This window comes from Kitasatospora fiedleri, from assembly GCF_948472415.1.
Taxonomy (GTDB): domain Bacteria; phylum Actinomycetota; class Actinomycetes; order Streptomycetales; family Streptomycetaceae; genus Kitasatospora; species Kitasatospora fiedleri.
On sequence record NZ_OX419519.1, the window covers coordinates 5,117,965 to 5,233,307 of the forward strand.

The 115,343-nt window shown below is 73.4% G+C and carries 97 protein-coding genes, 5 tRNA genes and 5 pseudogenes (2 of these 107 only partly in view); 82 read left to right on the forward strand and 25 right to left on the reverse strand.

Translation table 11 applies throughout. The annotated features are described in order from the left end of the window. The 13 genes from QMQ26_RS23560 to cimA form a co-directional block, all read left to right on the forward strand. On the forward strand, positions 1-1,998 hold the 3' portion of the coding sequence (locus QMQ26_RS23560) for a helix-turn-helix transcriptional regulator (RefSeq protein WP_282202604.1). 1,032 nt of this gene lie to the left of the window's left edge; the window shows 1,998 of its 3,030 coding nt (coding positions 1,033-3,030); its start codon lies off the left edge, out of view; it ends in the stop codon at positions 1,996-1,998. A gap of 277 nt (positions 1,999-2,275) precedes the next feature. After that, complete coding sequence (locus QMQ26_RS23565; RefSeq protein ID WP_282202605.1) at positions 2,276-5,305, forward strand: putative bifunctional diguanylate cyclase/phosphodiesterase; 3,030 nt, start codon at positions 2,276-2,278, stop codon at positions 5,303-5,305. A 272-nt stretch (positions 5,306-5,577) separates the two neighbouring features. Next, positions 5,578-7,428, forward strand: coding sequence for an acetolactate synthase large subunit (locus QMQ26_RS23570; protein ID WP_282202606.1), 1,851 nt, complete (start codon positions 5,578-5,580; stop codon positions 7,426-7,428). 23 nt (positions 7,429-7,451) lie between these two features. Further along, the gene (gene ilvN, locus QMQ26_RS23575) at positions 7,452-7,976 is read left to right on the forward strand and encodes an acetolactate synthase small subunit (protein WP_100838483.1); all 525 of its coding nucleotides are present in this window, start codon (positions 7,452-7,454) and stop codon (positions 7,974-7,976) included. A gap of 108 nt (positions 7,977-8,084) precedes the next feature. Further along, positions 8,085-9,083, forward strand: coding sequence for a ketol-acid reductoisomerase (ilvC, locus tag QMQ26_RS23580; protein WP_033214860.1), 999 nt, complete (start codon positions 8,085-8,087; stop codon positions 9,081-9,083). Positions 9,084-9,297: 214 nt separating this feature from the next. Beyond that, the gene (gene serA / locus QMQ26_RS23585; RefSeq protein ID WP_100836254.1) at positions 9,298-10,878 is read left to right on the forward strand and encodes a phosphoglycerate dehydrogenase; all 1,581 of its coding nucleotides are present in this window, start codon (positions 9,298-9,300) and stop codon (positions 10,876-10,878) included. Between the two features lie 279 nt (positions 10,879-11,157). Beyond that, positions 11,158-11,328: a hypothetical protein gene (locus QMQ26_RS23590; protein ID WP_159073072.1), complete on the forward strand. Its 171-nt coding sequence runs from the start codon at positions 11,158-11,160 to the stop codon at positions 11,326-11,328. Between the two features lie 95 nt (positions 11,329-11,423). Then, complete coding sequence (locus QMQ26_RS23595) at positions 11,424-14,531, forward strand: S8 family serine peptidase (RefSeq protein ID WP_282202607.1); 3,108 nt, start codon at positions 11,424-11,426, stop codon at positions 14,529-14,531. Positions 14,532-14,535: 4 nt separating this feature from the next. After that, the gene (locus tag QMQ26_RS23600; RefSeq protein WP_282202608.1) at positions 14,536-15,108 is read left to right on the forward strand and encodes a Uma2 family endonuclease; all 573 of its coding nucleotides are present in this window, start codon (positions 14,536-14,538) and stop codon (positions 15,106-15,108) included. A 63-nt stretch (positions 15,109-15,171) separates the two neighbouring features. After that, positions 15,172-16,209 (forward strand): 3-isopropylmalate dehydrogenase, encoded by a 1,038-nt coding sequence (locus QMQ26_RS23605; RefSeq protein ID WP_282202609.1) that lies wholly within the window; start codon positions 15,172-15,174, stop codon positions 16,207-16,209. 174 nt (positions 16,210-16,383) lie between these two features. Then, positions 16,384-17,496: a branched-chain amino acid aminotransferase gene (locus QMQ26_RS23610; RefSeq protein ID WP_282202610.1), complete on the forward strand. Its 1,113-nt coding sequence runs from the start codon at positions 16,384-16,386 to the stop codon at positions 17,494-17,496. Between the two features lie 99 nt (positions 17,497-17,595). Beyond that, positions 17,596-18,162 carry a Uma2 family endonuclease gene (locus QMQ26_RS23615; RefSeq protein ID WP_282202611.1) on the forward strand — a complete coding sequence of 189 codons (567 nt, stop codon included), beginning with the start codon at positions 17,596-17,598 and terminating at the stop codon, positions 18,160-18,162. A gap of 329 nt (positions 18,163-18,491) precedes the next feature. Then, positions 18,492-20,096, forward strand: coding sequence for a citramalate synthase (gene cimA / locus QMQ26_RS23620; RefSeq protein ID WP_282202612.1), 1,605 nt, complete (start codon positions 18,492-18,494; stop codon positions 20,094-20,096). 90 nt (positions 20,097-20,186) lie between these two features. Here the strand turns inward: cimA and QMQ26_RS23625 are convergent, their stop codons facing one another. The 8 genes from QMQ26_RS23625 to QMQ26_RS23660 all read right to left on the reverse strand — a co-directional run bounded on the left by QMQ26_RS23625 (position 20,187) and on the right by QMQ26_RS23660 (position 31,345). Further along, entirely contained in the window at positions 20,187-20,774 is a 588-nt protein-coding gene (locus QMQ26_RS23625) for a GTP-binding protein (RefSeq protein WP_100836245.1), read from the reverse strand. After that, complete coding sequence (locus QMQ26_RS23630; RefSeq protein ID WP_100836247.1) at positions 20,755-21,390, reverse strand: DUF742 domain-containing protein; 636 nt, start codon at positions 21,388-21,390, stop codon at positions 20,755-20,757. The genes QMQ26_RS23625 and QMQ26_RS23630 overlap by 20 nt, the downstream gene beginning before the upstream one ends. 166 nt (positions 21,391-21,556) lie before the next feature. Further along, positions 21,557-21,970 carry a roadblock/LC7 domain-containing protein gene (locus QMQ26_RS23635; protein WP_014138208.1) on the reverse strand — a complete coding sequence of 138 codons (414 nt, stop codon included), beginning with the start codon at positions 21,968-21,970 and terminating at the stop codon, positions 21,557-21,559. 10 nt (positions 21,971-21,980) lie between these two features. Next, on the reverse strand, positions 21,981-25,493 hold the full coding sequence (locus QMQ26_RS23640; RefSeq protein ID WP_282202613.1) for a nitrate- and nitrite sensing domain-containing protein: 3,513 nt from the start codon (positions 25,491-25,493) through the stop codon (positions 21,981-21,983). A 320-nt stretch (positions 25,494-25,813) separates the two neighbouring features. Further along, positions 25,814-26,401 carry a GTP-binding protein gene (locus QMQ26_RS23645; RefSeq protein WP_100836245.1) on the reverse strand — a complete coding sequence of 196 codons (588 nt, stop codon included), beginning with the start codon at positions 26,399-26,401 and terminating at the stop codon, positions 25,814-25,816. Beyond that, positions 26,382-26,828 carry a DUF742 domain-containing protein gene (locus QMQ26_RS23650; protein WP_100836244.1) on the reverse strand — a complete coding sequence of 149 codons (447 nt, stop codon included), beginning with the start codon at positions 26,826-26,828 and terminating at the stop codon, positions 26,382-26,384. Before QMQ26_RS23650 ends, QMQ26_RS23645 begins: the two co-directional genes overlap by 20 nt. Before the next feature lie 175 nt (positions 26,829-27,003). Next, a complete protein-coding gene (locus tag QMQ26_RS23655; RefSeq protein ID WP_100838482.1) occupies positions 27,004-27,417 on the reverse strand; it encodes a roadblock/LC7 domain-containing protein in 414 nt (137 codons plus the stop codon). A gap of 10 nt (positions 27,418-27,427) precedes the next feature. After that, positions 27,428-31,345: a sensor histidine kinase gene (locus QMQ26_RS23660; RefSeq protein WP_282202614.1), complete on the reverse strand. Its 3,918-nt coding sequence runs from the start codon at positions 31,343-31,345 to the stop codon at positions 27,428-27,430. A 533-nt stretch (positions 31,346-31,878) separates the two neighbouring features. Here QMQ26_RS23660 and QMQ26_RS23665 point away from each other — a divergent pair. The 8 genes from QMQ26_RS23665 to QMQ26_RS23700 all read left to right on the forward strand — a co-directional run bounded on the left by QMQ26_RS23665 (position 31,879) and on the right by QMQ26_RS23700 (position 35,206). After that, the gene (locus QMQ26_RS23665) at positions 31,879-32,070 is read left to right on the forward strand and encodes a hypothetical protein (protein ID WP_100836242.1); all 192 of its coding nucleotides are present in this window, start codon (positions 31,879-31,881) and stop codon (positions 32,068-32,070) included. 139 nt (positions 32,071-32,209) lie between these two features. Then, a complete protein-coding gene (locus tag QMQ26_RS23670; RefSeq protein WP_100836241.1) occupies positions 32,210-33,007 on the forward strand; it encodes a fumarylacetoacetate hydrolase family protein in 798 nt (265 codons plus the stop codon). After that, on the forward strand, positions 33,004-34,548 hold the full coding sequence (gene gltX / locus QMQ26_RS23675) for a glutamate--tRNA ligase (protein WP_404813943.1): 1,545 nt from the start codon (positions 33,004-33,006) through the stop codon (positions 34,546-34,548). Before QMQ26_RS23670 ends, gltX begins: the two co-directional genes overlap by 4 nt. A 222-nt stretch (positions 34,549-34,770) precedes the next feature. Next, positions 34,771-34,842: transfer RNA gene (locus QMQ26_RS23680), tRNA-Gln, on the forward strand. Positions 34,843-34,862: 20 nt separating this feature from the next. Continuing rightward, a tRNA-Glu gene (locus QMQ26_RS23685) sits at positions 34,863-34,935 on the forward strand. A gap of 34 nt (positions 34,936-34,969) precedes the next feature. Next, positions 34,970-35,042, forward strand: a tRNA-Glu gene (locus tag QMQ26_RS23690). A gap of 12 nt (positions 35,043-35,054) precedes the next feature. Further along, positions 35,055-35,129: transfer RNA gene (locus QMQ26_RS23695), tRNA-Glu, on the forward strand. A gap of 2 nt (positions 35,130-35,131) precedes the next feature. Then, positions 35,132-35,206 (forward strand) — tRNA-Gln (locus QMQ26_RS23700). Between the two features lie 212 nt (positions 35,207-35,418). On the opposite strand, the gene QMQ26_RS23705 is transcribed toward QMQ26_RS23700, so the two are convergent. Beyond that, positions 35,419-36,132: an IclR family transcriptional regulator gene (locus QMQ26_RS23705; RefSeq protein ID WP_100836239.1), complete on the reverse strand. Its 714-nt coding sequence runs from the start codon at positions 36,130-36,132 to the stop codon at positions 35,419-35,421. A gap of 233 nt (positions 36,133-36,365) precedes the next feature. On the opposite strand from QMQ26_RS23705, the gene leuC reads away from it, so the two are divergent. The 4 genes from leuC to QMQ26_RS23725 all read left to right on the forward strand — a co-directional run bounded on the left by leuC (position 36,366) and on the right by QMQ26_RS23725 (position 39,626). Next, positions 36,366-37,787 (forward strand): 3-isopropylmalate dehydratase large subunit, encoded by a 1,422-nt coding sequence (gene leuC, locus QMQ26_RS23710; RefSeq protein ID WP_100836238.1) that lies wholly within the window; start codon positions 36,366-36,368, stop codon positions 37,785-37,787. A 3-nt stretch (positions 37,788-37,790) separates the two neighbouring features. Further along, positions 37,791-38,387, forward strand: coding sequence for a 3-isopropylmalate dehydratase small subunit (leuD, locus tag QMQ26_RS23715; protein WP_100836237.1), 597 nt, complete (start codon positions 37,791-37,793; stop codon positions 38,385-38,387). Between the two features lie 134 nt (positions 38,388-38,521). Next, positions 38,522-38,812: an SCO5555 family protein gene (locus QMQ26_RS23720; protein WP_400692688.1), complete on the forward strand. Its 291-nt coding sequence runs from the start codon at positions 38,522-38,524 to the stop codon at positions 38,810-38,812. 133 nt (positions 38,813-38,945) lie between these two features. Continuing rightward, positions 38,946-39,626, forward strand: coding sequence for an HU family DNA-binding protein (locus QMQ26_RS23725; protein WP_100836236.1), 681 nt, complete (start codon positions 38,946-38,948; stop codon positions 39,624-39,626). A gap of 231 nt (positions 39,627-39,857) precedes the next feature. Here the strand turns inward: QMQ26_RS23725 and QMQ26_RS23730 are convergent, their stop codons facing one another. Then, a complete protein-coding gene (locus tag QMQ26_RS23730; RefSeq protein WP_282202616.1) occupies positions 39,858-40,640 on the reverse strand; it encodes a GntR family transcriptional regulator in 783 nt (260 codons plus the stop codon). A 140-nt stretch (positions 40,641-40,780) separates the two neighbouring features. On the opposite strand from QMQ26_RS23730, the gene QMQ26_RS23735 reads away from it, so the two are divergent. Beyond that, positions 40,781-41,038 carry a hypothetical protein gene (locus QMQ26_RS23735; protein WP_282202617.1) on the forward strand — a complete coding sequence of 86 codons (258 nt, stop codon included), beginning with the start codon at positions 40,781-40,783 and terminating at the stop codon, positions 41,036-41,038. After that, positions 41,035-41,427: a hypothetical protein gene (locus QMQ26_RS23740; protein ID WP_100836233.1), complete on the forward strand. Its 393-nt coding sequence runs from the start codon at positions 41,035-41,037 to the stop codon at positions 41,425-41,427. Before QMQ26_RS23735 ends, QMQ26_RS23740 begins: the two co-directional genes overlap by 4 nt. 258 nt (positions 41,428-41,685) lie before the next feature. Here the strand turns inward: QMQ26_RS23740 and cofC are convergent. Further along, positions 41,686-42,390 (reverse strand): annotated as a pseudogene (gene cofC / locus QMQ26_RS23745) (2-phospho-L-lactate guanylyltransferase); the annotation flags it as partial. A 218-nt stretch (positions 42,391-42,608) separates the two neighbouring features. Here cofC and QMQ26_RS23750 point away from each other — a divergent pair. The 3 genes from QMQ26_RS23750 to QMQ26_RS23760 are packed head-to-tail and all read left to right on the forward strand — an operon-like array spanning position 42,609 to position 45,580. Next, entirely contained in the window at positions 42,609-43,409 is an 801-nt protein-coding gene (locus tag QMQ26_RS23750) for a lysophospholipid acyltransferase family protein (RefSeq protein ID WP_100836231.1), read from the forward strand. Between the two features lie 14 nt (positions 43,410-43,423). Next, positions 43,424-44,407: an NAD(P)H-dependent glycerol-3-phosphate dehydrogenase gene (locus QMQ26_RS23755; RefSeq protein WP_282206598.1), complete on the forward strand. Its 984-nt coding sequence runs from the start codon at positions 43,424-43,426 to the stop codon at positions 44,405-44,407. 30 nt (positions 44,408-44,437) lie between these two features. Continuing rightward, positions 44,438-45,580 carry a D-alanine--D-alanine ligase family protein gene (locus QMQ26_RS23760; RefSeq protein ID WP_100836229.1) on the forward strand — a complete coding sequence of 381 codons (1,143 nt, stop codon included), beginning with the start codon at positions 44,438-44,440 and terminating at the stop codon, positions 45,578-45,580. A 13-nt stretch (positions 45,581-45,593) separates the two neighbouring features. Here the strand turns inward: QMQ26_RS23760 and QMQ26_RS23765 are convergent, their stop codons facing one another. Beyond that, entirely contained in the window at positions 45,594-46,133 is a 540-nt protein-coding gene (locus tag QMQ26_RS23765) for a DUF3515 domain-containing protein (RefSeq protein WP_100836228.1), read from the reverse strand. Between the two features lie 19 nt (positions 46,134-46,152). After that, positions 46,153-46,386, reverse strand: coding sequence for an Lrp/AsnC ligand binding domain-containing protein (locus QMQ26_RS23770; protein ID WP_100836227.1), 234 nt, complete (start codon positions 46,384-46,386; stop codon positions 46,153-46,155). Positions 46,387-46,608: 222 nt separating this feature from the next. Between QMQ26_RS23770 and QMQ26_RS23775 the strand changes: the two genes are divergently transcribed. From QMQ26_RS23775 to thiD, 3 genes are all read left to right on the forward strand, one after another. Further along, complete coding sequence (locus tag QMQ26_RS23775; protein ID WP_282202618.1) at positions 46,609-47,577, forward strand: thiamine-phosphate kinase; 969 nt, start codon at positions 46,609-46,611, stop codon at positions 47,575-47,577. A gap of 199 nt (positions 47,578-47,776) precedes the next feature. Further along, a complete protein-coding gene (locus QMQ26_RS23780) occupies positions 47,777-48,802 on the forward strand; it encodes a 6-phosphofructokinase (protein WP_100836225.1) in 1,026 nt (341 codons plus the stop codon). Positions 48,803-48,833: 31 nt separating this feature from the next. Then, positions 48,834-49,640: a bifunctional hydroxymethylpyrimidine kinase/phosphomethylpyrimidine kinase gene (gene thiD, locus QMQ26_RS23785; RefSeq protein ID WP_100836224.1), complete on the forward strand. Its 807-nt coding sequence runs from the start codon at positions 48,834-48,836 to the stop codon at positions 49,638-49,640. Positions 49,641-49,766: 126 nt separating this feature from the next. On the opposite strand, the gene rpmB is transcribed toward thiD, so the two are convergent. Then, a complete protein-coding gene (rpmB, locus tag QMQ26_RS23790; protein WP_014138233.1) occupies positions 49,767-49,952 on the reverse strand; it encodes a 50S ribosomal protein L28 in 186 nt (61 codons plus the stop codon). 242 nt (positions 49,953-50,194) lie between these two features. Here rpmB and QMQ26_RS23795 point away from each other — a divergent pair, with 242 nt between their 5' ends. The 10 genes and pseudogenes from QMQ26_RS23795 (at position 50,195) to mutM (ending at position 59,839) form a co-directional block, all read left to right on the forward strand. After that, entirely contained in the window at positions 50,195-51,823 is a 1,629-nt protein-coding gene (locus tag QMQ26_RS23795) for a DAK2 domain-containing protein (RefSeq protein ID WP_282202619.1), read from the forward strand. Positions 51,824-51,851: 28 nt separating this feature from the next. Then, a pseudogene (gene recG / locus QMQ26_RS23800) lies at positions 51,852-54,076 on the forward strand (ATP-dependent DNA helicase RecG). A 127-nt stretch (positions 54,077-54,203) separates the two neighbouring features. Next, complete coding sequence (locus QMQ26_RS23805; protein WP_282202620.1) at positions 54,204-54,713, forward strand: hypothetical protein; 510 nt, start codon at positions 54,204-54,206, stop codon at positions 54,711-54,713. 99 nt (positions 54,714-54,812) lie between these two features. Continuing rightward, a pseudogene (gene rsmD / locus QMQ26_RS23810) lies at positions 54,813-55,396 on the forward strand (16S rRNA (guanine(966)-N(2))-methyltransferase RsmD). A 32-nt stretch (positions 55,397-55,428) separates the two neighbouring features. Continuing rightward, positions 55,429-55,914: a pantetheine-phosphate adenylyltransferase gene (coaD, locus tag QMQ26_RS23815; protein WP_100836220.1), complete on the forward strand. Its 486-nt coding sequence runs from the start codon at positions 55,429-55,431 to the stop codon at positions 55,912-55,914. A gap of 131 nt (positions 55,915-56,045) precedes the next feature. Further along, positions 56,046-57,179, forward strand: a complete 1,134-nt coding sequence (locus tag QMQ26_RS23820; protein ID WP_282202621.1) for an ATP synthase F0 subunit B — start codon at positions 56,046-56,048, stop codon at positions 57,177-57,179. Between the two features lie 157 nt (positions 57,180-57,336). Continuing rightward, complete coding sequence (locus QMQ26_RS23825; protein ID WP_100590044.1) at positions 57,337-57,930, forward strand: YceD family protein; 594 nt, start codon at positions 57,337-57,339, stop codon at positions 57,928-57,930. Between the two features lie 49 nt (positions 57,931-57,979). Further along, a complete protein-coding gene (gene rpmF, locus QMQ26_RS23830) occupies positions 57,980-58,153 on the forward strand; it encodes a 50S ribosomal protein L32 (protein WP_035866499.1) in 174 nt (57 codons plus the stop codon). A 20-nt stretch (positions 58,154-58,173) separates the two neighbouring features. Further along, the gene (gene rnc, locus QMQ26_RS23835) at positions 58,174-58,968 is read left to right on the forward strand and encodes a ribonuclease III (protein ID WP_100836218.1); all 795 of its coding nucleotides are present in this window, start codon (positions 58,174-58,176) and stop codon (positions 58,966-58,968) included. A 13-nt stretch (positions 58,969-58,981) separates the two neighbouring features. After that, the gene (gene mutM / locus QMQ26_RS23840) at positions 58,982-59,839 is read left to right on the forward strand and encodes a bifunctional DNA-formamidopyrimidine glycosylase/DNA-(apurinic or apyrimidinic site) lyase (protein ID WP_282202622.1); all 858 of its coding nucleotides are present in this window, start codon (positions 58,982-58,984) and stop codon (positions 59,837-59,839) included. A 17-nt stretch (positions 59,840-59,856) separates the two neighbouring features. Here mutM and QMQ26_RS23845 read toward each other — a convergent pair whose 3' ends face one another. After that, entirely contained in the window at positions 59,857-60,774 is a 918-nt protein-coding gene (locus QMQ26_RS23845; RefSeq protein WP_100836216.1) for a DMT family protein, read from the reverse strand. A gap of 206 nt (positions 60,775-60,980) precedes the next feature. On the opposite strand from QMQ26_RS23845, the gene QMQ26_RS23850 reads away from it, so the two are divergent. From QMQ26_RS23850 to ftsY, 5 genes and pseudogenes are all read left to right on the forward strand, one after another. Then, on the forward strand, positions 60,981-62,381 hold the full coding sequence (locus tag QMQ26_RS23850) for a hypothetical protein (RefSeq protein WP_282202623.1): 1,401 nt from the start codon (positions 60,981-60,983) through the stop codon (positions 62,379-62,381). Positions 62,382-62,576: 195 nt separating this feature from the next. Next, positions 62,577-62,870, forward strand: coding sequence for an acylphosphatase (locus QMQ26_RS23855; RefSeq protein WP_282202624.1), 294 nt, complete (start codon positions 62,577-62,579; stop codon positions 62,868-62,870). Between the two features lie 381 nt (positions 62,871-63,251). Next, positions 63,252-63,455: a hypothetical protein gene (locus tag QMQ26_RS23860; RefSeq protein WP_030458828.1), complete on the forward strand. Its 204-nt coding sequence runs from the start codon at positions 63,252-63,254 to the stop codon at positions 63,453-63,455. A gap of 246 nt (positions 63,456-63,701) precedes the next feature. After that, positions 63,702-67,306, forward strand: a pseudogene (gene smc / locus QMQ26_RS23865) (chromosome segregation protein SMC); the annotation flags it as partial. Positions 67,307-67,459: 153 nt separating this feature from the next. Next, entirely contained in the window at positions 67,460-68,731 is a 1,272-nt protein-coding gene (gene ftsY / locus QMQ26_RS23870; RefSeq protein ID WP_282202625.1) for a signal recognition particle-docking protein FtsY, read from the forward strand. Between the two features lie 105 nt (positions 68,732-68,836). On the opposite strand, the gene QMQ26_RS23875 is transcribed toward ftsY, so the two are convergent. Continuing rightward, on the reverse strand, positions 68,837-69,511 hold the full coding sequence (locus tag QMQ26_RS23875) for a bifunctional DNA primase/polymerase (protein WP_282202626.1): 675 nt from the start codon (positions 69,509-69,511) through the stop codon (positions 68,837-68,839). A gap of 440 nt (positions 69,512-69,951) precedes the next feature. On the opposite strand from QMQ26_RS23875, the gene nsdA reads away from it, so the two are divergent. From nsdA to ftsH, 7 genes are all read left to right on the forward strand, one after another. After that, positions 69,952-71,409 (forward strand): transcriptional repressor NsdA, encoded by a 1,458-nt coding sequence (gene nsdA, locus QMQ26_RS23880; protein WP_282202627.1) that lies wholly within the window; start codon positions 69,952-69,954, stop codon positions 71,407-71,409. A gap of 261 nt (positions 71,410-71,670) precedes the next feature. Beyond that, entirely contained in the window at positions 71,671-72,996 is a 1,326-nt protein-coding gene (locus QMQ26_RS23885; RefSeq protein ID WP_100836210.1) for an ammonium transporter, read from the forward strand. After that, positions 72,993-73,331, forward strand: a complete 339-nt coding sequence (locus QMQ26_RS23890; RefSeq protein ID WP_282202628.1) for a P-II family nitrogen regulator — start codon at positions 72,993-72,995, stop codon at positions 73,329-73,331. The genes QMQ26_RS23885 and QMQ26_RS23890 overlap by 4 nt, the downstream gene beginning before the upstream one ends. A gap of 119 nt (positions 73,332-73,450) precedes the next feature. After that, a complete protein-coding gene (locus QMQ26_RS23895) occupies positions 73,451-75,883 on the forward strand; it encodes a [protein-PII] uridylyltransferase (RefSeq protein ID WP_282202629.1) in 2,433 nt (810 codons plus the stop codon). 102 nt (positions 75,884-75,985) lie between these two features. Then, positions 75,986-77,545: a signal recognition particle protein gene (ffh, locus tag QMQ26_RS23900; RefSeq protein ID WP_282202630.1), complete on the forward strand. Its 1,560-nt coding sequence runs from the start codon at positions 75,986-75,988 to the stop codon at positions 77,543-77,545. A gap of 108 nt (positions 77,546-77,653) precedes the next feature. Next, positions 77,654-78,178 (forward strand): GNAT family N-acetyltransferase, encoded by a 525-nt coding sequence (locus tag QMQ26_RS23905; protein ID WP_282202631.1) that lies wholly within the window; start codon positions 77,654-77,656, stop codon positions 78,176-78,178. An 86-nt stretch (positions 78,179-78,264) separates the two neighbouring features. Then, the gene (gene ftsH, locus QMQ26_RS23910; protein WP_282202632.1) at positions 78,265-80,169 is read left to right on the forward strand and encodes an ATP-dependent zinc metalloprotease FtsH; all 1,905 of its coding nucleotides are present in this window, start codon (positions 78,265-78,267) and stop codon (positions 80,167-80,169) included. A 27-nt stretch (positions 80,170-80,196) separates the two neighbouring features. Here ftsH and QMQ26_RS23915 read toward each other — a convergent pair whose 3' ends face one another. Next, positions 80,197-81,012: a class I SAM-dependent methyltransferase gene (locus QMQ26_RS23915; protein WP_100836205.1), complete on the reverse strand. Its 816-nt coding sequence runs from the start codon at positions 81,010-81,012 to the stop codon at positions 80,197-80,199. A gap of 269 nt (positions 81,013-81,281) precedes the next feature. On the opposite strand from QMQ26_RS23915, the gene proS reads away from it, so the two are divergent. The 18 genes and pseudogenes from proS to QMQ26_RS24005 all read left to right on the forward strand — a co-directional run. Continuing rightward, positions 81,282-82,694, forward strand: a complete 1,413-nt coding sequence (proS, locus tag QMQ26_RS23920; RefSeq protein ID WP_100836204.1) for a proline--tRNA ligase — start codon at positions 81,282-81,284, stop codon at positions 82,692-82,694. A gap of 421 nt (positions 82,695-83,115) precedes the next feature. Beyond that, positions 83,116-83,694 (forward strand): hypothetical protein, encoded by a 579-nt coding sequence (locus QMQ26_RS23925; protein WP_030458815.1) that lies wholly within the window; start codon positions 83,116-83,118, stop codon positions 83,692-83,694. 376 nt (positions 83,695-84,070) lie between these two features. Beyond that, positions 84,071-84,499, forward strand: a complete 429-nt coding sequence (gene rpsP / locus QMQ26_RS23930; protein ID WP_014138264.1) for a 30S ribosomal protein S16 — start codon at positions 84,071-84,073, stop codon at positions 84,497-84,499. A gap of 2 nt (positions 84,500-84,501) precedes the next feature. Then, positions 84,502-84,741 carry an RNA-binding protein gene (locus QMQ26_RS23935; RefSeq protein ID WP_014138265.1) on the forward strand — a complete coding sequence of 80 codons (240 nt, stop codon included), beginning with the start codon at positions 84,502-84,504 and terminating at the stop codon, positions 84,739-84,741. A 183-nt stretch (positions 84,742-84,924) separates the two neighbouring features. Then, positions 84,925-85,584 carry a ribosome maturation factor RimM gene (gene rimM / locus QMQ26_RS23940; protein WP_282202633.1) on the forward strand — a complete coding sequence of 220 codons (660 nt, stop codon included), beginning with the start codon at positions 84,925-84,927 and terminating at the stop codon, positions 85,582-85,584. Between the two features lie 5 nt (positions 85,585-85,589). Then, entirely contained in the window at positions 85,590-86,408 is an 819-nt protein-coding gene (trmD, locus tag QMQ26_RS23945) for a tRNA (guanosine(37)-N1)-methyltransferase TrmD (protein ID WP_282206599.1), read from the forward strand. 156 nt (positions 86,409-86,564) lie between these two features. Continuing rightward, positions 86,565-86,915 carry a 50S ribosomal protein L19 gene (gene rplS, locus QMQ26_RS23950; RefSeq protein ID WP_099902885.1) on the forward strand — a complete coding sequence of 117 codons (351 nt, stop codon included), beginning with the start codon at positions 86,565-86,567 and terminating at the stop codon, positions 86,913-86,915. 65 nt (positions 86,916-86,980) lie between these two features. After that, positions 86,981-87,871: a signal peptidase I gene (gene lepB, locus QMQ26_RS23955; protein ID WP_282202634.1), complete on the forward strand. Its 891-nt coding sequence runs from the start codon at positions 86,981-86,983 to the stop codon at positions 87,869-87,871. Positions 87,872-87,953: 82 nt separating this feature from the next. Next, positions 87,954-88,949 carry a signal peptidase I gene (gene lepB / locus QMQ26_RS23960; protein WP_282202635.1) on the forward strand — a complete coding sequence of 332 codons (996 nt, stop codon included), beginning with the start codon at positions 87,954-87,956 and terminating at the stop codon, positions 88,947-88,949. A 260-nt stretch (positions 88,950-89,209) separates the two neighbouring features. Next, complete coding sequence (gene lepB / locus QMQ26_RS23965) at positions 89,210-90,070, forward strand: signal peptidase I (protein WP_449768961.1); 861 nt, start codon at positions 89,210-89,212, stop codon at positions 90,068-90,070. A gap of 182 nt (positions 90,071-90,252) precedes the next feature. Continuing rightward, positions 90,253-90,999 carry a signal peptidase I gene (gene lepB / locus QMQ26_RS23970; RefSeq protein ID WP_282202636.1) on the forward strand — a complete coding sequence of 249 codons (747 nt, stop codon included), beginning with the start codon at positions 90,253-90,255 and terminating at the stop codon, positions 90,997-90,999. Positions 91,000-91,081: 82 nt separating this feature from the next. Then, a complete protein-coding gene (locus QMQ26_RS23975; protein WP_282202637.1) occupies positions 91,082-91,555 on the forward strand; it encodes an NUDIX hydrolase in 474 nt (157 codons plus the stop codon). Between the two features lie 56 nt (positions 91,556-91,611). Further along, entirely contained in the window at positions 91,612-91,938 is a 327-nt protein-coding gene (locus tag QMQ26_RS23980; RefSeq protein ID WP_030458804.1) for a DUF2469 domain-containing protein, read from the forward strand. Between the two features lie 276 nt (positions 91,939-92,214). Continuing rightward, on the forward strand, positions 92,215-92,685 hold the full coding sequence (locus QMQ26_RS23985) for a YraN family protein (protein WP_404813944.1): 471 nt from the start codon (positions 92,215-92,217) through the stop codon (positions 92,683-92,685). Continuing rightward, on the forward strand, positions 92,686-94,353 hold the full coding sequence (locus QMQ26_RS23990; RefSeq protein ID WP_282202638.1) for a YifB family Mg chelatase-like AAA ATPase: 1,668 nt from the start codon (positions 92,686-92,688) through the stop codon (positions 94,351-94,353). 490 nt (positions 94,354-94,843) lie between these two features. After that, positions 94,844-96,139: a DNA-processing protein DprA gene (dprA, locus tag QMQ26_RS23995; protein WP_404813945.1), complete on the forward strand. Its 1,296-nt coding sequence runs from the start codon at positions 94,844-94,846 to the stop codon at positions 96,137-96,139. Between the two features lie 1,397 nt (positions 96,140-97,536). Beyond that, positions 97,537-98,406 (forward strand): RNA polymerase sigma factor WhiG, encoded by an 870-nt coding sequence (gene whiG, locus QMQ26_RS24000; RefSeq protein ID WP_404813946.1) that lies wholly within the window; start codon positions 97,537-97,539, stop codon positions 98,404-98,406. Positions 98,407-98,579: 173 nt separating this feature from the next. Then, positions 98,580-99,155 (forward strand): annotated as a pseudogene (locus QMQ26_RS24005) (TetR/AcrR family transcriptional regulator); the annotation flags it as partial. A 187-nt stretch (positions 99,156-99,342) separates the two neighbouring features. Here QMQ26_RS24005 and QMQ26_RS24010 read toward each other — a convergent pair. After that, on the reverse strand, positions 99,343-99,927 hold the full coding sequence (locus QMQ26_RS24010; protein ID WP_282202640.1) for a murein hydrolase activator EnvC family protein: 585 nt from the start codon (positions 99,925-99,927) through the stop codon (positions 99,343-99,345). A gap of 616 nt (positions 99,928-100,543) precedes the next feature. On the opposite strand from QMQ26_RS24010, the gene rpsB reads away from it, so the two are divergent. The 6 genes from rpsB (at position 100,544) to QMQ26_RS24040 (ending at position 105,504) form a co-directional block, all read left to right on the forward strand. Then, on the forward strand, positions 100,544-101,461 hold the full coding sequence (gene rpsB / locus QMQ26_RS24015; RefSeq protein WP_282202641.1) for a 30S ribosomal protein S2: 918 nt from the start codon (positions 100,544-100,546) through the stop codon (positions 101,459-101,461). Positions 101,462-101,593: 132 nt separating this feature from the next. Continuing rightward, positions 101,594-102,433, forward strand: coding sequence for a translation elongation factor Ts (gene tsf, locus QMQ26_RS24020; protein WP_282202642.1), 840 nt, complete (start codon positions 101,594-101,596; stop codon positions 102,431-102,433). Between the two features lie 291 nt (positions 102,434-102,724). Continuing rightward, the gene (gene pyrH / locus QMQ26_RS24025) at positions 102,725-103,480 is read left to right on the forward strand and encodes a UMP kinase (RefSeq protein ID WP_100836193.1); all 756 of its coding nucleotides are present in this window, start codon (positions 102,725-102,727) and stop codon (positions 103,478-103,480) included. Between the two features lie 80 nt (positions 103,481-103,560). After that, positions 103,561-104,118 carry a ribosome recycling factor gene (frr, locus tag QMQ26_RS24030; RefSeq protein ID WP_033215169.1) on the forward strand — a complete coding sequence of 186 codons (558 nt, stop codon included), beginning with the start codon at positions 103,561-103,563 and terminating at the stop codon, positions 104,116-104,118. Positions 104,119-104,303: 185 nt separating this feature from the next. Further along, positions 104,304-105,170 carry a phosphatidate cytidylyltransferase gene (locus tag QMQ26_RS24035; RefSeq protein WP_100836192.1) on the forward strand — a complete coding sequence of 289 codons (867 nt, stop codon included), beginning with the start codon at positions 104,304-104,306 and terminating at the stop codon, positions 105,168-105,170. Positions 105,171-105,315: 145 nt separating this feature from the next. Continuing rightward, complete coding sequence (locus tag QMQ26_RS24040) at positions 105,316-105,504, forward strand: hypothetical protein (protein WP_100836191.1); 189 nt, start codon at positions 105,316-105,318, stop codon at positions 105,502-105,504. Positions 105,505-105,685: 181 nt separating this feature from the next. Here QMQ26_RS24040 and QMQ26_RS24045 read toward each other — a convergent pair whose 3' ends face one another. Genes QMQ26_RS24045 through QMQ26_RS24065 form a run of 5 tightly spaced genes read right to left on the reverse strand, consistent with a single transcriptional unit; the run spans position 105,686 to position 109,044 of the window. Continuing rightward, the gene (locus QMQ26_RS24045; RefSeq protein ID WP_282202643.1) at positions 105,686-106,927 is read right to left on the reverse strand and encodes a tyrosine-type recombinase/integrase; all 1,242 of its coding nucleotides are present in this window, start codon (positions 106,925-106,927) and stop codon (positions 105,686-105,688) included. Beyond that, positions 106,927-107,130, reverse strand: a complete 204-nt coding sequence (locus QMQ26_RS24050; protein ID WP_282202644.1) for a helix-turn-helix transcriptional regulator — start codon at positions 107,128-107,130, stop codon at positions 106,927-106,929. Before QMQ26_RS24050 ends, QMQ26_RS24045 begins: the two co-directional genes overlap by 1 nt. Continuing rightward, positions 107,121-108,536 (reverse strand): replication initiator protein RepSA, encoded by a 1,416-nt coding sequence (gene repSA / locus QMQ26_RS24055; protein WP_282202645.1) that lies wholly within the window; start codon positions 108,534-108,536, stop codon positions 107,121-107,123. The genes QMQ26_RS24050 and repSA overlap by 10 nt, the downstream gene beginning before the upstream one ends. Next, positions 108,533-108,745 (reverse strand): hypothetical protein, encoded by a 213-nt coding sequence (locus QMQ26_RS24060; RefSeq protein WP_282202646.1) that lies wholly within the window; start codon positions 108,743-108,745, stop codon positions 108,533-108,535. The genes repSA and QMQ26_RS24060 overlap by 4 nt, the downstream gene beginning before the upstream one ends. After that, positions 108,742-109,044, reverse strand: a complete 303-nt coding sequence (locus QMQ26_RS24065) for a hypothetical protein (RefSeq protein WP_282202647.1) — start codon at positions 109,042-109,044, stop codon at positions 108,742-108,744. The genes QMQ26_RS24060 and QMQ26_RS24065 overlap by 4 nt, the downstream gene beginning before the upstream one ends. Before the next feature lie 178 nt (positions 109,045-109,222). Here QMQ26_RS24065 and QMQ26_RS24070 point away from each other — a divergent pair, with 178 nt between their 5' ends. The 3 genes from QMQ26_RS24070 to rlmN all read left to right on the forward strand — a co-directional run bounded on the left by QMQ26_RS24070 (position 109,223) and on the right by rlmN (position 113,484). Further along, positions 109,223-109,597 (forward strand): winged helix-turn-helix domain-containing protein, encoded by a 375-nt coding sequence (locus tag QMQ26_RS24070; RefSeq protein WP_282202648.1) that lies wholly within the window; start codon positions 109,223-109,225, stop codon positions 109,595-109,597. 229 nt (positions 109,598-109,826) lie between these two features. Next, entirely contained in the window at positions 109,827-111,347 is a 1,521-nt protein-coding gene (locus tag QMQ26_RS24075; protein WP_282202649.1) for a peptide deformylase, read from the forward strand. A 1,036-nt stretch (positions 111,348-112,383) separates the two neighbouring features. Then, the gene (rlmN, locus tag QMQ26_RS24080; protein ID WP_100836190.1) at positions 112,384-113,484 is read left to right on the forward strand and encodes a 23S rRNA (adenine(2503)-C(2))-methyltransferase RlmN; all 1,101 of its coding nucleotides are present in this window, start codon (positions 112,384-112,386) and stop codon (positions 113,482-113,484) included. 64 nt (positions 113,485-113,548) lie between these two features. Here the strand turns inward: rlmN and QMQ26_RS24085 are convergent, their stop codons facing one another. Together QMQ26_RS24085 and QMQ26_RS24090 are read right to left on the reverse strand one after the other, a co-directional pair. Continuing rightward, positions 113,549-114,688, reverse strand: coding sequence for a hypothetical protein (locus tag QMQ26_RS24085; RefSeq protein ID WP_282202650.1), 1,140 nt, complete (start codon positions 114,686-114,688; stop codon positions 113,549-113,551). 10 nt (positions 114,689-114,698) lie between these two features. Beyond that, positions 114,699-115,343, reverse strand: partial view of an ABC transporter ATP-binding protein gene (locus QMQ26_RS24090; RefSeq protein WP_100836188.1) — the 3' portion only. 72 nt of this gene lie beyond the right edge of the window; only the last 645 of its 717 coding nucleotides appear in the window; the start codon falls outside the window, past its right edge; the stop codon is at positions 114,699-114,701.

The following is a 115,343-nucleotide window of genomic DNA, read 5'->3' on the forward strand; positions in this document are numbered from 1 at the left end:
TACCGGTTCCGGCACGCGCTGGTCCGCGAGGCGGTCTCCGACGACCTGCTGCCCGGCGAGCGGCAGGCCGTCAACCGGCGGTTCGCCACCGTCCTGGAGGCCGACCCGGAACTCGTCCGGGCCGAACAGCGCACCGCCCGGCTCGCCGACTACTGGTACCACGCCCACCAGCCCGCCCGGGCGCTGCCCGCCGCCCTCGACGCCGCCCGGGCCGCCCGCCGCCGCAACGCCTTCGCCGAACAGCTCACCATGCTCGAACGGGCCGTCGAACTCTGGGACACCGTCTCCGAACAGACCCTCGCCACCACCCTGCGCCCCTACGACTGGGCCGAGACCTACCCGCCCTGCGCCTGCGACGACGGCGAGCACGAGGACTGCGAGCGGCTGCAACTCGTCGACGTCCTGGCCGAAGCGGTGGTCGCCGCCCGCCGGGCCGGCGACCGCGACCGCGGCCAGGGCCTGGCCCGCCGCGCCCTCGCCCTGGTCGACGAGGCCGGCAACCCGCTGCGCGCCGCCTGGTTCCGGCTCCAGCGCGCCAAGATGCTCGACCAGCTCAAGCGCAGCGGCGGCCTGGAGGAGATCCAGTACGCCCAGCGGCTGGTCCAGGACCTCGGCCCGTCCGCCGTGCAGGCCGAGGCGCTCGCCCTGGAGGCCGCCCACGCCCTGCTCCGCAACCCCGGCCCCGCCGCCGTCGCCACCGCCGAACGGGCCGTGGACGTCGCCCGCCAGGCCGACGCGCCCTCCGTCGAGGTGCACGCCCGGGTCACCCTGGCCGGACTGCTCGGCGACTCCGCGGACGCCGAACGGGCCGTCGCGCTGCTCGCCGCCGCCGTCGAACAGGCCCGCCCGCTCGGCAACGCCGACGTGCACACCCGCGGCCTGAACAACCTGGCCAGCCTGCTGCTCTCGGTCGGCCGCGCCGAGGAGGCCGCCACCGCCGCCCGGCAGGGCCTGGAGGCCGCCCGCCGCAGCGGGCTGATGCTCAACACCGGCCCGATCCTCACCGGCAACCTCGCCGAGGCGCTGCTCGCCGCCGGCCGCACCGAGGAGGCCGCCGCCGTCCTCGCCGACTGGGACGACAAGCCGGAGGCCGACACCCACGGCGAGTTCATGGACCGGCTGCGCGGCGAACTCGCCCTGCTCCGCGGCGACCTGGCCGAGGCCGAGACCCACTGGGCCGCCGCCCACGCCAGCGGCGGCGGCGGCGCCCAGCCCCAGCACGTCCTGCCCACCGCCACCCTCGGCGTCCGGCTGGCCGTCCGGCTCGGCCGCCCCGAACAGGCCCGCGACCGGCTCGCCGAGGCGCTCGACGGCACCGTGCTGACCCGGCAGGGCGGCCACCTGTTCCCGCTGCTCACCCACGCCGCCGAGGCCGAGGCCGACCAGCACCCGCGCACCCCCGAGGGCGAGGCCGCGTTGGCCCGGATCGCCGCCGAGGCCGCCCGGCTCACCCCGCGCTGCGCCCTCGACCGCGGCTGGGCGGCCCTGCTGGCCGGCGAACTCGCCCGCGCCGCCGGCCGCCCCACCGCCGACCACCGGCAGCGGGCCGTCACCGAACTGCGCGCCGCCGCCCTGCCCGGCCCGCTCGCGCTGGCCCTGCTGCGCGCCGCCGAGGACGCCGCCGCGAACGGCGACCGGGAGGCCGCCGCCGACCTGCTGCACGAGGCCGCCGAACTCGCCCGCCGCCGCGGCGACCTGACCACCCGCCGGGACGCCGAACTGCTGGCCGGCCGGCTCGGCCTGGCCCGCCGGGCCGCCGCCGGCACCGACCCGGGCCTCGGTCTCACCCCGCGCGAGCGGGACGTGCTGCGCCAGCTCACCCTGGGCCGGAGCAACCGGCAGATCGCCGAAGAGCTGTTCATCTCGCCGAAGACCGCCAGCGTGCACGTCTCCAACATCCTGGCCAAGCTCGCCGTCGGCGGCCGCGGCGAGGCCGCCGCGCTGGCCCACCGGCTGCGGCTGTTCCCGGACGAGGAGCCCGCCACCAGCGGCTCCTGAACCCCCGTCACGAACCGTCCCGGCCCCGCCCCGGCCCCGCCCCGGCCCCGCCCCGGGCCTGCCGCGTGCCCGCCGTGCACCGCTCCGGACGCCGCCCCCGGCACCGCCGCCGCCCCGGTCCGCCTGAGCCGAACGGGCGATCCCGCCGCCAACCGGCTCCGCGCCACCTGCGGTTCATTACTCTAAGTTGAGCGGACGTGCCAGTGCGTGACCGCAGTGGTGTAGGGTCCGAAGCGGGAACACCGGTACGGCCGCGGGCCGGAGGGGGAGATGTCGATTGAACTCCACCGAGTCGGCGCCGCCTGCCCGTCCCCCGCTCCGCCGCCTGACGGCCGGGCTGCTCGCGGTGCTCTGCGCCGGGTACGCCGCCGGCGCCGCCGTCGGCTGGGGGTCGAGTGAACTCGCGCTGGTGATGGGGGACTTCGGTCTCGCCGGGGCGGCCCTCGTGGCCGCCCTGTCCTGTCTGGCGCACGGCGTCGCGGTGGGTGGCCACACCCGGCCGGCCTGGCTGCTGTTCGGGCTCTCCTCGGCGATGGTCGCGCTCGGCAACGGCGCCTGGGGCTGGTACGAGGTCGTGCTCCGCCGGCCGCTGCCGCCGGACTCGCTGGCCGACTACACCTTCCTGCTGTTCGCCCCGCTGGCCATCATCGGCCTGCTGGTGCTGGCCCAGCGCCCGCGCACCCCGGCCGGCTGGCTCTGCCTGCTGCTGGACGGCTGGCTGGTGGCCGGCTCGCTGTTCACGCTCAGCTGGAGCCTGGCGCTGGGCCGGGTCGCGGCCGGCGACGGCGACGACCCGCTGAAGCTGGCCCTCGGCCTGGGCTACCCGGTGCTGGACATCCTGCTGGTCAGCCTGGTGGTCGGGCTGCGCTTCCGGGGCCGGGACGGCAACCGGACGGCGGTGCACACCGCGATGCTCGGCCTGGCGCTGACCGTGGTCTGCGACGCGCTGTTCACCACCCCGCAGTTCCACAGCGACTACCACTCCGGCGAACTGCTGGACGCGGGCTGGTTCGCCGGATCGCTGCTGCTGGCCTGGGCCCCCTGGCAGCACCGCCGCCGCCCGTCCCGCGAGCACCCGTCCGCCCAGGGCCTGCCGCGCCGCCGGGTGTCCTCCACCTTCAGCGCGCTCACCCCGTACGCGGCGGCGGCGGTGTGCACCGCCGGCATCCTCTACAACGCGCTCGGCGGCCGCCCGCTGGACCGGGTGATGCTGGCCGCCGCCAGCACCGTCGGCCTGGCGCTGATCGTCCGGCAGGGCGTGATGCTGCTGGACAACCTCTCGCTGGCGCAGGAACTCGCCACCAAGGAGGCGCACTTCCGCTCCCTGGTGCAGGGCTCCAGCGACGTCATCATGATCGCCGGGCCGTCCGGGGCGCTGTCCTACGTCAGCCCCGCCGCGCTGCGGGTCTACAACCGGGACCCGGAGGACCTGGTCGGCGGCAACCTGCTCAACCTGGTCCACCCCGAGGACGTCGACCGGGTGCTGGCCGAGGTCCGCCGCATCCTGGCCCGCACCAGGGGGGCCCGGTTCAGCAACGGCGAGCCCTCCGCCCGGGTCGAGTGCCGGATCCGCTCCGGCGAGGGGGAGTGGCTGCACGTGGAGTCCACCGTCAACCCGTACCGGGACGGCCTGATCCTGAACAGCCGCGACATCACCGAGCGGGTCCGGCTGCAGGCCCAGCTCCAGCACAACGCCTTCCACGACCCGCTCACCGACCTGCCCAACCGGGCCCTGTTCGCCCAGCGGGTCCGGGCCGCGCTCTCCGCGCAGGGCCCGGTCGGCACCACCGTCGCGGTGCTCTTCCTCGACCTGGACGGCTTCAAGGCGGTCAACGACAGCGCCGGGCACCAGGTCGGCGACGAACTGCTGGTGCAGGCCGCCCGCCGGCTGCAGTCCGCCGTCCGCGGCGAGGACACCGTGGCCCGGTTCGGCGGCGACGAGTTCGCGGTGCTGGTGCGCGGCCGGCTCGGCCACCCGCAGGTCCGCGACCTGGCCGAGCGGATTCGCGGCGCGCTCTCCGAGCCGTACTGGATCGCCGGGGCCGAACTCGGCGTCGCCGCCTCGATCGGCATCGCCTTCGGCCCCGACGCCCCGCTGCCGGTGCCCGAACCCGCGCCCACCCCGGCCCGCCCGGACGCGGGGAGCAAGGCCGCGGGCAGCGAGGACGCCGGTGGCCGCAGCGCCGTCCGCCGCGGCCGGGACGGCGCCGAGGGGCCCGCCGCGGCCGCCGCCGACGAGCTGCTGCGCAACGCCGATCTGGCGATGTACCAGGCCAAGTCCCGCGGCAAGGGCCGGGTGGTGCTCTACACCCCCGCGATGCGCGCCGAGCTCGACCGCCGCGGCGAGCTGGAGGAGCGGCTGCGGGCCGCCGTCCGGGAGGGCTCCTTCACCCTGCTCCACCAGCCGGTGGTCGAACTCGCGGGCGGCCGGCTCACCGGCGTCGAGGCGCAGGCCCGCTGGCGCTCGGCCGGCGGGCTGCTGCTCACCCCCGCCGAGTTCCTGCGCACCGCCGAATCCGGCGACGCCGCCACCCGGTTCACCCGCTGGCTGCTCACCGAGGCGGTCGCCGCCGCCGCCCGCCGCCGCGCCGACGGCCCGGCCGCCCCGCCCGTCCCGGTCACCGTCCGGCTCGCCGCCGAGCGGATCTGCGCCCCCGGCCTGTACGAGACGCTGGCCGCCGCGCTGCGCGACACCGGGCTGCCGCCCGAGCTGCTGGTGCTGGAGGTGGCCCGGACCGGGCCGGACGCGACGGCCGACGAACTCGGCCGCCGGCTGGCCGCGCTGCGCCGCCTCGGGGTGTCCACCGCGCTGGCCGGGTTCGGCGCCGGCGGCGGCTCGCTGGGCGCGCTGGCCCGGCTCCCGTTCGACGCGCTCAAGCTCGACCGCAGCCTGGTGCAGGACATCGCCGAGTCCACCCTGACCCGCGCGCTGGCCGGCCACGCGCTGCGGCTGGCCCGCGACCTCGGCCTGGCCACCGGCGCCGACGGGGTGGACCACCCCCGGCAGGTGGCCGTCCTGCAGGAGCTGGGCTGCCGCCGCGGCCAGGGTCTGGCCTTCGACCGGCCGCTGGACGAACTGCGGCTGCGCCGCGCCCTGCTGCGCCGCGGCTACCCGGTGCCGCGGCAGCCCCAGGGCGGGGCGGGCCGCCGTCCGCTGCTCACCCCCGACCCGCGGACGGGTGGTCTGGCCGAGGCCGCCACCGCCCGCCCGGGCCCCCCGCACACCGGCCTCGACCTGCCACAACGGCACCCGGTGGGCGGTCCGAGCGGCGGCCCGCATGGTGAGACGGCGGTCCCACCAGCTTGACACCCGCCACTGCGTGGGAGGAAGGTCGGTGCCATGACCACCCGAATTCTCGTACTTGGCGGGCGCGTCGGCTGAACCAGCCTGACGCGCCTCCCCCTCGCATGCCCTGGGCACGAGGGGTTTTTTGTTGCACGAATGCTGGTTGGCCACCGCCCCGCACCTGGCCTCAACCACCTGAAATCCGGACGATTGAGGCAGCGCCGGAGACCGGCCGGGACCGTTCGCCGCCCGGACCGTCGCCCCCCGAGCAGAACCCGAGAAGAGACAGGCAGATGACTGAGCACGCCGCAACCCCCCGCCGCGGGGACCACCCGGCCGCCCACGCTCCGGGTCCCCAGACCACCGAGACCATGACCGGCGCGCAGTCGCTCATCCGCTCGCTCGAAGCCGTGGGCGCCGACACCGTGTTCGGCATCCCGGGTGGGGCGATCCTCCCCGCGTACGACCCGCTGATGGACTCCACCAAGGTCCGCCACATCCTGGTCCGCCACGAGCAGGGCGCCGGCCACGCCGCGACCGGCTACGCGCAGGCCACCGGCCGGGTCGGCGTCTGCATGGCCACCTCCGGCCCCGGCGCGACCAACCTGGTCACCCCGATCGCCGACGCGTACATGGACTCGGTGCCGATCGTCGCGATCACCGGCCAGGTCGCCTCCAAGGCGATCGGCACGGACGCCTTCCAGGAGGCGGACATCTGCGGCATCACGATGCCGATCACCAAGCACAACTACCTGGTGACCGACCCGGCCGAGATCCCCCGGGTCATCGCCGAGGCGTTCCACATCGCCGCCACCGGCCGCCCGGGCCCGGTCCTGGTCGACATCGCCAAGGACGCCCTCCAGTCGCAGACCGTCTTCCGCTGGCCGGTCGAGACCGCGCTGCCCGGCTACCGCCCCGTCACCAAGCCGCACGCCAAGCAGATCCGCGAGGCCGCCAAGCTGCTGGTCAACGCCAAGCGGCCGGTGCTGTACGTCGGCGGCGGCGTGCTCAAGGCCAACGCGGGCGCCGAGCTGCGCATCCTGGCCGAGCTGACCGGCGCGCCGGTGATCACCACCCTGATGGCGATCGGCGTCTTCCCGGACAGCCACCCGCAGCACCTGGGCATGCCCGGCATGCACGGCTCGGTCCCCGCCGTCACCGCGCTGCAGAAGAGCGACCTGCTGTTCGCTCTGGGCGCCCGCTTCGACGACCGGGTCACCGGCAAGCTCGACTCCTTCGCCCCGCACGCCAAGGTCGTGCACGCGGACATCGACCCCGCCGAGATCGGCAAGAACCGCGCGGCGGACGTCCCGATCGTCGGCGACGCCCGCGAGGTGCTGGCCGACCTGATCGTCGCCGTCCAGGCCGAGTTCGACGCCGGCCGCCGGGGCGACTACACCGAGTGGTGGGTCCGGCTGAACGAGTGGAAGAAGACCTACCCGCTGGGCTACGAGCCGGCCCCCGAGGGCGAGCTCTCCCCGCAGCAGGTGATCGAGCGGATCGGCCAGCTGGTCGGCCCGGACGCGATCTACGCCGCGGGCGTCGGCCAGCACCAGATGTGGGCCAGCCAGTTCATCCGGTTCGAGAAGCCCGCCACCTGGCTGAACTCCGGCGGCGCCGGGACGATGGGCTACGCCGTCCCGGCCGCGATGGGCGCCAAGGCCGGCCGGCCCGACGTCCCGGTCTGGGCGATCGACGGCGACGGCTGCTTCCAGATGACCAACCAGGAACTGACCACCTGCACCCTGAACAACCTCCCGATCAAGGTCGCGGTGATCAACAACGGCTCGCTGGGCATGGTCCGCCAGTGGCAGACGCTGTTCTACAACCAGCGCTACTCCAACACCGTGCTGCACTCGGGCCCGGACCACGACGGCATCGAGCCGCCCGCCCAGGGCACCCGCGTCCCGGACTTCGTGCTGCTCTCCGAGGCGATGGGCGCGGTCGGCCTGCGCTGCGAGCGCCCCGAGGACCTGGACGCCGTGATCAAGCAGGCGATGGAGATCAACGACCGCCCGGTGGTCATCGACTTCATCGTCCACCAGGACGCGATGGTCTGGCCGATGGTCGCGGCCGGCACCAGCAACGACGAGATCCAGTTCGCCCGGGGCGTGCGCCCCGACTTCGGCGACGACCTGGACTGACGGACTAGAAAGCGATGACCACCATGTCCAAGCACACCCTGTCCGTCCTGGTCGAGAACAAGCCCGGCGTGCTCGCCCGGATCGCCGCGCTGTTCTCCCGCCGCGGGTTCAACATCGACTCGCTCGCGGTCGGCCCGACCGAGCACCCCGACATCTCCCGGATGACCATCGTGGTCAACGTGGAGGAACTGCCGCTGGAGCAGGTCACCAAGCAGCTCAACAAGCTGGTCAACGTGATCAAGATCGTCGAGCTGGACCAGTCCCAGGCGGTCCAGCGCGAGCTGGTCCTGGTCAAGGTCCGGGCCGACGCGGAGACCCGCTCCCAGGTCACCGAGATCGTCCAGCTGTTCCGCGCCAAGACCGTCGACGTGTCGCCCGACGCGGTGACCATCGAGGCCACCGGCTCCTCGGACAAGCTGGAGGCCATGCTGCGGATGCTGGAGCCGTACGGCGTCAAGGAGTTGGTGCAGTCCGGCCTGGTCGCGATCGGCCGGGGCGCCCGCTCCATCACCGACCGCTCGCTGCGGGCCCTCGACCGCTCCGCCTGACCTGCCCGCCACCACCGTCTTACCAACTGAGCACTGCCATCGAAGTCCGCCGAGTGGGCCTACGGTAGGAACCCCCGGCACCACCACCACGCAAGGAGATGTGCCCCCGTGGCCGAGCTGTTCTACGAAGACGACGCCGACCTGTCCATCATCCAGGGCCGCAAGGTCGCGGTCATCGGCTACGGCAGCCAGGGCCACGCCCACGCGCTGTCGCTGCGCGACTCGGGCGTGGACGTCCGGGTGGGTCTGCTGGAGGGCTCCAAGTCCCGCGCCGCCGCCCAGGAGGCGGGCCTGCGCGTGGTGACCCCGTCCGAGGCCGCGGCCGAGGCCGACGTCATCATGATCCTGGTGCCGGACCCGATCCAGGCCGACGTCTACAAGGACGCGATCGAGCCGAACCTGAAGGCGGGCGACGCCCTGTTCTTCGGCCACGGCCTGAACATCCGCTTCGGCTTCATCCAGCCGCCGGCCGACGTCGACGTCTGCATGGTCGCCCCGAAGGGCCCGGGCCACCTGGTCCGCCGCCAGTACCAGGAGGGCCGCGGCGTCCCCTGCATCGTGGCCGTCGAGCAGGACGCCACCGGCAAGGCCTTCGACCTGGCGCTGTCCTACGCCAAGGGCATCGGCGGCACCAAGGCCGGCGTCATCAAGACCACCTTCACCGAGGAGACCGAGACCGACCTGTTCGGTGAGCAGGCCGTCCTCTGCGGCGGCACCGCCGCCCTGGTCAAGGCCGGTTTCGAGACCCTGGTCGAGGCGGGCTACCAGCCCGAGATCGCCTACTTCGAGTGCCTGCACGAGCTGAAGCTCATCGTCGACCTGATGTACGAGGGCGGCCTGGAGAAGATGCGCTGGTCGGTCTCCGAGACCGCCGAGTGGGGCGACTACGTGACCGGCCCCCGCATCATCACCGCCGACACCAAGGCCGAGATGAAGAAGGTCCTCGCCGAGATCCAGGACGGCACCTTCGCCAACACCTGGATCGCCGAGTACAAGGCGGGCCTGCCGAAGTACAACGAGTACAAGAACGCGGACAGCGAGCACCTGCTGGAGACCACCGGCAAGAAGCTCCGCAAGCTGATGAGCTGGGTGGACCAGGAGGCCTGAGCCCGCCTCCTCCCGGTTGTACAACAAGGCTGTTCCCGTCCGGGTGATTTCGCCGGACGGGAGCAGTCCCCGTACCACCCCGCCGATAGACTCCGAACCACGCGTCAGGCCCACAGCGTCGTGCGTCTAGCTACGCGACATGCCACCTTCCCCCCGCCCTGTGCGCGCCACCTCCGTGCGGCGGGGTGAACCGGACAGTTAAGGACACACTGTCGTGAGCAAATCTGTCGTACTGATCGCCGAAGAGCTGTCGCCCGCCACCGTCGACGCGCTGGGCCCCGACTTCGAGATCCGGCACTGCAACGGCGCCGACCGCACCGAGCTGCTGACCGCGATCGCCGACGTCGACGCCATCCTGATCCGCTCCGCCACCAAGGTGGACGCCGAGGCGCTGGCCGCCGCCAAGAAGCTGAAGGTCGTCGCCCGGGCCGGCGTCGGCCTGGACAACGTGGACGTGGCCGCCTCCACCAAGGCCGGCGTGATGGTCGTCAACGCGCCGACCTCGAACATCGTCACCGCCGCCGAGCTGGCCTGCGGCCTGCTGATCTCGGTCGCCCGCAACATCGCGCCCGCCAACGCCGCGCTCAAGGGCGGCGAGTGGAAGCGCAACAAGTACACCGGCGTCGAGCTGAGCGAGAAGGTGCTCGGCGTGGTCGGCCTCGGCCGGATCGGCGTGCTGGTCGCGCAGCGGATGTCCGCGTTCGGCATGAAGATCGTCGCGTACGACCCCTACATCCAGGCCGCCCGCGCGGCCCAGATGGGCGTCAAGCTGCTCTCCCTGGAGGAGCTGCTGGAGGTCGCGGACTTCATCACCGTCCACCTCCCGAAGACCCCGGAGACCATCGGCCTGATCGGCGACGAGGCGCTGCACAAGGTCAAGCCGAGCGTGCGGATCGTCAACGCCGCCCGCGGCGGCATCGTCGACGAGGACGCGCTGCTGCGCGCGCTCCAGGAGGGCCGGGTCGCCGGCGCCGGCCTGGACGTGTACGCCAAGGAGCCGTGCACCGACTCGCCGCTGTTCGCCTTCGACAACGTGGTCGCCACCCCGCACCTGGGCGCCTCCACCGACGAGGCGCAGGAGAAGGCCGGCATCGCGGTCGCCCGCTCGGTGCGCCTGGCGCTGGCCGGCGAGCTGGTGCCGGACGCGGTCAACGTCCAGGGCGGCGTGATCGCCGAGGACGTCCGCCCGGGCCTGCCGCTGGCCGAGAAGCTCGGCCGGATCTTCACCGCGCTGGCCGGCGAGGTCGCCGTCCGGCTGGACGTCGAGGTCCGCGGCGAGATCACCCAGCACGACGTCAAGGTGCTCGAACTCTCCGCGCTGAAGGGCGTGTTCGAGGACGTGGTGGCCGAGACGGTGTCCTACGTCAACGCCCCGCTGTTCGCCCAGGAGCGCGGCGTCGAGGTGCGGCTGACCACCTCCAGCGAGTCGCCCGAGCACCGCAACGTGATCACCGTGCGCGGCACCCTGGCCGACGGCGGCGAGGTGTCGATCTCCGGCACCCTGTCCGGCCCGAAGCAGGCCCAGAAGATCGTCGGCGTGGACGGCTTCGACGTCGACGTGGCGCTCACCGACCACATGGCGTTCTTCCACTACCAGGACCGCCCCGGCGTGGTCGGCACCCTGGGCCGCATCCTCGGCGACGCGGGCATCAACATCGCCGGCATGCAGGTCGCCCGGGACGGCGACAGCGCGCTGGCCTCGATCACCGTGGACAGCGAGGTCTCCCCGGAGGTCCTGTCCGAGATCGCGACCGCGATCGGCGCCAAGTTCGCCCGCTCGGTGAACCTGGGCTGACGCCCCGGCAGCTTCGAACGGCCCTTCCGACCTTGAGGCGGAAGGGCCGTTCGCATACCCGGGAGTGAACTCCGTCTCAGATACTAGGAAATCCAAGTAAATCTGCTGACCTCGCGGCCCCGCCGTCGTACCGTGGAGTAGTCCTACGGTGAGCCACCCCCGCAACGACGGGGCGAGCGGCCCGTACGGCCCGTACGCGGTGCGGCAGGCGATCCCTGCTCGGCGTACCCCCCTCACCCCGCCAGCGCGCCGTCGCGCCCCCGCACCAAGGAGCCCGGTATGCCGTTCGTCGCAGACCGCACCACCGCCCCCGCCGCCGCCGAGACCGCCACCGCCGCCCGCCCCGCGGCCCGGCGCCGCCGCCGCGCCGTCCCGGCCGACCCGCGCACCGCGGCCGCCCTGCAGCGCGCCCTCGACCGCCGCGACAACGGCGCCCAGGTGGCCGACTGACCGCCGATCCCGCTGCTGCGCCGGACGGGTGACGGACCGTCACCCGTGCGGTGAACCTCCCCGCCCGGCCCGGCGGCGGCTCCTACCTTGGGGCCGTGCGCACCCCTCTCGGCCTCCTCGCCGCCCTCGCCCTGCTCGCCCCGGCCGCCGTCGTCCCCGCCTCGGCCGCCCAGGCCGCCGGCCCGGACGGACCCCGCACCACCGTGTTCGTGGAGCTCGACACCGAGCCCGCCGCCACCGCCTGGCAGCGGGCCCGGGACGACGCCCGCCGCGAGCTGCGCACCCCCGACCAGACCCGGCGCGCCGCCGCCACCGCCGGACAGGCCCAACGGGCCGTCGCGGAACGCTCGTTGGACACGCTCACCGCGGCCCTGCGGCGCGCCGTCCCGGACGCCCGCCCGCTCTACCGCACCCGCACCCTGGTCAGCGGCCTCGCCCTGCGGCTGCCCGCCGCCGAGCTGCCGCGGCTGGCCGCCCTGCCCGGGGTCCGCGCGGTGCGCCCCGTCACGCCCAAGCGGCGCGCCAACGGGTACTCGGTGCCGCTCACCGGCGCCCCGCAGGTCTGGGACGGCCCCGAGGGCCGCACCGGCGAGGGCGTCCGGATCGGCGTCGTCGACTCCGGCATCGACTACACCCACGCCGACTTCGGCGGCCCCGGCACCGCCGAGGCGTACCGCGCGGTGGACGGCGCCGCGCCCGCGCCCGCCGGGCTGTTCCCCAACGCCAAGGTGGTCGGCGGCAAGGACCTGGTCGGCGACGACTACGACCCCGACCCGGCCGCCGCCCACTACCAGCCCGAGCCGCACCCCGACGACAACCCGCTCGACTGCGCCGCCAACGGCCACGGCACCCACGTGGCCGGCACCGCCGCCGGGTACGGCGTCACCGCCGACGGCGGGACCTACCGCGGTCCCTACCGGCCCGGCCTGGACCCGGCCGGCTTCCGGGTCGCCCCCGGCGCGGCCCCCGGCGCCCGGCTCTACGCGATCAAGGTGTTCGGCTGCGAGGGCTCCACCGACCAGCTCGCCGCCGCCCTCGACCTGGCCGCCGACCCGGACGGCGACGGCGACCCGTCCGACCGCCTCGACGTGGTCAACCTCTCGCTCGGCAGCCCCTACGGCCGCCCCGGCGACGCCGACGCGCTGGCCGCCGACCGGCTCGCCGCGCTCGGCACCGTCGTGGTCGCCGCCGCCGGCAACGAGGGCGACGTGTACGGCGTCGGCGGCAGCCCCGGCACCGCCGCCCGGGTGCTCACCGCCGCCGCCTCGGTCGACCCGCACGGCGACGCCGACGGCGTCACCGTGCTCGCCCCCGCCGCCCTGGCCGGGGACGTCCCCGCGCACTGGAGCAGCAAGTACACGCACTGGGACGACACCGAGGTCAGCGGCGAACTCGCCGTCCCCGCCGACCAGTCGGACGGCTGCGCGCCCTTCTCGCCCGCCGACGCCGAGCGGCTGCGCGGCAAGGTCGCCGTCCTGCGCTGGACCACCAAGGACCCGGACCGGGCCTGCGGCTCCGCCCCGCGCGCCGACCACGCCGCCGACGCCGGAGCCGTCGGCGCGCTCTACGCCGCCGACGGCGACAACCTCGGCGAGATCGCCGGCGACGACCGGATTCCGGCCGCGATCCTGGCCCGCGCCGACGGCGAACGGCTGCTGGAGGCGCTCGGCGGCGGCCCGGTCGCCGTCCGGCTCGCCACCCCCGGCAACCCGCTGCACGGCGCCGTCCCGCAGGACCAGCCGGAGCGCACCGACACCCTGACCTCCTTCACCTCCCGCGGCATCGGCGTCGACGGCGTCGTCAAGCCCGACCTGGCCGCCCCCGGCGAGACCGTCTGGTCCGCCAAGGCGGGCACCGGCACCGGCGGCATGCGCGAGGACGGCACCTCGATGGCCACCCCGCACCTGGCCGGCCTGGCCGCGCTGGTCCGCTCCGCGCACCCCGACTACGACGCGGCCCAGGTCAAGGCCGCGCTGATGGACACCGCCACCGACACCTACCTGCACGACGGCCGCACCGGCCCGGTGTACGGCCCCGAGCGCACCGGCAGCGGCCGGGCCCGGGTCGACGCCGCGGTCCGCACCCCCGTGCTCGCGTACGGCGCGCAGACCGACGGCGCGGTCGGCGTCTCCTTCGGCGTGGTCGAGGCCACCGGCGCCGCCACCGCCACCCGCGAGGTGACCGTCCGCAACCTCGGCGACCGTCCGCTCGCGTACGCCACCGGCTACGCGCCCGCCACCGCGCTGCCCGGCGCGTCCTTCGGTATCTCGCCCGCCCGGGTCGACCTGCCGCCGCACGGCAGCGCCACCGTCACCGTCACCCTCCGGCTCGGCCCCGACCTCGGCCGGGCCCCCGACCCCACCCTCGACCTGCTCCAGGCCGGACACGCCCGCAGCTACCGCGGCGAACTCTCCGGCCGGCTCACCCTCACCCCCGCCGACGACACCCTCCCGCCGCTGCGCGTCCCGCTGTTCGCCGCCCCGCGCGCCGCCTCCGCCACCACCGTGCTCGGCACCGCCGCCACCTTCGCCGTCTCCGGCGCCCCGCGCCCCGGCCTGCTCAGCGTCCTCCAGCCCGGCGGCGAAGGACCGCGCTGGCCGGACTGCCCCGCCGCCGACACCGACCTCTGCGTCGACGACCCCGCCGAGCGCTCCGCGAACCTGCGCCGCGCGGCCGCCGCCGTCGACGGCCACGGCACCCTCTACCTCGCCGCCGTCCTGTGGGCCCCCGCCGCCACCCCCGCCGGCGCCCTCGGCGTGCGCGCCTCGCTGGACGCCGACGGCGACGGCACCCCCGACGCCACCGTGATCGCCGACCGCCTCCCCGGCAGCGACGTCCTGGTCGCCCGCACCCTGGACGCCCGCACCGGCGCCGAACTCGACGTCCAGCCGCTCAACGGCCGCTGGGGCGACACCGACACCGCCCTGCTCGACTCCGACACCCTCCTGCTCCCCGTCCGCCTCACCGCCCTCCCCCCGCTCACCCACCCCCGCTACACCCTCTGGACCGCCCCCTCCGAGGACCCCGCCGACGCCCTCGCCACCCTCGGCCCCTACCCCCTCGACCCCGCCCTCCCCACTCCCGTCCTCACCCCCGTCCACCCCGGCCAGGTCCTGCACACCCCGCTGTCCTCCGCCCTGGTCCTCCACCACCTCAACCCGACCGGCCGCCGCGTCCAGCTCCTCACCCCGAACGGCGGCTGACCGGATGGACCGCGCCGAGGAGCTGACGCCTTACCCGGACTGGATCCGCCCGCCCGCCCGCGGTTACCGGGCCGAGGACCTGGACCGGCTTCCCGACGCCCCGCCGCACACCGAACTGATCGCCGGGAGCCTGATCTTCACCGCTCCGCGGACCAAGTGGGAGACGCGGACCGCGACCCTGCTGCACAGCGCCTTGCAAGCCGCGCCGCCCGACTGGGAGGTGTGGCGCTCGATGACCGTCGTCCTCGATGAGCGGAACCGTCCGGAACCGGATCTGATGCTGGTCGACGCACACGCGGCCTGGGGACTCCGTGCCACCTTCTGCCGGGCCGAGAACGTGCTGCTCGTCGTCGAGGTGGTGTCCGAGGAGTCGGAGGAGCGCGACCGCGAGACCAAGCCCCGCAAGTACGCCGCCGCCGGCATCCGCCACTTCTGGCGGGTGGAGAACGTCGACGGGCGCCCGGTCGTCCACGCCTACGAGCTGGACCCGGCGAGCAACCGCTACACGCCCACCGGGATCTTCCACGACCGCCTCAAGGTCGAGCACCCGTTCCCGGTCGAGATCGAGCTGGTCTGACCGCCCGTCCGGATGGTGGACGGTGCGTGCTCAGGCCGTGGGACGGGTTGTAGTGTCCGATTTATGTCTCGCACCATTCGTCTCGCAGTGATCCCGGGTGACGGCATCGGCCAGGAGGTCGTGGCCGAGGGCCTCAAGGTGCTCCGCACCGCCCTGCCCTCCGACGTCAAGCTGGAGACCACCGAGTACGACCTCGGCACACGGCTCTACCACCGGACGGGGGAGACCCTTCCCGACGCGGTGCTGGAGGAGATCAAGGGGCAGGACGCGATCCTGCTCGGCGCCATCGGCGACCCCAGCGTGCCGTCCGGCGTGCTGGAGCGCGGGCTGCTGCTGAAGCTGCGCTTCGCCTTCAACCAGTACATCAACCTGCGTCCGGGCAAGCTGTTCCCGAACGTGAAGTCGCCGCTGGCCGGCGACCCGGAGATCGACTTCGTGGTGGTCCGCGAGGGCACCGAGGGCCCGTACGTCGGCAACGGCGGCACGCTGCGCACCGGCACCCCGCAGGAGGTCGCCACCGAGGTCTCGCTGAACACCGCGTACGGCATCGAGCGGGTGGTCCGGGACGCGTACCGCCGGGCCCAGGGCCGGCCGCGCAAGAAGCTCACGCTGGTCCACAAGAACAACGTGCTGGTGCACGCCGGCCACCTGTGGACCCGGATCTTCCAGCAGGTCGGCCGGGAGTTCCCCGAGGTCACCACCGACTACCTGCACGTGGACGCGGCGACGATCTTCTTCGTCACCCAGCCCGAGCGCTTCGACGTGATCGTCACCGACAACCTGTTCGGCGACATCATCACCGACCTCGCCGCGGCCGTCACCGGCGGCATCGGCCTGGCCGCGTCCGGCAACATCAACCCGGACGGCGAGTTCCCGTCGATGTTCGAGCCGGTGCACGGCTCCGCCCCGGACATCGCCGGCCAGGGCAAGGCCGACCCGACCGCCACGGTCCTCTCGGTCGCCATGCTGCTGGAGCACCTCGGCTTCGCCGCCGAGGCCGCCCGGGTCGAGGACGCGGTCGCCGCGGACCTCGCCGCCCGCTCCGGCGCCCGCTCCACCTCCGAGGTCGGCGACGCGCTCGCCGCCCGAGTATCCGGCTGACCGGCCGGAAGACAGTCTCCGGCCGGTGGGCCGGTTCATAGCGCGAGCACAGCCGCCCGGCTGTTCGGCACGGCCCTCTGGATGCGAGTATCGACAGTGGGCCGTGCCGTCATGCGTTCCCCCGCCCTGACGGTTGGAGGCCCAGCCCAACCCCACGGTGAAGGACAGACAGCCATGAGCACGCCCATCCCGGCGCCCATCACGTTCGACCTCAAGCCCTCCGCACGCCCCCTGTCCGACGAGGAGCGCGAGGCCCGACTGGCCAGCCCCGGTTTCGGCCGCGTCTTCACCGACCACATGGTGACCGTCCGCTGGACCGAGGGCCTGGGCTGGCACGACGCCCAGCTGACGCCGTACGCGCCGCTGGAGATCGACCCGGCCAACATGACGCTGCACTACGGCCAGTCGATCTTCGAGGGGCTCAAGGCGTACCGGCAGGCCGACGGCTCGATCGCCACCTTCCGCCCGGAGGCCAACGCCGCCCGCTTCCAGGCCTCCGCCCGCCGGCTGGCGATGCCCGAGCTGCCGATCGAGACCTTCGTCGAGGCCGTCGAGCTGCTCGTCCAGCAGGACCGCGACTGGGTGCCGAACCAGCCCGAGCAGAGCCTCTACCTGCGGCCGTTCATGTTCGCCACCGAGGTCGGCCTGGGCGTGCGCCCCGCCAACTCCTACCTCTTCATGATCATCGCCTCGCCGGCCGGCGCGTACTTCTCCGGCGGGGTCAAGCCGGTCTCGGTCTGGCTCTCCGAGGACTACGTCCGCGCCGCGCCCGGCGGCACCGGCGCCGCCAAGTGCGCCGGCAACTACGCGGCCTCGCTGGTCGCCCAGGCCGAGGCCGCCGCCAAGGGCTGCGACCAGGTGGTCTGGCTCGACGCCACCGAGCACAAGTGGGTCGAGGAGATGGGCGGCATGAACCTCTACTTCGTGCTCGGCGAGGGCGAGGACGCCACCGTCGTCACCCCCGAGCTCTCCGGCTCCCTGCTCCCCGGCATCACCCGCGACTCGCTGCTCGCCCTGGCCGCCGACCTCGGCCACCGCACCGAGGAGCGGCGGATCTCCACCGACGAGTGGAAGCGCGGCAACGCCGACGGCACCATCACCGAGGTCTTCGCCTGCGGCACCGCCGCCGTCATCACCCCCGTCGGCCACGTCAAGTCCGCCACCGCCGACTGGACCGTCGCCACCGGCGAGCCCGGCCCCGTCACCCTCAAGCTCCGCGATGCCCTCCTCGCCATCCAGGGCGGCCGGGCCGCCGACGCCCACGGCTGGATGCACACCATCGCCTGACCACCGGTCCCGGGCCCGGGCGTTCCATGGCGGAACGCCCGGGCCGGATAACCTCGGAACGCCCCACTCATTGAGCAGCCCGGATCGGAGGGAGTGACGATGAGCGCCGCGACGTACGACACCGCCGACGTCCACCGCAGCCCGGAGGACGACCTCCTCAAGGCATTCCTCGCCCTGGACACCCCGGAGGGGTTCAAGGCCGAGCTCTTCGAGGGAGGGATCGTCGTGACGCCACCGCCGGACGGTGACCACGAGGGCGCCATCGGCCGGATCGTCCGCCAGGTGTTCCGGCTGTGCGACGCGGACATCACGTTCGCCGGGAACAAGGGACTGATCGTTCCCGGCGGCAGGTTCACCCCCGACGGGACGTTCGCCCACGAGGGGGCGTTCGACGGCCGGCCCGCGTGGATGAAGCCGGACGGGATCGTCATGGTCCTGGAGGTCACCTCCAGCAACCCCGCGAAGGACCGCTGGGACAAGCGGAAGGGCTACGCCGCGGCGGGGATTCCGCTGTACCTGTTGGTGGACCGCAAGGCCGGCAAGGTGGTGCTGCACAGCCACCCGGAGAGCGGGGAGTACGCCGCCACGACCTCCGTGCCGTTCGGGGACCCGTTGCCGCTGCCGAAGCCGTTCGGGTTCGACCTGGCGACGGACCGGCTGGCTTGACCCGTTCCGGATGGCGAGACGGCCCTCCCGTCCGGCGGGGCGTGTGCAAGACTGCGAGGGTGTCCTCGCTTTCGCTGATGATTAGCAGCAGGCGCGCCGGTCCGCAGTGACCGCTCCACGGCTACACCCAGATCGCGGAGCGACCACGAGCGTCCAGACCCGCGCGCAGACCTCTCGCACCCGCGAGGGGTCTTTTGTTTTGCCTCCCGGACCGGCCCGGGCCCTCACGAGGGGGCCGGAGACACCGGGGACGCGCGCGGGATGCTGGACAGTGGAGCCGGATTCCGATCCCGGCAGCAGTAACTCCACCGAACGGAGAACCCAGGGCCATGACCGAGGCCAACAGCCGCCCCAGCGACGGCTTCCACGTCTTCGACACCACGCTCCGCGACGGCGCCCAGCGCGAGGGCATCAACCTCACGGTGGCGGACAAGCTGGCCATCGCGCGCCACCTGGACGAGTTCGGTGTCGGTTTCATCGAGGGCGGCTGGCCCGGCGCCAACCCCCGGGACACCGAGTTCTTTGCCCGCGCCCAGGCCGAGCTGGAGTTCCGCAACGCCCGGCTGGTGGCGTTCGGCGCGACCCGCCGGGCCGGCGGGAAGGCCGCCGAGGACCCGCAGTTGGCCGCGCTGGTGGCCTCCGGCGCGCCGGTGGTGACGCTGGTGGCGAAGTCGCACGACCGGCACGTGGAGCTGGCGCTGCGCACCACGCTGGAGGAGAACCTGGAGATGGTCCGGGACAGCGTGGAGTTCCTGCGCGCCCAGGGCCGCCGGGTGTTCATCGACTGCGAGCACTTCTTCGACGGCTACCGGGCGAACCCGCAGTACGCGCTGGCGGTCGTCCGGACCGCCCACGAGGCGGGCGCGGACGTGGTGGTGCTGTGCGACACCAACGGCGGCATGCTGCCCTCCGGCGTGCGCGAGATCGTCGCCGCCGTGCTGGCCGAGACCGGGGCCCGCCTCGGCATCCACGCCCAGGACGACACCGGCTGCGCGGTCGCCAACACGCTGGCCGCCGTCGACGCCGGGGCCACCCACGTGCAGTGCACCGCCAACGGCTACGGCGAGCGGGTCGGCAACGCCAACCTGTTCCCGGTCGCGGCGGCGCTGGAGCTCAAGTACGACCGCCGGGTGCTGCCGGCCGGGGCGCTGGCCGAGATGACCCGGATCTCGCACGCCATCGCCGAGGTGGTGAACCTGACCCCGTCCACCCACCAGCCGTACGTCGGCTTCTCGGCGTTCGCGCACAAGGCGGGCCTGCACGCCTCCGCGATCAAGGTCGACCCGGACCTGTACCAGCACATCGACCCCGCGCTGGTCGGCAACACCATGCGGATGCTGGTGTCCGACATGGCCGGCCGGGCGTCGATCGAGCTGAAGGGCAAGGAGCTGGGCTACGACCTGACCGGCGACCGCGACCTGGCGGGCCGGGTGGTGGCCCGGGTGAAGGCGCAGGAGAACCTCGGCTACACCTACGAGGCGGCGGACGCCTCCTTCGAGCTGCTGCTGCGCGACGAGGTGAACGGCGGCGAGCGGCAGCGGTTCTTCGCGCTGGAGTCCTGGCGGTCCATCAGCGAGCAGGGTCCGAACGGCTTCGCGGGCAACGAGGCCACCGTGAAGCTGTGGGCCAAGGGCGAGCGGAAGGTGGCCACCGGCGAGGGCAACGGCCCGGTGGACGCGCTGGACAAGGCGCTGCGCGCGGCGCTGGAGCCGATCTACCCGCCGCTGGCGAAGCTGGAGCTGGTGGACTACAAGGTCCGCATCCTGGAGGGCCAGCACGGCACCGGGTCCAAGACCCGGGTGCTGATCGAGTCCACCGACGGCACCGGGACCTGGTCGACGGTCGGCGTCGCGGACAACGTGATCGCCGCGTCCTGGGTGGCGCTGGAGGACGCGTACACCTACGGGCTGCTGAGGGCCGATCAGCAGCCGTAGCACCGGTCGGTGTGCGGACGTGCCCAGGGGGCGTGCGGAAGGCTCCGCACGCCCCCTGCTGGCGTGTCCACTACCACCCTTGACGGGCCTTCATCGGAGTCGGGCGAGGAGGGCGTGTTCGACGAGGGTGATGAGGGCGCTCTTGGCGCTGTCGCGGCGTCGGGCGTCGAGGGTGATGATGGGGATCTCGGTGTTGAGTTGGAGTGCTTCGCGGACTTCTTCGGGGGTGTGGGCCTGGTGTCCGTCGAAGCCGTTGAGGGCGACGACGAAGGGGAGGCCGCTGTTCTCGAAGTAGTCGAGGGCGGGGAAGCAGTCGGCGAGGCGGCGGGTGTCGACGAGGACGACGGCGCCGATGGCGCCGCGGACGAGGTCGTCCCACATGAACCAGAAGCGGTCCTGTCCGGGGGTGCCGAAGAGGTAGAGGATGAGGTCTTCGTCGAGGGTGATGCGGCCGAAGTCCATGGCGACGGTGGTGGTGGTCTTGCCGGAGACGTGGCTGAGGTCGTCGATGCCGGCGGAGGCCGAGGTCATGACGGCTTCGGTGCGCAGGGGGTTGATCTCGGAGACCGCGCCGACGAGGGTGGTCTTGCCCACGCCGAATCCGCCGGCGACGACGATCTTGGCGGAGGTGGTGGCGCGGCTGGGGGCGGCGGCCGCGTTAGAGCTTGCGAAGTCCACTGAGGACCCTTTCGAGCAGCGTGACGTCGGGCTGGTTGCCGGATTCGCCGCCGGCTGCGGGCTGGTGGATGGCGACCAGGCCGGCCTCGGCCAGGTCCGCCACGAGGATGCGGGCCACTCCCAGCGGGAGGCCGAGCAGCGCGGAGATCTCGGCCACCGACTTCACGTCGGAGCTGCACAGCGCGCAGATCCGCTGGTGCTCGGGCAGCAGGGTGGCCATCCGGGCCTGGTCGACCGCGGCGGAGACCAGGGCCTCCAGCGCGAGTTCGTAGCGCGGCCGGGTGCGTCCGCCGGTCATGGCGAAGGGCCGGATCAGCGGCTCGGCGTCCTCCTCCTCGTCGGCGTACTCCTCGACGTGGCCGGGCTGCTGCTCCTCGTAGCGGTGCGGCAGGCCGGGGTCGGGGAACGAGTCGGCACCGGGGTGGGCCTGGCCGTATCCGTCCGGCTGCTGGTACCAGCGCGGATCGGACTGCGGGGGCAGGTACGACTGGCCACCGTTGAACTGCGGCGCGTACTGCGGCTGCTGACCGTGGCCGACGCCGGGAACCCCGAAAGCGTCGTGGCCGGAGCCCGCGTACGGGGCGCCGTACTGGCCACTGTGGTCGGGCGGTGTCACGGTTCATCTCCTCAAAGGGTGCGGCGGTGCGTTGCTGGCCGCGTCGCCGGGGAGCGCCGTGGCCGGTGGTGCGAAGGCCGTACAACGCCCGGTCCCGAGGCCGCCGAAGCGACCTCGGGACGGGCAATGAGGTCTTTCGAATACCAGGACGGTATCCGACGAACCGTCAGTGCAGGAGACTGCCCTGGAGTTCGGCCCGCAGCGCGGGCGTCAGGACCGCGCCGGCGCGGTCCACGAGGAGGGCCATCTCGTAGCCGACGAGACCGATGTCGGAGTCCGGCGAGGCGAGGACCGCGAGCGCGGAGCCGTCGCTGACCGCCATCAGGAACAGGAAGCCCCGCTCCATCTCGACCACGGTCTGGGTCACGTCGCCGCCCTCGAAGATGCGGCTGGCGCCGGAGGTCAGCGAGGTCAGTCCGGAGGCGACGGCGGCCAGCTGGTCGGCGCGGTCCCGGGGGAAGCCCTCGGACATGCACAGCAGCAGACCGTCGGCGGAGACCACCACGGTGTGGGACACCCCGGGGGTGTTGTCCACGAAATTGGTGATCAGCCAGTTCAGGTTCTGTGCGGCCTGGCTCATCTGGGTCAACTCAACGCTCCTGCTGGTTCGAGCCGCCGAAGAGATCGGTGCTGCTGTTGTGCGGTTCATCACCGTACGCCCCCTGGTCGGGGTCGATCCGGAAACTACCGGTGGTACCGGGGTCGCCGCCGGCCTGGCGGCCCTGCTCGACGCCGCGGCGTAGGTTGGTCAGGCGGCCGCGGACCTCGTTCGGGTCACGGGAGACCTGCGGCCCCTCCTGCGGGGTGGTCCGGGCGTTGCCCGGCACCAGGTTCTGGCGCGGCACCCGGCGCGGCAGGCCCGAGGGGGTCGTGCCGGCCGAGGAGGGCTCGCGGAGCTTCTCCGCGCGCTGCCAGCCGTCGTCGTTCGGCGACTCCCACTCGCTGGGCGCCGCGGTCGGACCGGTCGGCCCGTAGCCGCCCAGCGCCGACACGTCGTGCCCGCGCGGCTCGGCCGACGCCGAGGTGTCCTTCGCGCCGGTGAACCAGTTCGGGGTCTCGCCGTCCGCCGCCCGGCCCGCGCCGCCGCCGCCCGCCAGCTGCTGGCCCGGCCGCCGCTGCGGCAGCGCGCCGCCCGGCTGCTGCTCCGCGGGACGGGCCGGCGGCAGGGCCGGCAGCTCCTCCGCGGGGTACGGGTGCCCGGCGGGCTCCTCGTAGCCGTAGTCCTGCTGCTGGTACTCGTCGGCGTACTGGGCCTGCGGGTACGGCCCGTCGGCGTACTGCTGCCCGTCGGCGTACTGTCCGTCGTCGTACTGCCCCTCGCCGTAGCCCGGCTGGTACGCCTCGGCGTACTGCTGCTCGTCGCCGTAGCCGGCCTGCTGCGGGTACGGCCCGGGGGCGTACGGCTCGTCGGCGTACTGCGCGGGCGCGTACGGGGCGGCGGGGTAGCCGTAGGCGTCGCCCTGCGGGGCCTGCTGGGGCTCGAAGGGGCGGCCGTAGGCGTCCGCCTCGGAGCGGCGGTACGGGTCGTCCTGGGGGCGCTGGTAGCCGCCCGCGTCCGGCTCCGGGTACTGCTCCCGGTAGCCGTCCCCGGGGTGGCCCGGCTCGCCGTAGGGCGACTCCAGGACCTCCGCCTCCATCGGCTCCTCGGCGGCGCTCGGGCCGGCCTCCAGGGCGGCCCGGCGGCGCTCCTCCAGGCGCTGGGAGCGCTGCATGGACTCCAGCGCGGGGGAGAAGCCGTTGCCGGGCACGGCGCCGCGGGCGGGCAGGTGGTCGTCGAAGCCGAGTTCGGCGGCGGTGCGCTCCTGGCCCTCGAAGGCCCACTCGGCGGCCGGCTCCTGCTCGGCGAAGATCCGGGAGACCGTGAACTCCTCGGCCTGCGGCTCCGGCGCCGTCATGCCCAGCTGGGTGAGCTGCTGCGGCAGCATGACCAGCGAGGTGGTGCCGGCCGACTCGCCGGAGGGGCGCAGCTGCACCCGGATGTCGTGCCGCTGGGACAGCCGGCCGACCACGAACAGGCCCATCCGGCGGGAGATGGTGGCGTCGACGGTGGGCGGCTCGGCCAGCTTCTCGTTGATCTCGGCGAAGTCCTCGGCGGTCAGGCCGATGCCCTTGTCGTGGATCTCGACCAGCACCCGGCCGTCCGGCAGCCGGGTCGCGTTGACCAGCACCCGGGTCTGCGGGGAGGAGAACGAGGTGGCGTTCTCCAGCAGCTCGGCGAGCAGGTGGACGAGGTCGGTCACGGCGGGGCCGACCACGTCGGCCTCGGGGATGCCGGCCAGTTCGATCCGCTCGTAGTGCTCCACCTCGGAGGCCGCGGCGCGCAGCACGTCGACCAGCGGCACCGGGGTGTTCCAGCGGCGGCCGGGCTCCTCGCCCGCGAGGACGAGGAGGTTCTCGCCGTTGCGGCGCATGCGGGTCGCGAGGTGGTCCAGCTTGAAGAGGTTCTCCAGCTGGTCCGGGTCGCCCTCGTTGTTCTCCAGGTCGGTGATCAGCGCCAGCTGGCGCTGGATCAGGCCCTGGCTGCGGCGCGACAGGTTGGTGAAGATCGCGTTGACGTTCCCTCGCAGCAGCGCCTGCTCGGCGGCCAGCGAGACGGCCTGCTGGTGGACCTGGTCGAAGGCGCGGGCGACCTCGCCGATCTCGTCCCGGCCGTGCAGCGGGATCGGGCTGACCGAGGTGTCGACCCGTTCCGGGTCGGTCTTGGAGAGCTTGTCGACCAGCTCCGGCAGGCGGTGGTTGGCGATGTCGAGCGCGGCGGTGTTCAGGGTCCGCATGCCGAGGATCATCGAGCGGGCGATGTAGCCGGTGAGCAGACCGGCCAGCACCAGCGAGGCGACCACGATCAGCGAGTTGAGCACCCAGTCGGTGAAGGCCCGGTCCTTGATGCCCTGGGCCTCGCCGACGACCTGGCCGAGCAGGTCGGTCTCGGCGGAGCGCAGCGCGCTCATGTGGCTCTTGGTGGCCTGGTCCCACAGCGGGCGGGTCAGGCCGTCCTTGCCGACCTGGTCGATGATCTTGGCGGCGTTGTCGCCGCCGGCCGAGGTGCTGGACAGCTGGCCGGCGTAGGACATGCCGACCGCGAGCAGGCCCTCCATGGTGGGCAGGCTGTGGCCGTCGGGCATCCGCAGCGGCAGGCGCTGGTCGGCGGTGGCCTGGTCGACCAGGGCGTCCGAGTAGACCTTGAGCTCGGCCTCGTCGGAGGCGGTGTTGAACTCGCTGAGCGCGGTCTGCTCCAGGCGGGAGGCGACCACCAGCGACTGGATCAGGTCCTCGCCCTCGTGGCCGTCCACGCCGCCGACGCCGAGGCCGACGAGCAGCTGGAGCATCAGCGCGCGCTGGGTCGAGGCGGACGCCTTGGCCAGCGACATCGCGTAGATCGCGCGGCCCTTGGAGGTGACGTTGGTGGAGCCGAAGCCGACCGAGTTGTCCACCGCCAGCAGCGGCGCGAAGATCAGCGAGTAGGCGTTGGCGGTCGCGGTCGCGAACAGCTCCGGCTTGTAGGCGTTGGCGCGCAGGTGCGGCAGGTACGCCATCGCCGCCTGGAACTGGTCGTTGCGGCGCGCCATGGTGGCGTCGCCCTTGATCGCGTGGAACGCGTCGTTGTAGCCCTTCAGGGCCTCGTCGGTCTTGTCCCGGAGCTTCTTGACCTCGCCCTGGTCGCCCTGCCCGGTGAGCAGCGGCACCAGGGTCTCGTCGCGCTCCTGCTCCAGCGCGTCGGCCAGCTTGGTGGCGGCGCTGGCCAGGTTGGCGATGCGCACCGCCCGGTCGGCCTGGTTGTAGTCGTCCAGCGAGGTGTTGACGCGCAGGCCGCCGAAGACCAGCGCGATGATGACCGGGATGACCAGGATGGCCACCAGCCGGGTCGGCACGCGCCAGTTCAGCGGGGACAGGAAGTCGTACCGGCTGCCGCCGCGGCGCGGGGCCTCCTCGGCGGGCCCGGGGCGCGCGGCCGGCTCGGTGGCGGCGGGGCGGGTCTGCTCGGCGCGCTCGCGCTCCCCGGGCGCGGTGAACGCGGAGAACTGACCGGTGGTCGGGCCGCTACCCGGGTCCTGCTGGCGGGGCTCGGAGCGCCGCTGAGGGGTGACTGGCTGCTTACGCCTCACTCGACAACAACCTCTCGACCGACTGGCGGCCATGGATCTATCCGGCGGCTACCCCCCGGCGGGCCGCGGCCCGCGTGGGTCCTACGGGGTAGCTGGAATTCCAACACGAGCCGGTGGGCCGGACAAACGGCCCCGCCGCCCCGAGCGCCAGGGGTGGAAAACGGACATAACTGGTTGAAATCCCGCAAAGTTCAAGGTCATTGGCGCGGACCGGGTTCGGACGGCTACGCACGGTCAGACCGGCCCGGCAAATGCCTACCGAACTGTTACCGGGGGACGCGAACCATTCCTGGCGCGCGCCCCCCGGCCGGGTCGGGCCTTCATCGGAGTCGGGCGAGGAGGGCGTGTTCGACGAGGGTGATGAGGGCGCTCTTGGCGCTGTCGCGGCGTCGGGCGTCGAGGGTGATGATGGGGATCTCGGTGTTGAGTTGGAGTGCTTCGCGGACTTCTTCGGGGGTGTGGGCCTGGTGTCCGTCGAAGCCGTTGAGGGCGACGACGAAGGGGAGGCCGCTGTTCTCGAAGTAGTCGAGGGCGGGGAAGCAGTCGGCGAGGCGGCGGGTGTCGACGAGGACGACGGCGCCGATGGCGCCGCGGACGAGGTCGTCCCACATGAACCAGAAGCGGTCCTGTCCGGGGGTGCCGAAGAGGTAGAGGATGAGGTCTTCGTCGAGGGTGATGCGGCCGAAGTCCATGGCGACGGTGGTGGTGGTCTTGCCGGAGACGTGGCTGAGGTCGTCGATGCCGGCGGAGGCCGAGGTCATGACGGCTTCGGTGCGCAGGGGGTTGATCTCGGAGACCGCGCCGACGAGGGTGGTCTTGCCCACGCCGAATCCGCCGGCGACGACGATCTTGGCGGAGGTGGTGGCGCGGCTGGGGGCGGCGGCCGCGTTAGAGCTTGCGAAGTCCACTGAGGACCCTTTCGAGCAGCGTGACGTCAGGCGTACCGCCCGACTCGCCCGCGGCGGCGGGCTGGTGGATGGCGACCAGACCGGCTTCCGCCAGGTCTGCGACGAGGATGCGGGCGACCCCGAGCGGGACACCTGCCAGCGCGGAGATCTCGGCGACCGACTTGACCTCGCGGCACAGCGACACGATGCGGGCGTGCTCGGGGAGCAGCCCGCCCGGAGCGGTGGTGGCGGTGGTCGAGATCAGCGCCTCGATGGCCAGTTGGTAGCGGGGGCGGGTGCGTCCACCGGTCATGGCGTACGGGCGGACCAGCGGCTGCTGCTCGTAGCCGTCCGACTGCTGGCCGCCGTACCCGCCGGCCTGCTGGCCGCCGTAGCCGTTTCCGTACCCGTTGCCGTACGCGCCGGCGGGTGTCGGGGGCGGGGTCATGCGTCCTCCTTGTGCTGCAGTCGTCGCGGCCGGAGCCCGCGGGGGCCGTTGGCTGACGGGCTGTCAGCCACCGTGCGGCGAGGACCTGGGGTGGGAGCGCCGGACCCGGGGTCGGGTCGGGTCCGGCGCGGTGAGGGTGGTGCGAAGGAGTGAGTCGGGGATCGGGCGGGACCGGTCAGTGCAGCAGGCTGCCCTGGAGCTCCGCCCGCAGGGCCGGCGTGAGCACCGCGCCGGCCCGGTCGACCAGCAGGGCCATCTCGTAGCCGACCAGACCGATGTCGGAGTCCGGCGAGGCGAGGACCGCGAGCGAGGAGCCGTCGCTGATCGCCATCAGGAACAGGAACCCGCGCTCCATCTCCACGACGGTCTGGTTGACCTCGCCGCCCTCGAAGATGCGGCTGGCGCCGGAGGTCAGCGAGGTCAGTCCGGAGGCGACGGCGGCCAGCTGGTCGGCGCGGTCCCGGGGGAAGCCCTCGGACATGCACAGCAGCAGACCGTCGGCGGAGACCACCACGGTGTGGGACACCCCGGGGGTGTTGTCCACGAAATTGGTGATCAGCCAGTTCAGGTTCTGTGCGGCCTGGCTCATCTGGATCAACTCAACGCTCCTGGTGCTCGGGGCCGAAGCCGTTGTTGCCATCGACGTCGGACCGCCCGCCACGGGCTCCCCGGTAGCCCTCGGACGTCCCGCCGAAGTCGAAGCCCGGCCGCTGCTGCGACGCGGGACCGCCGAAGCCCGGCTGCTGCGTCCCCGCCTGGCGGCCCTGCTGGATGCCGCGGCGCAGGTTGGTCAGCCGGCCGCGCACCTCCTCGGGGCTGCGCGAGACCTGGGGACCGGTCAGCGGGCTGGCCTCGGCGCTGCCGGAGACCAGGTTGGCCTGCGGGGTGCGGCGCGGCAGCCCCGACGTGGTCAGGCCGTCGGTCTGCGGCTCGCGCATCTGCTCGGCCCGGCGCCAGCGCTCGTCGTTCGCCGACGAGCGCCACGGCGCGTCCGGGTCGCCCTGCGGCTCCACCGCGGGGCCGCCCGCCGGAGCACCGCCGAACGGCGCCGCCGGGCGCTGCTGCTGCGGCTGCTGCGGTTGCGGCTGCTGCGGTCGGCCCTGCCCCGGCTGACCGCCCTGGAACGGCCGGCCGCCCTGGAACGGCTGGCCCGGCTGGCCCGGCTGGCCCTGCGGACCGGTCGGGCGCTGCGGCGCGGCCGGACGCTGCGGCAGGCCCTGGGACTGCGGGCCCGGCGCCTGCGGACGCTGCCGCTCGACCGGCTCGCCCTGCGGACGCTGCCGCTCGGCCTGCGGCCCCGGCTCGACGAAGCCCGGCGCGGAGGTGCCGGGGCGCTGCGGCTGGTACGGACGCGGCCGGAGCTGCTCGTGGCCCGGCGCCGGAGCGGCCTGCGCCCCCGGCCCGGACGGCCGGTCACCGGCGGTCGGCAGCGCCATCGGCTGCGGACGCTCCGCGAACTGCGGCTGCTGCGGCTGCTGCTGGGACTGCGGCGACCGCGGCGGGACGCCCTGGCCCACCGGGTCCGGCAGCACCGGCTCCACCAGGCCGAGGCCCAGCGGGTCGCGCGGGTCGATGTCGGACGCCTCGAACCGCGGCCGGGCGAACCCGCCGGACTGCTCGGTCGGAGCGGCCTCCAGCGGCGCGGCCGGCTGCTGCGGCGGCAGCGGACGGCGCTGCGGCTGCTCGGCCCGCCCGTGGTGCTGGGCCGGCTCGCCGCCCGGACGCTGCTGGCCCTGCTGCGGGCCGCCCTGCGGACCCTGCGGGCCCTGCGGACGGCGCTGGCCCTGCGGACCGCCCACCGGCGGCTGACCGGGCTGCCCCGGCCGGCCCGGCTGCGGACGCCGCGGCGGCAGACCGCCGCCGGGACCGCCCGGGAAGCCCGGACCGCCCTGGACGCCCGGGGCACCCGAGGCGCCCGGCACCCGGCGCGGCGGCAGGCCGCCACCGGCGGGCGCACCCGCGCCCGGACCGGCCGGGGCCGACGGGCCGGGCCCGCCCGGTCCCGGGTTCTCGCGCAGCGACTGGCCGACCGAACGGGTCGGCAGTCCGCCGGTGCGGCCGCCCTGGGCCGTACCGGTGCCGAACGCGCCGCCCGGGCCGAACCCGCCGTCGCCCGGCTGGCCGCCGGACGCACCGGGCCCGCCCGGCGCGCGCCGCGGCGCACCCGGGCCGCCGGGCGCACCGGCGGGGGAGAACAGGTCGGGGCTGCCGCCGGCCGGGCCCTGGCCCAGCTGCGGACGGCCCGCGGGGTCCTGCGGACCGGACTGGCCGAGCGGGGTGCGCCCGCCGGGCAGGTCGCCCGCCGGGCGGCCCTGCTGGCGCGGCGTCGGCGCCAGGCCGCGCTGCTGCTTGCCGCCGGCCTGCCCGGCCCCGGCGCCCGCACCGGGCCGGTTGCCGCGCCGTTCGGCGGAGTTGGTGACGTCGACCGGGAGCATGACCAGCGCGGTGGTGCCGCCGGAGTCGGACGGGCGGAGCTGAATCCGGATGCCGTGCCGCAGGGACAGCCGGCCGACCACGAACAGGCCCATCCGGCGGGAGACGGAGACGTCCACGACCGGCGGGTTGGCGAGGCGCTCGTTGATGTCGGCGAGGTCGTCGGGGGACAGGCCGATGCCGGTGTCGTGGATCTCGATCAGCACCCGGCCGTCCGGCAGGGCGTGGCCGGTGACCCGGACCCGGGTCTGCGGGGAGGAGAACGAGGTGGCGTTCTCCAGCAGCTCGGCGAGCAGGTGGACGAGGTCGTTGACGACCCGGCCGGCCACCTCGGCGGTGGGCACCGAGGCCAGCTCGACGCGCTCGTACTGCTCCACCTCGGAGGCCGCGGCGCGCAGCACGTCGACCAGCGGGACGGGGCGGGTCCAGCGGCGGCCCGGGTCCTCGCCCGCGAGGACGAGCAGGTTCTCGCCGTTGCGGCGCATGCGGGTCGCGAGGTGGTCGAGCTTGAACAGCGAGGCCAGCTGGTCCGGGTCGGCCTCGCGGCTCTCCAGCTCGGAGATCAGCGACAGCTGGCGCTGGATCAGGCCCTGGCTGCGGCGCGAGAGGTTGGTGAACATCGCGTTGATGTTGCCGCGCAGCAGCGCCTGCTCGGCGGCCAGTCGGACCGCCTCGCGGTGCACCATGTCGAAGGCGTGCGCCACGTGGCCGATCTCGTCGGCGGAGTCGACGCCGACCGGTTCGACGGTGACGTCGACGTCGTGCGGGTCGCTCTCGGAGAGGGTCTTGACCAGCTCCGGCAGGCGGCGCTCGGCGACGTCCTCGGCGGAGGTCTGCAGGCGGGTCAGCGAGCGCACCATCGAGCGGGCCACCAGGGCGGCGCCGGCGATGGCGACGATGAGCACCAGGCCGACCAGCGAGGCGTTGATGACCGACTGGGTGTCGGCGTCGGACTGGAGCTGCTGGGCCTTGCCGTTCAGGTCCTCCAGCAGCTTCTTCTCGATGGTCCGCTCGGCGTTGATCTTGGCCGTGGACTCCTCGTACCACTGCTGGTAGCTGACGCCGTCGGTCTGCTTGATGCCGTTGGGGTTGAGGACGGCCTGGGCGAACCGGTCGGCCTCGGCGACCACCTTGTTGTAGCTCATCGAGGAGCGCAGCGAGCGGGCCGGGCCCTCGCCGTACAGCGCGGTGAAGTTCTCCATCGCGTTGTCCTCGGCGGCCCGCAGGCGGACGCCGAAGGTCTCGTCGGAGGCGGAGAAGTTCGGCGGGTCCTGGGCCAGCGCGGCGGAGATCAGCGCGCGCTGCATCGAGCTGGCCTCCTTGGCCAGCGAGAACTGGTACAGGGTGCGGGTGGACTTGACCAGCTCGGCGGAGTTCGAGGTGATCGCGATGTCCTGGGCGGCGCCGATCAGGTCGTTGATGATCACGTTGTAGTTGGTGATCGTGGCCTGGATGTTGTTGGCGTCCTTGAACGCGCCCTTGCGGGCCCGGGGGAGCGAGTTGAGGTCCTTGCGGACCTGCAGCAGCAGGGTCTTGGAGCCGGCCAGGTCGAGGTTGTCGAACTTGTCGGCGGCCGCGTTGAACTTCTTCGAGAGCGCGGTGCTGTCGGCGTACGCCTGCTGGATGTCCTTGTCGGTGTCCGCGTCGCCGCCGTGCGCCACCGGGCCGGCCGCGATGTCGCGCTCGGTCTGCAGGGCGTCGGCGAGGTCGGTCGCGGTCCGGGCCAGCTCGGCCAGGTCGCTCATCTGGGAGAGCTCGCGGGAGTTCTCCATCGAGCTCTGCACGCGCAGGCCGCCGAAGACCAGCGCCACGATCACGGGCAGGAAGAGCAGCGCGATCAGGCGGGTGCGGATGCGCCAGTTGCGCATGGCGAAGCGGCTCAGGCCGGTGGCCCGGCGGCGGTTCAGCGTGCCGCGGAGTCTGGCGCGGCGGCTCTTGCTGTCGGCAGGCGTGTCGCCGCCCTGTTCGTGCGGAGCGCTGTTCGCGCCCGGCGCACCGGTGTCGGCGGCGGGTTCGGCGGGGGCGCCGAAGGGCCGCTCGCCCTGCCCCGTCGGCGCCGGTGCGGCCTGGTGGGGGCCGGCCACGGGCTCCCGCGACTCCGGGTCACCCGCGGCGCCGCTGCCCCTCTTGAAACGTCCCTGCACTGGCGTCGCAACCTCTGGACCGGGCGCCCTTCCCCGCCGGTGCGGAGATAGGGCGGTGTCGAGTTTTTCCGTGGCATTCCAGCACAGCGGGGGAAGTCCAACAAGGGCCGTTACGACACGGTGTCCTGGGCCACCCTCCGCGCGCGGCGTCTCACGTTCCGTGGTGCATCGGACGGGGAATACGGTCCTTTTCGGACACTTGACGCGAGCGGGTCAACGAACGTCAAGATCGATTTGTGCATGGAATGTCCGGGATATCCCTAATGGTGCATTCCGGCATTGGTCCGGAATCGTCACCTCCGCCCCCTTTGGTCCGGCAATTGTGAGCAAAATCACAGTCGAATGTGTAGCTTTGGTCACGGCCGCTGTGGAATGGGCTCCCTAACCTGGCAGGGTTGATCTGAGCCTGCCCAGCGGCGGGCCCGCGCAAAAGCGCAAAATTCCGTTCGAGCGAAACAAGGGTGCTGACGCACATGTCCGACACGACCGAGCAGGCCACCGGCGCCACCCCGAGCACCGGCTCCACGGCCAACCCGCGCCGCACCACCCTGGCCTCCGTCGCGGACTTCTCCGAGCTGCCCGGCTCCGCCGCCCCCCGCACCCCGCGCGCCTACGCCGCCGCCCTCCCGGCCAGCACGGCCAACCCGCGCCGCACCGTCCGCTGACCGCCGCCCCGGCCCCCCGCCTGCGGCGGGCGCGGTCGCCGCGCCGATAACCTGGTGCGACGAGCCGGGCCCGGTACTGCGGGCCCGGCCACCGTCCGGGAGCGTCCGGGCGGCCGACGAACCGAGAGGTTGCAGGGCTGTGCGTATCGCCAGGTTCTCCGTCCGTGAAGGGAGCCCCGCGGCGGGCTCGGTCTCCTTCGGCGTCATCGAGGGGGACGCCGCACAACCCGACTCGCTGGTGGTGCACACCCTGGCCGGCCACCCCTTCGGCACCCCGCAGCCGACCGGCGAGACCCACCGCTTGCGGGACGTCCGGCTGCTCGCCCCGATGCTCCCCAGCAAGGTCGTCGCGGTCGGCCGCAACTACGCCGCGCACGCCGCCGAGCTGGGCAACGAGGTCCCGGCCGTTCCGCTGACCTTCTTCAAGCCCTCCACCGCCGTCATCGGCCCCACCGAGTCCGTCGCCTACCCGCCGTTCTCCTCGGACGTGCAGTACGAGGCCGAACTCGCCGTGGTGATCGGCCGGATGTGCCGCGAGGTGCCGATCGAGCGCGTCCCCGAGGTGGTCTTCGGCTACACCTGCGCCAACGACGTCACCGCCCGCGACGTGCAGCAGCGCGAGGGCCAGTGGGCCCGCGCCAAGGGCTTCGACACCTCCTGCCCGCTCGGCCCGTGGATCGAGACCGACCTCGACCCCGCCGACCTGGCCGTCACCTGCACCGTCAACGGCGAGCTCCGCCAGGCCGGCCGGACCTCCCAGATGGTCCGCTCGGTCGCCGAGCTGATCGTGCACGTCTCCGAGGCGATGACCCTGCTCCCGGGCGACGTCATCCTCACCGGCACCCCCGCCGGCGTCGGCCCCCTGAACATCGGCGACGAGGTCGCCGTCTCCGTCGAAGGCATCGGCACCCTCTCCAACAAGGTCGTCAAGCGATGAAGGAAGCAGCGAGCGTGACTAGTGCAGACAACAGCGGCTCCGCCACGGGGAAGAACCCCGGCGTGCGGGTCCGCTTCTGCCCCTCCCCGACCGGCAACCCGCACGTCGGCCTGGTCCGCACCGCCCTGTTCAACTGGGCCTACGCCCGGCACAACGGCGGCACCCTGGTGTTCCGGATCGAGGACACCGACGCGGCCCGCGACTCCGAGGAGTCGTACCAGCAGCTGCTCGACGCGATGCGCTGGCTCGGCTTCGACTGGAACGAGGGCCCCGAGGTCGGCGGCCCGCACGCCCCCTACCGCCAGTCGCAGCGGATGGACGTCTACGCCGACGTCGCCGAGCGCCTGCGCGCGGCCGGCCACGCCTACCCCTGCTACTGCACCACCGAGGAGCTCGACGCCCGCCGCGAGGCCGCCCGCGCCGCCGGCAGGCCCTCCGGCTACGACGGCCACTGCCGCGACCTGACCGCCGACCAGGTCGCCGTGTACGAGCAGGAGGGCCGGCAGCCGATCCTGCGCTTCCGGATGCCCGACACCACCCTCGCCTTCGACGACCTGGTCCGCGGCCCGATCTCCTTCGACCCGAAGGACGTCCCCGACTACGGCATCGTCCGGGCCAACGGCGCCCCGCTGTACACCCTGGTCAACCCGGTCGACGACGCCCTGATGGAGATCACCCACGTCCTGCGCGGCGAGGACCTGCTCTCCTCGACGCCCCGTCAGATCGCCCTGTACGCCGCCCTGGCCGACATCGGCGTCGGCAACGGCACCACCCCGCGCTTCGGCCACCTGCCGTACGTGATGGGCGAGGGCAACAAGAAGCTCTCCAAGCGCGACCCGCAGGCCTCGCTCAACCTCTACCGCGAGCGCGGCTTCCTCCCCGAGGGCCTGCTCAACTACCTGGCCCTGCTGGGCTGGTCGCTCGCCGAGGACCGCGACATCTTCGACATCGACGAGATGGTCGCCGCCTTCGACCTCGCCGACGTCAACGGCAACCCGGCCCGCTTCGACCTCAAGAAGGCCGAGCACATCAACGCCGAGCACGTCCGCCGCCTCGCCCCCGAGGAGTTCGTCCAGCGCCTGGTGCCCTACCTCCAGGCCCCCGGCCTGCTCCCGGCCGAGCCCACCGCCGAGCAGCTCGACCTGCTGGCGAAGGTCGCCCCGCTCACCCAGGAGCGGATGGTGGTCCTCTCCGAGATCGTCACCATGGCCGGCTTCCTGTTCGTCGTCCCCGCGGACTTCGCCGTCGACCCCGAGGACGCCGCCAAGGTCCTCACCGCCGACGCCCGCCCGGTGCTGGCGGCCGCGGTCGAGGCGCTCACCGCGCTGCCCGACTTCACCCCCGAGCCGATCCAGGCCGCGCTGCGCGCCGCCCTGGTCGACGGCCTGGGCATCAAGCCGAAGTTCGCCTTCACCCCGCTGCGGGTCGCGGTGACCGGGCGCCGGGTCTCCCCGCCGCTGTTCGAGTCGATGGAACTGCTCGGCCGCGAGGAGACGCTGCGCCGGCTGCTCTCCGCCCTGGAGCTCCTGCCGGCCTCCTGAACCGGCCTCCCGAACCGGACCCGGCCCTTCCCGGGCCGCCCGCCGGACACCCGCGGGGCACCTGCGGGCCATGTCGCTGACCTGGCCCGCAGGTGTCCGGCGCGCTGCCTGCGGTTATCGATTTTGGAGCGGGGCGGGGCGTCGGGTAATGTTCTTTCTGCGCCGCCCGGGCAGGGAGGCGCAAGACACCGAGGAAGACCCCGCAGAGGGGTTGAACTCTGGTGGGGTATGGTGTAATTGGCAGCACGACTGATTCTGGTTCAGTTAGTCTAGGTTCGAGTCCTGGTACCCCAGCGCAGTATCACTGCAGGTAAGCCCCCGTTGTGTAGTGGCCTAGCACGCCGCCCTCTCAAGGCGGTAGCGCCGGTTCGAATCCGGTCGGGGGTACGCAATTTTGACAATTGCAGAACGAATGAGTCCCGCCCCCGTTGTGTAGTGGCCTAGCACGCCGCCCTCTCAAGGCGGTAGCGCCGGTTCGAATCCGGTCGGGGGTACTCGCTCATTCGGGCCCCCGTTGTGTAGTGGCCTAGCACGCCGCCCTCTCAAGGCGGTAGCGCCGGTTCGAATCCGGTCGGGGTACGTATGGGGTATGGTGTAATTGGCAGCACGAGTGATTCTGGTTCATTTAGTCTAGGTTCGAGTCCTGGTACCCCAGCCAAGAAAAGCTCCACAGCGCAAGCTCCGGGAAACCGGGGCTTTTCTGCGTTTCCGCCCCTCCGCGGTTCCACCCCCTCCGCGGTTCCACCCCCTCCGCAGTTCCACCCCCGTCCGCCCCTCCGTCTCCGCCGGCGTCCCCGCGCCCGCCCGGTCCGGACGCGCGACCGCCCTCCCGGCCGGGGGGCGGGAGGGCGGGGCGGGGGCCGGGCCGGATCAGGTGCGGCGGAGTGCTTCGGTGAGGCGGTTCGCGGCCTCGATGATGGCCTGGGCGTGCAGCCGGCCGGGGTGGCGGGTGAGCCGCTCGATCGGGCCGGAGACCGAGACCGAGGCGACCACCCGGTTGGACGGGCCGCGGACGGGGGCGGAGACCGAGGCGACGCCGGGCTCGCGCTCGCCGATGGACTGGGCCCAGCCGCGGCGGCGCACGCCGCTGAGCGCGGTAGCGGTGAAGCGGGCGCCCTGGAGGCCGCGGTGCAGGCGCTCCGGCTCCTCCCAGGCGAGCAGGACCTGCGCGGCGGACCCGGCCTTCATCGGCAGCGTCGAGCCCACCGGCACGGTGTCGCGCAGACCGGACAGGCGCTCGGCGGCGGCCACGCAGATCCGCATCTCGCCCTGGCGGCGGTAGAGCTGGGCACTCTCGCCGGTCACGTCCCGCAGGTGCGTCAGCACCGGGCCGGCGGCGGCCAGCAGCCGGTCCTCGCCGGCGGCGGCGGAGAGCTCGGCGAGCCGGGGGCCGAGGATGAAGCGGCCCTGCATGTCGCGGGTGACCAGGCGGTGGTGTTCGAGTGCGACGGCGAGTCGGTGGGCCGTGGGCCGTGCCAGACCGGTGGCGGCGACCAGCCCCGCCAACGTGGCGGGGCCCGACTCCAGTGCGCTGAGCACCAGAGCGGCCTTGTCGAGAACGCCGACGCCGCTAGTGTTGTCCATGTCTCGATACTGCAGTCTCAATCAGCGAGACGCAAGTTCAATCTTCCGAGAAAAGCGCCACTCTTGGAGTCAGCAGCCCGGGAGACACCCAGGGCGGCACCCCACCACGGTGTCCGCATTCTGGACGGTCCGGCGTGCAGGTCGCGACTCCAAGCGAGCCTCACAGGGCGGCACGGGACAAGACCTCGACGATCACGAGAAGGCCGGCAGAGCGGCCGGCTGGAGGGAATCCGATGGGACGGACACTCGCAGAGAAGGTCTGGGACGACCACGTCGTCCGGCGCGCCGAGGGCGAGCCCGACCTGCTCTACATCGACCTGCACCTGCTGCACGAGGTGACCAGCCCGCAGGCGTTCGACGGCCTCCGGCTGGCCGGCCGCCCGGTGCGCCGGACCGATCTGACGATCGCCACCGAGGACCACAACACCCCGACCCTCGACATCGACAAGCCGATCGCCGACCCAGTCTCCCGGGTCCAGCTGGAGACGCTGCGCCGGAACGCCGCGGAGTTCGGCGTGCGCATCCACTCGCTGGGCGACGTCGAGCAGGGCGTGGTGCACGTGGTCGGCCCGCAGCTGGGCCTGACCCAGCCCGGCACGACCGTGGTCTGCGGCGACTCGCACACCTCCACCCACGGCGCCTTCGGCGCGCTGGCCTTCGGCATCGGCACCAGCCAGGTCGAGCACGTGCTGGCGACCCAGACCCTGCCGCTGGCCCCGTTCAAGACCATGGCGATCACCGTCGAGGGCGAGCTGCCCGAGGGCGTCACCGCCAAGGACCTGATCCTGGCCGTGATCGCCAAGATCGGCACCGGCGGCGGCCAGGGCTACGTCCTGGAGTACCGCGGCTCGGCGATCCGCAGCCTCTCCATGGAGGCCCGGATGACGGTCTGCAACATGTCCATCGAGGCGGGCGCCCGGGCCGGCATGATCGCCCCGGACCGCACCACCTTCGACTACCTGCAGGGCCGCCCGCACGCCCCGCAGGGCGAGGACTGGGACGCCGCGGTCGCCTACTGGGAGACCCTGGCCACCGACGAGGACGCGGTCTTCGACGCCGAGGTGTTCATCGACGCCACCGAGCTGACCCCGTTCGTCACCTGGGGCACCAACCCGGGCCAGGGCGCGCCGCTGGGCGCCGACGTGCCGAACCCGGCCGACTTCGCGGACCCGCAGGAGCGGATCGCCGCCGAGAACGCCCTGAAGTACATGGGCCTGGAGGCCGGCACCCCGCTGCGCGAGGTCAAGGTCGACGCGGTCTTCGTCGGCTCCTGCACCAACGGCCGGATCGAGGACCTGCGGGCCGCCGCCGCCATCGTCGAGGGCCGCCGGATCGCCGAGGGCGTCCGGATGCTGGTCGTCCCGGGCTCCGTCCGGGTCGCCCTGCAGGCCGTCGAGGAGGGCCTGGACAAGGTCTTCACCGCCGCGGGCGCCGAGTGGCGGCACGCCGGCTGCTCGATGTGCCTGGGCATGAACCCGGACCAGCTGGCCCCGGGCGAGCGCTGCGCCTCCACCTCGAACCGCAACTTCGAGGGCCGCCAGGGCAAGGGCGGGCGCACCCACCTGGTCTCCCCCCAGGTGGCCGCGGCCACCGCGCTGGTGGGCCGTCTGGCCGCACCCGCGGACCTGTCCGACAACGTGGCCGTGGAGGTCTGAGCCATGGAGAAGTTCACCACCCACACCGGCCGGGCCGTCCCGCTGCGCCGCTCCAACGTGGACACCGACCAGATCATCCCGGCGCACTGGCTGAAGAAGGTCACCCGCTCGGGCTTCGAGGACGGCCTGTTCGAGGCCTGGCGCAAGGACGAGTCCTTCGTCCTGAACCTGCCCGAGCGCCGGGGCGCCACCGTCCTGGTCACCGGCCCCGAGTTCGGCACCGGCTCGTCCCGCGAGCACGCCGTCTGGGCGCTGCAGAACTACGGCTTCCAGGCCGTCATCTCCTCCCGCTTCGCCGACATCTTCCGCGGCAACTCGCTGAAGAACGGCCTGCTCACGGTGGTCCTGCCGCAGGAGACCGTGGAGCGGCTCTGGGCGCTGACCGAGGCCGACCCGACCGCCGAGATCACCGTCGACCTGGAGGCCCGCGAGGTCCGGGCCGAGGGCGTCACCGCCCCGTTCGAGCTGGACGACAACGTGCGCTGGCGGCTGCTGAACGGCCTGGACGACATCAGCATCACCCTGCAGAACGAGCCCGACATCGCCGCGTTCGAGGCCGGGCGGCCCTCCTTCAAGCCGCGCACCCAGCCGGTCGCCTGAGTCACCGCTTTCTGACGCTCCGACAACAAGACCCGCCCCCCTCCGGGGCGGGTCTTCGTTGTTCGCAGGGGAGTTCGTCAGCCGGGAATAGACCCTGGTGTAGCGCAACTCCGCACAGATGGCACAATCGTTGCATGCACCACAGTCCCGAACCCCCGTACCAGGACGGCGAACCGGCGTCCGGGGACGGTCAGGACGGTGCTGCCGACTCGGAAGTCACCCTGCTCTACGCACTGGTGGCCGAGCGGTTGAAGCAAGCCCACGCCCGCGTTCACGCGCTGAACGTGTCGACGGACGCAAAGACCGCTCTCACCCGACAACTGCTGATCGTCACCGAGACCGCGAAGCGCGATCTCCCGGGGGCGGCACGGCGGTTGAGTCGCTTTGTGCAGGACCTCGACGAGGGGCGGATGCCTCCCCGGTGAGCACCTCCATGCGCAAATCCATTGCGACACTAGGGTGATTCACGCGTTTGGTAATTGAAAGTCAGCAGATACATACCTAACGTGCGAAAAGAACGGATGGAATCATCCGGCGCCCGTTTCCGAAGGGGAAGACGTGAACAAGGCTCAGCTTGTCGAAGCGGTGGCCGAGCAGCTGGGCGGTCGCAAGGCTGCCGCAGAGGCCGTCGACGCAGTGCTCGACACCATGGTGCGTGCCGTCGTGGCGGGTGACCGCGTCTCGGTCACCGGTTTCGGCACCTTCGAGAAGGTGGAGCGCTCGGCGCGCTTCGCCCGCAACCCGCAGACCGGCGAGCGGGTCAAGGTCAAGAAGACCGCGGTGCCGCGGTTCCGCCCCGGCCAGGGCTTCAAGGACCTCGTCTCCGGCAGCAAGAAGCTGCCGAAGGACGGCCCGTCGGTCAAGAAGGCCCCCAAGGGCTCGCTCACCCCGGGCAAGTCCGGCGTGGCCGCCAGCCCGGCCGCCAAGCGCGCCGCCACCAAGCGCGCCGCCGCGGCCGGCACCGCCGCGACCAAGAAGACCGCCGCCAAGAAGACGGCCACCACGGCGACGGCCAAGAAGGCGGCCCCGGCGAAGACCGCGGTCAAGAAGGCCACCACCGCCAAGACCGCCGTGGCCAAGAAGACCAGCGCCGCGGCGACCAAGAAGGCCACCACCGCGGCCAAGAAGACCACCACCGCGGCGGCGGCCAAGAAGGCCACCGCCACCGCCAAGAAGACCGCTCCGGCGAAGAAGACCACCACGCGGAAGACCACCGCGCGCAAGTCCACCGCCAAGTAGTCGCCCCGCACCCGGCACCGGCCCGTTCGGCGCCGGGGCACCGGCCGCGACGGCTCCGGCCCGGTTCCCTCCCCGGGCCCGGACCGGCGCGGCCTTTTCCGCGTTCGCCGCGCCGCGCCGCGTTCGCCCTGCCGCGCCGGGTCCGCCGCATGCGTCGCTCTCCGCATGCGTCGCTCTCCGCATTCGCCCGCCGGGCGGGCCGGGCCGAGCGGCCGTCGGCGCGACGCGGTGTCAGGCCGACCCGCCGAACGGGGAAAAGCGCGCGGCCGGGAATTGCTCCGGCACTTCCACCGGCAACTCGTAGCAGATCGCCCAGCGGGAATCCGGAATGACCAGATCCGCGGTCTCCACCGGCCGCCCGGAGTCGTCCAGGTACGTCCGCTCGACCAGCGTCACCAGGTCGCCGGCGGTGATCCCCAGCAGGCCCGCCTGCTCCGCGGTCGCCCGGGCCGGGCGCAGCCGCTCCACCGCGCGCGCCACCCGCACCCCGAGCGACGCCATCCGGGCCACCACGCCGCGGCCGTGCAGCGGCCCGTACTCGGGCAGCAGCACCGGGGTGTCCCCGGTGAGGTCCATCGGCTCCCAGGAATCGGCCAGTTGGGCGGTCCGGCCGTCCAGCAGGAACTCGTACCTGGTGTGCACCGTCAGCGTGCCCGGCTCGATCCGCAGCCGCCGCGCCACCCCGTCCGGGGCGGGCGTGCGGGCCGCCGACTCCGACTCCCAGCCGCCGTCCGGCACCAGCGAGGCCGGGAACGCCCCCGCCGTCCGCGACCGCATCATCGCCAGCCGCTCCACCGGCTCCCGGACGTAGGTGCCGGACCCGGTCCGGCCCTCCAACAGCCCCTCCCCGATGAGCACTTCCTGGGCCCGCTGGAGCACGTTCGGCCCGACGCCGTAGCTCTCGGCCAGCCGGGCCCGGGACGGCAGCCGCTCGCCGACCGCCCACTCCCCGGCCGTCACCCGGCGGCGCAGGTGGTCCGCGATGCGGAGGTACGGCGGGTCCTGTGAGGGCATCTGGCGTCTCCCGGCGGAGGGCGATTCCCGCCGACGTGCGGCAGGACGGGTGATTCAGCTTGACAACCTAATGCATCAGGTGGAATCTAATGCCTTAGATTCACTATGAGTGATCAGCTGACCTCGGGGAGAGGCGTGGCGTGCGAAGCACGAGGGTGTTCGACCTTGCATCCGGGCTCGCCGCGGCCACCGGGGCCGAAGCCAGGATCATCCAGCTGCCCAACGGCGGTTACCGGGTGGAAGCCGAGCTCCAGGGCGACCCGGACCCGCGGGACCACCTCACGGTCCTCGACGTCCTCGCCGGTGCCGACCGCTACGGGCACCGCTACCGGGCCGGCGTCCACACCGTCTGGGCGGAACTCGACCCGCCATCCGACCCGCTCCAGGAGCCGCCGTGAAGAACGCGCCGCCCGGCTACACCGTCGGCATCGAGGAGATCACCGAACCGACCTCCTTCTTCTCGCTGGCGCCCGCGCTCTCCTCGCTCTGGCAGACCCTGCACGCCCTCCCGCTCGGCTGGACGCAGTTCGAGGCGTACCGCTACTTCTTCGGTCCGGGCGCGGTCGAGCGCACCGAGGCGTTCCTGCGCCGGGACGGCCGGTTGCAGCTCAGCTTCGCGCTCCTCGGCCGGACCAGACTGATCAGCGTCGTCCCGGCGGCCCGCGGGCCGCTCCAACTGGCGCCCGCCCCGCTCAAGTTGCTCGACTCGCCGGAGGTCGCCGCGCTGCGGCTGGACGGCCCGGCCGTCCGGCCCGCCCCGGGTGCGCCGCGCCGGCGCAGCGCCTGACCGCCCGGCCCGCGGCGGGCGGGTGACGGCCGGTCAGCCGTCCTCGGGGTCCGGGAAGGTCTGGAGGGTGAGGAAGACCACGCGCCGTCCGGTGCCCTCGCCGGTGGTGCGGATGCGGACGCGCTGGCCGGGGCGCAGCAGCCGGAGGCCGCCGGCGTCGAAGGCGGGGGCGTCGAAGGGGACGGGCGTGCCGTCGTCGAGCAGGACCGAGCCGGAGCGGGTCGCGGGGTCGAAGGTGAACGCGGTGGCCTGCATGGGAGCCAGCATAGGGCTTCGGAGCAGGGCCGCGGTGGCCGGGCCGAGGCCGAGCCGGCGGGCGTCGGCCAGGTCCGCGGGGGTGTCGACGTCGCGGCGGACGGAGGGGGCGTCGGGGAGCAGGAGCTCGGTGGCGCCGCCGGCCAGGTGGGCGTCCCGGGAGCCCGGGCCGAACGCCGGGAGCAGCGGTGCGCCGTCGGCCCCGGCGAGCAGGACGGTGCCGGTGCCGGGGGTGTCGGCGAGGAAGGCCCGGCCGCGCCCGGGCACCGCGGCGAGGACCCGGGCGAGTTCGGCGGGCCGCAGCGCCGGCAGGTCCGCGGAGAGGGTGGCGACGGGGGAGCGGGGGAAGCGCCGCCGGGCGGTCGCGGTGCCGTGCGCGAGCGCGGGGTTGAGGCCGCCCGGCTCCGGTTCGTCGTCCAGCACGTCCGCCCCCAGCGCGCGCAGCGCCCCGGCGGCGCGCGGGTCCCGGGTGACCACCAGGACGCGGCCGACCGCGGGGCAGGTGAGCGCGGCGGCGACGGTGTCGCGGGCGAAGGCGAGGGCGAGCCGGGGCCGCAGCGGGCCGAGCGCGGCCAGCCGGCTCTTCGCCCCGGCGAGCGCCTTGACCGGGACGACCACGGACCAGCCGAGCCGCAGCGCGGCCCGGTCGGCGTGCGGCCGCCCCGGGGCGGCCGGTCCGGCGGTGGGGCGTACGGTGTCCTCTGTCATCGGCGCCATTGTGGCGTCGGCCGGGGAGCCCTGGCCAGCGGTTCCGGGCGGTCCCGGGGCGGCGGGCGGGGCCCGGTCGGCTGGTGGCGGCGGTGGCTGCTCGACACGGACTCGACCCGCGGGTGAGACTGGTCGGCGCCTCGGAGCCGCTGGCCGGCCCCGGCGAGGAGAGAGCGCGGCGCAAGTACGGGGCGCCGCACGAACGAGGAGGAGCTGGGGTGGCCCGCCGCTCTAACGCCAGGTTCGGGAACGCGGACTACGGGATCTGGTACCGCTTCGCGGCGGTGCTCGTGAAGCCGGTGACCAACGCCCTGGCGAAGGCGGACTGGCGGGGCTGGGAGCACCTGCCCCGGGAGTCCGGGTTCATCGCCGCGGTGAACCACAATTCGGTGATCGACCCGGTGTTCTACGCGCACTGGCAGTACAACTCGGGCCGGCCGCCGCGCATCCTCGCCAAGTCCTCGCTGTTCTCGGTGCCGTTCATCGGCTTCATGCTGCGCAAGACCGGCCAGATCCCGGTGTTCCGGGAGTCCACCGACGCCGCCGAGGCGTTCCGGGCCGCGATCGACGCGGTCAACGCCGGCCAGTGCGTCCAGTTCTACCCGGAGGGCACCCTCACCCGGGACCCGGAGCTGTGGCCGATGACCGGCAAGAGCGGCGCGGCCCGGGTCGCGCTGATGACGGGCGCGCCGGTGATCCCGGTGGCGCACTGGGGCGCGCACGAGATCATCCCGCCGTACGGCAAGGGCAAGGGCAAGTACCGGCTGTTCCCGCGGCACCGGGTGGTGGTCGCGGCGGGCCCGGCGGTCGACCTGAGCAGGTACCAGGGGCAGGAGCTGACCGCCCAGGTGCTCCGGGAGGCCACCGACGACATCATGGCCGCGATCACCGCCGTCCTGGAGGACGTCCGCGGCGAGCAGGCCCCGAAGGAGCGCTACGACATGCGCCGGGCCGCCAAGGACCGGGCCGCGGCCGCCCAGGCCAAGCGCGAGCGCGCCGCCGAGGAGGGCGGCCGGTGACCCGCTGCGCGGTGATGGGGACGGGCTCCTGGGGCACCGTCTTCGCGATGATCCTGGCCGACGCCGGCTGCGAGGTGACCCTGTGGGGCCGCCGCCGGGAACTGGTCGACGCGATCGACCGGGACCACGTCAACCGGGACTACCTGCCGGAGCTGACCCTGCCCGCGGGCATCCGGGCCACCACGGACGCCGCCGCGGCGCTGGCCGGCGCGGACTTCGCGGTGCTCTCGGTGCCGTCCCAGACGCTGCGCGACAACCTCGCGCTCTGGGCGCCGCTGATCGAGCCGCAGACCGCGCTGGTCAGCCTGATGAAGGGCGTCGAGCTGGGCACCGTGAAGCGGATGAGCGAGGTGATCGCCGAGGTCGCCGGGGTCGGCCCGGAGCGGGTCGTGGTGGTCTCCGGCCCGAACCTGGCCGGCGAGATCGCCAACCGGCAGCCCGCCGCGACGGTGGTGGCCTGCGCCGACGAGGAGGTCGCCAAGCGCTTCCAGAAGGCCTGCCACACCCCGTACTTCCGCCCGTACACCAACACCGACGTGGTGGGCTGCGAGCTGGGCGGCGCGGTGAAGAACGTGATCGGCCTGGCGGTCGGCATGGCCAACGGCATGGGCCTGGGCGACAACACCAAGGCCACCCTGATCACCCGCGGCCTGGCCGAGACCACCCGGTTGGGCCTGGTGCTCGGCGCCGATCCGCACACCTTCGCGGGCCTGGCCGGGATGGGCGACCTGGTGGCGACCTGCTCCTCGCCGCTGTCCCGGAACAACACCTTCGGCACCAACCTGGGCCGCGGCATGACGCTGGCCGAGACGGTCGCGGCCACCAGCCAGACCGCCGAGGGCGTGAAGTCCTGCGAGTCGGTGCTCGACCTGGCCCGGCGCAACGGGGTCGACATGCCGATCGTCGAGGCCGTGGTGGACGTGGTCCACAAGGGCCGGCCGACCCAGGAGGTGCTGGAGGGACTGATGGCCCGTTCGGCCAAGCCTGAGCGCCGGTGACCGGAATCGGACGGTAGTCTCAACGCCGATATGAGCATCGAACAGACCACCCCGAACCAGGCGGCCAAGCCGCGTGTCGCGATCGTCTTCGGCGGCCGCAGCTCCGAACACGGCGTGTCCGTGGTCACCGCCGCCAGCGTGCTGCGCTCGATCGACCGCGGCAAGTACGAGGTGCTGCCGATCGGCATCACCCACGAGGGCCGCTGGGCCCTGGTCGGCGACGAACCGGCCCGGATGGCCATCACCGACGGCCGGATGCCGGACGTCGACCAGGTCGCCGAGTCCACCGAGGGCCAGGTGGCGCTGCCCACCGCCCCCGGCAACCGGGAGGTGGTGTGGAGCGAGCCCGGCGCCGCGCCGAAGGTCCTCGGCGAGGTCGACGTGGTGCTCCCGCTGCTGCACGGCCCGTGGGGCGAGGACGGCACCCTGCAGGGCCTGCTGGAGCTCTCCGGCGTCCCGTACGTGGGCTCCGGCGTGCTGGCCTCCGCGGTCGGCATGGACAAGGAGTTCACCAAGCGGATCATCGAGTCGCTCGGCCTGTACGCGGGCGAGTACACCGTGGTCAAGCCGCGCGAGTGGGAGTCCGAGGCCGGCCGGGCCGCGGCCCGCGAGCGGATCGCCGGGCTCGGCCTGCCGCTGTTCGTCAAGCCCTGCCGGGCCGGCTCCTCGATCGGCATCACCAAGGTCAAGGACCCGGCCGGCCTGGACGCCGCGATCGAGGAGGCCCGCCGCCACGACCCGAAGGTGATCGTGGAGAAGGGCGTCGAGGGCCGCGAGATCGAGTGCGGCGTGCTGGAGTTCGAGGACGGCCCGCGCGCCTCGGTGCCCGCCGAGGTGCTGGTCGACGGCGACTTCGAGTTCTACGACTTCGAGGCCAAGTACATCGACTCCTCCGAGGTGCGCATCCCGGCGGACCTCACCGACGCCGAGCGGGCCGAGATCCGCCGGCAGGCCGTCGAGGTGTTCGAGGGCCTGGGCTGCGAGGGCCTGGCCCGGGTCGACTTCTTCCTGCTGGCCGACGGCCGGTGGATGGTCAACGAGGTCAACACGATGCCCGGCTTCACCCCCATCTCGGCCTACCCCAAGATGTGGGAGGCCACCGGCGTGCCCTACGCCGAGCTGATCGACCGCCTGCTGTCCGCCGCGCTGCGCCGCTCCACCGGCCTGCGCTAGCGCCGGGGGCGGCTCAGGAGGCGTCGTCCAGGCAGTCCGAGTCGGCCTTCCCGTCGATGCGCGGGACGGTCGCCCGGATGGCGGAGGAGAACGAGCCCAGCGGGTCCGCGTAGTTGCCGTACGCGCCCGCCGGGACCTCCACCACCACGTACGCCTCGCGCAGCCCGGTGGCGAAGCGGTAGCCGCCCGCGCCGTCCTCGGCCAGCCCCCAGCCGACCTCGTCGACGCACGGGCCCTTGCGCTCGGTGTCGTTCAGCAGGTCCGGCCGGTCGGCGCCGCAGGTCAGCACGGTGCGCGGGGAGGAGGCCCAGGCCGCGGTGTACGGCGAGGCCGGGGACGGGTCCTCGCGCGGGTGGCCGAGCACCTCGGCGGGCAGCGCCGCGTCCAGCGCCGCGCAGTACCGGGCGGTCCCGGCGTCCTGCCCGGGCGGCGCGACGTCCGGGTCGCCGCTCCACGACACCGCCAGCCAGGCCGTGCAGCCGAGCAGCGCGGCGGGCGGCGCCAGCCAGCGCACCGGGGCGGGCAGGCGGTTCAGCAGATCACGGGAGGCCACCGCACGATGGTAAGCGGGCTTACAGCCGCACCACCGGACAGGTCAAGGTCCGGGTGATGCCCTCCACCCGCTGCACGTTGGCCACCACCAGGCGGCCCAGCTCGTCGATCGACTCCGCCTCGGCCCGGACGATCACGTCGTACGGGCCGGTCACGTCCTCGGCGGTGATCACTCCGCCGATCCCGGCGATCGACTCGGCCACCGAGGTGGCCTTGCCCACCTCGGTCTGGATCAGGATGTACGCCTGCACCACGGGGGACCTCCAGGCGGCTGGGTGGGTACCTGCTGACCGGCAGTCCGATCATCACCACGCTACCGCGCGACGGCGCGGACGGGGGAGACCCCGGAGGGCCCGGAAGGCGTACGCTGCGGGCGCGGGGCGACCGCCGGGCACGGCTCCGTGCGGGGGCGGGACCGCCCGGCGCGCGGGGGTTTTCAGACAATCGGACAACGGGGAACGCGGGAGGACGGGCTGATGCAGGGGACCGTGGGCGAACTCGGCGAGTTCGGGCTCATCCGGGAGCTGATCGCGCGGCTGCCGATGACCCCGGCGGTGGAGCTCGGGCCCGGCGACGACGCGGCCGTGGTCAAGGCGCCCGACGGGCGGGTGGTGGCCACCACCGACGTGCTGATCGAGGGCCGGCACTTCCGCCGCGACTGGTCCACCGCGTACGACGTCGGCCGCAAGTGCGCCGCGCAGAACCTCGCCGACATCGCCGCGATGGGCGCCGTCCCGACCGCGCTGCTGCTCGGCCTGGTCGTCCCCGCCGACCTGCCCACCACCTGGGCCACCGAACTGATGGACGGCCTGCGCGACGAGTGCCAGGTGGCCGGCGCCACCGTGGTCGGCGGCGACGTGGTGCGCGGCGACACCATCACCCTGGCCATCACGGCGCTCGGCGACCTCCAGGGCCGGCGCCCGGTGGTGCGCTCCGGCGCCCAGGTCGGCGACGTGGTCGCGGTCACCGGCTGGCTCGGCTGGTCCGCCGCCGGGCTGACCGTGCTGCAGCGCGGCTTCCGCTCCCCGCGCGCCTTCGTCGAGGCGCACCGCCGCCCCGAACCGCCGTACCACGCGGGCCCCGCCGCCAGCGACCTCGGCGCCACCGCGATGGTCGACGTCTCCGACGGCCTGGTCGCCGACCTCGGCCACGTCGCCCGGGCCAGCGAGGTCGACATCGACCTGCGGGCCGCCGACTTCGACGTCCCCGCGCAGATGGCCGACATCGGGCAGGCCGTCGGCGTCGACCCGCTGGTGTGGGTGCTGTCCGGCGGCGAGGACCACGCGATCGTCGCGACCTTCCCCAAGTCCACGCCGCTGCCCGCCCGTTGGCGGGTCATCGGGGAGGTCGTCCGGACCGCCCGGCCCGGCCGCGGCGGCACCGTCACCGTCGACGGCGCGCCCTGGGACCGCACCGCGGGCTGGGACCACTTCGCCGAGCAGTAGCAGCGGGCCGTAGCAGCGGGCGGCGGGCCGAGCGGGCGGCGGGCGGGCCGCGGCCGGCCGGCGGCCCGCCCCTGGTGGCTACCCGGTGGTACGGCCCCGAGCGCGTAGTGTTGCGCCTGTCGGGCGGACCGGCAGCGTCGACGGTCCGGTCCACCTACGGACGCGGGGGCGCGCCCCCCGGAGCAGGAGCACAGCCACCATGCGAATCGGCGTTCTCACCAGCGGCGGCGACTGCCCCGGCCTGAACGCGGTCATCCGCTCGATCGTGCACCGCGGCACCGACGTGCACGGCGACGAGATCCTCGGCATCGAGGACGGCTTCCTCGGCCTGATCGAGGGCCGGGCCCGGCCGATCTCGCACGAGGACGTCACCGGCCTGCTCACCCTGGGCGGCACCATCCTCGGGTCCGCCCGGGTGCAGCGCGAGAAGATCCGCTGGGCCGTCGAGAACTCCCGTGAGCTCGCCGCCGACCTCGGCATCGACGCGCTGATCGCGATCGGCGGCGAGGGCACCCTGACCGCCGCCAAGCTGTTCAGCGACGCCGGGCTGCCGGTGGTCGCCGTCCCCAAGACCATCGACAACGACATCGACGCCACCGACGTCACCTTCGGCTTCGACACCGCCGTGCACGTGGCCACCGAGGCCATCGACCGGCTCAAGACCACCGCCGAGTCGCACCAGCGGGTCATGGTCGTCGAACTCATGGGCCGCCACACCGGCTGGATCACCCTCACCGCGGGCATGGCCGGCGGCGCCCACGGCATCCTCATCCCCGAGAAGCCCTTCGACATCGAGGCCGTCGCCCGGATGATCGAGGAGCGCTTCCGGCGCGGCAAGAAGTTCGCCATCATCGCCGTCGCCGAGGGCGCCCAGCCGCTGCCCGGCACGCTGCGCTTCGAGCACGGGCAGGTCGACCAGTTCGGCCACCAGACCTTCGGCGGCATCGGGACCAGGCTCGCCGTCGAGCTGGAGAACCTGCTCGGCAAGGAGGCCCGCCCGGTCATCCTCGGACACACCCAGCGCGGCGGCACCCCCACCGCACTGGACCGGGTGCTCGCCACCCGCTTCGGCTGGCACGCCGTCGAAGCCGTCCACAAGGGCGCCTTCGGGCACTTCACCGCGCTGCGCGGCACCGAGATCCACCTCACCCCGATCGCCGACGCGGTCGTCCAGCTCAAGACCGTCCCCGAGGACCGCTGGACCGAATCCGAGGCCGTGCTCTGACCGCCCCCGGCCGGTCGGTAGGTTGGGGCGCATGAGCACCTTCGCCGCCGCCCCGCCCCGAGTCCTCACCGTCGCCGGCTCCGACAGCGGCGGCGGTGCGGGCATCCAGGCCGACCTCAAGGCCATGCTCGCCCTCGGCGTGCACGGCATGAGCGTCATCACCGCCGTCACCGCGCAGAACTCGCTCGGCGTCCAGGGCTACTGGGAGCTGCCCGCCGAGGCCGTCCGCGCCCAGTACCGCAGCGTCGTGGACGACATCGGCGTCCAGGCCGTCAAGACCGGCATGCTCGCCTCGGTCGAACTGGTCGAGACCGTCGCCGACCTGCTCGCCGACGCCCCCGCCCCCGTCGTGGTCGACCCGGTCGGCGTCTCCAAGCACGGCGACGCGCTGCTCGCCGCCGAGGCCGTCGCCACCCTCCGCGAGCGGCTGCTGCCGGTCGCCACCCTCGCCACCCCCAACCTGCACGAGGTGACCCAGCTCACCGGGCGCACCGTCACCGGCGAGGCGGACATGCTGGACGCCGCGAAGGCGCTGCGCGACCTCGGCCCCGACTGGGCGCTGGTCAAGGGCGGCCACCTGGCCGGCGAGGCCGCGGACCTGCTGCTCGGCCCCGACGGCGAGACCCACTGGTACCGCGCCCCCCGCCACGACAACCGGCACACCCACGGCACCGGCTGCACCCTCGCCAGCGCCGTCGCCGCCCAGCTCGCCAAGGGCGACCCCGTCCCGCTCGCCGTCGCCCGCGCCAAGACCTACGTCACCGGCGCCATCGCGCACGGCTTCGCCCTGGGCGCCGGCATCGGGCCGGTGGACCACTTCTGGCAGCAGCGGGGGTGAGCGCGGCGGCGGCCGGGGCGGGCACCCGCCCCGGCCGGAGGGGCCGGGAAAACCAGAAGCCGACCACGGCCCCCGGAAGGGTGTGGTCGGCTACGGGAAAAGGTGACCGGCGTACCGGTCTGCGCGTCAGCGCGAGACCTTACCGGCCTTGATGCACGAGGTGCAGACATTGAGCCGCTTCGGCGTCCGCCCGATCACAGCGCGCACCGTCTGGATGTTGGGGTTCCAACGACGGGGGGTGCGGCGGTGCGAGTGGGAGATGCTGTTGCCGAAGCCCGGGCCCTTGCCGCAGACGTCACAGTTGGCAGCCACAGGAGTCACTCCAAGACTTCAGATCAGGTACTTGAACTAGCCCGGGATGCTCCAGGCAACCGGGAGAGCATACAACGGTGACTCCCGCTCAACGAAACTACCACGATCGCGGAGGTGATCGTTCCCCCGAGCTGGGCACGAGCCTGCGGAGGGCGGTGCCGCGGGGGCCGATAACCTGCCAGCATCGTCCCTCGCCACCGCGTCCCGTCGCGTTCCCGTGGCGTTCATCCGGAGGAGACCTGGTGCTGGACACCCTCGACGCCCCGGCCGTCCGCACCTGGTGCCGACTCGCGCTGGCCGCCCTCGGGCAGGCCCGCGAGGAGATCGACGCGCTGAACGTGTACCCGGTTCCGGACGGGGACACCGGGACGAACCTCTACCTGACGGTGGAGTCCGCCGCCGAGGCGCTGGACGAGGTGTTCGCCGCCGCCGAGGAGCCGGAGCTGTCCGCCGCGGCCGCCGCCGCCGCGCGGGGCGCGCTGATCGGGGCGCGCGGCAACTCGGGCGTGATCCTGGCGCAGTGGCTGCGCGGCCTGGCCGAGGTGCTCTCGGCCGGCGGCCCGCTGGCCGCCGCGCTCGACCACGGGGCCCGCTCGGCGTACCAGGCGGTCGCCGAACCGGTGGAGGGCACCCTGCTGACGGTCGCCGCCGCCGCCGCACGGGCCGCGGGCACCGCGGACGGGCTGACCGGGCAGGCCCGGGAGGCGTACCGGGCGGCCCGGCAGGCGCTGCTGCTCACCCCCGACCAGCTGTCCGCGCTGGCCGAGGCGGGCGTGGTGGACGCGGGCGGCCGGGGCCTGGTCGCGGTGCTCGGCGCGCTGGTGGACGCCGTCTCCGGGCAGCAGCCGATGGGGCCGGTCGCGATGCGCCGGGACACCGAGCCGGGCGCCGCGCCGGGGTCCTCGCCGGTGGCGGCGGGCTGCGAGCGGCACGAGCGGGCACCCGGCCCGGGGCACCCGGCGTTCGAGGTGATCTACCTGCTGGAGGCCGAGGACGGGCGGCTGCCGCTGCTGCGCGAACGCCTGGGGCGGCTCGGCGACTCGCTGGTGATCGGCGGCGGGGACGGCCTGTGGAACGTGCACGTGCACGTGGACGACGCGGGCGCGGCCGTCGAGGCGGGCGTCGAGGCCGGGCGGCCCTACCGGATCAGGATCACGCACTTCGCCGAGGCCGCGGCCCGCTCGGGGGAGCGGGAGGAGACCGTCTCGCACGGGCGGGCGGTGCTGAGCGTGGTGACCGGCAGCGGGCTGGCGCAGCTGTGCGAGCAGGCCGGCTCGGTGGTGCTGCCGGCCGACCCGGACCGCCCGCCCGCCAGCGCCGAACTGGTCACCGCCGTGCACCGCTGCGCGGCCCGCGAGGTGGTGCTGCTGCTCAACGACCCGGAGCTGCGGGCCGCCGCCGGCGCCGCCGCCGACCAGCTGCGCGAGGAGGGCGTGCGGATCGCCGTGCTGCCCACCCGCTCCCCGGTGCAGGGCCTGGCGGCGCTGGCCGTGCACGACGCCGGGCGGCGGTTCGACGAGGACGTGGTGGCGATGACCTCCGCGGCCGGCGCCACCCGGTACGCCGAACTGGCCGTCGCCGAGGGCGAGTCGTGGACCATGGCGGGCGTCTGCCAGGCCGGGGACGTGCTCGGCCTGATCGACGGCGACGTCGTGGTGATCGGCACCGACCTCACCGAGACCGCGCTGGCCGTGCTCGACCGCATGATCGCGCCCGGCGGCGAACTGGTCACCCTGGTGCTCGGCGAGGAGGCCCCCGCCGACCTCGCCGACCGGCTGATCGCGCACGCCCGGCGCACCCGCCCCGAGGTCGACACCGTCGCCTACCAGGGCGGTCAGGAGGCCGCCCCGCTGCTCATCGGGGTGGAGTGAGCCCGCGGCGTCGGTCCCGTGGTGTGAAATGGGGGCGATGGGCGCTCTCGATGAACCACTGAAGGAACTGGTCGGCGACCGCACCGCGAAGGTGCTGGCCGACAGTCTCAAGCTGCGCACGGTCGGCGACCTGCTGCACCACTACCCGCGCCGGTACGTCGAGCGCGGCCAGCTCACCAGCCTGGACGAGCTGGAGGTGGACGAACACGTCACGGTGCTGGCCCGGATCGAGAAGGTCACCCTGATCCCGTTCCGCGGCCGCAAGGGCGACCGGCTGGAGGTGGTGGTCACCGACGGCCGCTCGAAGCTCTCGCTGGTGTTCTTCAACCAGGGCTGGCGGCAGAAGGACCTCCGTCCCGGCCGGCAGGGCCTGTTCGCGGGCAAGGTCGGCCTGTTCAACCGCAGCCGCCAACTCGCCTCGCCCGACTACCAGTTGATCGACGAGGAGGAGGGCTCCTCGGCGGCGCGGCAGTTCGCCGGGCGGCTCATCCCGGTCTACCCGGCCAGCGCCCAGCTGCCCAGCTGGAAGCTCGCCCTCTGCGTCGAGCTGGCCCTCACCAAGCACCTGGCCGACGTCGGCGAACCGCTGCCCGCCGAGCTGCGCGCCGAGCACGGCCTGATCCCGCTGCCCGAGGCGCTGGAGCTGATCCACCGCCCGCACAGCCAGGCCGACCGGGAGCGCGCCCAGAACCGGCTGCGCTGGGACGAGGCGTTCGTCCTCCAGGTCGCCCTCGCCCAGCGCCGGGCCGCCGACTCCGCGCTGCCCGCCGTCCCGCGCCGCCCCGTCCCCGACCGGGTGCTGGACGCCTTCGACCGGCGGCTCCCGTTCACCCTCACCGACGGCCAGCGCAAGGTCTGCGCCGAGATCTTCGCCGACCTGGCCACCGACCACCCCATGCACCGGCTGCTCCAGGGCGAGGTCGGCTCCGGCAAGACCCTGGTCGCGCTGCGCGCCATGCTCGCCGTGGTCGACGCGGGCGGCCAGGCCGTGCTGCTCGCCCCGACCGAGGTGCTCGCCCAGCAGCACCACCGCTCGATCGTCGAGATGATGGGCGACCTCGCCGAGGCCGGGATGATCGGCGGCTCCGAGATCGGCACCCGGGTCGCCCTGCTGACCGGCTCGATGGGCGCCGCCGCCCGCCGCGGCGCGCTGCTCGACATGGCCTCCGGCAAGGCCGGCATCGCGATCGGCACGCACGCCCTGATCGAGGACCGGGTGCAGTTCGCCGACCTCGGCCTGGTGGTGGTCGACGAGCAGCACCGCTTCGGCGTCGAGCAGCGCGACGCGCTGCGGGCCAAGGGCGAGCAGCCCCCGCACCTGCTGGTGATGACCGCCACGCCGATCCCGCGCACCGTCGCGATGACGGTCTTCGGAGACCTGGAGACCTCCGTCCTGGACCAGCTGCCCTCCGGCCGCTCGCCGATCTCCACCCACGTGGTGCCCGCGCTGGAGAAGCCCAACTTCCTCGCCCGGGCCTGGGAGCGGGTCCGCGAGGAGGTCGGCAAGGGCCACCAGGCGTACGTGGTCTGCCCGCGGATCGGCGACGAGGAGGAGCCGGCGAAGGGGGGAAGAAGCGCAGGGCGGCCGAGCCCGAGGAGGTCGACCACACGGCCGGGGGCGCGGACGCCGAGGAGCGGCGGCCCCCGCTGGCGGTGGTGGAGACCGCCGAGAAACTGGCGAAGGGCCCGCTGGCCGGGCTGCGGATCGAGGTGCTGCACGGCCGGCTCGCCCCCGACGCCAAGGACGACGTGATGCGCCGCTTCGCGGCCGGCGAGGTGGACGTGCTGGTCGCCACCACCGTGATCGAGGTCGGCGTCAACGTGCCGAACTCCACCGTCATGGTGATCATGGACGCCGACCGGTTCGGCGTCTCCCAGCTGCACCAGCTCCGCGGCCGGGTCGGCCGCGGCGCCGCCGCCGGGCTCTGCCTGCTGGTCAGCGACATGCCGGCGGCCGGCGCCGCCCGGGCCCGCCTCGACGCGGTGGCCGGCACCCTGGACGGCTTCGCGCTCTCCCGGATCGACCTCGAACAGCGCCGCGAGGGCGACGTGCTCGGCCAGGCCCAGTCCGGCGTGAAGTCCTCGCTCAAGGTGCTCTCGGTGCTGGAGGACGAGGACGTCATCGCCACCGCCCGGGCCGAGGCCACCCGGCTGGTCGCCGCCGACCCCGCGCTCGCCGCCCACCCCGAGCTGCGCACCGCGCTGGAGAGCCTGCTCGACGAGGACCGCGCGGAGTACCTGGAGAAGGGCTGAACCGGCCCGCCCGCCCCCCGCGGACGGCTTGTTCGCACCCCCCGGATGTCAGTGCCCCGGGAGAGAATGGAGTTGTTCGGGGCGCACTCCACGTCGCGTCCCCGGCGCGAGAACTGGGGGTCATTGCATGGCATTCCGTCACCTCAACGAGCTCCCGCTCGGCGACAAGGTCTTCCGGATCGAGGTCGCCAGCGAGGACGACCGCGAAGTCACCCTCACCCTGACCGGCTGGCGCGAGGGCAACTCCGCCAACCCGGTCGCCAGCGGCAAGCTCCGCCTCCCGGTGGAGGACGTCGCCTCCCTGCGCATCGCGCTCAACCGCGCCCTGCGCGCGCTGGCCATCGTCGCCGACGTCTCCGAGCCCATCCCCGACCGGGACGTGCTGCGCGAGCTCTACCCCGGCCACGGCGCCCCCTGGGTGCCGCAGCACGAGGAGGAGCTGGTCCGCCGGTTCCACGAGGGCGAGACCATCGCCCGGATCGCCGCCCGCTACGGCCGCACGCCCGACTCCGTCCGCACCAAGCTGCGCGAGCTCGGGCACGACCCGCGCCGCCCCGAGTACTGCCCGCCCGACGGCTGCCTGTCCTGGTCGCGCTACGCGTCGCCGACGCTGCTGGGCGCCGCCGCCCACGAGTGACCGGAGCGGGGGAGTGAGCGGGCGCGCGCCCGGCCCGGGGCCGATCCGTCGGCTAGGGTCGGGCGCGCAGCCCCTCCCACCCGCAAAGGACCCAACGCCATGCCTCGCGTGATCGCCGGCCGTGCCGGAGGCCGCCGTCTCGCCGTGCCGCCCGGCCGGAACACCCGTCCGACGTCCGACAAGGCGCGGGAGGCGATGTTCTCCACCGTCGAGGCGCTGTTCGGGCCGATCGCCGGGGCCCGGATGCTGGACCTGTTCGCGGGCAGCGGCGCGGTCGGGCTGGAGGCGCTCTCCCGCGGCGCGGCGCACGCGCTGCTGGTGGAGGCGGACGCGAGCGCCGTGCGGACGGTGCGGGAGAACGTCCGGACGCTGGGGCTGCCCGGCGCCGAGGTGCGCGCGGAGAAGGCCGAGAAGGTGGTCGCCGGGCCGCCGCCGGCCGAGCCCTACGACCTGGTGTTCCTGGACCCGCCGTACGCCGTGGAGGACGCCGTCCTGCGGGAGACGCTGGTCACACTCCGCTCGGGGGCTGGCTGTCCGAGCACGTTCTCGTCACCGTGGAACGCAGCACCCGGGGCGGCGAGTTCGGCTGGCCGGACGGCTTCGAGGGGCTGCGCTCGCGCAAGTACGGCGAGGGCACGCTCTGGTACGGTCGCGCCGCTGCCGGGGCTGATCGAGACTCGTAGCAGAACACCACGCCCCACAAGGGAGCACACGCATGCGCCGCGCCGTCTGTCCGGGGTCCTTCGACCCCATCACCAACGGACACCTCGACATCATCGAGCGGGCCTCGAAGCTGTACGACGTGGTGCACGTGGCGGTGCTGATCAACCGCAACAAGCAGGGCATGTTCACCATCGACGAGCGGATCGCCCTGATCGCGGAGACCACCGCCCACCTGGGCAACATCGAGGTGGAGTCGCACAGCGGCCTGCTGGTGGACTTCTGCCGCGAGCGCGGCATCCCGGCGATCATCAAGGGCCTGCGGGCGGCCGGCGACTTCGACTACGAGCTGCAGATGGCCCAGATGAACCACGGGCTGACCGGCGTCGAGACGCTGTTCGTGCCGACCTCGCCGACGTACAGCTTCCTCTCCTCCAGCCTGGTCAAGGAAGTCGCCTCGCTGGGCGGCGACGTCTCGCACCTGCTGCCCGCGACGGTGCACCGGCGGCTGGTCGAGCGGATCGCCGAACGCCGGGACTGAACCGGCGTTGTGAGCGGCGGGGCCGGTGGCCGTACAGTCTTGATACCCCCGGCCCCGGGGCCGCAGCCAGCGGCTTCCGGAGCACTGCCTCCGCCGCACTTCGGCGGCACACGGAAAGACTGAAGACGCCCGTGGACGTGCAGCAGAAACTCGACGAGATCATCGCCGTGGTCGAGAAGGCGAAGGCGATGCCGATGTCGTCGTCCTGCGTGGTCAACCGTGCCGAGCTGACCGGACTGCTCCGCGACCTGCGCGAGGCGATGCCCGCGGAACTCGCCCAGGCGCAGTCGGTGGTGGCGGACCATCAGCAGATGGTGGCCGACGCCCACGCCCAGGCCGACCAGATCATCCGGGGCGCGCACGACGAGCGCGGCTCGCTGATCTCCGACACCGAGGTGGTCCGGCAGGCGCAGGCCGAGGCGGACCGGGTGCTGGCCGAGGCGCGCGCCGAGGTGCAGGCCAAGCTCGCCGAGGCCGACGACTACGTCGACTCCAAGCTGGCCAACTTCGAGGTGGTGCTCACCAAGACGCTCGGCGCGGTCGGCCGCGGCCGGCACAAGCTGCGCGGCGAGTCCGGCGTGTACGAGCCGGAGGCGGAGGGCGCCGAGGACGGCGAGGAGTTCCGGCCGCGGATCAGCCCCAGCCCGGAGGCCGACGAGTACGTCGACGTGAAGCTGGCCACCCTGGAGGCGGTGCTCTCCGCCACCCTGGAGGCGGTCGGCAAGGGCCGCGACAAGCTGCTCGGCAAGGCCCCGATCGACGAGCTGGGCGCCTACCTGGCCGCCGCCGACGAGGCCCAGCAGCTCAAGGACCGCGCCGAGGCGGTGGCGGCCGGCTTCTCCGACGAGGGCGAGCAGCAGAGCTGGTACGCGGACGTCCCGCAGCAGCAGTCCTGGCCCGAGCAGACCCCGGCCGCGGCCGGCTGGCAGCAGCCCGGCGAGGACCCGTACGCCCAGCCGCAGGCCCCGCAGTACGCCGAGGTCTACGGCGGCTACGACCCGGCGGCGGCCCCGCAGACCGACCCGTACGGCCAGCCCTACGGGCAGCAGCCGGTGGACCCGTACTACCAGCAGCAGCCGCAGTACCAGCAGCCGCAGGGGTTCGACCAGTGGGGCAACCCGCTGCCCGCCGACCCGTACGGCTACCAGCAGCACCCCCAGCAGCCCGCGCAGCCGCCGCAGCAGCAGGGCGGGCTGGACGAGACCAGCTTCTTCGACACCAGCATGATCGACATGACCAGGCTGCGGGAGCTCGGCGGCCGATGAGGGGCGAGTTGGGTTCGGCGCGGACTCTCCGGTAGTCTGACCACTCCGGCCTGTTCGCGCCGGGTTCGCCGTGCGCCCGCATCCGGGCCGCGCGCCGTAGGAGCCGAAGATCCGCGCCACGCAGGGATGCGTGCCGCCGCCAGGAAGTCAGGAAACCTTGAACCGCCTCGACCACCGCGACCCCCTCGTGTTCGACACGCACGAGCTCGGCCGTCGCCCGGGATCGCTGCGCAAGGTCTCCCGCACCCTGGAGGCCCCGGCGGAGCTCGGCGTCGCGGACGTGATCGGCGTTCCCGAGAAGAGCGAGATCAAGCTGGAGCTCCGCCTGGAGTCGGTGGTCGAGGGCGTGCTGGTCACCGGCACCGCCGAGGCCCACGTCACCGGCGAGTGCTCCCGCTGCCTGGAGCCGCTGGAGGACGACCTGGAGGTCGACTTCCAGGAGCTGTACTACTACCCGGAGTCCGAGGAGCGTCACCGCGCGATCGCGGGGGACGACTTCGACGAGGAGTCCGAGGACGAGACTTACCGCCTGGAGGGCGACCTGTTCGACCTCCAGCCGGTGCTGCGTGACGCGGTGGTGCTCGCACTGCCGCTGCAGCCGGTGTGCCAGGACGACTGCCTGGGTCTGTGCTCCGAGTGCGGGGCCCGCCTGAGCGACGACCCGTCGCACCACCACGACGCCGCCGACCCCAGGTGGGCGGCCCTGCAGGGACTCTCCGCCGCCCCCGGCGACGAGGGTGACGAGGAATAAGACACAGCGCTGCCCGTGAGGGCCTCGCCGTAGAACCAGGAGATTTACCGTGGCTGTTCCGAAGCGGAAGATGTCGCGCAGCAACACGCGTCACCGCCGTTCCAACTGGAAGGCCGTCGTGCCCGCGCTCGTCGCGTGCGACCGCTGCCACGAGCCGAAGCTCGCGCACATCGCGTGCCCGAGCTGCGGCACGTACAACCGTCGCCAGGTCCTCTCGGTCTGATCGGCGGGGTGCACGGATCGATGTCGGACACTGGCAGTTCCTCCCGCAAGCCGAACCCCGGGACCAACGGGGGCAAGGGCGGTGGGCCGGCCTCGACCGAATACGACGTCCTGGAAGGGCGCCTCGGGTACACGCTCGAGCGCGCCCTTCTGGTGCGCGCCCTGACCCACCGCTCGTACGCGTACGAGAACGGCGGGCTGCCCACCAACGAGCGCCTGGAGTTCCTCGGCGACTCGGTGCTGGGCCTGGTGGTGACCGACACCCTCTACCGCCTCCACCCGGAGGTCGCCGAGGGGACGCTCGCCAAACTCCGTGCCGCGGTGGTCAACTCCCGCGCGCTCGCCGAGGTCGGCCGCGGCCTGGACCTCGGGGCCTTCATCCGGCTCGGCAAGGGCGAGGAGGGCACCGGCGGCCGCGACAAGTCGTCGATCCTCGCGGACACCGTCGAGGCCGTGATCGGCGCCACCTACCTGGACCAGGGCCTGGAGGCGGCGACCGAGTTCGTCCACCGCCTGTTCGACCCGCTGATCGCGGAGTCCGCGCAGCTCGGCGCCGGGCTCGACTGGAAGACCAGCCTCCAGGAGCTCACCGCCGCCGTCGGCATCGGCGTCCCCGAGTACGTGGTCACCGAGTCCGGCCCGGACCACGAGAAGACCTTCACCGCCGCCGCCCGGGTGGCCGGCCAGGACTACGGCTCCGGCAGCGGCCGCTCGAAGAAGGAAGCCGAGCAGAAGGCCGCCGAGTCCGCCTGGCGCGCGATCAAGGCCGAGCGCGAAGCCGACCGGCCCGACGGCGCCGCCGCCGCGACGGTCTGACCGGCGGTCCGACGTGCCCGAGCTGCCCGAGGTCGAGGTGGTCCGCCGCGGACTGGCCCGCTGGGCCGCCGGGCGCACCGTCGCCGACGTCCAGGTGCTGCACCCGCGCGCCGTGCGCCGGCAGGCGGGCGGCGCCGACGAGTTCACCGCCCTGCTGCGCGGCCGCACCCTCGGTGAGCCGCAGCGCCGCGGCAAGTACCTGTGGGTGCCGCTCGGCGACGGCCTCTCGATGGTCGGGCACCTCGGCATGAGCGGCCAACTCCTGATCCAGGAACCGGAGATGGCCGAATCCGTGCACCTGCGGGCCCGGCTCAGGTTCGCCGACGGCGGCACCGAGCTGCGCTTCGTCGACCAGCGCACCTTCGGCGGCCTGGCCATCGAGGAGGCCGAGGCCGACGACCCCGAGGCCACCCCCGTCTCGCTCGCCCACATCGCCCGCGACCCGCTCGACCCGCGCTTCGACGACGCCGCCTTCGCCGCCGCCCTGCGGGCCAAGCGCACCACCGTCAAGCGCGCCCTGCTCGACCAGACCCTGATCAGCGGCGTCGGCAACATCTACGCCGACGAGGCGCTGTGGCGCAGCCGCCTGCACTACGACCGCCCCACCGGCACGCTGACCCGCCCCGCCGCCCTGGAGCTGCTCGGCCACGCCCGGGACGTGATGACGGCCGCGCTGGCCGTCGGCGGGACGAGCTTCGACTCGATGTACGTCAACGTCAACGGCGAGAGCGGCTACTTCTCCCGCGACCTGGACGCCTACGGCCGCGAGGGCCGGCCCTGCCGCCGCTGCGGCACGGCGATGCGCCGGGACGCCTGGATGAACCGCTCCAGCTACTCCTGCCCCACCTGCCAGCGCCCGCCCCGCCGCTGACCGCGGGCCGGCCCGGGTCAGTCCGCCCTCCCGGCGGGGGCCCTCTCCTCCTCCGCGGCCGCCTGTAGGGCGCCGCCCTCCTCGCCGAAGTAGGCCACGCCGACGGCACTGACCACGGCGAGGAGGAAGCCGAGGACGGCCAGCCAGCCCAGCCCGGCGCGGGAGGAGTCGCCGAGCCAGAGGACGCCCACCGCGCCGGGGACGACCGTCTCGCCGACCACCAGGGCGGCGGTCGCGCCGTTCACCGAGCCGACCTGCAGGGCGACGGTGTGCAGGTACATCCCGCCCAGGCCGCCCACCAGGACGGCGTACAGGGCCGGGTCGGCGAGCAGCGCGCCGAGCGCGAAGGGCTGCACGCCGTCCAGGACGCGCACGCCGATGCCCAGCGCGCCGAAGCCCAGGCCGGAGAGCAGGCCCGCGACGACCGCCCCGCCGGACCCGAGCCGGCGCACGACCAGCGAGCCGCCCGCGACCAGCACCGCGGAGCCGATCAGCAGCGCCCAGTGGAAGGCCCGGGCCGCCTCGTGCCCGCCCTCCGGCCCGGCGGCCACCGCGAGCAGCACCAGCGCGCCGCACAGGACGCCGATCGACAGCCACTCCGCCTGGCGCAGCCGCAGGCCCAGCAGCCGGACCGAGAGCACCGCGGTGATCACCAGGTTGGCGCTGATGATGGTCTGCGACAGGAACAGCGGCAGCAGCCGGGCGGCCAGCGCGCCGAGGCCGAAGCCGACGAAGTCCAGCACCGTGCCGAGGATGAACTCCCAGGTGACGGCGGCCTTCGCGGTCGAGGACAGGCTCGGCCCGCCGTGCCCGGTGACGGCACCGGCCGCCGCCGCCTCCTGCCGGGCCGAGCGGCGGGCGCCGAGGGCCTGCAGCACCGACCCGGTGCCGTAGCAGGCGGACGCCGCGACGGCGGTGACGAGGCCGAGGATCACCAGGGGGCTCCTGTCGGGGGTGGTGCGGGAAGATCGTCTCCACTATGCCCGCTCGGACGCCCCGTGCGGGCCGCGCGGCCCCAACTCCGGCCGGTCGGCGGGGGTTCGGAGCGCCCTTCTCGCCCTGGAGTAGGGGGCGGTCCCGGGGTGGGAACAGTACCGGGGGAGGGCGTGGTCCGGACCGCCGGACCGGTACGGTCTGGAGTATGAGAACTGTGCTCCGCCGCTCCCGTGCCACCGGGCCCGCCGCCGTCCTGGCGGCGCTGCTCGGTCTGCTGATGGTGCTCGGGCTGTCCGCGCCCGCCTCGGCGTCCGGCCTGAACGACGCGGCCGACTCCATGAAGAAGGTCCAGGTCTACGTCGACCCGTCGATGAGCAGCCGGTTCTCCGAGGACCAGGCGGACCGGCTGGCGAAGAAGCTGAAGGACGCGGACAAGCCGATCTTCATCGCGGTGCTGCCGGCCAGCGACGCCTACCCGACGAAGAACCTGTTCGGCGACCTCCGCACCAAGGTCGGCATCGTCGGCGTCTACGGCATCTGGCGCGGCGACCAGTTCCAGGCCAACTCCGACGCCAAGGCGCTGAGCAAGGCCGCGACCGACCGGATCGCCGGCGCCGCGTTCCGCTCCAACCCCAAGGACATCGACGCCACCCTGACCGAGTTCGTCGACGGGGCGGCCAAGCAGACCAAGGGCGAGGGCCCGCAGCACAGCACCTCGATCGCCTGGGTCCTGATCCCGGTCCTGCTGATCGTGCTGCTCGGCGTCGGCGTCTTCCTGCTGTTCCGCCGCGCCAGGAAGCGCAAGGAGGAGCGGGCCCGGGCCGAACTCGCCCAGCTGCGCACCGTGGTGGACGAGGACATCACCGCGTTCGGCGAGGAGCTCGACCGGCTCGACTTCAGCCCCGGCGCGCCCGGCGCGGACGACGCCCAGCGCGCCGACTACACCAGCGCGCTGGACTCCTACGACCTGGCCAAGCGCACCATGGACGAGGCGAAGGGGCCCGAGGACGTCCGCCCGGTGACCGAGGCGCTGGAGCAGGGCCGGTTCGCGCTGGCCACCCTGGCCGCCCGCCGCGAGGGCCGCCCGCTGCCCGAGCGCCGCGTCCCGTGCTTCTTCGACCCGCGGCACGGCCCGTCCACCACCGACGTGACCTGGGCCCCGGAGGGCGGCGCCCCGCGCTCCGTCCCGGCCTGCGCCGACGACGCGGCCCGGATCTCGCTCGGCCAGGACCCGGCGGTGCGCACCGTGGAGACCGAGCACGGCCACCAGCCGTACTGGAACGCCGGCCCCGCCTACAGCCCCTGGGCGGGCGGCTACTTCGGCGGCGGCATGCTGCCCGGCCTGCTGGTCGGCACCATGCTCGGCTCGGCGCTCTCCACCCCGGGCTACGCCTACGCGGGCGGCCACGGCGACGGCGGCGGCTACGGCGGAGGGTACGACGACAACGGCGGCGCGGACGCCGGCGAGTACTCGGGCGCCGACTTCGACCCCTCCGACTTCGGCAACGACTTCGGCGACGGCGGCGGCGGCTTCGACGGTGGCGGGGACTTCGGTGGCGGCGGCGACTTCGGTGGCGGCGGCGACTTCGGGAGCTTCGGCGACTGACCCCGGTCGGCCCCGGCCCTGCGAACGGCCCCCGGCCCCCGTCCCGTCCCCGGACGGGGCGGGGGCCGGGGGCCGGGGGCGGCCGGCGGTGCTGTGTCGGTGGAGCGAGGGCCGCCGCAGGGGTGGGGAGGGTCGGTGGAAGGGGCGTGAAGCCCGTTCCGAGCGCCCCCGAAGTGCCCGACTATGGTCGGACACATGCAAGGTCACGACAGCCGCCGATCCGTCCGGGCCACCATCTGGGTGCGCGGGCGCGTCCAGCAGGTGGGGTTCCGCTGGTGGACCAGGGCCAGGGCCCTGGAGATCGGGCTGACGGGTTACACGAGCAACCTCGGGGACGGCCGCGTCCAGGTGGTCGCCGAGGGGTCGCGCGCCGACTGCGAGCGGCTGCTCGCCGCGCTGCGCGGGCCCGGAACGCCTGGTCAGGTCAGTGGGGTCACCGAGATCTGGACCGCCGTGGGCGACGGGTACCAGGGCTTCGCGATCCGATGAGCACACCGCAGTTGCCGGCGGGAGGAGAGCCCCCGGCAACTGCCGGTGTCACGGGGTTGCCTTCGGGGCGGACTCGTGGTTGACTCCGCAGACGTAGTGATCCACTAGCCCGGCCGATGGTGTGAGGTTCCCGCCATGCAGGTGACAGGGGCGCGGTAGCGTGCGGTGATCGTGTTGACCCGTACGGTCTTTGGTGAGACGCTGGAAACCCGCGCACAGGTTTGCGTTTAACCGGCGGGGCCCCGTCCGTGAGTGTGCCACTCACCAGCGGATGCCCCCGTAGTGCCCAGCCAGCACGTCCGGCGCGCAGGCGCGTGCGTATCCCTTCCCCCAAGACCTACCGTACACGGTTCGGTCACTCAGCGTGGAGGACCACACATCATGGCAAAGGCGCTTCTCGGGTACGTCGGCGGCCCCGACCCGCGAATGCTCTCCGAGATGCGACGGCTGCAGCAGCGCGTCCAGGACCTGGAGAACGAGCTGGTCAAGCTCCAGGCCGAGAACGACGCGCTGTCCGCCGTCGCCGACGAGCACTCGCTGCTCAGCAGCATCGACCTGGACCAGCGCGAGCCGGCCCTGACCTGATCGTTCGTGGTCCTCGCGATCGACGCAGTCGTGCACTGAGCTTCCCCCGCCAGGGGGCGGCAGCCTACAAGGGACGTCCGAGCGGGCGTCCCTTCGTCGTGCTCACGGCGGCTCTCTCGCTGGGAGAGTGCCCGACCCGCGACGTGCCCAAACCACCGCCTGAGGGCCCGGCGGCACCCCGGCCGGATACAGTCGCCAGCGGTGGGCCGCGGCCGCGGCCGGCGGCACGGCGAGGAGGACGGTCGGGTGCACCTGAAGAGCCTGACCCTGCGCGGGTTCAAGTCCTTCGCCTCGGCGACCACCCTGCGCTTCGAGCCCGGCATCACCTGCGTGGTCGGCCCCAACGGCTCCGGCAAGTCCAACGTCGTCGACGCGCTCTCCTGGGTGATGGGCGAACAGGGCGCCAAGTCGCTGCGCGGCGGCAAGATGGAGGACGTCATCTTCGCCGGCACCAGCGGACGCCCCCCGCTCGGCCGCGCCGAGGTCAGCCTCACCATCGACAACACCGACGGCGCCCTGCCGATCGACTACACCGAAGTCACCATCACCCGGACGATGTTCCGCAACGGCGGCAGCGAGTACGCGCTCAACGGCACCGTCTGCCGGCTGCTCGACATCCAGGAACTGCTCTCCGACTCCGGCATCGGCCGCGAGATGCACGTCATCGTCGGCCAGGGGCAGCTCGACTCCGTGCTGCACGCCGACCCGATGGGGCGGCGCGCCTTCATCGAGGAGGCGGCCGGCGTCCTCAAGCACCGCAAGCGCAAGGAGAAGGCGCTGCGGAAGCTCGACGCGATGCAGACCAACCTCAGCCGGGTCCAGGACCTGGTCGCCGAACTGCGCCGCCGGCTCGGCCCGCTGGGCCGCCAGGCGAAGATCGCCCGGCGCGCCGCCGGCATCCAGGCCGAACTGCGCGACGCCCGGCTGCGGCTGCTCGCCGACGACCTGCTCACCCTGCGCCGCGCCGTCGAGGCCGAGGTCGCCGACGAACGCGCGCTGGGCCTGCGCCGCACCACCGTCGAGCAGCAGCTCGCCGCCGCCCTCCAGCGCGAAGCCGTCCTGGAGGCCCAGGTCGAACAGCTCGGGCCCGCGCTGGAGGCCGCCCGGCAGACCTGGTACCGGCTCTCCTCGCTCGCCGAACGCACCCGCGGCACCATCGGACTCGCCGAGGCCCGGGTCCGCGCCGCCGCCACCGCCGGACAGCCGGAGGAGCGCCGCGGCCGCGACCCGGAGGACCTGGAGCGCGAGGCCGCCCGGGTCCGCGCGGAGGAGGCCGCCCTGGAAGCCGCCCTGGAACAGGCCCAGGACGCGCTGGCCGAGGCCGTCGAGGACCGCACCGGACTCGAACGCGCCCTCGCCGACGAGGAGTTGCGGCTCAAGGAAGCCGCCCGGACGATCGCCGACCGGCGCGAAGGACTCGCCCGGCTCCAGGGCCGGGCCGCCGCCGCCCGCTCCCGCGCCACCGCCGCCGGGGCCGAGGCCGAACGGCTCGCCACCGCCCGCGACGAGGCACTGCTGCGCGCCGCCGCCGCCCGGGAGGAGCACCGGCGGCTCCGCGAGCAGGACGAGGAGAGCACCGCGGGGGAGGAGCGCGGCGAGGAACTCCACCAGCTGGCCCGGGAGGCCCTCCGGGACGCCGAGCACGCGGTCTCGGCCGCCCGCGAAGCGCTCACCGCCGCCGAGCGGGAACGCGCCGCGCTCACCGCCCGGCACGACGCGCTCGCCCTCGGCCTACGCCGCAAGGACGGCAGCACCGCCCTGCTCGGCCGCCCCGGCGTACTCGGCCCCGCCGCCGAACTCCTCACCGTCGCCCCCGGGTTCGAACTCGCGGTGGCCGCCGCGCTCGGCCCCGCCGCCGAGGCCGTCGCCGTCCCCGACGCCGGGACCGCCACCGAGGCGCTGGCCTGGCTGCGCGCCGAGGACGGCGGCCGGGCCGCGCTGCTGATCGCCGACGCGGGCGCGGGAGCCGCCGGGGCCGACGCCGCCGCCGGGGCGACCGGAGCGGCCGGGCCGACACCGAGAACCTGCCCGAGGGCGCCCGCCGGGCCGGGGAACTGGTCGGCGGGCCGGACGCGGTGGCCGCCGCCGCCCGGCGGGTGCTGGCCCGCACCGCCGTGGTCGCGGACCTCGCCGCCGCCCGGCGGCTGACCGACCGCCACCCCGGCTGGAGCGCCGTCACCCGGGACGGCGACCTGCTCTCCGCCGCCCTCGCCCACGGCGGCTCGCCCGGCGCGCCCAGCCCGCTGGAGACCCGGGCCGCCGTCGCCGAGGCCGCCCGCGGCATCGCGGAGCTCGACACCCGCTGCGCCGGAGCGGCCGAGCAGCTAGCCGCCGCCCGCGAACGGCGCGCCGAACTTGCCGCCGAGGTCGAACGGTCGACCGCGCTGCGCCGCCAGGACGAGCGGCGCCGGGCCGACCGGGCCGGCGCCCTCGGCCGCTCCGGCGGCGCCGCCCGGGCCGCCGCGGACGAGGCCGACCGCGCCGCCACCGCCGCCGCCAAGGCCGACAGCGGCCTCGCCGAGGCCCGCGCCGCCGCCGAGGAGCTCGCCGAACGCCTCGCCGCCGCCGAGGAACTCGCCGACAGCGGCGAGGACGAACCCGACCCCGCCGAACGCGACCGGCTCGCCGCCTCCGCCTCCGCCGCCCGGCAGACCGAGACAGAGTCCCGGCTCGCCGTCCGCACCCACGAGGAGCGCGTCCGCGCCCTCGCCGGACGCGCCGACCAGCTCGACCGGGCCGCCCGCGCCGAACGCGAGGCCCGCGCCCGCGCCGCTGAACGCCGCGAACGCGCCCGCCGGGAAGCCGCCACCGCCACCGCCGTCGCCACCGGTGCCCGCCGACTGCTCGGCCGGATCGAGGAGACGCTCGCCGCCGCCGAGGCCGAACGCGCCGCCGTCGAGGCCGACCGCACCGCCCGCGAGGCCGAACTGCGGCAGTTCCGCGAGCACGGCCGCGCACTCCAGGCCGAACTCGACCGGCTGGTCGACGCCGGCCACCGCGACGAGGTGCTGCGCGCCGAGAAGCGGCTGCGGATCGAACAGCTGGAGGCCCGGGCGCTGGAGGAGTTCGGCATCGAGGCCGGCGACCTGCTGGCCGGCTACGGCCCCGACCAGCCCGTCCCCGCCCCGCCGCCCGAGGACGGCCGGGAAGCCGACGAACCCGGCGCGTTCGGCGAGCCGGCCGAGCCCGGCCCGCCCGTCCGCTACGTCCGCGCCGAGGTCGAGCGGCGGCTCAGGGTCGCCGAACGCGCCCACCAGCAGCTCGGCAAGGTCAACCCGCTCGCGCTGGAGGAGTTCGCCGCCCTGGAGGCCAGGCACCGCTTCCTCGGCGAACAGCTCGACGACCTGCGCAAGAGCCGCCGCGACCTGATGGACATCGTCCGCGACGTCGACGCCCGGGTCGAGCAGCTGTTCACCGCCGCGTACCGCGACACCGCCGCCCAGTTCGAGGGCGTCTTCGCCCGGCTGTTCCCCGGCGGCGAGGGCCGGCTGCTGCTCACCGACCCGGACAACATGCTCACCACCGGCGTCGAGGTCGAGGCCCGCCCGCCCGGCAAGAAGGTCAGGCGGCTCTCGCTGCTCTCCGGCGGCGAGCGCTCGCTCACCGCCGTCGCCCTGCTGGTGTCGATCTTCAAGGCCCGGCCCAGCCCGTTCTACGTCATGGACGAGGTCGAGGCCGCGCTCGACGAGACCAACCTGCGGCGGCTGGTCGGGATCATGGAGGAGCTGCGGGAGAGCTCCCAGCTGATCGTCATCACCCACCAGAAGCTCACCATGGAGTCCGCCGACGCCCTGTACGGCGTCACCATGAAGGGCGACGGCATCTCCCAGGTGATCAGCCAGCGGCTGCGGGTACCCGAACCGGGGAAGCAGGCACGGCCGCCGCGGCAGGCGGAGCCGACGGAGCAGCCGCGGCAGCCGCAGCAGGCCGAGCAGGGGCACAGGACAGCGCTGGAACCCGCGGAACCGGGCCCGGCATAGGCGCTACGTGATACTGGACGGGTTATGGAATACGTGATCCTTGCCGTTGTCATTGCGGTGGTCGCCATCGGCGCGATCACCGGACTCGTCGTCTCCGGCAAACGACGCAGAGAACTGGACCGGCCGAGCCAGCCGCCGACCATCACCGCGCCCGCGAAGACGGACCCGGCGACGACCGCGACCGCTCCGGCCAAGCCCGCGGAAGGGGCCGCCGAGCCCACCGCGCCGCCCACCGCCTCCGGCGCCACCCGGGCCCCGGAGGCCCCGGGAGCCCCGGCCGGGGAACCGGCCACCGGAGAGCCCGCCGTCGAGGCGCCGACCGCGGGGGAGCCGACCGCCGAGGAGGCCGAGGCCGCACCCGCGATCGAGGTGCCCGAGCCCACCGCCGGGCGCCTGGTCCGGCTGCGCTCCCGGCTCTCCCGCTCGCAGTCCACCCTCGGCAAGGGCCTGCTCACCCTGCTCTCCCGGGACCGCCTGGACGAGGACACCTGGGAGGAGATCGAGGACACCCTCCTCACCGCCGACGTCGGCGTCGCCGCCACCCAGGAACTGGTCGACAACCTGCGGACCCGGGTCAAGGTGCTCGGCACCCGCACCCCTGACGAACTGCGCACCCTGCTCCGCGAGGAGCTCGTCCAGCTGATCGGCACCGAAGCCGACCGCACCGTCCGCTCGGTCAAGCACGAGGAGGGCCCGGCCGTCGTCCTGGTGGTCGGCGTCAACGGCGTCGGCAAGACCACCACCACCGGCAAGCTCGCCCGGGTCCTGGTCGCCGACGGCCGCAAGGTCGTGCTCGGCGCCGCCGACACCTTCCGCGCCGCCGCCGCCGACCAGCTCCAGACCTGGGGCGAGCGGGTCGGCGCGCACACCGTGCGCGGTCCCGAGGGCGGCGACCCGGCGTCGGTCGCCTTCGACGCGGTCAAGCAGGGCATCGCCGACGGCGTCGACACCGTCCTGATCGACACCGCGGGCCGGCTGCACACCAAGACCGGCCTGATGGACGAGCTCGGCAAGGTCAAGCGGGTCGTCGAGAAGCACGGCCCGGTGGACGAGGTGCTGCTGGTGCTGGACGCCACCACCGGGCAGAACGGCCTGGTCCAGGCCCGGGTGTTCGCGGAGGTGGTCGACATCACCGGCATCGTGCTCACCAAGCTGGACGGCACCGCGAAGGGCGGCATCGTCATCTCGGTCCAGCGCGAGCTGGGCGTGCCGGTCAAGCTCATCGGCCTCGGCGAGGGCGCGGACGACCTCGCGCCGTTCGAGCCGGGGGCGTTCGTGGACGCGCTGCTCGGCTAGGACGCGTCCGGACGGCTGCCGAAGGGGCGGCTCCGGGAAGGAACTCCCTTCCCGGAGCCGCCCCTTCGCTCATTCGCTCCCGCGCCCCCGTGGCCCGCGCGGCCGTCAGCCGGCGAACTCCGCCGTGCGGGCGCGGGTGCGGTGGCAGGCGTAGGCCAGGGTGCCGAGCAGCAGGCGGGCCTCGGGCGGGGCGCCGTCGGCGGCGGGGCGGCGCAGCCAGCGCATCGGGCCGAGCGGGCCGAGCGGGGTGGGCGGGGCGGCCAGGTAGGAGCCGAGGCCGTGGCAGGCGAGGTCGAGCGAGGCGTCGTCCCAGCCCATCCGGTAGAGCAGCTCGGGCAGGCGCTCGGCGGTGCCGGGGGCGACGAAGAACAGCAGCCGGCCGGCCGGGGAGGCCAGCACCGGGCCGACCTGGGTGCCCATCCGTTCGAGCCGGACCAGGGCCTGGAGGCCGGGCTGGGCCGGGACGTCCAGCACGTCGAACTGGTGGCCGGTCGGGAGCAGCAGCGGGGCGTCGGCCGGACATCGGACGGCCAGCTCGGCGGCCGTCGCGCCGGGGGCGATCGCGGGCCCGACCAGGTGGTGCAGGTGGGGCGCGGCGCAGCGCGGGACGCCGCAGCCGCAGGCCGTCGGGGCGGTCGCGGGGTGCGGGGCCGGGCTGCCGGCCGCCAGCGTCCAGCCCCAGCGCCCGGAGTACTCGGCGGCGGCCTGCAGCGCGGCGGGCCGGGTGCGGCGACGGGCGCCGAGGGGGGTGAGCCGCAGGGTGCCGAAGAGCTTGTCCATGCCACCCCCAACCGGTTCCGGTCGCCGCTGGTTACGGGACGGTGACGGCGCGTCGTCCGATGGGCGCGTGGTGCGTGGTGCACCGGAGGCGTGCGCGGACCGGCGCACACCGATTCGGGTGGCGCGGGCGAGCAGGCGCCTTGCACCAGCGCTGCGGATGCCGGATCGTCGTTGCCGCACGCGTGCCTCCGTCAAGTCCGGGCATGTGCCGGGGTCATGCCGAGCTGACTCCCAGTGAAGCGCGGTACCCGGCCCGGTAGTTCACTCGTGGGGGTGGCGAAAGGTGGCGTTTTTCCGGCGTTGCTCCCCCGGATGGCGCAGGGGCGCTACGTTCGGGATACGGAACGCAGCCGACCGGTCACGCGGACGGCGGTGCAGGCGATGGACACGAGTCAGGGCGAAGCGGGGCCCCGGGTTCGGGGCGGGATGGGGACGTTCCCATGGGTGAGAAGCAGCCGAACGAGAAGCTGGGCTCCTGGTTCGCGCGCAGCGGCTGGTCGAAGGGCGAGCTGGCGCGTCAAGTGAACCGCAGGGCGCGGCAGATCGGCGCCCACCACGTCTCCACCGACACTTCGCGGGTGCGCCGGTGGCTGGACGGGGAGCAGCCGCGGGAGCCGATCCCGAAGATCATGTCCGAGCTGTTCTCGGAGCGCTTCGGCTCGGTGGTCTCGGTCGAGGACCTCGGCCTGCGCGCGGTGGTCCAGGTGACCACCGTCGGCAGCGGGGTGGACCTCCCGTGGAGCCCGCAGCAGACCGTGCAGGCGATCAGCGAGTACTCGCGCAGCGACCTGATACCCAACCGGCGCGGCTTCCTCGGCACGTCGCTGGCGCTGACGGCCGGCGCGGCGCTGATCGAGCCGATGCAGCGCTGGCTGACGCCCGGTCCGAACGGCGCCCCCACCCCGATCCTGGCGGCGGCCAACGGCGGCGAGCACTTCTCCGGGCGGCTGTCCGAGCCGGAGATGCAGCTGCTGGAGCAGACCACCGAGATGTTCCGGAAGTGGGACGCGCAGAACGGCGGCGGCCTGCGCCGCAAGGCGGTGGTCGGCCAACTCCACGAGGTCACCGACCTGTTGCAGGAGACCTACCCCGAGGCGACCACCAAGCGGCTGTTCCGGATCACCGCCGAGCTGGCCCACCTGGCGGGCTTCATGTCGTACGACGTGGGCATGCACCCGAGCGCGCAGAAGTACTACGTGCTGGCGCTGCACGCGGCCAAGGAGGCCGGGGACCGCCCGTTCGGGGCGCACGTGCTGACCGACATGAGCCGGCAGATGATCCACCTGAACCGCGGCGAGGACGCGCTGGAGCTGATCCACCTCGCCCAGTACGGCAGCCGGGACACCGCCACCGCCCGCCAGCAGTCGCTGCTGTACGCGATGGAGGCGCGGGCGTACTCCACCATCGGCGAGGTCAACCGGTGCGCCCGGGCGGTGCGGCTGTCGGAGGACACCTTCAGCGACATCCGGGAGACCAACGAGGCGGCGCCGAGCTGGCTCAGGTTCTTCTCGTACGCCGAGCTGTGCGCGGAGAACGGCCACTCCTACCGGGACCTGGCGTACACCTCGGACCGCGGGCCGGCGATGGCCAAGGCCGCCGAGCCGCTGATCACCGAGGCGGTCGACCGGTTCCGGGAGGACGGCGACCACGTCCGCACCTACGCGTTCAACCTGGTCGGGATGGCCTCGGTGCGGCTGCTGCAGAGCGAGCCGGAGGAGGCCGCGAAGTACTGCGAGGAGGCGGTCGACATCGCCAAGAAGGTGCGCTCCGAGCGGCTGAACACCCGGGTCCGCAAGACCTCCGAGGCGGCCAGCCGGGACTTCCGCGGCGCCCCCGGGGTGGACCGGCTGGCCGAGCGGGTGGTGCACGACATCCCGGAGTTCGTCGCGGTGGTCTGATCCGCTCCGCCCCCGCCGCCCGCGGCCGTCCGCCCCCCGTCCGGACGGCCGCCGACATATAGCACGCGCTGTCCAGTACGCGTCACCTGCCGTGGTTCACCTTCCCGTAACGGGCGCGTCAACCGCGTCACTGCGGCGAAACACCGAGCCGCATCGGCCGAAACCCGCCTTCGGCACTCTCCTCTCATCGCCGACACGCCGGGATGGGCACGGGACAGGTAATCCCGGTCGTGGTGCGGCTCTCATTCGGAGGAGACGCCGATGCCGGACGGCTTCAGCGCGGGCGATACCGCCTTTGTGTTCATCTGTGCGGCCCTGGTCATGTTGATGACCCCGGGCCTGGCCTTCTTCTACGGAGGCATGGTCAGGGTCAAGAGCACCCTCAACATGCTGGTGATGAGCTTCATCTCACTGGCGATCGTCTCGGTGCTCTGGGTCCTGTACGGCTACTCGCTGGCCTTCGCGCCGGACGCCGGGGCCGGTCTGATCGGCAACCTCGACTTCCTGGGGATGCGCGGCATCGACCTGAACGCCCTGACCGGGACGATCCCGGTGACCGGGTTCGCGGCCTTCCAGCTGATGTTCGCGATCATCACCCCGGCCCTGATCAGCGGCGCGATCGCGGACCGGGCGAAGTTCACCGCCTGGAGCCTGTTCGTGGCGCTCTGGGTGACCGTGGTGTACTTCCCGGTCGCGCACTGGGTGTTCTTCTTCGACGGCGGCAACGGCGGCTGGCTCGGCGACCGCAACGGCGTGATCGACTTCGCCGGCGGCACCGCGGTGCACATCAACGCCGGTGCGGCCGGCCTGGCCCTGGCCCTGGTGCTGGGCAAGCGGATCGGCTTCAAGAAGGACCCGATGCGTCCGCACAACCTGCCGCTGGTGATGCTCGGCTCCGGCCTGCTGTGGTTCGGCTGGTTCGGCTTCAACGCCGGCTCCGCGCTGGCCGCCAACGGCGTGGCGGGCATGGCCTTCGTCAACACCCAGGTCGCCACCGCCGCCGCGATCCTCGGCTGGCTGGCCTACGAGAAGGTCAAGCACGGCGCGTTCACCACCCTCGGCGCCGCCTCCGGCGCGGTGGCCGGCCTGGTTGCCATCACCCCGGCCTGCGGCTCGGTCTCCCCGCTCGGCGCGATCGCGATCGGCCTGATCGCCGGCGTGCTGTGCGCCGCGGCGATCAGCCTGAAGTACAAGTTCGGCTTCGACGACTCGCTCGACGTGGTCGGCGTCCACCTGGTCGGCGGCATCGTCGGCTCGCTGCTGATCGGCTTCTTCGCCACCGGCCACGTCGGCCAGACCGCCTCCGGCCTGTTCTACGGCGGCGGCCTGGACCAGCTCGGCAAGCAGGTGCTCGGCGTGGTCGCCGTCCTGGTCTACTCGTTCGTGCTCTCCTGGCTGCTGGGCATGCTGATCCAGAAGACCATCGGCTTCCGGGTCGCCGAGGAGGTCGAGGTCTCCGGCATCGACCAGGCCGAACACGCCGAGTCCGCCTACGACTTCACCGCCGTCGGCGCCAGCCTGGTGCGCACCGCCCCGGCCGCCCCCGCGACCGCCCCCGCCGAGAAGACCGAGGTCGACGCCCGATGAAGCTCATCACCGCCGTCATCAAGCCGCACCGCCTGGACGAGGTCAAGGACGCCCTGCAGGCCTTCGGGGTGCACGGCCTGACCGTCACCGAGGCCAGCGGGTACGGCCGGCAGCGCGGCCACACCGAGGTCTACCGCGGCGCCGAGTACACCGTCGACCTGGTCCCGAAGGTCCGGATCGAGATACTGGTCGAGGACGAGGACGCCGAGCAGTTGATCGACGTGGTCGTCAAGGCCGCCCGCACCGGGAAGATCGGCGACGGCAAGGTCTGGTCGGTCCCGGTCGAGACCACCGTCCGGGTCCGCACCGGCGAACGCGGCCCCGACGCCCTCTGACCCCCGCCCGCCCTTCCTCCGATCCACTCTGATCCACCGCTGAAACCCTCCTGGCGGACCTGCCCCCGTGGCAGGTCCGCCGAAGGCGTATCCGGCACCCGCACGCACCGGGAGCAGACGTGAGCAGCACCGACCCCGCCGAGTACGGCTACCCCGCCGAGCGCGCCCGCCTGCTGGCCGACCCCGACACCACCGGCCCGCGCCGGCGCGCCGCCCTGGCCCGGCTCACCGACGACTGGCTGGCCGCCCTCTACCGGGCCGCCGGCGCCCCCGCCCGCACCGCGCTGGTCGCCGTCGGCGGCTACGGCCGGGCCGAACTCTCCCCGCGCAGCGACCTGGACCTGCTGCTGCTGCACGAGGGCCCGCTCGCCGCCGACCTGGCCGAACGGATCTGGTACCCGGTCTGGGACAGCGGCGTCGCCCTCGACCACGCCGTCCGCACCCCCGGCGAGGCCCGCAAGGTCGCCGCCGAGGACCTCAAGGCCCAGCTCGGCCTGCTCGACGCCCGCCACCTGGCCGGCGACCCGCAGCTCACCGCGGACCTGCGCTCCGCCGTCCTGGCCGACTGGCGCGCCGCCGCCCCCGAACGGCTCCCCGAGCTCCAGGAGCTCGGCCGGGCCCGGGCCGAGCGCCACGGCGAGCTGTCCTTCCTGCTCGAACCCGACCTCAAGGAGGCCCGCGGCGGCCTGCGCGACCTGGTCGCGCTGAACGCGGTCGCCGCGACCTGGCTCGCCGACGCCCCCCGCGACGGCCTGGACGCCGCCGCCCGCACCCTGGCCGACGTCCGCGACGCGCTGCACCTGACCACCGGGCGGGCCACCGAACGGCTCTCCCTCCAGGACCAGGACCAGGTCGCCGAACGACTCGGCGTGCTCGACGCCGACACCCTGCTGCGGCAGGTCTACCAGGCGGCCCGCACCGTCGCGTACGCCTCCGACGTCACCTGGCGCTCGGTCGACCGGGTGCTGGCCGAGCGCCACCGCCCGGCCCGCCGCGCCGCCCGGTTCGGCTTCCCGTTCAACGGCGCCCGGCGGGCCCCGATCGGCCCCGACGCGCCCGAGCGCCGCCCGCTCGCCGAGGGCGTGGTCGAGCAGGACGGCGAGGCGGTGCTGGCCCACGCCGCCCGGCCGGCCGCCGACCCGGTGCTGCCGCTGCGGGCCGCCGCCGCGGCCGCCCAGGCCGGGCTCACCGTCGGCTACGCCACCGTCCGGCGGCTGGCCGCCGAGACCGGGCCGCTGCCGGTGCCCTGGCCCGACGAGGCCCGTGCCCAGCTGGTCACCCTGCTCGGCGCGGGCGAAGCCTGCCTGCCGGTCTGGGAGGCGCTGGAGGCCGAGGGGCTGATCAGCCGGATGCTGCCGGACTGGGAGCGGGTCCGCTGCCGCCCGCAGCGCAACGCCGTGCACCGCTGGACCGTCGACCGGCACCTGATCGAGACCGCCGTCCGGGCCGCCGCGATGACCCGCCGCACCGCCCGCCCCGACCTGCTGCTGGTCGCCGCCCTGCTGCACGACCTCGGCAAGGGCTGGCCCGGCGACCACTCCGAGGCCGGCGAGGTGATCGTCCGCGACGTCGCCGTCCGGATGGGCTTCGACCGGCAGGACACCGACACCCTCGCGCTGCTGGTGCGCCACCACCTCACGCTGGTCGACACCGCCACCCGCCGCGACCCCGACGACCCCGCCACCGCCGACCTGATCGCCAAGACCGTCGGCACCCAGACCCACCTGGAACTGCTGCACGCCCTCACCGAGGCCGACGCCACCGCCACCGGCCCGGCCGCCTGGTCGAGCTGGCGCGCCTCGCTGGTCGCCACGCTGGTCGAGCGCACCGCCGCCCGGCTGGCCGGTGACACCAGCCCGCCCGCCGCCGACCCCGAGGTCACCGCCGACCAGGAGCGCCTGGCCGTCGAGGCCGCCCGCACCGGCGGGCCCGCGCTCACCCTGGCCGCCCACCCCGAACCGGCGGGGGAGCAGGGCACCGAGCCGATGGGCGTCGAACTCACCCTGGCCATCCCCGACCGCCCCGGCCTGCTCGGCACCGTCGCCGGGGTGCTCGCCGTGCACCGCCTCGCCGTCCGCAAGGCCGGGCTGCGCGAACTCGACCCGGTCGGCGCCGGGCCCGTCCTGCTGCTGTCCTGGACGGTCGCCGCCGAGTACGGCGACCTGCCCGAGGCCGCCCGGCTCCGGGCCGACCTGCGCCGCGCCCTGGACGGCTCGCTCGACGTCGCCCGCAAGCTCGCCGAACGCGACGCCGCCGCGCCGCGCCGCCGCGGCATCAGCACCCCGCCGCCGGTGGTCACCGTCGCCCCGCACACCGCCTCGCGGTCCGCCACCGTGCTGGAGGTCCGCGCGCACGACGCCCCCGGCCTGCTGCACCGGATCGGCCGGGCGCTGGACGTGGCCGGCGTGCGGGTGCGCACCGCGCACGTCTCCACCCTCGGCGCGGAGGCCGTCGACGCCTTCTACCTCACCTCGCCGGACGGCCGGCCGCTGGAGCGGGAGCGCGCGCAGGAGGTCGCGCGGGTGGTCAGGGCCGCCCTGGGGACCCCCTGACCCGCGGTTCGCGCAGGGGCGCAGACCGTCCGCCGGGGGTACGGCTACCCTTGGGGCGACGACAGTACCCGTACTCGATGCCGCAAGGGACCCGCGACCGACGTGTTCGACACTCTCTCCGACCGCCTCGCAGCGACGTTCAAGAACCTCCGGGGCAAGGGCCGTCTCAGCGAGGCGGACATCGACGCCACCGCGCGCGAGATCCGGATCGCCCTGCTGGAGGCGGACGTCGCGCTCCCCGTGGTCCGCGCCTTCATCAAGCAGGTCAAGGACCGGGCCCTCGGCTCCGAGGTCTCCGGCGCGCTGAACCCCGCCCAGCAGATCATCAAGATCGTCAACGAGGAGCTGATCAGCATCCTCGGCGGCGAGACCCGCCGCCTGCGCTACGCCAAGACCGGCCCGACCGTGATCATGCTGGCCGGCCTCCAGGGCGCCGGCAAGACCACGCTGGCCGGAAAGCTCGGCCACTGGCTCAAGACCCAGAAGCACACCCCGCTGCTGGTCGCCTGCGACCTCCAGCGCCCCAACGCCGTCACCCAGCTCGGCGTCGTCGCGGAGCGGGCCGGCGTCGCCTTCTACGGCCCGCAGCCCGGCAACGGCGTCGGCGACCCGGTGCAGGTCGCCCGCGACTCCGTCGAGTACGCCAAGCAGAAGCAGTACGACGTCGTCATCGTCGACACCGCCGGCCGCCTCGGCATCGACGCCGAACTGATGCAGCAGGCCGCCGACATCCGCGCCGCGATCGACCCGGACGAGGTCCTGTTCGTGGTCGACGCCATGGTCGGCCAGGACGCGGTCACCACCGCCCAGGCCTTCCTGGAGGGCGTGGACTTCACCGGCGTCGTGCTCTCCAAGCTCGACGGCGACGCCCGCGGCGGCGCCGCGCTCTCGGTCGCCCACGTGACCGGCCGTCAGATCATGTTCGCCTCCAACGGCGAGAAGGTCGACGACTTCGACGCCTTCCACCCCGACCGGATGGCCTCGCGCATCCTCGGCATGGGCGACGTCCTCTCGCTGATCGAGAAGGCCGAGCAGACCTTCTCCCAGGCCGAGGCCGAGAAGATGGCCGCCAAGCTCCAGGGCGGCGGCAAGGACTTCACGCTCGACGACTTCCTGTCGCAGCTGGAGCAGGTCCAGAAGATGGGCTCGATCTCCAAGCTGCTCGGCATGCTCCCCGGCATGGGCCAGATCCGGGACCAGATCAACAACCTGGACGACAAGGACGTCAACCGGGTCGGCGCGATCATCAAGTCGATGACCCCGGCCGAGCGGACCGACCCGAAGCTGATCAACGGCTCGCGCCGGCTGCGCATCGCCAAGGGCTCCGGCGTCCAGGTCGGCGAGGTCTCCAGCCTGGTCGAGCGGTTCTTCGAGGCTCGCAAGATGATGTCCGCGATGGCCTCCGGCAAGGGCATCCCCGGCATGCCGGGCATCCCCGGGATGGGCGGCGGCGGCAAGCGCTCCGGCAAGAAGGCCCCGGTCGCCAAGGGCAAGCGCAAGAGCGGCAACCCGCTCAAGCGGGCCCAGGAGGAGGCCGCGGCCGCCGAGCGCAAGGCCCTCGGGCCGGGCCAGGGCGCCCAGTCCGGCGGCGCGTTCGGCGTCCAGCCGGGCCAGGGTCCGGCGGACTTCCAGCTCCCCAAGGAGTTCAAGGACCTGCTGTAGGCGGCGGGGCGGCACGGACCGGGGGCGCGGGCAACCGCGCCCCCGGTCGCGTCCGCCCCCGCCACCCGTGCCCGCGCTTCCGCGCGCGGGTGCGCCATGATGTCCCGTATGCGCGTGACGATCCGAGCCCCCCGCCCCGATGACGTCGTCCCCTACGCCGAGGCGGTGCGCCGCTCCGCCGCGCACATCGGGCGGTGGAACCCGGTGGAGCCGGACGGCATGCCGGACCTGCTGAGCCGTCAGGGCGCGGGCCTGCGGACGTTCATGATCGTCGACACCGGGACCGGCGGCCTGGTCGGCAAGTGCAACGTGGCCAACATCGTGATGGCGCGGTTCTGCAACGGGGTGCTGGGCTACGACTCGTACGAGCCGTTCGTCGGGACCGGCCGGATGTCGGAGGGCATGCGGCTGGTGGTGGAGCGCTGCTTCACGCGGCCGGAGCGCGGCGGGCTCGGGCTGCACCGGCTGGAGATCAACGTCCAGCCGGACAACGAGCGGTCGATCGCGCTGGCCCGCCGGCTGGGCTTCCGGCACGAGGGGCTCACGCCGCGGATGCTGTTCCTGCAGGACGCCTGGCGCGACCACGAGCGCTTCGCGCTGACCGCGGAGGAGTGGCCGACGCCGGTGCGCTGACCGGGGCGGCCGACCGGTGCGCCGACCGGGGCGCGGCGCGGCGTTGCGCGCCGTCCGGCGGGCACCCGGTCCGTATCGTCCGACGGGTGAGCAACCCCGTGCCGCCGCGCCAGACCCCCGACCAGCCCTGGCGGTCCGAGGGGGCGCCGCCCCCTCCGCCGCCGAAGAAGAGGATGCCGGGCGGCTGGACGGGCCTGATCCTCACCGCGCTGGTGGTGTTCCTGCTCTCGGACCTGCTGCTGAGCTTCTTCGGCAACGGCGGGTCGACCACGATCTCGTACACCGAGTTCACCAAGCAGCTGAACGGCGGGAACGTCACCAAGGTCTACGCCAAGGGCGACGCCATCGAGGGCACGCTCAAGAGCGAGCGGCCCAGGCCGGACGGCGAGAAGGGCGACTACACGGAGTTCACCACCCAGCGGCCGGAGTTCGCCACCGACAACCTCTGGGGCACCCTGCAGTCGCAGAACGTCGAGGTGACGGCCCGTCCGGTGGTGCAGCAGCGCAGCTTCCTGGCGAACCTGCTGATCTCGCTGGCGCCGATGCTGCTGCTGATCGGGGTCTGGGTGCTGATCGCCCGCCGGATGTCCGGCGGGATCGGCGGCGGCGCGCTCGGCCGCAAGGCCCCGCCGAAGCCGGTGGACACCAGCCAGGGCAAGCGCACCACCTTCCGGGACGTGGCCGGCATCGACGAGGTCGAGGCCGAGCTCAGCGAGGTGGTCGACTTCCTGAAGAACCCGCAGGCGTACCGCCGGCTCGGCGCGAAGATGCCGCGCGGCGTCCTGCTGTCCGGCCCGCCCGGCACCGGCAAGACGCTGCTGGCCCGGGCCGTCGCCGGGGAGGCGGACGTGCCGTTCTTCTCCGCCTCGGCGTCCGAGTTCATCGAGATGATCGTCGGCGTCGGCGCCAGCCGGGTCCGCGAACTGTTCGCCGAGGCCCGCAAGGTCGCCCCGGCGATCGTGTTCATCGACGAGATCGACACCATCGGGCGCCAGCGCGGCGGCGGTGGCGGCATGGGCGGCCACGACGAGCGCGAGCAGACGCTCAACCAGATCCTCACCGAGATGGACGGCTTCTCCGGCTCCGAGGGCGTCATCGTGATCGCCGCGACCAACCGCGCCGAGGTCCTCGACCCGGCGCTGCTGCGCCCCGGCCGGTTCGACCGCCGGATCACCGTCAGCCCGCCCGACCGGGCCGGCCGCGAGCAGATCCTGCGGATCCACACCCGCCAGGTGCCGCTCGCCGAGGGCACCGACCTGGACGCCGTCGCCCGCACCACGCCCGGCATGACCGGCGCCGACCTGGCCAACCTGGTCAACGAGGCCGCGCTGATCGCCGTCAAGCGCCAGCAGGACGCCGTCGACCGGGCGAACCTCTCCGAGGCGCTGGAGAAGGTCCAGCTCGGCGCGGTGCGCCCGCTGGTGATGCCCCAGCAGGAGCGCGAGCGCACCGCCTTCCACGAGTCCGGGCACGCCCTGCTCGGCATGCTGCAACCCGGCGCCGACCCGGTCCGCAAGATCACCATCGTGCCGCGCGGCCGGGCCCTCGGCGTCACCCTCTCCACCCCCGACACCGACCGCTACTCCTACACCGAGCCCTACCTGCGCGGCCGGATCATCGGCGCGCTCGGCGGGATGGCCGCCGAGCAGGTGGTCTACGGGGTGGTCACCACCGGCGCCGAGAGCGACCTCGAACAACTCACCACCATCGCCCGCTCGATGGCCGGCCGCTGGGGCATGAGCGAGCGGGTCGGCCGGGTCACCGCCGTCCCCGACGACGGCCAGTCCCCGTACGGCCTGGCCGCCGCGCCCACCACGCTGGACGCGGTCGACGAGGAGGCCCGCCGGATCGTCGCCGAGTGCTGGGAGGAGGCCGTCGCCCTGCTGCACCGGCACCGCGACCGGCTCGACGCGCTGGCCGCCGCCCTGCTGGAGGCCGAGACCCTGGACGAGGACGCCGCGTACGCCGCGGCCGGGCTCGGCCGGTCCTGACCCCGCGCCGTCCTCCGGGCCGGTCGCTCAGCGGCGGGGCCGCGTCCCCACCGCCCAGCGGAACTCGTTCGCCATCCGCACCGAACCGTCCGGGCGCAGGTACGGCCGCAGCGCCTCCTCCAGCTCCTTGACCACCAGCGCCGTCCCCGCGGCCGCCTCGGCCCGGTCGAACAGGCCGGTGGAGAGCAGGCCGCGGACCGCCGAGTCCAGGCCCGCGTAGGCGAACGGGCAGGCCGCCCGACCGCCCCCGGACGGGCGCGTCCCCGCCGCCGCCAGCAGCGACTCCAGGGCGCCCGGGCCGGACGCGGCGAACGGGTCCGGCGCGTCGAGCGGGGCGTACCGGCGGGCCACCTCCAGCACGGCGGCGCTCTCGCAGCGCTCCGGCCGGCCCCAGGCGGCCACCACCAGCTGCCCGCCGGGCAGCGTGCGCTCGGCCGACCAGGCGACCAGCGCGGGCACCGGCGGCTGCTCGAAAACCGTCACCAGGGAGTGCGCCGGGCGGGGGACGGGGTGCGCCGAACGGGCGAGGGCCGCCGGGCCCCCGCCGGGCGCCACCTGCAACCCGCGGGCCGCCGCCAGCTCCCGCAGTCCGCCGTCCGCCTCCACCCCCGCGACCTGCGCGCCGCGCCCGGCGGCGAGCAGCAGCGCCAGCCCGGAGCGGCAGCCGACGCCCAGCAGACTGGTGGCCGCGCCGACCTCCAACCGCCGGTAAACGTCCTGGTAGAGGGGGACGAGCATGCGCTCCTGGATCTCCGCCCAGTCCCGCGCCCGACCGCCGCGCCCCGCCGGGCCGTCCGTCCGGACCCGGTCCACGGTGCTGCCGGTCACCTGCGCTGAAGCCATCGCGGCCTCCCATTCGGTCTTCGGAATCGGCTGCGGCCCCCGCAGCCCGGCCCCCGGCCCCTCTCCCAGCGAACAGCGGGCGGCCCCCGCCGTCCAGAGGGGTGCGAGCAGGTATCCGTGCGCCGTGGGTGTGCGCCCCGGGGTGTGCGCGGGCGCGGTCCGGTGCGGGGGCCGGTCCGGGGCCGGTGCGGCGCGGCGCGGGGGCGGGGTTTCGGGCCGGGAGGAAACGGATTCACGGTCCGGCCCCGGTTTTCCGTACCATTCGGCCCATGGCTAAGGCACCCGTTCTCACTCCCCAGGCGGACGACTTCCCCCGCTGGTACCAGGACCTCATCAACAAGGCAGAGCTGGCCGACAACGGTCCGGTGCGGGGCACCATGGTCATCCGACCGTACGGCTACGGCCTGTGGGAGCGGATGCAGCAGGAGATGGACGCGCGGATCAAGAAGGCGGGCGCGCAGAACGCCTACTTCCCGATGTTCATCCCGCAGTCCTACCTGACCAAGGAGGCCGAGCACGTCGAGGGCTTCGCCCCCGAGCTCGCGGTGGTCACCCACGGCGGCGGCAAGGAGCTGGAGGAGCCGGTCGTCGTCCGGCCCACCTCCGAGACCATCATCAACGAGTACTTCTCCAAGTGGGTGCAGAGCCACCGCGACCTGCCCCTGCTGATCAACCAGTGGGCCAACGTGGTCCGCTGGGAGCTGCGCCCGCGCGTCTTCCTGCGCACCACCGAGTTCCTCTGGCAGGAGGGCCACACAGCCCACGCCACCTACGAGGACGCCCGCGCGTACGCCTCGCTGATCCACACCGACGTCTACGGCGACTTCATGACCAACGTGCTGGGCATCGACGTGGTGCTCGGCCGCAAGACCGCCAAGGAGCGCTTCGCCGGCGCCATCAACACCCTCACCCTCGAAGGCATGATGGGCGACGGCAAGGCGCTGCAGATGGGCACCAGCCACGAGCTGGGCCAGAACTTCGCCAAGGCGTTCAACACCACCTACCAGCTGCAGGGCGCCGAGCGCGAGTACGTCTGGCAGACCTCCTGGGGCGTCTCCACCCGCATGGTCGGCGGCTTGATCATGTCCCACGGCGACGACAACGGCCTGCGGGTCCCGCCGCGGCTGGCCGCCGTGCAGGCCGTGGTGCTGGCCATCAAGGGCGACGACGCGGTGCTGGCGAAGGTCCGCGAGATCGGCGCCGCGCTGGAGGCGGCGGGCGTGCGGGTGGTCGTCGACGACCGCACCGACACCCCGTTCGGCCGCCGCGCCGTCGACTGGGAGCTCAAGGGCGTCCCGCTGCGGATCGAGGTCGGCCCGCGCGACCTGGAGGCCGGCACCGCGATGCTGGTGCGCCGGATCGCCGGCGGCAAGGAGCCGGTCGCGGTCGACTCCCTGGCCGCGATCGTCCCCGGCATCCTGGAGGAGGACCAGGCGCAGCTGCTGCGCGAGTCCCGCGAGCGCCGCGAGGCCCGCACCGTGGACGTCAAGACCATCGAGGAGGCCGCCGAGGCCGCCACCACCGGCTGGGGCCGGATCTCCTGGGCCGACCTCGGCCCCGAGGGCGAGGCCAAGTTGGCCGAGCAGGGTGTTTCGGTGCGCTGCCTGATCGCCGAGGACGGCTCCGTGCCGGCCGCCGACGACCAGCCCGGCAACCTCGCCCTGGTCGCCCGCGCGTACTGAGCCGCCCGCCGCGGCCGCCCCTCCCGGGCGGCCGCGGACCGGTTCCCGGCCGGTCCTGGACCCGTGAACTGCGCGATCGGCGGCTCTCCCGGCGAATTCCGGAATCCCGGTCCGCGTCACGGCAGTTGAGCTACTCACCAGTCAACTCCCCGAGGTAGTCGACAAGCGGTACGGTGTACGGCCCGTGGCCCTGTCAATTTTCGGACAGGACGCGGGCCGTCCGTCGTGGGGATGTTGGGCTCCGCGGCGGGTGCCGAGAGCCCGGCGAAACCCGCCGGTTCGATACGTGCAGGGGGTTGGTCTTGCGTCAGTCCGGAGCCGCGCAATTCGCGCGCGGAAGTGCGTTTCTGAGAGTCCGCTGGGAATTCCCCGACCTGGGTGCCCGCCGGAACACCACCTCTCTCTCCATCGTTGGTACAGCGTGAGCACGACACAGCCCCTCGTCCTCGCGGCCGAACTGGCCGCCGCCTGGAGTGACATTCAGGCCCACCACCGGGACCTGCCCGATCTGGCGTCGCCCGAGGCGCTGATCGGCGAGTCCTCGTCCGCCTGCGGCACCCAGCTCAACTTCGAGCGACTGCTGCACGAGGCCGCCCACGGCCTGGCCGCCGCCCGGGAGATCCGCGACACCTCGCGGGCCGGCCGCTACCACAACCGCCGCTTCCTGCTGCTCGCCTCCGAGCTGGGCCTGGCCCACCCGGTCGAGCCGCACGCCAGCAGCGGCTTCTCCCAGGTGACGATGGGGCACGAGACCCGCGACCGCTACGCCGAGACCATCGAGCGTCTCGACCGCGCGCTCGGGGCGCACCAACTCGCCGTCGCCGGCGAGGGCAACCACCGCGCCTTCCGCGGGCCGGCCGCACGGCACGGCTCCTCGGGCGGCGGCGTCCGGGTCAAGGCGGTGTGCGGCTGCGGTCGCAACGTCCGCGTCGTCCCGTCCGTGCTGGCGCAGGCCTCGATCGTCTGCGGCGCCTGCCAGCAGCCGTTCAAGATCGCCTGAACCGTTCCGGGCGACGCCCGGCCGGGACGGTGTTCGGCCGGGACGGTGTTCGGCCGGGATGCTGTTCGGCCGGAACGGCGCCCGGGCGGATCGGTGCTCGGCCAGGACGGTGCTCGGCCAGGACGGTGCTCGAACGGGCCGCGGGCGGGGTGCCCGCGGCCCGTCGGCATCCGGACCGGAGGTCCCGTCCGGACCGTGCGGGGGCGCGGTCCGGGGGGCCTGCGGCGGTGTGGCACAATGGATGGCTGAGTACTCGGCAGCCTAGACAGGACCCTCTCTCCTAACGGCTGGCGTGTCCCTTGAACGGCACCTCGCGCCGCAGCCCCACGCGGCGGAGCGCTGCTCACCCACGTCAAAACCAGGAGAATCCACACCCGTGGCTGTCAAGATCAAGCTGAAGCGTCTGGGCAAGATCCGCTCCCCGCACTACCGCATCGTCGTCGCCGACTCGCGCACCAAGCGTGACGGCCGCGCGATCGAGGAGATCGGCATCTACCAGCCGACGTACAACCCCTCGAAGATCGAGGTCGACGGCGAGCGCGCCCAGTACTGGCTGTCCGTCGGCGCCCAGCCGACTGAGCCGGTCCTCGCCATCCTCAAGCTGACCGGCGACTGGCAGAAGTTCAAGGGCCTGCCGGCTCCGGAGCCGCTGAAGGTGGCCGAGCCCAAGGTCGAGGACTTCTCGCACCTGTTCGCCAAGGCCGTCGCCGGCTTCGAGGACGCCACCACCGGTGTCGCCATCACCCCGAAGGCCAAGAAGTCGGACAAGGCTGACGAGGCCGAGGCCGCTTCCACCGAGGCCTGAGCATGATCGAGGAAGCCCTCGATCACCTGGTGAAGGGCATCGTCGAGCACCCCGACGAGGTGCAGGTCCGCTCGCGGAACCTGCGCCGCGGCCACACCATCGAGGTGCGCGTGCACCCCGACGACCTCGGCAAGGTGATCGGCCGGGGCGGCCGCACGGCTCGCGCGCTGCGCACCGTGGTCGGCGCCCTGGGCGGACGCAACGTCCGGGTCGACCTGGTCGACGTGGACAGCCTCCGCTGACCTCCGCTCGACCGCCGAGGGCGCCGACCGCCAGGTCGGCCAACCGGGTTTCAGGACCGGCCGGGACGCATCCGTCCCGGCCGGTCCTTCCCGTTTCGGGGATCTTCCCGACTCCGGGAGCTCTCCGTTCCGGGGGCTCCCCGCTTCCCACCAGTGCCATCACCTCTCAGGAGAACGATCACCGTGCAGCTCGTCGTCGGCAGGATCGGCCGCGCCCACGGCATCCGGGGGGACGTCAGCGTCGAAGTCCGCACCGACGAGCCGGAGCTGCGGCTCGGGCCCGGCGCGGTCCTCTTCACCGACCCCGCCGCCATCGGACCGTTGACCGTCGAGACCGGCCGGGTGCACAGCGGACGCCTGCTGCTGCGCTTCGCCGGCGTCAAGGACCGCACCGCCGCCGAGGCCCTGCGCGGCACCATGCTGATCGCCGAGGTCGACCCGGACGAGACCCCCGACGACCCGGACGAGTACTACGACCACCAACTCATCGGCCTGGACGTGGTGCTGGCCGACGGCACCCCGGTCGGCGAGCTCACCGAGGTGCTCCACCTCCCGTACCAGGACCTGCTCACCGTCCAGCGCCCCGACGGCACCGAGGTGCTGATCCCGTTCGTCGAGCAGATCGTCCCCACCATCGACCTGGACGAGCAGCGCGTCGTCATCACCCCGCCGCCCGGCCTGATCGACGCCGCCGACGCGGGTTCGGGTCCGGGTGCGGCTGCGGGTGCGGGTGCGGGTGCGGAGGAGGGCCCGGGCGACGGCTCGGATGCGGTCCCGGGCGCCGGTCCGGACGCCGGCGAGAACGGCGGCTCGGACTCCGGCGAGAACGGCGGCGGCGCGTGAGCGACCTGCGGATCGACGTCGTCACGATCTTCCCCGAGTACCTGGAGCCGCTGAACGTCTCCCTGGTCGGCAAGGCGCGGGCCCGCGGGCAGCTGGACGTGCACCTGCACGACCTGCGGACCTGGACCACCGACATCCACCGCACCGTGGACGACACCCCCTACGGCGGCGGGCCCGGCATGGTGATGAAGCCCGAGCCGTGGGGCGCCGCCCTGGACGCCGTCCTGGCCGCCGGGCCCGAGGGCGAGGTGCCGACCCTGGTGGTGCCCACCCCCAGCGGACGCCCCTTCACCCAGGAGCTGGCCCAGGACCTGGCCGCCCGCCCCTGGCTGGCCTTCGCGCCCGCCCGCTACGAGGGCATCGACCGCCGGGTCATCGAGGAGGCCGCGACCCGGATGCCGGTGGTCGAGACCTCGATCGGCGACTACGTGCTGGCGGGCGGCGAGGTCGCCGTGCTGGTGATGGTCGAGGCGATCGCCCGGCTGCTGCCCGGCGTGCTGGGCAACGCCGAGTCGCACCGCGACGACTCCTTCGCCCCCGGCGCCATGGCCGACCTGCTGGAGGGCCCGGTGTACACCAAGCCCGCCGAGTGGCGCGGCCGGGAGGTGCCGGAGGTCCTGCTCAGCGGCCACCACGGGAAGATCGCCCAGTGGCGGCGCGAGCAGGCGTTCGCCCGCACCCTCACCAACCGGCCGGACCTGGTGGCCCGGTGGCAGCGCGAGGCGTTCACCAAGAAGGAGCGCGAAGCGCTCAGCGTGCTCGGCCTGGCCTGGGACGAGGCAGACGGCCGATTTCGGTCTGTGGCCGACCCTGTGGAACAATAGGCGACTGCTGTCTGTCGCCCGGCTCCCCTCGCGGGGAGTCAGTGGACCGGTGCCCCCGCCACGGGGGGCTCACCGCCAGCCGAAGCGGCCCGCAGCACCACCCAGTTGACACGAATATCCGTGGGCGGCCCGTGGCGCCTGCGATGGAGAGCAACGATGAGCAACAAGCTCGCTGCTGTCGACGCGGCCTCGCTGCGCACCGACGTCCCCGCCTTCCGCCCCGGCGACACCCTCAAGGTGCACGTCCGAGTCATCGAAGGCAACCGCTCGCGCGTCCAGGTCTTCCAGGGCGTCGTCATCCGCCGTCACGGCGCCGGCATCGGTGAGACCTTCACCGTTCGCAAGGTCAGCTTCAACGTCGGTGTCGAGCGCACCTTCCCGGTGCACACCCCGATCGTCGAGAAGATCGAGGTCGTGACCCGCGGTGCGGTCCGCCGCGCCAAGCTGTACTACCTGCGCGACCTCCGCGGCAAGGCCGCGAAGATCAAGGAGAAGCGCGACGCGTGATCGCGCAGGCTCACCCGGGGTCGGCCCTCCAACCGGTGTAGACCGGGGGGATAAGCTCACCTCCGATGAGCACGCACGAGCCACCAGCGGACCGCGACGGCAGTCCCGCACCCACGGGTGCGGACTCGCCGCCGCGGTCCGCCGCCGTTTCCGCCCCCGGAGCGGCGACCGGCACCGCCGCTAGCGCCGCCACCGTCACCGCCCCGGCTTCCGGCACGGACTCCGAAGGTGCGGAAGGCCCGGCGGGCGAGGACGGCCCCGAGGACGAGGGGGACGACGGCCACGGCGGCGGGCGGCGGTGGTCGCGGGACCTGCTGTGGATCGCGGCGGTGTGCGTGGTCGTCCTGCTGCTGGTGAACGCCTTCGTGGCCCGGCCCTTCGCGGTGCCGTCCGGCTCGATGGAGGGGACACTGCGACCGGGCGACCGGGTGCTGGTCAACCAGCTCGCGTACGCCTTCGGCAAGCACCCGCAGCGGGGCGACGTGGTGGTCTTCGACGGCATCGGCTCCTTCCTGCCGTACCAGGACGAACCGTCCGGCCTGAAGCGGCTGCTGGCCGGCGCGGGGCTCGCCCCGGCCGGTGACACGGTCTACGTGAAGCGGGTGATCGGCGTCGGCGGCGACCGGATCACCTGCTGCGGCACCGACGGCCGGCTCAGCGTCAACGGCGTGCCGCTGGACGAGAGCGCCTACCTGCTCCCCGGCGACGCGCCCTCGGCGGTACCGTTCGACATCGTGGTTCCTGACGGCAAGTTGTGGATGATGGGCGACCACCGCAGCGCCTCCCGGGACTCCCGTGACCACCTCGGCGAGCCCGGCGGAGGCGCCGTGCCCGAGGACAAGGTGATCGGCCGCGCGGACTGGGTGATGTTCCCCCTCGGCCGCGCCACCTCCCTCGACCGACCGGCGGCGTTCGCCGCGATTGAGGGGACCGGTGGCCATGGGGAGCAGAGGTAGACCCAGGACCGCCGCCGCTGCCGCCGGGCCGTCCGGCTCCGACCTCGGAGTCGACCCCGACCACGACCCCGCGTCCGGGTCGGTGTACCTGCCCCCCGCGGGCGGGATGGAGGGCGCGGCGGGCACGGAAGGCACGGACGACGCAGACGACGCGCAGGACGCAGCCGGCCACGGCGGCAGCGGCGGCAACGGTACGGCCGGCGCCGGTACGGACGGTGCGGCGAGCCGTCCCGTCCGGGGCCGCGCCGAGCGCCGCCGCACCGCCAAGCGTGCCGCGCGCCGCAGCCGTCGCTCCCTCCTGCGCGAGCTGCCGGTGATCGTGCTGGTGGCCCTGGTCATCGCGTTGGTGATGAAGACGTTCCTGATCCAGGTGTTCGTGATCCCCTCCGGTTCGATGGAACAGACCCTGCGGATCGGCGACCGGGTCGTCGTGGACAAGCTCACCCCGTGGTTCGGCTCGGAGCCGGAGCGCGGTGAGGTGGTGGTCTTCAAGGACCCGGGCGGCTGGCTGGAGAACGACCACAAGCCGTCCACGGACGGGCCCGTGCTGCGGAACGTGAAGTCGGTGTTCTCGGCGGTGGGGCTGCTCCCTTCCGACGACGAGCGGGACTTGATCAAGCGGGTGATCGGTGTCGGTGGCGACACCGTCGAGTGCTGCGACGAGCACGGCCGGGTGAGCGTGAACGGCACGCCGCTGGACGAGCCGTACGTCGCGGCCGGCAACTCGCCCTCGCGGATCACCTTCAAGGTGACGGTGCCCCAGGGACGGCTCTGGGTGATGGGCGACCACCGCGACCTGTCCGCCGACTCCCGCTACCACATGGGCAATCCGGGCTCCGGGACGATCCCGGTGGGGAACGTGGTCGGCCGCGCCTTCATGGTGGCCTGGCCGCTCTCCCACTTCGGTCAACTCGGCGTTCCCGATTCACTCTCCTCCCTGCCGGGGCGGGCGGCCGGATCGGCGGCCATCGGGCCGGTTCCTGCGGAACCCCCGCTCGTTATGGGTGTGTTGGGCGTGCTTCCGCTCCTCACCCGGTACCGCGGCACGCGCCGGAGGGGCGGGCCGGTGGCCGACTGACATCCGGGTCGGCGCGTGGGAGCACGGGCATGTCGACCGGTAGTGATAGAGAAGTGTGAAGTGCTCGGTTCCGGCCTGGTGTCGTGCCTGCCCCAGCGGGCAAGCCAGAGGCGGGCTTTCGATCGATCGCAGAGTGTGGTGCCCGCTGTGCGGCACTCGTGAGCGCGGGCGCACAGGCGTCCGCACAGCAGGGAGGAGATGTCGTGGGGGATCTGGTGATCGGTGCCCGCTCAGGTGCTCCGGAGCCCGACGGGGAACCCGTGGGCAACCAGGAGGGACTGCCCGCCGGTGACGGCGAGGAGCAGCGGGACGCCGAGGCGGGGGCGGAGGCCGCCGGCGATTCGGCGGCGCCGTCCCGGCGGGCGCCGAAGCAGCGTTCCTTCTGGAAGGAACTGCCGATCCTGATCGGCATCGCGCTGATCCTGGCCCTGGTGATCAAGACCTTCTTCGTCCAGGCGTTCTCGATCCCCTCCGGGTCGATGGAGAACACGCTGCAGGTCGGCGACCGCGTCCTGGTCGACAAGCTCACCCCGTGGTTCGGCTCGGAGCCGGAGCGCGGTGAGGTGGTGGTCTTCAAGGACCCGGGCGGCTGGCTGAACGACGAGCCGACCCAGCGCAGCGACAACTCCTTCGTGCGCGGCGTGCAGGACGTGTTCAGCTTCATCGGGCTGATGCCGTCCAGCGACGAGAAGGACCTAATCAAGCGGGTCATCGCGGTCGGCGGTGACACCGTGGAGTGCCAGGGCTCCGGCCCGGTCAAGGTGAACGGCATCGCGCTCGACGAGCCGTACATCTTCCCCGGCAACACCCCGTGCGGGGAGAAGCCCTTCGGCCCGGTGAACGTGCCCAAGGGACGGCTCTGGGTGATGGGTGACCACCGAGGCAACTCCCTGGACTCGCGGTACCACATGGACCAGCCCGGCGGCGGAACCGTCCCGGTCGACAACGTGGTCGGCCGCGCGTTCGTGGTGGCCTGGCCGATCGGCGACTGGGCGACGCTGCCCGTCCCGGACACCTTCGACCAGAAGGGCCTGGCCGCCGCCGGACCGCTCGCTCCGACGATGGCCGGTACGGCGCTCGCCGCCCCCGCCGTGTGGTGGGTGCGCAGGCGCCGCCGCTGACCGGAGGGCGATCGGTCGGCTACGCCTCTTGCGCGGGCCGTGGTACCGGCGAGTAATCTGCTCGCACGTGCCACGGCCCGCAGCGCTGTCCGGCCCCGGCCGACCGGCGGTCGACCGGCGGCGGGCGGACCGGCCGAGAGCGCTCGGCCGGAGCGCCCGAGCACTAGGAGAGGGCGTAACCGATGAGCAGCGTCGCGGAGCGGACACCGCGCACCGGGGCCGGACCGGCCCGCCGCCGGAACACCGCGTCGATCGTGCAGGGCGTGGTGATCGCGCTCGGCTTCGCGATGCTGGTCGGCGGCTTCGGGATGCTCGCCGTCGAGTACCGGCCCTACCGAATCCCGACCGGTTCGATGAGCCCGACCCTGGAGTCCGGCGACACCGTCCTGGCCCGCACCGGCGGGTCCGCCGGCCGCGGCGACATCGTGGTCTTCCAGGACCAGGACTGGGGCGACGCGACCCTGGTGAAGCGCGTGGTCGCGGTCGGCGGCGACACCGTCTCCGGTGACCGCGAAGGACGGATCACCGTCAACGGGCACCAGGTGTCCGAGCCCTACCTGGCCCCCGTCCGGACGAACACGACCGAGTTCTCGGTCACGGTGCCCGAGGGGCGGCTGTTCCTGCTCGGCGACTTCCGCGGCAACTCCCTGGACTCGCGCAGCCACCTCGACGTGGCCTTCGGTTCGGTGCCCGCCTCCGAGGTGAAGGCGAGGGTGGAAGCGGTGATCCAGCCGCTGTCCCGGGCCGGGCTGGAGCGGCGCGTCCCGGCCTTCGACGCGCTGGGCGCGCCCGGCGCGCACCGGGCCGGTCCGCTGCTGCCCGCCGCCTGGACAGCGGTCGGCGGCGCGGTGCTGATCGTGGCGGCCTCCGCGGCGGGCTGGGCGGTCTCGCTGACCCGGTGGCTGCGGGGCCGGCGGCGGAGGGCCTGACCCCGGGGCCGGCGGCGTACCGGCCCGGGCGCCGCCCCCGGTCAGGAGGCGCGCCCAATGCCTCAGGACGGAGCTGAACCAGATGGCCGTCGAGCACCGCCGAGCCGTTCGGGTGCTGCTGCTGGACCCGGACGGCCGCGTCCTGCTGCTGCGCGGGACGGACCCGGCCGCGCCGGGGACCACCTGGTGGATCACGCCCGGTGGCGGCATCGAGCCGGGCGAGAGCCCGGCCGCGGCGGCCCGGCGCGAGCTGGCCGAGGAGATCGGGCTGACGGACGTGGACTGGGGACCGCTGGTCGGGTACGGCACGGCGGAGTTCTCCTTCCGGGGCAGGAAGTACCGACAGGAGCAGTGGTTCCGGCTGGCCCGCACCACGCGGACCGCGGTGTCACTGACGGAAGGTGGAGCGGACGAGCACGCGCTGTTGCTGGCCGTCCGCTGGTGGACGCCGGACGAGTTGAGGACCACCGGGGAGACCGTCCACCCGCGCGGACTGGCCGAACTGGTGGAACGGGTTCTGACCGAAGGGCCGCCAGAACCACCAGTAAGGCTCTGAGTGCGGGTCCGGTGGTCCACAATGGGGTGGACGTGACGAGTGAGGGGACGCTTGGAATGAGTGCCGAAGACCTCGAGAAGTACGAGACCGAGATGGAGCTGAAGCTCTACCGGGAGTACCGGGATGTCGTCGGCCTGTTCAAGTACGTGATCGAGACCGAGCGTCGCTTCTACCTGACGAACGACTACGACCTCCAGGTGCACTCGGTGCAGGGCGAGGTGTTCTTCGAAGTGTCGATGGCGGATGCCTGGGTCTGGGACATGTACCGACCGGCCCGGTTCGTCCGGAAGGTCCGTGTGCTGACGTTCAAGGACGTGAACATCGAGGAGCTGGCCAAGAGCGATCTTGAGCTGCCCTCGGACGACTCCGCCTTCGGGAACTGACCACCCCGCGGCCGGGCGGCCGGTCTCCCTCGGGCCCGGAGCCCGGCGGGGACGGCACGGCCGACCGTGCCCTCCTGCCAGGGCCGTCGCACCTCCGTGAGCTGCGGCGGTGCCCGGGCCACCGAGATTGGCTGCGCTGATCGGGCACTGTCCAGCGCATTTTTCGATTTGTCGCTCGAACGGGTGACCTGAGTTATCCACAGGCCCGGGTTATCCACAGGTCTGGCGATCCCGCTGGCCCGCCCCCGGCGTCTGACGGCAACCTTCCGGCCGGAGGTGATTGCCGTGCAGAACCCCAACAAGATTTCCACCAACGGCCTCGGACGCTACGGCGAGGAGGTCGCCGCCCGCCGGCTCGCCGAGGGCGGCCTGTACATCCTGGAACGCAACTGGCGCTGCGCCGACGGCGAGCTCGACATCGTCGCGCTCGACGGGGACGCCCTCGCGATCTGCGAGGTGAAGACCCGCTCCGAACGAGGCTTCCAACAGCCGGCCGAAGCGATCGACCAGACCAAGGCCGACCGGTTGCGCCACCTCGCCGAGCGCTGGCTCGCCGAACGCTGGCCGGTGCACTTCTCCCGACTCGTGCTCGCCGTCGAACGGGCCGGGGGCGCCGACCCGCAGCCCGACGCGGAGAGCGGCGGGCCGGCCCCGCCGCCGCCCGGCGGCATCCGCATCGACCTGGTCGCCGTGGTCAACCCCCGCCGGGGCGCGGCCGCGGTCGAGCACCTGCGCGGGGCGGTGTGAATGGCCTTCGCCCGCACCTGCTCGGTCGCCCTGGTCGGCGTGGACGGCGTCGTGGTCGAGGTCCAGGCCGACCTCGAACCCGGACTCGCGGCCTTCAGCCTGGTGGGCCTCGCCGACAAGGCCCTCCTGGAAGCCCGCGACCGGGTCCGCGCCGCCGTGTCCAACAGCGGAGAGAAATGGCCGCTGCGGAAACTCACCGTGGGCCTCACCCCGGCCTCCGTGCCCAAGAGCGGCAGCGGGTACGACCTGGCGGTGGCCTGCGCCGTCCTGGCAGCCGCCGAACGGCTCGACCCCGCGTCGATCGACGGCCTGCTGATCATCGGAGAGCTCGGACTGGACGGCCGGGTACGCCCGGTGCGCGGAGTCCTGCCCGCGGTGCTGGCGGCGGCCGACGCCGGCTACCGGCAGATCGTGGTCGCCGAGCAGACCGCCGCCGAAGCGAAACTGGTGCCCGGCGTCTCCGTCCTCGGAGTGCGCAGCCTGCGCCAGCTCATCGCGATCCTCACCAACGCCTCCGTTCCCGACGAACCGCCCGACCCGTCCAACGGCCGCCCCGACTCCTCGTTCGCCGGACTGCTGCTACCCGGCCTCGGCGTCCGCGACCTCGCCTCCGAACCGGCCCTCCGCCCCGACCTCGCCGACGTGGCCGGGCAGTACGAGGCCCGCCAAGCCCTGGAGATCGCCGCAGCGGGCGGCCACCACCTCTACCTGAAGGGCCCACCGGGAGCCGGCAAGACGATGCTGGCCGAACGGCTCCCGACCCTGCTCCCGCCGCTCACCCCCGCCGAAGCCCTCGAAGTGACCGCGATCCACTCCGTGGCCGGCCTGCTCCCACCCGACCGCCCCCTGATCGACACCCCGCCCTACTGCGCCCCGCACCACTCGACGACCATGCCCGCCATCATCGGCGGCGGAACGGGACTGCCCAGGCCAGGGGCCGTCTCCCTCGCCCACCGCGGCGTGCTGTTCCTCGACGAGGCGCCCGAATTCCCGGTCCGGGTCCTCGACGCGCTGCGCCAACCCCTGGAGTCGGGGGAGGTGATGATCGCCAGAGCCGCGGGCTCGATGCGGTTGCCCGCCCGCTTCCTGCTCTGCCTGGCCGCCAACCCCTGCCCCTGCGGCCGCTATTCACTGAGAGGAGAAGGATGCGAATGCACCCCCGTCATGGTCAACCGCTACCAGGCCAGGCTGTCCGGCCCGCTGCTGGACCGGGTGGACCTCCAGGTGCAGGTTGCCGGAGTCACCAAGGCCGAGCTGATGCAGCGAGGCGGAAGGGCCGAGAGCACGGCGACGGTCGCCGAACGCGTGCGGGAGGCCCGGGCGCGGGCCGCCGCTCGCCTCGTCGACACCCCGTGGCGGACCAACGCCGAAGTGCCCGGGCACGAACTGCGCACGCGCTGGCAACTCGCACCCGGATCGCTGGCCGACGCCGAACGTGACCTCGACCGGGGCCTGCTCACCGCGCGCGGCCTCGACCGCGTCCTGCGGGTGGCCTGGACGGTCGCCGACCTGGCCGGCCGGAACTGCCCGAACCGGTCCGACGTCCAGACCGCGCTCACCCTCCGCACCGGGGTCCAGCGCGCCCTTCGCCCGACCGACCGCAGGAACGACCCGCGCTACCCGTACGCCGACGTGGACGCGGACACCGACCCGGGAGACGCGTTCTGACCCGGCCCCACCTGCCGGGGCGGCAAGGCGTCGGCAGTAGAGCGGACCCGGCCGGCGGGCGGGTCACTCCCTCGGCCGCCCAGTACGGCAGAGACAGCGCACGGCACAGACAGAAGGAGCACCGATGACCGCACACCCCGTACCCCGCGGCCACACCGGCCGGTCCGCCGTCCCACCGGAAGTGCCGACGGCTGACCAGCCCGCACCGTGCGGCGCCGCCCGCCGGTTCGGCACCGCACGATTCGGCGACGGAGGCCCCGACCACTGGCGGCTCTCGGACGGCACCGGGTCAGGCGGGCCACCCGGCCGCCACGGCCCGCCGCACCCGCCCGACACCGCCGCCGACCAGGCCGGCACCCGCACGGCGTGCGACGGTGGCGAACGACTCCGGCAGCCGGTCCGCGGCGGCGATCCACCGGCGGTGCACCGGGCACGCCACGGACCGCCGGAACCGGTCCGAGCCGCGCCGGGAGCCGACGGCCCCGGCACCATGGCTCCGATTCTGGCTGTCGTGGACCGGCCCGGGGCCGTACACCGCGCACCGCCGGTCGCGGCCACCGAGCGCGCCTTCCCCGCCGGGACCGCGCAGGTCGATCGCCGGGCCATCCGACCCACGGCCTGGGCCGCGCCGACGGTCCCGCCCGATCCGCCCGAGCCCGAGCGGATCTCCCGGGCGGCGCTCACCCGACTGATCGAACCGGGCGACGCCGCGATCGGCCGAGCCGTCCAACGGCACGGCGTGGTGGGACTGGTGCAGGGGTTCTACGAAGGGGCACCCGCGAACCGGCTGGGACTTGGTGCCGACCGGATCGCCGCCTACCAGGAGAGGCTGCGAAAGTTCAACCCGGTCACCGACCTGGAACGGATCGCCAAGCTCGGTGGGAGGTTCATCATTCCGGGCGACAGCGAGTGGCCCTCCCAACTCGACGACCTCGGCGACAGCCGCCCGATCGGGCTGTGGGTCCGCGGCCTGCCGTCACAGCGACTGCCGTCGCTGCGCCTGCTCGCGCTGCGGTCGGTCGCCGTCGTCGGGGCGCGGGCCTGCACCGCGTACGGGCGCCACGTCGCCGGTCAGCTCGGCTCCGAACTGGCCGAGCGCGGCTGGGTGGTGGTGTCCGGTGCGGCGTACGGGGTGGACACCGCCGCGCATCTCGGGGCGCTGGCGGTCAACGGAATGACGATCGCCGTGCTCGCCAGCGGCGTCGACATCTGCTACCCGCGCGGGAACGAGTCGCTGATCGAGCGGATCGGCCGGGACGGGTTGCTGGTGAGCGAGCTGGCGCTCGGGATGAACCCGACCCGGTTCAGGTTCGTGCTGCGGAACCGGGTGATAGCCGCGCTCACCCGCGGCACGGTGGTGGTCGAGGCCGCACCGCGCAGCGGCGCGCTCAGCACCGCGCGGCGGGCCCGCGACCTCAACCGGCACACCATGGGCATCCCCGGCCCGATCACCTCCGAACTCTCGGCAGGCGTCCACACGTTGATCAGAGACGGGGCGGCCACCATGGTCACCAGCGGTGCCGAGGTGGGCGAGCTGATCGGCGCGATCGGGTCCGACCTGGCACCGGAGCGGGTCGGCCCGATCCTGCCGCGGGACGCGCTGGAACCACCGGTGGCCCGGGTGCTGGAAGCCGTCCCGGCGAGCGCGGACGGCGCGCCGGTCCAGCGACTCGCCCACTACGCGGCGCTCTCCGAGGCCACCACCGTCCAGCACCTCCACGAACTGAGCTCGCTTGGCTTCGTCGAGCGGCACGGAGCGCATTGGAGGCTGGTGCGTCGGAAGTGATCGCATCCGGGCAGAGCCGGACAGGCTGAGGGGTTCCGAACGGGTCAATCGATCAACAGGAGGTGATACAGGCCGAGTTGAGGGACGATGGCGGATCGGCCGGTTCGGTCGGAGTGCCGCGCCGAGGGTCGGGCCCGGGCCGGCCGGAGGTGGCGCGCAGGTCCGTGCCGGTCAACGGGCCGACCGGACGGGAGGGGCCGGGGCACGCCGGAGACCCGCCCGCGACGCGCCGGTGCCGCCCTTTGCTGCCACCGGATCGGGCGACGCCCGAGTGGCGGTAGCACTGTGCAGCGACTCGGTCACGCTACGCTCGCTTATGGCGTCCCTATCAGCACATGACTCGGCAGAACGGCGCAGACCAACGCATGCCCACTCACATTCCCGGACACAGGGTGACCGGTGACGGTCGGTCCCCGGACGGGACGGGGGCCGAGACCCACAGCACCGCGGAACTGCGGCCCAGATCCTCGGGCGTCGTGGGAATGACGAGGCCGGGCAGCACCCCGGCCGCGACCCCACAGTCCCAGGCCCGTCCCGTCCCGTCCTCGCCCCTCCCGCGCCCACCGGCCCCGTCGGGGCCGGCGGCCAGGCCCGGCCCGGTGCGCCCACCGGCCGACCGGCCCGGCCAGGTGCTGCCCTGCCCGCAGGTGGTACCGCCCGGCGTGGCGGCGAAGCCGCGGTCGCGCGGGGCCGAGGACACCGGCGCGGTGACCGGCACGGGCGCCCGAACGATCGGACCGACCGTGGCGGGCGGCGCCAAGTCCACGGGTGCCAAGTCCGCCGGTGCCAAGACCAGGAGCGTCAAGGTCGGCGGCCAGGGCGGTGCCGGTCAGACCGGTGGCGTCCCGGGCGGCGGCGGACAGCCCGGCAGCGCTCCGGGCAGCGGTGCTCCGGGCGGTGGCGGGCAGGGTGGGGCAGAGCGGGGCGGTGGAGAGTGGGGCGTCGACGGGTCGCGCTCCGGACCGGCCACCGCCGAGTCCCCGGTCTCGCCTCAGCCTCCGTCCGGAGCCGAGCGGCCGGCGCGCGGCCAGGCCAAGCGGGGCGCGCGGGCGAAGGCGAAGGACTCGTCCGTCCGGAGCGCCCAGGTCCGCAGGCAGGCGGGCGGACCACCACCCGCGCGCTCGCCGGAACCCCCGGACCGGAACCCCGGTGAGCGCCCGGCCACCGGGCAGGGCGCGCCACCGTCGGTGCCACTGCCCGCTCCGGCCCCGGGCCCGGCCCTGGGCTCGGCTCCGGCTTCCGGACCAGCGGCGACGCCGACCCGGCCCGCGGCTCCGGACGGAGTCGACGGCGCGGTCGCGGCGCGGCCGGTCGAGGAGGCGTCCGCGAAGAGCGGCGGCCACCAGCCCGCCCCGGGCGGCGAGGCGAGGGCTGAGACGGACGTGCGGGTCGGTGCGATGGTGCCCGCACCGGCTGTGGCACCTGCTTCGGCACTGGATGCGGCCGTCGGCGCGCGCGGCGGCGCGGCGAACGAGGGCAAGAGCGGCGACCGGCCGAAGGGCGCCGACCAGTCGGCGTTGCAGGCGCTGTGGCGCTCGTACAAGGACACCGGCGACCACGGGCTCCGGGACCAGCTGATCCTGCACTACTCGCCGCTGGTGAAGTACGTGGCGGGCCGGGTCGGGGTCGGGCTGCCGGCCAACGTGGAGCAGGCGGACTTCGTCTCCTCCGGGGTGTTCGGGCTGATCGACGCCATCGAGAAGTTCGACATCGACCGGGCGATCAAGTTCGAGACGTACGCGATCAGCCGTATCCGTGGTGCGATCATCGACGAGCTGCGGGCGCTGGACTGGATCCCCAGGTCGGTCCGGCAGAAGGCCAAAGCCGTCGAGCGGGCCTACGCCACGCTGGAAGCCCGGCTGCGGCGGTCTCCGCATGACCCCGAGGTCGCGGCGGAGATGGGCATCTCGCTGGACGACCTGCACACCATTTTCAGCCAGTTGTCGCTGGCCAACGTGGTGGCGCTGGACGAACTGCTGCACTCGGCGGGCGAGGGCGGCGACCGGCTGACCCTGATGGAGACGCTGCCGGACAGCGGCGCCGACAACCCGGTCGAGATCGCCGAGGACCGCGAACTGCGCCGGCTGCTCGCCTCGGCGGTCAACACCCTCCCCGAGCGGGAGAAGACCGTCGTGACGCTCTACTACTACGAGGGCCTGACGCTGGCGGAGATCGGCCAGGTGCTCGGGGTGACGGAGAGCAGGGTCAGCCAGATCCACACCAAGTCGGTGCTGCAACTGCGGGCCAAGATGTCCGACGCCCGGTGAGCGGGGCCCGGCGCGGGTCGCCGGGCCCGCCGGGCCCGGGCGGTGCGGGACAGGACACGACGGGGCGCGACGGGCGTGGGGCGGCGCGTGATGGCCGGTGGGGACGTGATGTCGTGTCCGCCGGTCGTCGGCGTCCGTAGAGTTGGTCCGTGCCGAAAATCCGGGCGGCCACGGTGGCCGAGCATCGACAGTTGCAGCAGGCAGCGCTGCTGGACGCCGCACGCGTCCTGCTGGCGGAGGGCGGCCGGGAGGCGCTGAGCTTCGGCGCGCTCGCGGCGCGCGCCGGTCTCGCGCGCTCCTCGGTGTACGAGTACTTCCGCTCCAAGTCCGAGCTGGTGGAAGCGCTCTGCACGGTCGACCTCCCGCTCTGGGCCGCCGAGATCGAAGCGGGCATGGCCGCCTGCGACAGTCCGGCCGAGCGGATCGAGGCGTACGTCCGCGGCCAGGTGTCGCTGGCCACCGACCCGGTGCACCGGGCCGTGGTGGCCGTCGCCGAGTACGAACTCGACGACGCCGCGCGGGCCAGGATCAGGGCGGCTCACGCCGGGCTGACCACCATGGTGGTGCGCACCCTGGAGGACCTCGGCCACGGTCGGCCCGGAGTCGCGGCCTCGCTGCTCCAGGGCGTGGTGGAGGCGGCGGTCCGCCAGAGCGGACGCGTCCGGGGCGAGGACGGCGCACCCGCGGCAGAGGCCGTCCGGGAGATCGCCGACACCGCGGTGCGCTTTGCCCTCGACGGCCTGCGCTCGGCAGACCGGCAGCGGGCCGACGCGCAGCACCGGCCCGGCCGCGCGCCCGAGGGCGGCGCGAGCGGCGCGGACGATTCGAACACCGCGAACGCCGCGAACGCCGCGAACGCAGAGAACAGCACGAACGCCGCGAACAGCGCTGGCCGGGCATGCGGGCGGTCGCGGCGGGGCGAGAGCTGACCCCGCGTCAGGGCGGGCTGAGCGGCAGCAGCCGGGCCCGGCCGGAGCCGAGCAGGGCGAGCGGGTCGAGGTAGCGCTCGCCGCGCAGCAGGCCCCAGTGCAGGCAGCCGACCGGGCAGTGGCCGGAATCGGCGGTCAGCACCCCGATCGGGTCGCCCGCCGCGACGCCGGTGCCGACCGGCACGGAGCCCGCCACCGGCAGGTAGGTGGTCCGCAGCGGGGGAGCGCCCGAGCCGGGGTGCGTCACCACGACCACCGGACGTCCGGCCACCAGACCGGCGAAGGTCACCACCCCGGGTGCCGCCGCCCGCACCGCCGTGCCCGGCAGGGCCGCCAGGTCCACACCGCGGTGTCCCGCGGCCCAGCGCGCTGGCGGCGGCTCGAACCGCCGCAGCAGCCCCGACCGCCCGCCCACCGGCCACCCCCGCACCGGCCCGGGCCCCGGCGCGGCGGTACGCCCCACCAGGAGCGGCCCGGCCGCAGAAGCCTCCGCCGCCGCCCTCGGTACGAACCCGCCGAACGCCGACAGCAGCACCAGCGTCGGCACCAGCACCAGCACCAGCGGCAGCGCCGTCCTCGCCCCCGCCCCCACCGGAGAAGCCCGCGCCGACACCCGCGCCCGCAGCCTCCGTCGCCCCCAGCCACCCCGTCCGTGCACCCCGCACCTCCGCGTCGACTCCCGTACCGTCCGTCGGACCCACCCGTCGGACCCACCCACCAGGCCCACCCACCAGGCCCCTCCGCCCGGGTGGTCACCAGGGTGGGGTCGGCGGGACCCGTCGCGCGCGTTGGTTCCGGGGCCTGTGGACAGACCGGGGGCTGTGGACAACTGCCGTCCCCCGCAGGGGTGAACGGTGGGCGGCGGGCCGGTCCGGACGGCGCTGAACAGGGCCATGGGAACGCCGGGAGTCGCCCGTCGCTCGGGGCTTCCCGTACACTTCACACGCGACCCGGTCTGCCGGGTCGACTTCGCACGCCCCGCCACCGGCGGTCCGGCCCCCTCGGGGGAGCGGTCGCGACGGTGCGAGTGCCGCTCGGTCCGCCGAGCCCGCCGAGGCCGCAAGCCTCGCGCAGGCCGAGCGGCTTGGCACGTCGGGGCGTCAGGCGTGACGGTCGCCCGACCGGCACGGACAAAACCGAGTACCCCGGCACCCCACAGGACGCAACTGCCTCACGGCGCGCCGGGCAACACACGAGGAGTACGGCACATGGCCGTCGTCACGATGCGGGAGCTGCTGGAGAGCGGCGTCCACTTCGGTCACCAGACCCGCCGTTGGAACCCGAAGATGAAGCGCTTCATCTTCACGGAGCGCAACGGCATCTACATCATCGACCTCCTGCAGTCGCTGAACTACATCGACCGCGCCTTCGAGTTCGTCAAGGAGACCGTTGCCCACGGCGGCAGCGTCCTCTTCGTCGGCACCAAGAAGCAGGCCCAGGAGGCCATCGCCGAGCAGGCGACCCGCGTGGGCATGCCGTACGTCAACCAGCGCTGGCTGGGTGGCATGCTGACCAACTTCTCGACCGTCTACAAGCGTCTGCAGCGCCTCAAGGAGCTCGGCGAGATCGACTTCACGGACGTGGCCGGCTCCGGCCTCACCAAGAAGGAGCTCCTGGTCCTCCAGCGCGAGTACGACAAGCTGGAGAAGACCCTCGGCGGTATCCGCGACATGCAGCGCGTGCCCAGCGCCGTCTGGATCGTGGACACCAAGAAGGAGCACATCGCGGTCGGCGAGGCCCGGAAGCTCAACATCCCGGTCGTCGCCATCCTCGACACCAACTGCGACCCGGACGAGGTCGACTACAAGATCCCGGGCAACGACGACGCGATCCGCTCCGTCACCCTGCTGACCCGCGTGATCGCCGACGCCGTCGCCGAGGGCCTGAAGTCCCGCGCCGGTGTCGCCAAGGGCGACGCCAAGGCCGAGCCGGGCGCCGACCAGCCGCTGGCCGCCTGGGAGAAGGAGATCCTCGAGGGCGAGAAGGCCGCCGAGGCCCCCGCCGCCGAGGCCGCTGCCACCGAGGCCCCCGCCGAGGCTGCTGCCGAGACCGAGGCTCCGGCCGCTGCCGAGACCGAGGCCGAGGCCCCCGCCGAGGCTCCGGCCGCCGAGGCCGAGCAGGCCTGACGTACCACCAGGGTGAGGGGCACCGGCCGGGCTGAGCCGGTGGGTGCCCCTCTCTCCCGTGCCGGGGGCCCGCACCACGGGCCGCGGCACTTTCCCACGCAGACACGCGAGACGTGAGAAGAGATCACAACCATGGCGAACTTCACCGCCGCGGACGTCAAGAAGCTCCGTGAGCTCACCGGCGCCGGCATGATGGACTGCAAGAAGGCCCTGGACGAGGCCGAGGGCGACGTCCAGAAGGCCATCGAGCTCCTGCGCATCAAGGGCCAGAAGGGCGTTGCCAAGCGCGAGGGCCGCGACGCCTCCAACGGCGCCGTCGCCGCGCTGATCGCCGAGGACAAGAAGTCCGGCGTCCTGGTCGAGCTGAACTGCGAGACCGACTTCGTCGCCAAGGGCGGCAAGTTCGTCGAGGTCGCCAACGCGATCGCCGCGCACGTCGCCGCCACCTCCCCGGCCGACCTGGACGCCGCCCTGGCCTCCGAGATCGCCCCGGGCCAGACCGTCCAGCAGTTCGTGGACGAGGCCAACGCGACCCTCGGCGAGAAGATCGTGTTCCGCCGCTTCGCGCAGTTCGACAACGACGGCTTCGTCGGCCTCTACCTGCACAAGTCGGACCCGGACCTGCCGCCGACCATCGGTGTCCTGGTCGAGCTCGACCAGGAGAACGCCGACACCGCCAAGGACGTCGCCCAGCACATCGCCGCCTTCGCGCCGAAGTACCTCTCCCGCGAGGACATCCCGGCCGAGGACCTGGAGAACGAGCGCCGCGTCGCCGAGGCCACCGCTCGCGAGGAGGGCAAGCCCGAGGCCGCCCTGCCGAAGATCGTCGAGGGTCGGGTCACCGGCTTCGTCAAGGAGAACGCCGTGCTGGAGCAGGCGTTCGCCAAGGACAACAAGAAGAGCGTCGCCAAGGTCCTCGACGAGGCCGGCGTCACCCTCAAGCGCTTCGTCCGCTTCCGCGTCGGCGCCTGAGACCCGTTCCCCGCGGTCCGTCCCGCCGCTCCCGGCCCCGTGCCGGACATAAGGTAGGAGGACCGCCCCCGTCCGCGAGGACGGTGGAGCGAGCCGACGAGCCCCCCAGCACCCCCGGGGAAGCGGCGTCGGCACCATGAACGACGAGGAGGCCATTGCCGTGCAGGAGACCGTACCGGTTCCCGCGGCAGTGGCCTCCTCTCGTGTACACGGCGCCGGGACCGCACGCCCCGCGCCGTGACCAGCACTTTGCAGATCTGCTGAACCAGCAGGCGGAGAAGGAGAAAGTCCATGCAGGAGACGCAGGAGACCGCTCCGGGCGGTGCACGCCGCCGGGTACTGCTCAAGCTGTCCGGCGAGGCGTTCGCCGGCGGAGGCGGCCTCGGCGTCGACCCGGACGTGGTGCACGCCATCGCCCGCGAGATCGCCACGGTGGTCCGGTCCGGGACGGAGGTCGCCGTGGTCATCGGCGGCGGCAACTTCTTCCGCGGCGCCGAGCTCCAGCAGCGCGGCATGGACCGGGCCCGCTCCGACTACATGGGCATGCTCGGCACCGTGATGAACTGCCTGGCGCTCCAGGACTTCCTGATCAAGGAGGGCATGGAGACCCGGGTCCAGACCGCCATCACGATGGGCCAGGTCGCCGAGCCCTACCTGCCGCTGCGCGCCATCCGGCACCTGGAGAAGGGCCGGGTGGTGATCTTCGGCGCCGGGATGGGCATGCCGTACTTCTCCACCGACACCACCGCCGTACAGCGGGCGCTGGAGATCCACGCCGACGTCCTGCTGATGGGCAAGAACGGCGTCGACGGCGTCTACGACTCCGACCCGCGCACCAACCCGGCCGCGGTCCGGTTCGACGCGCTGGACTACACCGAGGTGATCTCCCGGGACCTCAAGGTCGCCGACCTGACCGCGATCACCCTGTGCAAGGACAACGGACTGCCGATCCTGGTCTTCGAGTTGCTGGCCGAGGGCAATATCGCCCGCGCGGTCAAGGGTGAGAAGATCGGCACACTCATCAGCGAGGATTCCGCCCGGGCCTAGCCGTCGGGGTTCCGAGCAGCAACAGCCGTCCGGGGCACCGGTACGGGACAACAGCAGATGAACCGGACAGGGAGCACACAGTGATCGATGAGACCCTCCTCGAGGCCGAGGAGAAGATGGAGAAGGCCGTCGCCGTCGCCAAGGACGACCTCGCGGCCATCCGCACCGGGCGCGCGCACCCGGCCATGTTCGCCAAGATCGTCGCGGAGTACTACGGTGCGCTGACGCCGATCAACCAGCTGGCCTCGTTCTCCGTCCCGGAGCCGCGGATGGCCATGGTCACCCCGTTCGACAAGACCGCGCTGAAGGCCATCGAGACCGCGATCCGCGACTCGGACCTGGGCGTCAACCCGTCGAACGACGGCTCCGTCATCCGGGTGGTGCTCCCGCAGCTCACCGAGGAGCGCCGCCGCGAGTACATCAAGCAGGCCCGCGGCAAGGGCGAGGACGCCAAGGTCTCGGTCCGCTCCATCCGCCGCAAGGCCAAGGACGCGATCGACAAGCTGGTCAAGGACAAGGAGATCGGCGAGGACGACGGCCGTCGCGCCGAGAAGGAGCTCGACGACCTGACCGCCAAGTTCGTGGCGCAGATCGACGAGCTGCTCAAGCACAAGGAAGCCGAGCTGCTGGAGGTCTGACCCCAGACCCCGCCCGCAACGCCCCGGACCGGCGGCCCGACCGCCCGGCCCGGGGCGCGGCTCCACCCGGGCCCACCCCCGCTCCGGCCGGGCCGGCCCCGGCGGCCCGACCCGGCCGACACCAAACGGGTCACGCGCGGCGGCCTCCGGCATGACGAGGGGGCGGCGCGGCACAGACTCAGTTCATGCCCCCCGCCCAGGAGACCTCCGTGGCCCAGACCGACCAGCAGCCCCGCAAGCCGCGCGGCGGCCGCAACCTGCCCGCCGCGATAGGCGTGGGCATCGGACTCGGGGCGGTCGTCGCGGCCTCGCTGTTCGTGGTCAAGGCGGTCTTCATGGTGGTCGTCGCGGCCGCCGTGGCCGTCGGCATCTGGGAGCTCACCAGCCGGCTCGCCGAGCGCAAGGACGTCCGCGTCCCGCAGGTCCCGCTGATGGTCGGCGGCGCGGGCATGGTCGTCACCGGCTACTTCGCGGGCGGCCAGTGGGCCGCCGCGATCCTCGCGGTGACCGGCCTGGCGATGATGGTCGCCCGGATGGCCGTCCCGCCGGAGAACTACCTGCGCGACATAACGGCCGGCATCTTCACCGCCTTCTACGTGCCGTTCCTGGCCACCTTCGTCGCGCTGATCCTGGCCGCGGACGACGGCGCCTGGCGGATTCTGCTCTTCCTGGTCGTCACCATCTGCTCCGACACCGGCGCCTACGCCGTCGGCTACAAGTTCGGCCGCACCAAGCTCGCGCCCGCCATCAGCCCCGGCAAGACCCGCGAGGGCCTGGCCGGCGGCATCGGCCTGTCGATGATCGCCGGCGCGCTGCTGATGCAGTACCTGATCGACGACGGCACCTGGTGGCAGGGCCTGATCCTGGGCGGCTGCGCGGCGGTCACCGCCACCCTCGGCGACCTCGCCGAGTCGATGATCAAGCGCGACCTCGGCATCAAGGACATGGGCACCCTGCTCCCCGGCCACGGCGGCATCATGGACCGCCTGGACTCGCTGCTGCCCACCGCCCCCGTGGTCTGGCTGCTGCTCGCCGCCTTCGTCGGCAGCTGAGCCCGAGCGCCCCCGGCCCCGAGGAGGGCCCGCCACCGGGTCGGTTCCCCGCCGGAGGCGGGCCCTTCCGCACGTTCCGGACCGCGCTCGACCCGCCCGGGAGCGGTTCGGCCGGAGGCCGGTAGGGTGCCGACGAGGAGGTGCCGTGAACGAGGAAGCCCGGGACGACGACCTGGCCTACGAAGCCGCCGTCGAGCGGGCCGAGCGCGCGGCGCGGTTCGGCCTCGGGGTGAGCGCCGGGGTCGCCGTGCTGGTCGTCGGCTTCGTGGCCCTGGCGGTCCTGCTCGGCTTCGCGGTGGTGCTGGGCGGTGTCTACCTCCTCGCGCGCCGGTAGCCGCCCCGGTCTCCGTCACCGGCCCGGAGCGGGGCGGGACCGGTTCCCGGCGTCTGCGACACTGGAACAACCATGCCTAAGCCCGGAGAACAACACCGGGCACATGCGAAAAGGCCCCTCCACCAGCAGGTTTTCCACTGGTGGAGGGGCCTTTCGCATGCCTTGGGCCGTGTTCGGGCCGTCAGGTTGTCGGGTCGTCCCACTGGAAGAGGCGGTCGACGACCTTCCGGGCGCGCTCCTGGCTGTTGGGCATGAGGTGCGCGTACACCCGGAGCGTCAGGGCCGGATCGGCATGGCCCAGGTAGTCACTCACCGCCCGGATGCTCTCCCCGGAGTCCAGCAGCACGGAGGCGTAGAAGTGCCTCAGGGCGTGCATCCCGTGCTCGCGGGCGGACGCGTAGGACTCACCGGGGCCCGGCGTCGGGATGAGCCCCGCGGTGGCCAAGGCGGGCTTCCAGTCCTGGAGGTTGAAGTTGCTCTTCCAGACCAGGCCGCCGGCGGTGTTGCTGAACAGCAGGCGGTAGGTCACCTTCGGCCCGTCCGGGGTCTTCCACGGCAGCGTGATCGGCACGGGCTTGCACGCGTCCATGTGAGCCCGGAGGGCGGCGGCCACCGAGTCGGGGAGCGGGACGTCGCGCTCCTTGTTGCACTTCGGCGGGGCGAACACGGCCTTGCCTCGGATGAGCTTCACCTGCCGGAGCACCCGAACCGTCCTCGTCTCGAAGTCGAGAGCGTCATCCTCGGCCAGGCCGATGATCTCGCCCTGTCGTAGACCGCACCCAGCACCCAGATCGGCCATCGCCCGGTACCGCTCCGCCAGGGCGCCGCGCACCGCGAACACCTGCTCCGGGAGCCAGGGCACGATCCGGCGGGCCTCGGCGGACGGGGGCCGGACTGACGCGGCACCGCACGGGTTCCTGTTCAGGAGACCGTCGTCCACGGCCGCCGACAGCACGGCCCGGACGTCCGAGTAGATGTTCCGGGCGTACCCGCCGGAGATCGGGCTCTGCTCCAGCTCCTTCACCAGCTCCTGGATGTGCGACGGCCGGAACGAGTCCAGGGGCCGGCGGCCGATCCGGGGGAAAGCGTGCAGCCGCAGCCTGGTCTCCACCAGGACCTGACTGGCGGGGTCCGTGGTTTGAGCCTTGAGCCACCGCTCCGCGAATTGCTGGAACGTCGTCCGGGCGGCCTTCGGGTCGATGTACTGGCCACGCGACATGTCGGCCTCGATCTGCCTCAGCCAGTCCTCGGCCAGGCGCTTCTGGCGGTCGGGGAAGCTCTTGGACTTCTCGGTGCCGTCGGGGGCGACGTAGCGGGCGCGGTAGCGCAGGCCAATGCCGTGCCGGTCGGTCTTAACCCGCTGGGGCTTGCCGGTGGGGCCGGGCTCGGTCTTGAACCAGCGGTCCTGGATGTGTCCGGCCATCAGGCAGCCACTTCCTCGGTCAGGGTCTCGATCCAGGCGTGCACCTTGGCGGGGTCGTAGCGCAGGTGCCGGCCGACGCGGAAGCCGGGCGGGCCGGTGCGCTTGCGCCGCCACTGGTAGACGGTCTCCACCGGGATGCCCAGCAGCGCGGCCAGGTCGATGGGGGTCAGGTAGCGGTCGGGCAGTGCCCCCCTCACAGCCATGCGTCGTTCTCCTCTCGCGCGAGTTGCGCGTGCATCTCCTGTCGGTCGGTGGTGCGGCGTTCGTGCAGCTCGGCGGCGATCGAGGCGGCGAGCATGGACTCGCCCGGGGAGTTGCCCGCCCCGGCGAAGGCCCAGTGGGCGACGATCAGGGTTTCGGCTTCGGGCAGGTCGTCCAGGTCCGGGAGTCCCTGGGCGAGGAGGCGTTCGCGGAGGTCGGTGCGGGCCTGCTCGGCGCGGAAGTCGGCCCGGACCTGGCGCAGGGCGCCGAGCGTGGTGGAGTAGGTGGGCGACTTGCTGGAGAAGTGGCCCCGGAAGCCGAGCATGTGCGACCAGTGGGCGAGCAGCCGATCCGGGTAGGCCGCATCGAGGTCCCAGCAGGCTTCGATCAACCGCCTTGTGTGGGGCGGGAGTTGGTGGCGGTCGAGTTCGTGGCGTTCCAGGATGCGGCGGTCGACGGTCTCGGTGGTCTCGGCGCTCTTGGTGGCGTACTTGGCGACGTAGGAGGCGACGGCCCGCTCCGAGATCTCCCCGGTGGCGAAGGCCCCGATCGGGCGGACGTCCACCTGCGTGCCCCACTGCAGGACGCGGGCGGGTTGGTTGCCTGCGGCGGGGACGGGGACGCCGGTGCGGCGGGCGGCGGCGCGGATCGCGTTGTCCAGGAGCGCGACGGTCGCCCAGGGAGGAGGCGGGGTGTCGGGGCCGTCGGGTCCGTCGAGGCGGATGACGGCGTGGAAGTGGACCGCGCCCCGGCGCTGGTACTCGGCGACCTTCCCGTACGAGATCCGGGCGTGTTCGGGCAGTTCTGTGCGCGTGAGTCCGGCTCGTTTGGCGACTTCCCGACGCAGGGCGATGGTGAAGCGTCGCCACAGGTCGGGGGCGTGGTTGTTCCACAGGACGGCGTGGGCGTAGTCGTAGGCGTCCGGGTCCAGCGGGGTGCCGAGCACGGGTGCGCCGGCGGGGTGGACGGTGCCGCAGCGGCAGACGTCCTTGTCGGGCCGGTTGTGGACCGGACCGAAGGAGGGGGCGGTGAGGGTGGCGAAGACACGGGGGTGCTGGCGCACCGTGGCCGGGACGCCCTTGCTGTCGTCGCCCGCGAGTCCGGCGCGGATCAGGTGGTAGGTGTCGGCGGAGTAGGTGCGGGCGCAGGCCGGGCAGCGGGAGGCGCGTCGGTTGCCGCAGGCGACCTTCAATCGGCGGCCGGGTTCGTGCTCGGTGGAGTAGCGGTGCCACACCGCGCCGGTGGGGGCGTGGGTGAGGGTGCGGAAGCCCTGAAGGTGGATCGGGTTGGCGCAGCCTCCGGTGCGGCGGAGCTGTTCGGCGAGCTTGGGCAGGTCGCCCCGGGAGGCGAGGCGGGCCAGGTCCGCGACGGCGAGCCGGTCCGCCCCCTCGGGCAGCGTGCGGGTCACGCGGCCACCGCCAGCGGTCGGACGGCGGGTTCGGGGCCGGTGAGGGTGCCGAAGGTGGGGTCGGCGGGGCAGAGGGTGTTGCCGTCGTGGGTGAGGACCCGGATGCCGTCGGTGCGGACCCAGCGCCAGGCAGGGACGCGGGCCGAGCAGCGGGGGCACCGGTCGCGGCGGGGCTCGTCCAGCTCGGACCAGGACAGCAGGGCGCTCATGCCGCCACCGCCAGCACGGGCAGCAGGGCCGGGGCGTGGACGGCGCAGGGGCGGAAGAACGGGCCGTCGTCCTCGAACTCCTCCAGCGGGATGGGCACCCAGCCGGTGTGGCCGTCGTTCTCGTCCCACACCGCGACGTGGCACGGGCACCGGCCGTCCAGGCCGTACAGGTGGCCCACGCAGTCACAGGGCACCAACAGGCCGAACGTGCCGGACAGCGCGCCGTCGGGGTCGGCGACCCGCAGCGTCCCGAAGCAGGCCGGGCACGATTCAGAGACCAGGGAGAGCGAAGCAGGCATGATGGAGCTCCCTTGAAAGAGGGGCGAAGGGGACGGCGCGTCGGCTTGGCGGCATGAGCGCCGTCCCCGCTGCGTTTACTTGGCGGCTTCAACCTATGGTGACTTAAGTCGATATAGATCGCAAGAGTCGGGGGTGCAGCAGGGTGTATTAGTCCGTGCTAGTCGCTACTCTCGGAACATGTCCGTTTCCGCCGACGCGCCGCTCTCGAAGAAGGCGCAGATCGCTAACGCTCTTCGAGCTGACATTGCGGCAGGTCAGCCCCCGGTTGGGCAGAAACTTGCCTCTCTGCGGGAGCTTGCTGAGCGGTTCGAGGTCACTACGGTGACGGCGGGCAGCGCTCTTCAGCTCCTCGTTGATGAGGGGCTGATCTACTCGGTGCCGAACCGCGGGTACTTCGTCAGTGCTCCCGTGGCCGGCGGGCAGGTGAAGGACAGTGAACAGTCCGCCGAGTATCAGGCGATCATCCGCCACCTTGAGACGCTGGAGTCGACGGTCCGCAGACTGGCCGAACGGGTTGCCCATCTTGAGGACGTGACGAACGCTCAGCACTGACCCGCTCTGCTGAGACGACCAGCTGGGTCAGCTTCGCAATGTCCTCGGAGAGGCGGTCGAGCCGACTTGTGATCTCGCTCAGTTCATTCGGCGTCACGGCCACTGACCGCCTTTCAGTCCGGTAGCTTCCGTTCGGATGCACTGAGCAAAGCGCAAGCCGCAGCAGTGACCACAGGCTGAGAGTCGATCACTCACAGATCACTCACAGGCACAATCGCAGGGGGATGCGATGCCGAGCGAGACGCCAGCAACCGAACCGTTCATCGCTGAGTTGAAGCGCTGGCGGGACGTGCGGGGTAAGTCGCAGTCCGCTTTGGCGAAGCTGGTGGGTTACACACCGTCCTACGTCTCGAAGGTCGAGAGCGGCCAGCAGCGGCCGTCGGCGTCGTTTGCCGAACAGGCTGACCGGGTGCTCCAGGCCGGCGGCGCACTCCGTCGAGCGTTCACCGAGGCCGAAGCACAGGGACGACTCGAATCGGCGGTGCCTCATCCGGTAGCGCTTGAGCCTTCGGCCGGTGACAGCCAACCGACAAGTCTGATCGTCAAGCACGACGACGCGGAGCTGTACTACGACGGCCGGAGCTACCGCGCGACTCAGCGCCGGTGGCTCTACAACGCCAGCTCGGACCCGATCACCCGGTATCTGATCCGAATCTCTGTCGACCGTTTCCCGGGGAACCCGGAGCGCTCAAACCGTCTCTACCGCGAGAATCCGTTGACGTGGGAAGAGATCGACCTCAGCGCGAAGGTAGGCAACGAACCCGTCGGTTGGAGGGTTCAGCACGACCGGGACGCTTTCAAGGAGCTGTGGCTGCTGTTCGAGAACGATTACGGCCGCTACCCGCTCTACCCAGGGGAGAGCATCTGGATCGAGTACTCGTACACCGTCGGTGACGAGAAGTGGGGAACGTGGTTCCAGCGGGCAGTCAGACTCCCCACCGAGCGGCTGAGCGTCCGGCTCGACTTCCCCGCCGAACTCGACCCGGCGGTCTGGGGGACCGAGACCACCATGACCGCGGCTGCCTTCCCGTTCCGAACCGCGATCCACCAGGACAGTGCCGAGGATCGGCGCACCTTCTCCTGGACCACAGAGGACCCGCCGCTCCACGCCAGGTATCGACTGGAGTGGAAGTTCCGCGCCCGCCCGAACACCGAGGAGAACAGCCCGGCCATGACCACCACCAGCGCCAGCGAGAAGATGCGGTCGATCGGTGTTGTCCAGGCGGGAGATCCGATCCTGATCAGCCAAGCCCGAGCCTTCGATCTGCCGACGGAAGCCGAAGACGTTCGGCGGGTCGTAGCGGAGCTGAACGCCGCAGCGGAGCGCGCAGCGGGTATTCACGTGTTCAGCAAGGGCATGGGTGTCGCGGCTCCGCAGCTCGGAATCGACCGGGCAGCAGCCATCGTCCGCACCGCTGACGGTGAGACCCTCACATTGCTCAATCCCAAGGTGATCGAAGAGTCCGTCGAGGCCGACGAGCAGTACGAAGGTTGCTGGAGCTTCTTCGACGTGCGTGGCATGGTCCCCCGGCCCCGGAGCATCACGGTCGCGCACCAGGATGTTGACGGTCAGCGCCGGATCACGATCTTCGAGAACGCCGTAGCCCGTCTTGTCGCCCACGAGATCGACCATCTGGAGGGCACCCTCTACACCGCTCGCATGCGGCCGGGAGTGGAGCCCATCCCCGTCTCTGAATACCGAGGCACGGGCAGCGGCTGGACCTACGACGCGAAGAACGAGGCACGGTAGCCCAAGCGAAGCACCACACCGAGCCCGACGGCGGGGAGGAGAGGTTGAGGGGGGAAGCTGGTTACGAGTTTCGCTACTTCATCAAGGCGCGCACAGCGCGCCAGCGCGCGGCCCTGGCCGCTCGCCGACGCTCCTGTCTTCGCCCCGCTCCGGCGGCGCCCCGGCCGCGCACGCGGCAAGTCCGAGAGCGAGGGCAGAGGCCTCAAACCCCGCCGTGGCTGGGGCGGGCGGCTCCACGGTTTTACCCACCTGCCAGGACTGGGCCCCGCGTCGAGCAAGAACGGGGGGCCACTCGGCCAAATAGCGGTCAGGCCCAAAAAGCCCTGACCGAGTCGCAACAGCTTACGGCCCCCCGCTCATGCTCGACCCCAGACCAGGCAGGACACCGGCCAAAACCGCTCCACCACCCGCGTGCAGTTTGGGTCCGTTAGGGGGTATCTGCCTCTAGGATGCCGCCATGAATCTCTTCCCGGCTCGGGGCCATGCTCAGGGGACGAGCTCGATCCCGCACTACACGATCCGGAACAACGAGGTCTTCCCGGCTCGGGGCCATGCTCAGGGGACGAGCTCGATCCCGCACTACACGATCCGGAACAACGAGGTCTTCCCGGCTCGGGGTCACGCTCAGGGGACGAGCTCGATCCCGCACTACACGATCCGGAACAACGAGGTCTTCCCGGCTCGGGGTCACGCTCAGGGGACGAGCTCGATCCCGCACTACACGATCCGGTAGGGCCCGAGATCTTGCAATCCTCCTGTATCGTGTATTCGCTGTAGCTCAGCGGATAGAGCACCCCTATGACTAAGGGGAGATCGCGGGTTCGAATCCCGTCAGCCCGACTAAGGCAGGGGCGAGGCGCTTTATGTGCCCCGCCCCTCGCCATGTCCGGTCCCGGGCGCGCCCGCAAGATCGGTCTCTGGGCCGCCTATGGGCCGTGCGAGGCCAACCGATGATGACAGATGACGGCCGAGGGCGAGCTCTCCGCCCCAAGCGGGACAAGGGACAGCTCCCCAGATCTGCGACACTGGAACAACCATGCCTAAGCCCGGAGAACTGACCTTTGTCGCGCCGCGCGGCGCCAAGCCCCCGCGACACCTCGCCGACCTCAGCCCCGCCGAGCGCAAGGAGGCCGTTGCCGAGCTGGGCGAACAGCCGTTCCGCGCGAAGCAGTTGTCGAACCACTACTTCGGCCGGATGTCCGCCGACCCGGAGACCTGGACGGACATCCCGGCGGCGAGCCGGACGAAGCTGACCGAGGCGCTGCTGCCCGAGCTCATGTCCGTGGTGCGGCACGTCTCCTGCGACGACGACGCGACCCGCAAGACGCTGTGGAAGCTGTTCGACGGCACGCTGGTCGAGTCGGTGCTGATGCGCTACCCCGACCGCGTCACCATGTGCATCAGCTCGCAGGCCGGCTGCGGCATGAACTGCCCGTTCTGCGCGACCGGCCAGGCCGGGCTGACCCGCAACCTGTCCACCGGGGAGATCGTCGAGCAGATCGCGGCCGGCATGCGCGACCTCAGGACCGGGGCGGTCCCCGGGGGCGAGGCCCGGCTGTCCAACGTGGTGTTCATGGGCATGGGCGAGCCGCTGGCCAACTACAACCGCGTCCTGTCCGCGATCCGCCGCCTCACCGACCCGTCCCCGGACGGCTTCGGCCTCTCCCAGCGCGGCATCACCGTCTCCACCGTCGGCCTGGTCCCGGCCATGCACCGCTTCGCCGACGAGGGCCTGAGCTGCCGCCTCGCGCTGTCGCTGCACGCGCCGGACGACGAGCTGCGCGACGAGCTGGTCCCGGTCAACACCCGCTGGAAGGTCGACGAGGTGCTGGACGCCGCGTGGAACTACGCGGAGAAGTCCGGGCGGCGGGTGTCCATCGAGTACGCGCTGATCAAGGACATCAACGACCAGGCGTGGCGGGCGGACCTGCTCGGCCGCCTGATCAAGAACCGCCGGGTGCACGTGAACCTGATCCCGCTCAACCCGACCCCGGGTTCGAAGTGGACGGCCTCCCGGCCCGAGGACGAGCGGGAGTTCGTCCGCCGCCTCCAGGCGCACGGCGTGCCCACCACCGTCCGCGACACCCGCGGCCAGGAGATCGACGGGGCCTGCGGGCAGCTGGCCGCCGCGGGCTGACGCGACCGCGCGCGCTGACGCGACCGAGGGGCCCGGCCGGGAACGGCGGGCCCCTCCGTCCGTCTCACGGCAGCGGGCAGAGCAGCACCGTCAGTCCGCCCGTCAGCAGCAGGACCGTGCCCGCGGCGAGGGCGCGGAGGGTGACGGTGCCGGTGAGCAGGCCGGGCGGGGTGCCGAGGCGGTCGAGGGCGTCGAGGGTGGGGCCGCGGTCGGCGCGCAGTTCGTGGAGGCGGGCGGCCAGGGCGGCGACCGCGCAGGCGAGCACGAGGGCGCCCTCGACCAGGGTGAGGCCGGGGAGGGCGGTGCCGGCCCGGGCCCAGCTGCGCCAGGCGACCAGCGCCAGCGCGACGACCGCGGTGAGGACGGCCAGCGGGGTGCCGAGGCGGCGGGCCTGGGCGGTGAGGGTCCGGCCGGCGAGCAGCCGGAGCGGGGCGGGGCGGCGCAGGGCGAGCAGCCGGCCGGCCAGGGCGAGCAGCGGGCCGGTCCACAGCGCGAGGGCGAACGCGGTGAGCGTCCAGCCGGTGAGCAGCGCGGGGCTGGTGGCGGGGAGTCCGGCGGGGAGGGCGAGGGTGCGTTCGGCGTCGGTGGCGTCGGGGCGCAGCCCGTACAGTTCGAGGCCGAGTCCGGCGAGCAGGACGGGGGCGGGCAGCAGCACCCGCAGCAGGGTGTGGCGGGTGCGGGCGGGTTCGGCCGGCCGGCCCGGGAGGCTGTCGGGGAGGCGGATCGCGCCGGCCGCGGAGACCCCGGCGACCAGCGGGAGGACCGCGAGCAGGACGACCGGCGCGGCGGCGGGCAGCGGGACGCCCATGCCGACGGCGGGGGCGAGCGAGGGCCCGGCGATGTCGTTGCGCAGGATCAGGAACAGCAGCAGGGTGACCGCGGAGCCGAGCCCGCAGGCGAGCGCGATCTCCCCGGCGACCAGCAGCCGGATGCGGGTGGGGCCGGCCCCGGCGGCGGTGAGGCCGGTGATCCGCTCGGGGTGCTGGGCGGGGACGGCCCGGGCGGCGACGGCCGCGAACCAGGCGACGGCGGCGAGCGGCGGCAGGCACCAGAGCAGCCGTTCGAGGTTGCCCTCCGTCCCGTGGAGGGCCCGGCCGAGGGCGCGCAGCAGGAAGGCGGCGACCACGGCGGCGGCGGTCGCGGTGAGCAGCCAGCGGGCGAGGTCGAGGGCGCGGTAGCCGCGGGCGAGCCTGAGGTAGTACACGGCGCTCCCCTCAGTTCCCGGCGGCGACGGTGGCCGCGTCGGCGGGTTCGGTCGAGAGCCGGCCGTCGACCAGGTGGACGGTGCGGTCGGCGAACCGGGCGAGCGCCGGGTCGTGGGTGGCCAGGACCAGGGTCAGCCGGTGCGAGCGGGCGGCGCTGGCCAGTATCCGCATGACCTGTTCGCGGGCGTCGCGGTGCAGCGGCGCGGTCGGGTCGTCGGCGAAGACGACCGGCGGCTGGGGGGCGAGGGCGCGGGCGACGGCGATCCGCTGGCGCCGGTCCTGCTGGAGCTCGGCCGGGCGCAGGCGGGCGCAGTCGGCGACGTCGAGGCGCTCCAGCCACTCGCCGGCGGCGCGGTAGGCGGCGCGGTGGCCGGTGCCGGCCAGCAGCAAGGGGAGGGCGACGTTCTCACGGGCCGTCAGTTCCGGGACCAGGTGCGGCTCGGGGCCGACGTAGCCGAAGCGCTCGCGGCGGAGCTTCTCGCGTCCGGCCCGGCCCAGGGTGTGCACGGGGGAGCTGTGGAACCAGACCTCGCCCTCGTCGACCGGGAGCTGCGCGGACAGGCAGCCGAGCAGGGTGGACTTGCCGGAGCCGCGCGGGCCGGTGACGGCGAGCATCTCGCCCTCGCGGACGCCCAGCGAGACGCCGCGCAGGGC

Bases quoted from the DNA above. Each gene is read 5' to 3' on its own strand.
- proS (WP_100836204.1), top strand. From the start codon at position 81,282: ATGGCTAAGGCACCCGTTCTCACTCCCCAGGCGGACGACTTCCCCCGC.
- QMQ26_RS23905 (WP_282202631.1), top strand. From the start codon at position 77,654: ATGCGCGTGACGATCCGAGCCCCCCGCCCCGATGACGTCGTCCCCTAC.
- thiD (WP_100836224.1), top strand. From the start codon at position 48,834: ATGAGCACCTTCGCCGCCGCCCCGCCCCGAGTCCTCACCGTCGCCGGC.
- QMQ26_RS23850 (WP_282202623.1), top strand. From the start codon at position 60,981: ATGAGAACTGTGCTCCGCCGCTCCCGTGCCACCGGGCCCGCCGCCGTC.
- whiG (WP_404813946.1), top strand. From the start codon at position 97,537: ATGGTGCCCGCACCGGCTGTGGCACCTGCTTCGGCACTGGATGCGGCC.
- QMQ26_RS24035 (WP_100836192.1), top strand. From the start codon at position 104,304: ATGCCCCCCGCCCAGGAGACCTCCGTGGCCCAGACCGACCAGCAGCCC.
- QMQ26_RS24060 (WP_282202646.1), bottom strand. From the start codon at position 108,745: ATGAGCGCCCTGCTGTCCTGGTCCGAGCTGGACGAGCCCCGCCGCGAC.
- QMQ26_RS23775 (WP_282202618.1), top strand. From the start codon at position 46,609: ATGCAGGGGACCGTGGGCGAACTCGGCGAGTTCGGGCTCATCCGGGAG.
- QMQ26_RS23990 (WP_282202638.1), top strand. From the start codon at position 92,686: ATGGCCTTCGCCCGCACCTGCTCGGTCGCCCTGGTCGGCGTGGACGGC.
- ftsY (WP_282202625.1), top strand. From the start codon at position 67,460: ATGGAATACGTGATCCTTGCCGTTGTCATTGCGGTGGTCGCCATCGGC.
- rpsB (WP_282202641.1), top strand. From the start codon at position 100,544: ATGGCCGTCGTCACGATGCGGGAGCTGCTGGAGAGCGGCGTCCACTTC.
- QMQ26_RS24050 (WP_282202644.1), bottom strand. From the start codon at position 107,130: ATGGCTGTGAGGGGGGCACTGCCCGACCGCTACCTGACCCCCATCGAC.
- coaD (WP_100836220.1), top strand. From the start codon at position 55,429: ATGCGCCGCGCCGTCTGTCCGGGGTCCTTCGACCCCATCACCAACGGA.
- QMQ26_RS23605 (WP_282202609.1), top strand. From the start codon at position 15,172: ATGTCTCGCACCATTCGTCTCGCAGTGATCCCGGGTGACGGCATCGGC.
- tsf (WP_282202642.1), top strand. From the start codon at position 101,594: ATGGCGAACTTCACCGCCGCGGACGTCAAGAAGCTCCGTGAGCTCACC.
- pyrH (WP_100836193.1), top strand. From the start codon at position 102,725: ATGCAGGAGACGCAGGAGACCGCTCCGGGCGGTGCACGCCGCCGGGTA.
- QMQ26_RS23760 (WP_100836229.1), top strand. From the start codon at position 44,438: ATGAGCATCGAACAGACCACCCCGAACCAGGCGGCCAAGCCGCGTGTC.
- QMQ26_RS23755 (WP_282206598.1), top strand. From the start codon at position 43,424: ATGGGGACGGGCTCCTGGGGCACCGTCTTCGCGATGATCCTGGCCGAC.
- QMQ26_RS23720 (WP_400692688.1), top strand. From the start codon at position 38,522: ATGCACCACAGTCCCGAACCCCCGTACCAGGACGGCGAACCGGCGTCC.
- QMQ26_RS23705 (WP_100836239.1), bottom strand. From the start codon at position 36,132: ATGGACAACACTAGCGGCGTCGGCGTTCTCGACAAGGCCGCTCTGGTG.
- QMQ26_RS23650 (WP_100836244.1), bottom strand. From the start codon at position 26,828: ATGACCCCGCCCCCGACACCCGCCGGCGCGTACGGCAACGGGTACGGA.
- gltX (WP_404813943.1), top strand. From the start codon at position 33,004: ATGAAGGAAGCAGCGAGCGTGACTAGTGCAGACAACAGCGGCTCCGCC.
- QMQ26_RS23885 (WP_100836210.1), top strand. From the start codon at position 71,671: ATGCCGGACGGCTTCAGCGCGGGCGATACCGCCTTTGTGTTCATCTGT.
- QMQ26_RS23890 (WP_282202628.1), top strand. From the start codon at position 72,993: ATGAAGCTCATCACCGCCGTCATCAAGCCGCACCGCCTGGACGAGGTC.
- QMQ26_RS24065 (WP_282202647.1), bottom strand. From the start codon at position 109,044: ATGCCTGCTTCGCTCTCCCTGGTCTCTGAATCGTGCCCGGCCTGCTTC.
- rlmN (WP_100836190.1), top strand. From the start codon at position 112,384: ATGCCTAAGCCCGGAGAACTGACCTTTGTCGCGCCGCGCGGCGCCAAG.
- leuC (WP_100836238.1), top strand. From the start codon at position 36,366: ATGGGACGGACACTCGCAGAGAAGGTCTGGGACGACCACGTCGTCCGG.
- QMQ26_RS23635 (WP_014138208.1), bottom strand. From the start codon at position 21,970: ATGAGCCAGGCCGCACAGAACCTGAACTGGCTGATCACCAATTTCGTG.
- QMQ26_RS23730 (WP_282202616.1), bottom strand. From the start codon at position 40,640: ATGCCCTCACAGGACCCGCCGTACCTCCGCATCGCGGACCACCTGCGC.
- QMQ26_RS23590 (WP_159073072.1), top strand. From the start codon at position 11,158: ATGCCGTTCGTCGCAGACCGCACCACCGCCCCCGCCGCCGCCGAGACC.
- QMQ26_RS23980 (WP_030458804.1), top strand. From the start codon at position 91,612: ATGAGTGCCGAAGACCTCGAGAAGTACGAGACCGAGATGGAGCTGAAG.
- QMQ26_RS24045 (WP_282202643.1), bottom strand. From the start codon at position 106,927: ATGGCCGGACACATCCAGGACCGCTGGTTCAAGACCGAGCCCGGCCCC.
- QMQ26_RS23600 (WP_282202608.1), top strand. From the start codon at position 14,536: ATGGACCGCGCCGAGGAGCTGACGCCTTACCCGGACTGGATCCGCCCG.
- lepB (WP_282202634.1), top strand. From the start codon at position 86,981: ATGAGCACGCACGAGCCACCAGCGGACCGCGACGGCAGTCCCGCACCC.
- rplS (WP_099902885.1), top strand. From the start codon at position 86,565: ATGAGCAACAAGCTCGCTGCTGTCGACGCGGCCTCGCTGCGCACCGAC.
- QMQ26_RS23975 (WP_282202637.1), top strand. From the start codon at position 91,082: ATGGCCGTCGAGCACCGCCGAGCCGTTCGGGTGCTGCTGCTGGACCCG.
- QMQ26_RS23780 (WP_100836225.1), top strand. From the start codon at position 47,777: ATGCGAATCGGCGTTCTCACCAGCGGCGGCGACTGCCCCGGCCTGAAC.
- QMQ26_RS23935 (WP_014138265.1), top strand. From the start codon at position 84,502: ATGATCGAGGAAGCCCTCGATCACCTGGTGAAGGGCATCGTCGAGCAC.
- QMQ26_RS23915 (WP_100836205.1), bottom strand. From the start codon at position 81,012: ATGGCTTCAGCGCAGGTGACCGGCAGCACCGTGGACCGGGTCCGGACG.
- cimA (WP_282202612.1), top strand. From the start codon at position 18,492: ATGACCGAGGCCAACAGCCGCCCCAGCGACGGCTTCCACGTCTTCGAC.
- dprA (WP_404813945.1), top strand. From the start codon at position 94,844: ATGGCTCCGATTCTGGCTGTCGTGGACCGGCCCGGGGCCGTACACCGC.
- QMQ26_RS24070 (WP_282202648.1), top strand. From the start codon at position 109,223: ATGTCCGTTTCCGCCGACGCGCCGCTCTCGAAGAAGGCGCAGATCGCT.
- QMQ26_RS23805 (WP_282202620.1), top strand. From the start codon at position 54,204: ATGGCATTCCGTCACCTCAACGAGCTCCCGCTCGGCGACAAGGTCTTC.
- QMQ26_RS23875 (WP_282202626.1), bottom strand. From the start codon at position 69,511: ATGGACAAGCTCTTCGGCACCCTGCGGCTCACCCCCCTCGGCGCCCGT.
- QMQ26_RS23610 (WP_282202610.1), top strand. From the start codon at position 16,384: ATGAGCACGCCCATCCCGGCGCCCATCACGTTCGACCTCAAGCCCTCC.
- QMQ26_RS23615 (WP_282202611.1), top strand. From the start codon at position 17,596: ATGAGCGCCGCGACGTACGACACCGCCGACGTCCACCGCAGCCCGGAG.
- QMQ26_RS24075 (WP_282202649.1), top strand. From the start codon at position 109,827: ATGCCGAGCGAGACGCCAGCAACCGAACCGTTCATCGCTGAGTTGAAG.
- rnc (WP_100836218.1), top strand. From the start codon at position 58,174: ATGTCGGACACTGGCAGTTCCTCCCGCAAGCCGAACCCCGGGACCAAC.
- QMQ26_RS23655 (WP_100838482.1), bottom strand. From the start codon at position 27,417: ATGAGCCAGGCCGCACAGAACCTGAACTGGCTGATCACCAATTTCGTG.
- QMQ26_RS23860 (WP_030458828.1), top strand. From the start codon at position 63,252: ATGGCAAAGGCGCTTCTCGGGTACGTCGGCGGCCCCGACCCGCGAATG.
- QMQ26_RS23855 (WP_282202624.1), top strand. From the start codon at position 62,577: ATGCAAGGTCACGACAGCCGCCGATCCGTCCGGGCCACCATCTGGGTG.
- leuD (WP_100836237.1), top strand. From the start codon at position 37,791: ATGGAGAAGTTCACCACCCACACCGGCCGGGCCGTCCCGCTGCGCCGC.
- QMQ26_RS23665 (WP_100836242.1), top strand. From the start codon at position 31,879: ATGTCCGACACGACCGAGCAGGCCACCGGCGCCACCCCGAGCACCGGC.
- nsdA (WP_282202627.1), top strand. From the start codon at position 69,952: ATGGGTGAGAAGCAGCCGAACGAGAAGCTGGGCTCCTGGTTCGCGCGC.
- lepB (WP_282202636.1), top strand. From the start codon at position 90,253: ATGAGCAGCGTCGCGGAGCGGACACCGCGCACCGGGGCCGGACCGGCC.
- QMQ26_RS23570 (WP_282202606.1), top strand. From the start codon at position 5,578: ATGACTGAGCACGCCGCAACCCCCCGCCGCGGGGACCACCCGGCCGCC.
- ilvN (WP_100838483.1), top strand. From the start codon at position 7,452: ATGTCCAAGCACACCCTGTCCGTCCTGGTCGAGAACAAGCCCGGCGTG.